The organism is Limnomicrobium aquaticum (assembly GCF_040545545.1).
Lineage (GTDB): Bacteria > Pseudomonadota > Alphaproteobacteria > Rhizobiales > Rhizobiaceae > Ensifer_A > Ensifer_A aquaticum.
This window is the reverse complement of record NZ_JBEPMB010000003.1, coordinates 57,672-171,534: the sequence shown is the minus strand read 5'-3', so window position 1 is coordinate 171,534 and position 113,863 is coordinate 57,672. Positions and strand designations below refer to the sequence as shown.

Annotated in this window: 108 protein-coding genes, 1 pseudogene and 1 riboswitch (2 of these 110 only partly in view); of the genes and pseudogenes, 66 read left to right on the top strand and 43 right to left on the bottom strand. The window is 62.2% G+C overall.

What is annotated here, in order from left to right; translation table 11 throughout:
- From ABID16_RS12510 to ABID16_RS12430, 17 genes and pseudogenes are all read left to right on the top strand, one after another.
- A protein-coding gene (locus tag ABID16_RS12510; protein WP_354556685.1) for a Gfo/Idh/MocA family protein crosses the window boundary here: on the top strand, positions 1-1,066 show its 3' portion. 5 nt of this gene lie to the left of the window's left edge; only the last 1,066 of its 1,071 coding nucleotides appear in the window; its start codon lies off the left edge, out of view; its stop codon occupies positions 1,064-1,066.
- 58 nt (positions 1,067-1,124) lie between these two features.
- Positions 1,125-1,565 (top strand): annotated as a pseudogene (locus ABID16_RS12505) (TRAP transporter small permease); the annotation flags it as partial.
- 164 nt (positions 1,566-1,729) lie between these two features.
- A riboswitch (guanidine-I (ykkC/yxkD leader) is annotated at positions 1,730-1,841 on the top strand.
- Positions 1,842-1,913: 72 nt separating this feature from the next.
- Positions 1,914-2,987: a putative urea ABC transporter substrate-binding protein gene (locus ABID16_RS12500; RefSeq protein WP_354556684.1), complete on the top strand. Its 1,074-nt coding sequence runs from the start codon at positions 1,914-1,916 to the stop codon at positions 2,985-2,987.
- A gap of 69 nt (positions 2,988-3,056) precedes the next feature.
- Positions 3,057-3,875, top strand: a complete 819-nt coding sequence (locus ABID16_RS12495; RefSeq protein ID WP_354556683.1) for an ABC transporter permease — start codon at positions 3,057-3,059, stop codon at positions 3,873-3,875.
- A complete protein-coding gene (locus ABID16_RS12490; RefSeq protein ID WP_354556682.1) occupies positions 3,872-4,657 on the top strand; it encodes an ABC transporter ATP-binding protein in 786 nt (261 codons plus the stop codon). The genes ABID16_RS12495 and ABID16_RS12490 overlap by 4 nt, the downstream gene beginning before the upstream one ends.
- A gap of 40 nt (positions 4,658-4,697) precedes the next feature.
- Positions 4,698-5,516: an urea amidolyase associated protein UAAP1 gene (locus tag ABID16_RS12485; protein WP_354556681.1), complete on the top strand. Its 819-nt coding sequence runs from the start codon at positions 4,698-4,700 to the stop codon at positions 5,514-5,516.
- 13 nt (positions 5,517-5,529) lie between these two features.
- The gene (locus ABID16_RS12480) at positions 5,530-6,180 is read left to right on the top strand and encodes an urea amidolyase associated protein UAAP2 (RefSeq protein ID WP_354556680.1); all 651 of its coding nucleotides are present in this window, start codon (positions 5,530-5,532) and stop codon (positions 6,178-6,180) included.
- Positions 6,181-6,193: 13 nt separating this feature from the next.
- Complete coding sequence (gene uca / locus ABID16_RS12475) at positions 6,194-9,730, top strand: urea carboxylase (protein ID WP_354556679.1); 3,537 nt, start codon at positions 6,194-6,196, stop codon at positions 9,728-9,730.
- 60 nt (positions 9,731-9,790) lie between these two features.
- Positions 9,791-11,602, top strand: coding sequence for an allophanate hydrolase (atzF, locus tag ABID16_RS12470; protein ID WP_354556678.1), 1,812 nt, complete (start codon positions 9,791-9,793; stop codon positions 11,600-11,602).
- A 239-nt stretch (positions 11,603-11,841) separates the two neighbouring features.
- A complete protein-coding gene (locus ABID16_RS12465) occupies positions 11,842-12,702 on the top strand; it encodes a dioxygenase family protein (RefSeq protein WP_354556677.1) in 861 nt (286 codons plus the stop codon).
- Between the two features lie 74 nt (positions 12,703-12,776).
- The gene (locus tag ABID16_RS12460; RefSeq protein ID WP_354556676.1) at positions 12,777-14,054 is read left to right on the top strand and encodes an ABC transporter substrate-binding protein; all 1,278 of its coding nucleotides are present in this window, start codon (positions 12,777-12,779) and stop codon (positions 14,052-14,054) included.
- Between the two features lie 44 nt (positions 14,055-14,098).
- Entirely contained in the window at positions 14,099-14,818 is a 720-nt protein-coding gene (locus tag ABID16_RS12455) for an ABC transporter ATP-binding protein (RefSeq protein WP_354556675.1), read from the top strand.
- Complete coding sequence (locus ABID16_RS12450) at positions 14,818-15,528, top strand: ABC transporter ATP-binding protein (RefSeq protein WP_354556674.1); 711 nt, start codon at positions 14,818-14,820, stop codon at positions 15,526-15,528. The genes ABID16_RS12455 and ABID16_RS12450 overlap by 1 nt, the downstream gene beginning before the upstream one ends.
- Positions 15,525-16,388 carry a branched-chain amino acid ABC transporter permease gene (locus tag ABID16_RS12445; protein WP_354556673.1) on the top strand — a complete coding sequence of 288 codons (864 nt, stop codon included), beginning with the start codon at positions 15,525-15,527 and terminating at the stop codon, positions 16,386-16,388. Before ABID16_RS12450 ends, ABID16_RS12445 begins: the two co-directional genes overlap by 4 nt.
- 1 nt (position 16,389) lies before the next feature.
- Positions 16,390-17,472: a branched-chain amino acid ABC transporter permease gene (locus ABID16_RS12440; protein ID WP_354556672.1), complete on the top strand. Its 1,083-nt coding sequence runs from the start codon at positions 16,390-16,392 to the stop codon at positions 17,470-17,472.
- Positions 17,472-19,226 (top strand): FAD-dependent oxidoreductase, encoded by a 1,755-nt coding sequence (locus ABID16_RS12435; RefSeq protein ID WP_354556671.1) that lies wholly within the window; start codon positions 17,472-17,474, stop codon positions 19,224-19,226. Before ABID16_RS12440 ends, ABID16_RS12435 begins: the two co-directional genes overlap by 1 nt.
- Positions 19,227-19,233: 7 nt before the next feature.
- A complete protein-coding gene (locus tag ABID16_RS12430) occupies positions 19,234-20,121 on the top strand; it encodes an intradiol ring-cleavage dioxygenase (RefSeq protein ID WP_354556670.1) in 888 nt (295 codons plus the stop codon).
- 46 nt (positions 20,122-20,167) lie between these two features.
- Here the strand turns inward: ABID16_RS12430 and ABID16_RS12425 are convergent, their stop codons facing one another.
- On the bottom strand, positions 20,168-21,163 hold the full coding sequence (locus tag ABID16_RS12425) for a LysR family transcriptional regulator (RefSeq protein ID WP_354556669.1): 996 nt from the start codon (positions 21,161-21,163) through the stop codon (positions 20,168-20,170).
- Between the two features lie 165 nt (positions 21,164-21,328).
- Between ABID16_RS12425 and ABID16_RS12420 the strand changes: the two genes are divergently transcribed.
- From ABID16_RS12420 to ABID16_RS12385, 8 genes are all read left to right on the top strand, one after another.
- Complete coding sequence (locus ABID16_RS12420) at positions 21,329-22,285, top strand: VOC family protein (RefSeq protein WP_354556668.1); 957 nt, start codon at positions 21,329-21,331, stop codon at positions 22,283-22,285.
- Positions 22,286-22,294: 9 nt separating this feature from the next.
- A complete protein-coding gene (locus tag ABID16_RS12415; protein WP_354556667.1) occupies positions 22,295-22,939 on the top strand; it encodes an alpha/beta hydrolase in 645 nt (214 codons plus the stop codon).
- Between the two features lie 225 nt (positions 22,940-23,164).
- The gene (gene kdpF / locus ABID16_RS12410) at positions 23,165-23,251 is read left to right on the top strand and encodes a K(+)-transporting ATPase subunit F (RefSeq protein ID WP_109854265.1); all 87 of its coding nucleotides are present in this window, start codon (positions 23,165-23,167) and stop codon (positions 23,249-23,251) included.
- A gap of 18 nt (positions 23,252-23,269) precedes the next feature.
- Positions 23,270-24,979: a potassium-transporting ATPase subunit KdpA gene (gene kdpA / locus ABID16_RS12405; protein WP_354556666.1), complete on the top strand. Its 1,710-nt coding sequence runs from the start codon at positions 23,270-23,272 to the stop codon at positions 24,977-24,979.
- A 12-nt stretch (positions 24,980-24,991) separates the two neighbouring features.
- Positions 24,992-27,022, top strand: a complete 2,031-nt coding sequence (gene kdpB / locus ABID16_RS12400; RefSeq protein ID WP_354556665.1) for a potassium-transporting ATPase subunit KdpB — start codon at positions 24,992-24,994, stop codon at positions 27,020-27,022.
- Between the two features lie 4 nt (positions 27,023-27,026).
- Positions 27,027-27,596, top strand: coding sequence for a potassium-transporting ATPase subunit KdpC (gene kdpC / locus ABID16_RS12395; RefSeq protein WP_354556664.1), 570 nt, complete (start codon positions 27,027-27,029; stop codon positions 27,594-27,596).
- Positions 27,597-27,604: 8 nt separating this feature from the next.
- Positions 27,605-30,289, top strand: coding sequence for an ATP-binding protein (locus tag ABID16_RS12390; RefSeq protein WP_354556663.1), 2,685 nt, complete (start codon positions 27,605-27,607; stop codon positions 30,287-30,289).
- On the top strand, positions 30,286-30,984 hold the full coding sequence (locus tag ABID16_RS12385) for a response regulator (RefSeq protein ID WP_354556662.1): 699 nt from the start codon (positions 30,286-30,288) through the stop codon (positions 30,982-30,984). Before ABID16_RS12390 ends, ABID16_RS12385 begins: the two co-directional genes overlap by 4 nt.
- Before the next feature lie 86 nt (positions 30,985-31,070).
- Here ABID16_RS12385 and kduI read toward each other — a convergent pair whose 3' ends face one another.
- Positions 31,071-31,895 carry a 5-dehydro-4-deoxy-D-glucuronate isomerase gene (kduI, locus tag ABID16_RS12380; RefSeq protein ID WP_354556661.1) on the bottom strand — a complete coding sequence of 275 codons (825 nt, stop codon included), beginning with the start codon at positions 31,893-31,895 and terminating at the stop codon, positions 31,071-31,073.
- 534 nt (positions 31,896-32,429) lie between these two features.
- Here kduI and ABID16_RS12375 point away from each other — a divergent pair.
- Complete coding sequence (locus ABID16_RS12375) at positions 32,430-33,176, top strand: FadR/GntR family transcriptional regulator (protein ID WP_354556660.1); 747 nt, start codon at positions 32,430-32,432, stop codon at positions 33,174-33,176.
- Between the two features lie 444 nt (positions 33,177-33,620).
- Positions 33,621-34,103, top strand: a complete 483-nt coding sequence (locus ABID16_RS12370; RefSeq protein WP_354556659.1) for a MarR family winged helix-turn-helix transcriptional regulator — start codon at positions 33,621-33,623, stop codon at positions 34,101-34,103.
- Between the two features lie 14 nt (positions 34,104-34,117).
- Here ABID16_RS12370 and ABID16_RS12365 read toward each other — a convergent pair whose 3' ends face one another.
- The 8 genes from ABID16_RS12365 to ABID16_RS12330 are packed head-to-tail and all read right to left on the bottom strand — an operon-like array spanning position 34,118 to position 40,858.
- Positions 34,118-34,630 carry a flavin reductase gene (locus ABID16_RS12365; protein WP_354556658.1) on the bottom strand — a complete coding sequence of 171 codons (513 nt, stop codon included), beginning with the start codon at positions 34,628-34,630 and terminating at the stop codon, positions 34,118-34,120.
- Between the two features lie 2 nt (positions 34,631-34,632).
- A complete protein-coding gene (locus ABID16_RS12360; protein WP_354556657.1) occupies positions 34,633-35,601 on the bottom strand; it encodes a PDR/VanB family oxidoreductase in 969 nt (322 codons plus the stop codon).
- A gap of 10 nt (positions 35,602-35,611) precedes the next feature.
- Positions 35,612-36,373: an SDR family NAD(P)-dependent oxidoreductase gene (locus tag ABID16_RS12355; RefSeq protein WP_354556656.1), complete on the bottom strand. Its 762-nt coding sequence runs from the start codon at positions 36,371-36,373 to the stop codon at positions 35,612-35,614.
- Positions 36,373-36,867, bottom strand: coding sequence for an aromatic-ring-hydroxylating dioxygenase subunit beta (locus ABID16_RS12350; protein WP_354556655.1), 495 nt, complete (start codon positions 36,865-36,867; stop codon positions 36,373-36,375). Before ABID16_RS12350 ends, ABID16_RS12355 begins: the two co-directional genes overlap by 1 nt.
- On the bottom strand, positions 36,864-38,138 hold the full coding sequence (locus tag ABID16_RS12345) for an aromatic ring-hydroxylating oxygenase subunit alpha (protein ID WP_354556654.1): 1,275 nt from the start codon (positions 38,136-38,138) through the stop codon (positions 36,864-36,866). The genes ABID16_RS12350 and ABID16_RS12345 overlap by 4 nt, the downstream gene beginning before the upstream one ends.
- 18 nt (positions 38,139-38,156) lie before the next feature.
- Positions 38,157-38,519, bottom strand: coding sequence for a hypothetical protein (locus ABID16_RS12340; protein WP_354556653.1), 363 nt, complete (start codon positions 38,517-38,519; stop codon positions 38,157-38,159).
- A 25-nt stretch (positions 38,520-38,544) separates the two neighbouring features.
- Positions 38,545-39,684 (bottom strand): acyl-CoA dehydrogenase family protein, encoded by a 1,140-nt coding sequence (locus ABID16_RS12335; RefSeq protein WP_354556652.1) that lies wholly within the window; start codon positions 39,682-39,684, stop codon positions 38,545-38,547.
- Positions 39,685-39,688: 4 nt separating this feature from the next.
- Positions 39,689-40,858 (bottom strand): amidase, encoded by a 1,170-nt coding sequence (locus ABID16_RS12330; protein WP_354556651.1) that lies wholly within the window; start codon positions 40,856-40,858, stop codon positions 39,689-39,691.
- Positions 40,859-41,255: 397 nt separating this feature from the next.
- On the opposite strand from ABID16_RS12330, the gene ABID16_RS12325 reads away from it, so the two are divergent.
- A complete protein-coding gene (locus ABID16_RS12325; RefSeq protein ID WP_354556650.1) occupies positions 41,256-41,822 on the top strand; it encodes a nuclear transport factor 2 family protein in 567 nt (188 codons plus the stop codon).
- A 199-nt stretch (positions 41,823-42,021) separates the two neighbouring features.
- Here the strand turns inward: ABID16_RS12325 and ABID16_RS12320 are convergent, their stop codons facing one another.
- The gene (locus ABID16_RS12320; protein ID WP_354556649.1) at positions 42,022-43,530 is read right to left on the bottom strand and encodes an aldehyde dehydrogenase family protein; all 1,509 of its coding nucleotides are present in this window, start codon (positions 43,528-43,530) and stop codon (positions 42,022-42,024) included.
- A 235-nt stretch (positions 43,531-43,765) separates the two neighbouring features.
- Between ABID16_RS12320 and ABID16_RS12315 the strand changes: the two genes are divergently transcribed.
- Together ABID16_RS12315 and ABID16_RS12310 are read left to right on the top strand one after the other, a co-directional pair.
- Positions 43,766-44,710, top strand: coding sequence for a LysR family transcriptional regulator (locus tag ABID16_RS12315; RefSeq protein WP_354556648.1), 945 nt, complete (start codon positions 43,766-43,768; stop codon positions 44,708-44,710).
- Positions 44,711-44,755: 45 nt separating this feature from the next.
- Positions 44,756-45,151, top strand: coding sequence for a VOC family protein (locus ABID16_RS12310; protein ID WP_354556647.1), 396 nt, complete (start codon positions 44,756-44,758; stop codon positions 45,149-45,151).
- Between the two features lie 17 nt (positions 45,152-45,168).
- On the opposite strand, the gene ABID16_RS12305 is transcribed toward ABID16_RS12310, so the two are convergent.
- The gene (locus tag ABID16_RS12305) at positions 45,169-46,194 is read right to left on the bottom strand and encodes an AraC family transcriptional regulator (RefSeq protein ID WP_354556646.1); all 1,026 of its coding nucleotides are present in this window, start codon (positions 46,192-46,194) and stop codon (positions 45,169-45,171) included.
- 140 nt (positions 46,195-46,334) lie between these two features.
- Here ABID16_RS12305 and ABID16_RS12300 point away from each other — a divergent pair, with 140 nt between their 5' ends.
- The 4 genes from ABID16_RS12300 to ABID16_RS12285 all read left to right on the top strand — a co-directional run bounded on the left by ABID16_RS12300 (position 46,335) and on the right by ABID16_RS12285 (position 50,904).
- A complete protein-coding gene (locus ABID16_RS12300) occupies positions 46,335-47,780 on the top strand; it encodes an APC family permease (protein WP_354556645.1) in 1,446 nt (481 codons plus the stop codon).
- A 129-nt stretch (positions 47,781-47,909) separates the two neighbouring features.
- Complete coding sequence (locus tag ABID16_RS12295) at positions 47,910-49,049, top strand: ornithine cyclodeaminase family protein (protein ID WP_354556644.1); 1,140 nt, start codon at positions 47,910-47,912, stop codon at positions 49,047-49,049.
- A gap of 91 nt (positions 49,050-49,140) precedes the next feature.
- Entirely contained in the window at positions 49,141-49,563 is a 423-nt protein-coding gene (locus tag ABID16_RS12290) for a Rid family hydrolase (RefSeq protein WP_354556643.1), read from the top strand.
- 45 nt (positions 49,564-49,608) lie between these two features.
- On the top strand, positions 49,609-50,904 hold the full coding sequence (locus tag ABID16_RS12285; protein WP_354556642.1) for an NAD(P)/FAD-dependent oxidoreductase: 1,296 nt from the start codon (positions 49,609-49,611) through the stop codon (positions 50,902-50,904).
- A 40-nt stretch (positions 50,905-50,944) separates the two neighbouring features.
- On the opposite strand, the gene ABID16_RS12280 is transcribed toward ABID16_RS12285, so the two are convergent.
- A complete protein-coding gene (locus ABID16_RS12280) occupies positions 50,945-51,838 on the bottom strand; it encodes a LysR family transcriptional regulator (protein ID WP_354556641.1) in 894 nt (297 codons plus the stop codon).
- 168 nt (positions 51,839-52,006) lie between these two features.
- On the opposite strand from ABID16_RS12280, the gene ABID16_RS12275 reads away from it, so the two are divergent.
- The 3 genes from ABID16_RS12275 (at position 52,007) to catA (ending at position 54,501) form a co-directional block, all read left to right on the top strand.
- Positions 52,007-53,188, top strand: coding sequence for a muconate/chloromuconate family cycloisomerase (locus tag ABID16_RS12275; protein ID WP_354556640.1), 1,182 nt, complete (start codon positions 52,007-52,009; stop codon positions 53,186-53,188).
- Positions 53,189-53,199: 11 nt separating this feature from the next.
- Positions 53,200-53,490, top strand: a complete 291-nt coding sequence (gene catC, locus ABID16_RS12270) for a muconolactone Delta-isomerase (RefSeq protein ID WP_354556639.1) — start codon at positions 53,200-53,202, stop codon at positions 53,488-53,490.
- Between the two features lie 72 nt (positions 53,491-53,562).
- Positions 53,563-54,501 carry a catechol 1,2-dioxygenase gene (gene catA / locus ABID16_RS12265; protein WP_354556638.1) on the top strand — a complete coding sequence of 313 codons (939 nt, stop codon included), beginning with the start codon at positions 53,563-53,565 and terminating at the stop codon, positions 54,499-54,501.
- Positions 54,502-54,553: 52 nt separating this feature from the next.
- Here the strand turns inward: catA and ABID16_RS12260 are convergent, their stop codons facing one another.
- The 3 genes from ABID16_RS12260 to ABID16_RS12250 form a co-directional block, all read right to left on the bottom strand.
- Positions 54,554-55,588, bottom strand: coding sequence for an L-idonate 5-dehydrogenase (locus ABID16_RS12260; protein ID WP_354556637.1), 1,035 nt, complete (start codon positions 55,586-55,588; stop codon positions 54,554-54,556).
- A gap of 8 nt (positions 55,589-55,596) precedes the next feature.
- On the bottom strand, positions 55,597-56,556 hold the full coding sequence (locus tag ABID16_RS12255; protein ID WP_354556636.1) for a 2-hydroxyacid dehydrogenase: 960 nt from the start codon (positions 56,554-56,556) through the stop codon (positions 55,597-55,599).
- A gap of 93 nt (positions 56,557-56,649) precedes the next feature.
- Positions 56,650-57,576, bottom strand: coding sequence for an SMP-30/gluconolactonase/LRE family protein (locus ABID16_RS12250; protein ID WP_354556635.1), 927 nt, complete (start codon positions 57,574-57,576; stop codon positions 56,650-56,652).
- Positions 57,577-57,740: 164 nt separating this feature from the next.
- Between ABID16_RS12250 and ABID16_RS12245 the strand changes: the two genes are divergently transcribed.
- The 9 genes from ABID16_RS12245 to ABID16_RS12205 all read left to right on the top strand — a co-directional run bounded on the left by ABID16_RS12245 (position 57,741) and on the right by ABID16_RS12205 (position 65,787).
- Positions 57,741-58,730: a LacI family DNA-binding transcriptional regulator gene (locus ABID16_RS12245; protein ID WP_354556878.1), complete on the top strand. Its 990-nt coding sequence runs from the start codon at positions 57,741-57,743 to the stop codon at positions 58,728-58,730.
- Between the two features lie 20 nt (positions 58,731-58,750).
- Positions 58,751-59,167: a GlcG/HbpS family heme-binding protein gene (locus tag ABID16_RS12240; protein WP_354556634.1), complete on the top strand. Its 417-nt coding sequence runs from the start codon at positions 58,751-58,753 to the stop codon at positions 59,165-59,167.
- A gap of 149 nt (positions 59,168-59,316) precedes the next feature.
- The gene (locus ABID16_RS12235) at positions 59,317-60,081 is read left to right on the top strand and encodes an SDR family oxidoreductase (RefSeq protein WP_354556633.1); all 765 of its coding nucleotides are present in this window, start codon (positions 59,317-59,319) and stop codon (positions 60,079-60,081) included.
- Between the two features lies 1 nt (position 60,082).
- A complete protein-coding gene (locus ABID16_RS12230) occupies positions 60,083-60,583 on the top strand; it encodes a gluconokinase (protein WP_354556632.1) in 501 nt (166 codons plus the stop codon).
- Between the two features lie 20 nt (positions 60,584-60,603).
- On the top strand, positions 60,604-61,488 hold the full coding sequence (locus ABID16_RS12225; RefSeq protein ID WP_354556631.1) for an NAD(P)-dependent oxidoreductase: 885 nt from the start codon (positions 60,604-60,606) through the stop codon (positions 61,486-61,488).
- 128 nt (positions 61,489-61,616) lie between these two features.
- Positions 61,617-63,113, top strand: coding sequence for a sugar ABC transporter ATP-binding protein (locus ABID16_RS12220; protein WP_354556630.1), 1,497 nt, complete (start codon positions 61,617-61,619; stop codon positions 63,111-63,113).
- 13 nt (positions 63,114-63,126) lie between these two features.
- A complete protein-coding gene (locus tag ABID16_RS12215; RefSeq protein WP_354556629.1) occupies positions 63,127-64,164 on the top strand; it encodes an ABC transporter permease in 1,038 nt (345 codons plus the stop codon).
- Positions 64,165-64,211: 47 nt separating this feature from the next.
- On the top strand, positions 64,212-65,309 hold the full coding sequence (locus ABID16_RS12210) for an ABC transporter substrate-binding protein (RefSeq protein WP_354556628.1): 1,098 nt from the start codon (positions 64,212-64,214) through the stop codon (positions 65,307-65,309).
- A gap of 142 nt (positions 65,310-65,451) precedes the next feature.
- Entirely contained in the window at positions 65,452-65,787 is a 336-nt protein-coding gene (locus ABID16_RS12205) for a hypothetical protein (protein ID WP_354556627.1), read from the top strand.
- Positions 65,788-65,814: 27 nt separating this feature from the next.
- Here ABID16_RS12205 and ABID16_RS12200 read toward each other — a convergent pair whose 3' ends face one another.
- The 8 genes from ABID16_RS12200 to ABID16_RS12165 form a co-directional block, all read right to left on the bottom strand.
- Positions 65,815-66,735, bottom strand: coding sequence for an FAD:protein FMN transferase (locus tag ABID16_RS12200; protein ID WP_354556626.1), 921 nt, complete (start codon positions 66,733-66,735; stop codon positions 65,815-65,817).
- Positions 66,716-68,926 (bottom strand): PepSY domain-containing protein, encoded by a 2,211-nt coding sequence (locus ABID16_RS12195; protein WP_354556625.1) that lies wholly within the window; start codon positions 68,924-68,926, stop codon positions 66,716-66,718. Before ABID16_RS12195 ends, ABID16_RS12200 begins: the two co-directional genes overlap by 20 nt.
- A gap of 12 nt (positions 68,927-68,938) precedes the next feature.
- Positions 68,939-69,409 (bottom strand): DUF2271 domain-containing protein, encoded by a 471-nt coding sequence (locus tag ABID16_RS12190; protein WP_354556624.1) that lies wholly within the window; start codon positions 69,407-69,409, stop codon positions 68,939-68,941.
- Positions 69,410-69,615: 206 nt separating this feature from the next.
- Positions 69,616-70,743, bottom strand: a complete 1,128-nt coding sequence (locus ABID16_RS12185) for an ABC transporter ATP-binding protein (protein WP_354556623.1) — start codon at positions 70,741-70,743, stop codon at positions 69,616-69,618.
- A gap of 90 nt (positions 70,744-70,833) precedes the next feature.
- Positions 70,834-72,030 carry an ABC transporter substrate-binding protein gene (locus ABID16_RS12180; RefSeq protein WP_435532417.1) on the bottom strand — a complete coding sequence of 399 codons (1,197 nt, stop codon included), beginning with the start codon at positions 72,028-72,030 and terminating at the stop codon, positions 70,834-70,836.
- A gap of 58 nt (positions 72,031-72,088) precedes the next feature.
- Positions 72,089-72,949 (bottom strand): carbohydrate ABC transporter permease, encoded by an 861-nt coding sequence (locus tag ABID16_RS12175; RefSeq protein ID WP_354556621.1) that lies wholly within the window; start codon positions 72,947-72,949, stop codon positions 72,089-72,091.
- Positions 72,946-73,830 carry a carbohydrate ABC transporter permease gene (locus ABID16_RS12170; RefSeq protein ID WP_354556620.1) on the bottom strand — a complete coding sequence of 295 codons (885 nt, stop codon included), beginning with the start codon at positions 73,828-73,830 and terminating at the stop codon, positions 72,946-72,948. Before ABID16_RS12170 ends, ABID16_RS12175 begins: the two co-directional genes overlap by 4 nt.
- Positions 73,831-73,842: 12 nt before the next feature.
- Positions 73,843-75,024 carry a Gfo/Idh/MocA family protein gene (locus ABID16_RS12165; RefSeq protein WP_354556619.1) on the bottom strand — a complete coding sequence of 394 codons (1,182 nt, stop codon included), beginning with the start codon at positions 75,022-75,024 and terminating at the stop codon, positions 73,843-73,845.
- A 486-nt stretch (positions 75,025-75,510) separates the two neighbouring features.
- On the opposite strand from ABID16_RS12165, the gene ABID16_RS12160 reads away from it, so the two are divergent.
- The 4 genes from ABID16_RS12160 to ABID16_RS12145 are packed head-to-tail and all read left to right on the top strand — an operon-like array spanning position 75,511 to position 79,395.
- Positions 75,511-76,260 carry a GntR family transcriptional regulator gene (locus ABID16_RS12160; protein WP_354556618.1) on the top strand — a complete coding sequence of 250 codons (750 nt, stop codon included), beginning with the start codon at positions 75,511-75,513 and terminating at the stop codon, positions 76,258-76,260.
- A gap of 29 nt (positions 76,261-76,289) precedes the next feature.
- Positions 76,290-77,312, top strand: coding sequence for an SIS domain-containing protein (locus ABID16_RS12155; protein WP_354556617.1), 1,023 nt, complete (start codon positions 76,290-76,292; stop codon positions 77,310-77,312).
- Positions 77,309-78,487, top strand: coding sequence for an N-acetylglucosamine-6-phosphate deacetylase (nagA, locus tag ABID16_RS12150; RefSeq protein ID WP_354556616.1), 1,179 nt, complete (start codon positions 77,309-77,311; stop codon positions 78,485-78,487). Before ABID16_RS12155 ends, nagA begins: the two co-directional genes overlap by 4 nt.
- Entirely contained in the window at positions 78,484-79,395 is a 912-nt protein-coding gene (locus ABID16_RS12145; RefSeq protein WP_354556615.1) for an ROK family protein, read from the top strand. The genes nagA and ABID16_RS12145 overlap by 4 nt, the downstream gene beginning before the upstream one ends.
- Here the strand turns inward: ABID16_RS12145 and ABID16_RS12140 are convergent.
- Genes ABID16_RS12140 through ABID16_RS12110 form a run of 7 tightly spaced genes read right to left on the bottom strand, consistent with a single transcriptional unit; the run spans position 79,387 to position 86,894 of the window.
- Positions 79,387-80,166: a copper homeostasis protein CutC gene (locus tag ABID16_RS12140; RefSeq protein WP_354556614.1), complete on the bottom strand. Its 780-nt coding sequence runs from the start codon at positions 80,164-80,166 to the stop codon at positions 79,387-79,389. The genes ABID16_RS12145 and ABID16_RS12140 overlap by 9 nt on opposite strands.
- A complete protein-coding gene (locus ABID16_RS12135; RefSeq protein WP_354556613.1) occupies positions 80,163-81,374 on the bottom strand; it encodes an MFS transporter in 1,212 nt (403 codons plus the stop codon). Before ABID16_RS12135 ends, ABID16_RS12140 begins: the two co-directional genes overlap by 4 nt.
- Before the next feature lie 27 nt (positions 81,375-81,401).
- Positions 81,402-82,853, bottom strand: coding sequence for a M81 family metallopeptidase (locus tag ABID16_RS12130; protein WP_354556612.1), 1,452 nt, complete (start codon positions 82,851-82,853; stop codon positions 81,402-81,404).
- Between the two features lie 19 nt (positions 82,854-82,872).
- On the bottom strand, positions 82,873-84,798 hold the full coding sequence (locus ABID16_RS12125) for a beta-N-acetylhexosaminidase (protein WP_354556611.1): 1,926 nt from the start codon (positions 84,796-84,798) through the stop codon (positions 82,873-82,875).
- 35 nt (positions 84,799-84,833) lie between these two features.
- Positions 84,834-85,610: an SDR family oxidoreductase gene (locus ABID16_RS12120; protein ID WP_354556610.1), complete on the bottom strand. Its 777-nt coding sequence runs from the start codon at positions 85,608-85,610 to the stop codon at positions 84,834-84,836.
- Between the two features lies 1 nt (position 85,611).
- Positions 85,612-86,475 (bottom strand): MurR/RpiR family transcriptional regulator, encoded by an 864-nt coding sequence (locus tag ABID16_RS12115; RefSeq protein ID WP_354556609.1) that lies wholly within the window; start codon positions 86,473-86,475, stop codon positions 85,612-85,614.
- A gap of 32 nt (positions 86,476-86,507) precedes the next feature.
- A complete protein-coding gene (locus ABID16_RS12110; protein ID WP_354556608.1) occupies positions 86,508-86,894 on the bottom strand; it encodes a RidA family protein in 387 nt (128 codons plus the stop codon).
- A gap of 112 nt (positions 86,895-87,006) precedes the next feature.
- Here ABID16_RS12110 and ABID16_RS12105 point away from each other — a divergent pair, with 112 nt between their 5' ends.
- The 3 genes from ABID16_RS12105 to ABID16_RS12095 all read left to right on the top strand — a co-directional run bounded on the left by ABID16_RS12105 (position 87,007) and on the right by ABID16_RS12095 (position 90,146).
- A complete protein-coding gene (locus ABID16_RS12105; protein WP_354556607.1) occupies positions 87,007-87,498 on the top strand; it encodes a hypothetical protein in 492 nt (163 codons plus the stop codon).
- 88 nt (positions 87,499-87,586) lie between these two features.
- Positions 87,587-89,056 (top strand): M81 family metallopeptidase, encoded by a 1,470-nt coding sequence (locus ABID16_RS12100; RefSeq protein ID WP_354556606.1) that lies wholly within the window; start codon positions 87,587-87,589, stop codon positions 89,054-89,056.
- Between the two features lies 1 nt (position 89,057).
- Entirely contained in the window at positions 89,058-90,146 is a 1,089-nt protein-coding gene (locus ABID16_RS12095) for a D-TA family PLP-dependent enzyme (protein ID WP_354556605.1), read from the top strand.
- A gap of 62 nt (positions 90,147-90,208) precedes the next feature.
- Here ABID16_RS12095 and ABID16_RS12090 read toward each other — a convergent pair whose 3' ends face one another.
- Positions 90,209-90,607: a hypothetical protein gene (locus tag ABID16_RS12090; RefSeq protein WP_354556604.1), complete on the bottom strand. Its 399-nt coding sequence runs from the start codon at positions 90,605-90,607 to the stop codon at positions 90,209-90,211.
- Between ABID16_RS12090 and ABID16_RS12085 the strand changes: the two genes are divergently transcribed.
- The 3 genes from ABID16_RS12085 to ABID16_RS12075 all read left to right on the top strand — a co-directional run bounded on the left by ABID16_RS12085 (position 90,593) and on the right by ABID16_RS12075 (position 92,907).
- A complete protein-coding gene (locus ABID16_RS12085; RefSeq protein WP_354556603.1) occupies positions 90,593-92,191 on the top strand; it encodes a sensor domain-containing diguanylate cyclase in 1,599 nt (532 codons plus the stop codon). The genes ABID16_RS12090 and ABID16_RS12085 overlap by 15 nt on opposite strands.
- 168 nt (positions 92,192-92,359) lie before the next feature.
- Positions 92,360-92,584 carry an antitoxin MazE-like protein gene (locus tag ABID16_RS12080; RefSeq protein ID WP_354556602.1) on the top strand — a complete coding sequence of 75 codons (225 nt, stop codon included), beginning with the start codon at positions 92,360-92,362 and terminating at the stop codon, positions 92,582-92,584.
- Positions 92,581-92,907: a type II toxin-antitoxin system PemK/MazF family toxin gene (locus ABID16_RS12075; RefSeq protein ID WP_354556601.1), complete on the top strand. Its 327-nt coding sequence runs from the start codon at positions 92,581-92,583 to the stop codon at positions 92,905-92,907. Before ABID16_RS12080 ends, ABID16_RS12075 begins: the two co-directional genes overlap by 4 nt.
- A 67-nt stretch (positions 92,908-92,974) precedes the next feature.
- Here the strand turns inward: ABID16_RS12075 and ABID16_RS12070 are convergent, their stop codons facing one another.
- The 5 genes from ABID16_RS12070 to ABID16_RS12050 are packed head-to-tail and all read right to left on the bottom strand — an operon-like array spanning position 92,975 to position 97,049.
- On the bottom strand, positions 92,975-93,472 hold the full coding sequence (locus tag ABID16_RS12070; protein WP_354556600.1) for a GAF domain-containing protein: 498 nt from the start codon (positions 93,470-93,472) through the stop codon (positions 92,975-92,977).
- A 17-nt stretch (positions 93,473-93,489) separates the two neighbouring features.
- Positions 93,490-94,230: an ABC transporter ATP-binding protein gene (locus ABID16_RS12065; protein ID WP_354556599.1), complete on the bottom strand. Its 741-nt coding sequence runs from the start codon at positions 94,228-94,230 to the stop codon at positions 93,490-93,492.
- On the bottom strand, positions 94,227-95,063 hold the full coding sequence (locus ABID16_RS12060; protein ID WP_354556598.1) for an ABC transporter ATP-binding protein: 837 nt from the start codon (positions 95,061-95,063) through the stop codon (positions 94,227-94,229). The genes ABID16_RS12065 and ABID16_RS12060 overlap by 4 nt, the downstream gene beginning before the upstream one ends.
- The gene (locus ABID16_RS12055) at positions 95,060-95,971 is read right to left on the bottom strand and encodes an ABC transporter permease (protein ID WP_354556597.1); all 912 of its coding nucleotides are present in this window, start codon (positions 95,969-95,971) and stop codon (positions 95,060-95,062) included. The genes ABID16_RS12060 and ABID16_RS12055 overlap by 4 nt, the downstream gene beginning before the upstream one ends.
- 4 nt (positions 95,972-95,975) lie before the next feature.
- Complete coding sequence (locus tag ABID16_RS12050; protein WP_435532413.1) at positions 95,976-97,049, bottom strand: ABC transporter permease; 1,074 nt, start codon at positions 97,047-97,049, stop codon at positions 95,976-95,978.
- Between the two features lie 102 nt (positions 97,050-97,151).
- On the opposite strand from ABID16_RS12050, the gene ABID16_RS12045 reads away from it, so the two are divergent.
- The 4 genes from ABID16_RS12045 (at position 97,152) to ABID16_RS12030 (ending at position 101,126) form a co-directional block, all read left to right on the top strand.
- Positions 97,152-97,772, top strand: coding sequence for a helix-turn-helix domain-containing protein (locus tag ABID16_RS12045; protein ID WP_354556596.1), 621 nt, complete (start codon positions 97,152-97,154; stop codon positions 97,770-97,772).
- Positions 97,773-97,834: 62 nt separating this feature from the next.
- On the top strand, positions 97,835-99,427 hold the full coding sequence (locus tag ABID16_RS12040) for an ABC transporter substrate-binding protein (RefSeq protein ID WP_354556595.1): 1,593 nt from the start codon (positions 97,835-97,837) through the stop codon (positions 99,425-99,427).
- Between the two features lie 80 nt (positions 99,428-99,507).
- The gene (locus tag ABID16_RS12035; RefSeq protein WP_354556594.1) at positions 99,508-100,605 is read left to right on the top strand and encodes a M24 family metallopeptidase; all 1,098 of its coding nucleotides are present in this window, start codon (positions 99,508-99,510) and stop codon (positions 100,603-100,605) included.
- A 14-nt stretch (positions 100,606-100,619) separates the two neighbouring features.
- Positions 100,620-101,126: a GNAT family N-acetyltransferase gene (locus ABID16_RS12030; protein ID WP_354556593.1), complete on the top strand. Its 507-nt coding sequence runs from the start codon at positions 100,620-100,622 to the stop codon at positions 101,124-101,126.
- Positions 101,127-101,185: 59 nt separating this feature from the next.
- Here the strand turns inward: ABID16_RS12030 and ABID16_RS12025 are convergent, their stop codons facing one another.
- Complete coding sequence (locus ABID16_RS12025) at positions 101,186-102,325, bottom strand: ROK family transcriptional regulator (protein WP_354556592.1); 1,140 nt, start codon at positions 102,323-102,325, stop codon at positions 101,186-101,188.
- 247 nt (positions 102,326-102,572) lie between these two features.
- Here ABID16_RS12025 and ABID16_RS12020 point away from each other — a divergent pair, with 247 nt between their 5' ends.
- From ABID16_RS12020 to ABID16_RS12000, 5 genes are all read left to right on the top strand, one after another.
- The gene (locus ABID16_RS12020; protein ID WP_354556591.1) at positions 102,573-103,685 is read left to right on the top strand and encodes an ABC transporter ATP-binding protein; all 1,113 of its coding nucleotides are present in this window, start codon (positions 102,573-102,575) and stop codon (positions 103,683-103,685) included.
- Positions 103,682-104,545, top strand: coding sequence for an ABC transporter permease (locus ABID16_RS12015; protein WP_354556590.1), 864 nt, complete (start codon positions 103,682-103,684; stop codon positions 104,543-104,545). The genes ABID16_RS12020 and ABID16_RS12015 overlap by 4 nt, the downstream gene beginning before the upstream one ends.
- Before the next feature lie 3 nt (positions 104,546-104,548).
- Positions 104,549-105,391, top strand: coding sequence for an ABC transporter permease (locus ABID16_RS12010; protein WP_354556589.1), 843 nt, complete (start codon positions 104,549-104,551; stop codon positions 105,389-105,391).
- A gap of 44 nt (positions 105,392-105,435) precedes the next feature.
- A complete protein-coding gene (locus tag ABID16_RS12005) occupies positions 105,436-106,557 on the top strand; it encodes an extracellular solute-binding protein (RefSeq protein WP_354556588.1) in 1,122 nt (373 codons plus the stop codon).
- Between the two features lie 89 nt (positions 106,558-106,646).
- Entirely contained in the window at positions 106,647-107,417 is a 771-nt protein-coding gene (locus tag ABID16_RS12000; protein WP_354556587.1) for a glycerophosphodiester phosphodiesterase family protein, read from the top strand.
- A 71-nt stretch (positions 107,418-107,488) separates the two neighbouring features.
- On the opposite strand, the gene ABID16_RS11995 is transcribed toward ABID16_RS12000, so the two are convergent.
- From ABID16_RS11995 to ABID16_RS11985, 3 genes are all read right to left on the bottom strand, one after another.
- On the bottom strand, positions 107,489-108,337 hold the full coding sequence (locus tag ABID16_RS11995) for a carbohydrate ABC transporter permease (RefSeq protein ID WP_354556586.1): 849 nt from the start codon (positions 108,335-108,337) through the stop codon (positions 107,489-107,491).
- Between the two features lie 5 nt (positions 108,338-108,342).
- Positions 108,343-109,284 (bottom strand): carbohydrate ABC transporter permease, encoded by a 942-nt coding sequence (locus ABID16_RS11990; protein WP_354556585.1) that lies wholly within the window; start codon positions 109,282-109,284, stop codon positions 108,343-108,345.
- A gap of 112 nt (positions 109,285-109,396) precedes the next feature.
- The gene (locus tag ABID16_RS11985; protein ID WP_354556584.1) at positions 109,397-110,647 is read right to left on the bottom strand and encodes an ABC transporter substrate-binding protein; all 1,251 of its coding nucleotides are present in this window, start codon (positions 110,645-110,647) and stop codon (positions 109,397-109,399) included.
- Positions 110,648-111,061: 414 nt separating this feature from the next.
- Between ABID16_RS11985 and ABID16_RS11980 the strand changes: the two genes are divergently transcribed.
- Positions 111,062-112,096, top strand: coding sequence for a LacI family DNA-binding transcriptional regulator (locus ABID16_RS11980; protein ID WP_354556583.1), 1,035 nt, complete (start codon positions 111,062-111,064; stop codon positions 112,094-112,096).
- Positions 112,097-112,217: 121 nt separating this feature from the next.
- Here ABID16_RS11980 and ABID16_RS11975 read toward each other — a convergent pair whose 3' ends face one another.
- A complete protein-coding gene (locus ABID16_RS11975) occupies positions 112,218-113,144 on the bottom strand; it encodes an alpha/beta hydrolase (RefSeq protein ID WP_354556582.1) in 927 nt (308 codons plus the stop codon).
- A protein-coding gene (locus ABID16_RS11970) for a Gfo/Idh/MocA family protein (protein ID WP_354556581.1) crosses the window boundary here: on the bottom strand, positions 113,141-113,863 show its 3' portion. It continues 426 nt past the right edge of the window; only the last 723 of its 1,149 coding nucleotides appear in the window; its start codon lies beyond the right edge, outside the window; the stop codon is at positions 113,141-113,143. The genes ABID16_RS11975 and ABID16_RS11970 overlap by 4 nt, the downstream gene beginning before the upstream one ends.

Here is a 113,863-nt window from a genome sequence, read left to right as displayed (position 1 = left end):
CACACGTCTACGTGTCGCCATCATCGGCGCAGGCATCGGCGGCAATCATATGATCGCCTATGCCAAGCTGGCGCATCTTTTCGAGGTCCGCTACATCTGCGATCTCAATATCGAGCGGGCGCAGCCCGTGGCGGACCTCATGCCCGGCTGCCGCGCCATTACCGATATGGGGGAGGCATTTGCCGACCCGGATATCGATCTCATCGACAATTGCCTGCCGCCGCATCTGCATGCGCCGATCACGCTGGCCGCACTCGAAGCCGGGAAGAACGTGATCTGCGAAAAGCCGCTCTCCGGCTCGCTCGCCGATGTCGACCGGATGGCGGAAGCTGCAGGTCGTTCGGGCAAGCAGGTCTTCCCGGTCTTCCAGTACCGCTACGGGTCCGGCTATCGGGCCGCGCATGCCTTGAAGGCCAAGGGACTGTTGGGTAAGGCCTATACGCTGTCATTGGAAACCCATTGGCAGCGCGGCGCGGATTATTACGCCGCGAAGTGGCGCGGCACCTGGAAGGGTGAGCTTGGCGGCGCGATCGTCAGCCATGCCTGCCACATCCACAATCTGGCCACGCATCTGGCCGGCGACGTGGTAGAGGTGGCGGCCCTTCTCGACACGCGCGTGAATCCGATCGAGACCGAGGATTGCGGCGCGATCATCATGCGCACCGCTGACGGCGCACTGGTCACGTCGTCGATCACGCTGGGCGCTGCCGGCAATACATCGCGGTTTCGCGCCTGTTTCGAGCATGTCATGATGACCTCGGACACCGAGGCCTATCACATCGGCGGCGGTAACTGGACGTTCCTCGCGACCGATCCCGTAAGGCAAGCCGAAATTGATGCCATCGTAGCGCTCTATCCCGACACCGACCGGCGGTTCACCGGCATGTTCACCGACATCCACGCCTACTTGACCGAAGGCAAGGATGTCTTTCTCCCGACCATGGCCGAGGGACGCCATTCGGTCGAGTTGATGACGGCAATTTATGAATCGGATCGCAGCAGGAAGTTCGTCAAACTCCCGCTTGCTCCAGACCATCCCCTGGCAGGTGGCTGGCTGCCTGGTTGAACATTCTCTGGGATTGGCATTCGGCGGCAGTTGAACGGGAAGCGCGGGCGAATTTTGGATCGAATGGCGTTTCGGGCAGCGCTGCGTTCGTACCGGCATCCATGTCGGCATCGATGTGGTGATCAACCGGCTGGACGAGCGGCGCCGCTTCGCGTTCATCCTGTTCGGCCTTAGTGCCGGGGCGTTCTTCACCGGCACGATTGCGGCACTCGGCGCGAATTTCGTCTGGCACATGTACAGCGTGTCGTCGATCTCGCCCGATCTCGAACTGCCGATGTGGATCGTCTATCTCGCCATTCCGCAGGTGCTGGGCGAGTGGATGGTGAATTCCGGCCTGAACTGGTGGATGTTCCTCAATGCCGTCAACCTGCTGCTGCTGGCCGCCGGCAACTTCATGGAACCGTCCTCGATCGTCCTGATCATGGCCCCGATCCTCTTCCCCGTGGCGATCAAGCTCGGGATAGACCCGGTCCATTTCGGCATCATGATCGTGGTCAACCGGTTGCGGCTGTTCCTGGGCGGTTTTTGACCACCTGTGTCGCCGGTGATGATTCTTTGGGCATCCACCCGGCACATCATTCACGCTTTTTGTAGATTGGCGCGCGCAAGGGCCGGAATCCGGGCATTTCAGGATTTGGCACGGTGTTTGCTTTTATGTTCTCAGAGTTTGGACGCTAGGGTTCCGGCACCTTGTTGGGTGTGGCTGGTCCGAGAGCATCCACCGGCGTGGGGAGACATCCCGCCGGATGCACGGCGGGACAAAAGCCCGGGAGACCTCGTTAGCCAAGGGATTGGCGGCGCTGGTCATTGCCGATCCCTTTTTGGAAGCAACAAAAGGGGAATGCCAATGCAAACTTTCAAGAAAATCCTCTCCATCACCGCCTTGTCCGCGTCGCTCCTTCTCGCTGCCATTGGCGGTGCGGAAGCCGCGCCCAAGAAGGAGTTCAAGGTTGCCTGGTCGATCTACGTCGGCTGGATGCCCTGGGGCTATGCGGCGGACCATGGCATCGTGAAGAAATGGGCCGACAAATACGGCATCAATATCGATGTCACGCAGTTCAACGATTATGTTGAATCCATGAACCAGTATACGGCGGGTGCCTTTGACGCCGTCACGCTGACGAACATGGATGGCCTCTCTATTCCCGCCGCAGGCGGTGTCGATACGACGGCCGTCATCGTCGGTGACTTCTCAAACGGCAATGACGCAATCATCCTGAAGAACAAGGACAAGCTCGCGGACATCAAGGGCCAGAACGTCAACCTCGTCGAATTCTCCGTCTCCGAATATCTGCTGGTGCGCGCGCTCGAAAGCGCCGGGATGACCGAGAAGGACGTGAAAGTCGTCAACACATCCGATGCCGACATGGTTGCGGCCTACAAGACCAAGGACGTGACCGCCGTCGTGACCTGGAACCCGCTCGTCTCCACGATCCTGCAGGAGCCGGATGCGAAGAAGGTCTTCGACAGCTCCAAGATCCCCGGCGAAATCATCGACCTTATGGTCGCGAACTCGGCCACGCTGAAGGACAATCCGGATTTCGGCAAGGCGCTGGCCGGCATCTGGTATGACACGATGAAGCTGATGACCGCCGACAGCGATGAGGGCAAGGCCGCCCGCACGGCGATGGGGCAGGCCTCGGGCACCGACCTCAAGGGCTTCGAATCCCAGATGGCTGCGACCAAGCTTTTCGACAAACCAGCCGATGCGCTTGCCTTCGCCAAGTCGGCTGATCTGCCGAAGACGATGGACCATGTCCGCACCTTCCTCTTCTCCAAGGGACTTCTCGGCAACGGCGCGCCGTCGGCCGATGTCATCGGCATCGAAATGCCCGATGGTTCGGTGCTCGGTGACAAGGGCAATGTGAAGCTGCGCTTCGCCACGACCTACATGGATGCCGCTGCCAAGGGTGCGCTCTGATCGCAAGTCCGGCAACCGCCGGGCGCCATGCCCGGCGGACCTTCACACCTTTCGCGAACGGAGACAGCCATGCGCTGGATCAATACGAGACCGTCGAGCGGAATGCGGCTGACGCTGGCCGTCGCGCCGTTCCTGATCGTGCTGGCTGCCTATGTGGCAGGTTCGGCGGCACGGCTGGCCGACAATGCCAATGACAAGCTGCTGCCGGGCCTTTCGTCCTTCGTCGATGCCATCAACCGCATGGCCGTCGTTCCCGATGGCAGGAGCGGGCAGATCCTGCTCTGGGCCGATACGGGTGCGAGCCTGACCCGGCTTTTCTCAGGCATCGGCATTGCGGTCGCCATCGCGCTCGTCATCGGCATGCTGATCGGCATGCTGCCCACCATGCGGGCGCTGCTCGCGCCTTTCGTTGCCGCCGTCTCAATGGTGCCGCCGCTGGCGCTGCTGCCGATCCTCTTCATCGTGATGGGGCTTGGAGAGGCGTCGAAGATCGCGCTGATTGCCATCGGCGTGACCCCGATCATGATCCGAGACCTTGCGCTGACGGCCTCCATGCTGCCGCGCGAGCAGATCATCAAGGCCGAGACGCTGGGTGGCTCGTCCTGGCAGATCGCGCTGCGCGTCGTGCTGCCGCAGATCCTGCCCCGGATGATCGATACGCTGCGCTTGCAGATCGGCCCGGCCTGGCTCTTCCTTATTGCGGCGGAAGCCATTTCGTCGGAAGCGGGTCTCGGCTACCGCATCTTCCTCGTCCGCCGCTATCTCGCGATGGATGTCATCTTCCCCTACGTGCTGTGGATCACGCTGCTCGCGGTCGGGACGGACTACATTCTGAACCGCGTCCGCATTGCCATCTTCCCCTGGTCCGAACTGGAGAAGAACACATGAGCGGGATCGTCGTCGAAAAGGTCTGGAAGGAATATGGCGACCAGATCGTTCTGGAAGACATTTCCATCGAGATCGAGGACCGCGCCTTTGTCGCCCTCGTTGGCCCGTCCGGCTGCGGCAAGACAACCTTCCTGCGCATGCTATTGGGACAGGAGCAGGCCACGCGGGGCACAATCCTGCTCGGTGGCGTGCCACTGCCGAAGGAGCCGGGGCCGGATCGTGGCGTCGTCTTCCAGCGCTACTCGGTCTTCCCGCATCTGACGGTTCTCGGCAACGTGCTGATCGGCAAGGAGATGACGGCGGCCGGCTTTTCCGCACGGCTCTTCGGGCAGGCGCGCAGGGCGGCGGTCGAGGAGGCCAAGGCGCTGATTGCCGAAGTCGGCCTTTCTCATGCGCTGGATAAATATCCGGCCCAGCTTTCCGGCGGCATGCAGCAGCGTCTGGCGCTCGCCCAGGCGCTCATCATGAAGCCAAAGGTGCTACTGCTCGACGAGCCCTTCGGCGCACTCGATCCCGGCATACGCGCTGAAATCCACACGCTGATGAAGCGGCTGTGGCACGAAAACCCGATGACCGTCGTCATGGTCACGCATGACATGCGCGAGGCCTTCACGCTTGCCACCCGCGTCATCGCCTTCGAGCGGCTGCGCGACCGGCCGGAGGAGAAGCTGCGCTACGGCGCGACCATCAGCCGCGACATTCCGATCTGGCCGCCGCGCCGCGCGGGCGAGCCGTCTCTCATTCGACCCGACCGGGACGGCCCGGTTCAAAAAGGTCAATAGCCGGGACGACCCGGCCAAACCTGATGAGGAGTGCGAAACCATGCATATCCGACGTTCCGCCGAAGACATCGCCGCCAACCGCGCGCGTTATGAAGAACACCAGAAGAAGGGGCTGGAATTTGCCCCCAAGGCGCTGCCGGGCAAGAGCCCGTTGCCGGCCGCCGAAATCCCCGCCGACAAGATCGTCCACCGGGAGGTCATTCCCGGCGGCTGGTATTGGTGGACGAAAGTCAAGACAAACGAAGTGCTTCGCGTCAGCCTCGATGCCGGCTTCTCGACCATTGCGCTCGTCGCCTGGAACGCCGCCGACCGCACCGAACGGCTGAACCTGCCCGATACGGTGAAGCTGCAATGGACCACCGGGTTGTCCAAGGGCCGCGTGATCTTTTCCGACATGGGCCGTGTCATGTTCTCGATTGTCGAGGATACGTCCGGCGCGCATGATTGCCTCGTCGGCGGCTCGACGCTTGCCTCCGTCTCGGCGAAATACGGCGTGCCTTACGCCCGCAACACGCGCGACAATTTCGTCATCGCCGCGACCAAGCTCGGCCTCGACAAGCGCGATATTCCCGCAGCGCTCTCGCTCTTCGCGCCTGTGCGCGTCGATGCGGAAGGCCAGTTCTTCTGGAATGCCGACCTCCTGAACGGCGCCGATTATATCGAGTTGCGCGCCGAAATGGACATGCATGTGGCCTTCTCCAACGCCCCGCATCCGCTCGATCCGAACCCCGTTTACGCCTCCAACCCGGTCACGGTGACACGCATCGCAGCGAGCGCGCCTGCGGCTGACGATCTGTGCCGCACTGCGACGGCCGAAGCCATGCGCGGTTTCGAAAACAACGCCTTTGCCGCGCTTTGAGGGGGAGACGACCATGACCGATTTCATTCAGACATCGCCCGCCCGCACTGTCGAGGCCGCCGTTCAGGACCATTACATTCCCGCCGAAGCGCCGTTTTCGACCGTCATCCGCAAGGGCCAGATCGTGCGCATCGAGGACAGCTATGGCCAGCAGGCCGTGGATACGTTGTTCTACAATGCGGAGGACTTTTCCGAGCGCTATTCCAATCAGGATACGATGCGCGAGCAGGGCGCGGCATATATCTCGACCGGCACGAAGATCATGTCCAACGAGGGCCGCGTCATGCTGAAAATGGTCGCCGACAGCTGCGGTCGTCATGATACGGCGGCAGGCGCCTGCTCCTGCGAAAGCAACACAGTGCGCTTCGGCCACGGCACGAAATATCTCCATGCCTGCCGCGACAATTTCGTGATCGAAGTTTCCAAGCACGGCATGAGCAAGCGCGACGTCGCGCCGAACATCAACTTCTTCATGAACGTGCCGATTGAGCCAGACGCGACCATGACCATCGTGGATGGCATTTCCGCGCCCGGCGACTATGTCGAGATGCAGGCCGGGATGGATGTGCTGATGGTCATCTCCAATTGCCCGCAGATCAACAATCCCTGCAACGGTTTCGACCCAACGCCGATCCGCGTTCTCGTCTGGAACGACGAGCGCTGAGCGGGGAAGCATCATGTTCAAGAAAATCCTGATCGCCAATCGCGGCGAGATCGCCGTGCGGATCATCCGCACGGCCAAGCAACTCGGCATCGCCTCGGTCGCCGTCTATTCCGATGCCGACCGCTTTTCGAAGGCCGTGCGCATGGCCGATGAGGCGGTGCGGCTGGGGCCGGCGCCTGCCGCTGAAAGCTATCTGAATGTCGAGGCTGTTGTGGCTGCCTGCAAGGCGACCGGAGCGGAGGCTGTGCATCCGGGCTATGGTTTCCTCTCCGAAAATATCGGCTTTGCCGCCCGGCTCGCCGAAGAGGGCATCGCCTTCATCGGCCCGACGCCCGCCAATATCGAGGCTTTTGGCCTGAAGCACACGGCGCGCGAACTGGCGCGGAAGAGCGGCGTGCCGCTTCTGCCCGGCAGCGGGCTTCTGGAGACGGCCGAAGAGGCGCTTACGGAAGCCAACGGCATCGGCTATCCCGTCATGCTGAAATCCACCGCCGGCGGCGGCGGCATCGGCATGCAGCTTTGCGAGGATGCGGCGGCGCTGAAGGCGGCCTTCGAGACGGTGCAGCGCACGGCCAAGGCGAGCTTCGGCGATGCGCGCGTCTATCTGGAGCGTTTCGTGGCAAAAGCCCGCCATGTCGAAGTGCAGATTTTCGGTGACGGCAAGGGCCGGGTGATCTCGCTCGGTGAGCGCGATTGCTCGCTGCAACGGCGAAACCAGAAGGTGATAGAGGAAACGCCGGCGCCGGGGCTCTCGGACGCGGTGCGTCAGAGCCTTCACGCCGCCGCCGTCGCACTCGGCCGGCAGGCGAACTATGCCTCGGCCGGCACGGTGGAGTTCATCTACGATCCGAAGCGTGAGGAATTCTACTTTCTAGAGGTCAACACCCGGCTGCAGGTCGAGCATCCGGTGACGGAAGCCGTCTTCGGCATCGATCTCGTTGAGTGGATGATCCGGCAGGCGGCCGGGGAGGACTTGCTGACGGGCAAGGAGGCGCTGACGCCCAAGGGGGCGGCCATCGAGGCGCGGGTCTATGCCGAAATGCCCCATGCCGGCTTCCGCCCGAGTGCGGGGCTGCTGACCGAGGTCGTTTTTCCCGAAGACGCCCGCGTCGATGGCTGGATCGAGACCGGAACAGAGGTCACGCCCTTCTACGATCCCATGCTCGCCAAGGTGATCGTTGCGGCGGATGACCGCGAGGCGGCGATTGCGGCGCTGAAGCGCGCGCTCGACGGCACGGCGGTTTCCGGCATCGAGACCAATCTTGATTATCTGAAGGCCATCGCCGCCTCAGATCTCTTCGCCAGCGGCGATGTCGCGACGACGGCGCTCAAGGATTTCGCCTTCGTTCCCGATGTGGTCGAGGTCATGGCGCCCGGCGCACAGTCGAGCCTGCAGGAATTGCCGGGCCGGCTCGGCCTCTGGCATGTCGGCGTGCCGCCATCGGGTCCGATGGACGACTATTCCTTCCGCCACGCCAACCGCGTTGTCGGCAATGCGGATGAGACGGCGGCGCTGGAGCTGACGGTTTCCGGTCCTGTCCTGAAATTCTTCTCCGATGTCACCGTGGCGCTGTCCGGCGCGCGGATGCCGATGAAGTTGGACGGGGAGCCTGTCGCGCACGATACGGCTGTGCCGGTGAAAGCGGGGCAGACACTTACAATCGGCCAGATCGAAGGCGCCGGCCAGCGCGCCTATCTCGCGGTCGCGGGCGGCTTTGCTGCGCCGGTCGTGCTTGGCTCGCGCGCTACGTTCGGCCTCGGGCAGTTCGGGGGCCATGCGACCGGAACCTTGCGTGCCGGCCATGTGCTGCGCCTTGCTCGCGCCGAGCAAGCCGATGTGAAGCCCGCCGGAACACCCGCGCCGCTGACGCGGGAATGGTCGGTCGGCGTTCTCTACGGTCCGCATGGCGCGCCCGATTTCTTTCTGGAAAAGGATATCGAGACGCTGTTTTCGACCCCCTACGAGGTGCATTACAACTCCGCCCGCACAGGCGTGCGCCTCGTCGGTCCCGCCCCGCACTGGGCGCGCGAGGATGGCGGCGAGGCGGGGCTTCACCCGTCCAACCTGCATGACAACGCCTATGCCATCGGCGCCATCGACTTCACCGGCGACATGCCGATCATCCTCGGCCCAGACGGCCCCAGCCTCGGTGGTTTCGTCTGCCCGGCGGTGATCGTGGGCGACGAGCAATGGAAGATGGGCCAGTTCAAGCCGGGCGATACGATCCGGTTCCATCCCGTCGGGCGGGACGAAGACCCGATTGCGGGGCCGACCGTCATGGGGCTCGGCGAGAAGGCGGGCTCGCCCGTTCTCGCCCGCCGCGACGACGGGCCGGTGCCGGTCGTCTATCGCCGGCAGGGCGATGACAATCTGCTGGTCGAATATGGCGCGATGCAGCTCGATATCGGCCTGCGCCTGCGCGCGCATCTGCTGATGCAGGCGCTGAAGACGGAGAGGCTATCGGGGCTGATAGACCTTACGCCCGGCATCCGGTCGCTCCAGATCCATTACGACGGGACGAGCCTCAAGCGTTCGAAACTCTTGGGACTGCTCGCCGAAATCGAGGCCTCGCTGCAGGATATCGCAAGTGTGAAGGTTCCAAGCCGCACGGTCTGGCTGCCGCTCTCGTGGAACGACCCAGATGCCGAGCTTGCCATGCGCAAGTATCAGGAACTGGTGCGTCCAAACGCGCCCTGGTGCCCGTCGAATATCGAGTTCATCCGCCGCATCAACGGTCTTGCCGACGAGCAGGCGGTGAAGGACACGATCTTCAACGCCTCCTATCTGGTCATGGGTCTGGGTGACGTCTATCTCGGCGCGCCGGTGGCAACCCCGCTCGATCCGCGTCAGCGGCTGGTGACGACAAAATACAATCCGGCCCGCACCTGGACGCCGGAAAATGCAGTCGGCATCGGCGGGGCCTATATGTGCATCTACGGCATGGAAGGGCCGGGCGGCTACCAGCTCTTCGGCCGCACGATCCAGATGTGGAACACATGGCGGCAGACGCAAGTCTTCTCCAAGGACAAGCCGTGGCTGCTCGATTTCTTCGATCAGGTCCGTTTCTTCCCAGTCACGCATGAGGAACTCACCGAGGCGCGCGCGGCCTTCCCGCATGGCGGATATCCGGTGCGGATCGAGGACGGAGAATTCTCCTACGCCGCCTATCAGGCTGAGCTTGCCGCCAATGCGGGCGCGATTTCCGCCTTCAAACAGGGCCAGCAATCGGCATTCGAGGCGGAGCGGCGGCGCTGGAAGGAAGAGGGGCTTGATACGTTCTCCGCCGACGATGGCGCCGGTCAGACGACGGCGGGCGACATTCCGGACGGGTGCATCGGCATCGAAAGCGCTGTTCCCGGCAATGTCTGGAAGGTGCTGGTCGAACCCGGCGGGCAAGTGAAGGCGGGCGATACGCTTGTCATCATCGAATCCATGAAGATGGAAATCGCAATCTCTGCTCATGCTGACGGGCGGGTGGGCGAAGTTCGAGCCAGCCCTGGCCGTTCGGTGCGCGCCGGCGATGTGCTCGTCGTGCTGGAACAGGCATAGGAGACATATCATGTGCCTTCTCCTCCAAATTTGCCATCAATTCAAAGAAAAGGGTGCCTGATGTTCCCCGCGTTTCTCGACCTCGCCTCCCTGAAAGCTGCCTATGCCGGCGGCCTCACCCCGCTGGACCTTGTGGAAGACGTTCTGGCCCGCATTGCGGCCTCTTCCGATCCGGCGATCTTCATCACCAGGACGCCTGCAGACGATCTGCGGGCCGCTGCCCGCGATCTCATGGCCCGCGCGCCGGAACCGAACAGCCTGCCGCTCTGGGGCGTGCCCTTTGCGGTGAAGGACAATATCGACGTGGCCGGCCTGCCGACCACGGCCGCCTGCCCGGCCTTCGCCTATCGCCCGGAACAGGATGCGACCGTTGTCGCACGGCTGAAGGCGGCCGGCGCTCTCGTCATCGGCAAGACCAATCTCGACCAGTTCGCCACCGGCCTTAACGGTACGCGCTCGCCACACGGCGCGCCGCGCTCGGTGTTCGACAGCGCCTATGTCTCGGGCGGCTCGTCTTCCGGTTCGGCAATTTCCGTGGCGTCGGGGCTGGCGAGCTTCGCGCTGGGCACGGACACCGCCGGCTCGGGCCGTGTGCCGGCGGCCTTCAACAATCTAGTCGGCATCAAGCCGACGCCGGGCCTCGTGCCGAATGTCGGCGTCGTGCCCGCCTGCCGCTCGGTCGATGTGGTCACGGTGTTTGCCGGCACGGTCGGCGATGGCGTTGCGATCCGCAAGGTCATGGACGGTTACGATGCCGCCGATCCGTTTTCCCGCAAGGCAAAGCCTGCCGCGCTGCCCGCCTCGAAACTCCGCATTGGCGTGCTGGCCGGCGGGGAGCGCGAATTCTACAGCAACGCCGCCTATGAAGCGCTTTACGATGCCGCCATCGCGCGGGCGAAGGCGCTGGGGGCAGAGATCGTTCCCTTCGACTATGCGCCGTTCCGGCAGGCAGCCGAACTGCTTTACAACGGCCCCTGGGTCGCCGAGCGGCTCGCCGCCGTGAAGGATTTCATGGCCTCGAATGCTGATGATTTCGATCCGACAGTGCGCACCATCATTTCGGGTGCCAGCAAATACGATGCCGTGGACGCCTTCGAGGGTCTCTACAAGCTGGAAGCCTTGCGGCAGAAGACGCTGGCCGAATGGCAGAAGGTCGATGTCCTGATGCTGCCGACCTCGCCCACCACCTACACGGTGGAGGCGATGCTCGCCGATCCGATCGTCAAGAACGGCCATTTCGGCCGCTACACCAACTTTGCCAACCTGTTTGGCTACGCAGCCATTGCCATCCCGGCCGGCTTTGATGCCGATGACCATTTGCCGGCGGGCGTCACGCTCTTCGGCCCGGCCTTTTCGGACGACGCACTGGCATCGTTTGCCGATGCCATGCACCGCGCGCTTGCCGCTGGAATGGGCAAGGAGAAGAGCGCTCCGCTTTCGGAAGCGTCAAAGGTCGCTGAGGCTTACGATGGGCTCGTATCGCTGGTCGTCGTCGGCGCGCATCTTTCGGGCATGCCGCTGAACCATGAACTGACCGGCCCCGGTGGCAGGCTGCTCAAAGCCTGCCGCACGGCGCCGGACTACCGCCTCTTCGTCCTACCGAACACCACGCCGCCGAAGCCCGGCCTGATCCGCGCGCCGGGCTTTACGGGTCCGGGGCTGGCCGTCGAAGTCTGGAAGGTAACGCCCGAGGCCTTCGGCCGGTTCGTGCAGAACATTCCGGCCCCGCTTGGCATCGGCAAGATCACGCTGGATGACGGTTCACAGGTCTCCGGCTTCCTCTGTGAGCCCTATGCCATTGAAGGCGCTCGCGAGGTCACCGAGTTCGGCGGCTGGCGTCAGTATATTGCGTCGGAAAAGAGCAAGGGATGACACGGCGGCTCATGCGATCCGCAAGTGTCCTCCTCCTTCTGCTTGCAGAGGGTCTGGAGGCCCGCGCCAGCCTGCGTGGATTGTCAAATGGTGCGGCCCCTTTGGGCGCGCCGTTGCGCCATGGCAGAGGCCGCGTCGGTGCGTTCCATCGATCTTAATAACAAATTGGCATATTAACCGACGAAGAAATGATTATCTGCCCGGTTCCTCCCTGCTAGCTTGCTCGCATGGGAGGAACCATGGCAGATCTGTCGTTCAGCGAGATCAATTCCGCGCGTCGCGTCGCCGAGCGTGTCGATCGGCATGCTGGCGGGCCGCTGCAAGGCTTCTTGCTCCCCTTCATCGATCATCTGCACGCGCTCGTTCGCGAGACGCGGCCTTCGCATGCCGACTGGCGCAAGACGATGGAATTTCTCACCGAGGTTGGCCATGCCAGCGACGAGCGGCGACAGGAATGGGCGCTTCTGTCCGACCTGCTTGGCGTCACCGCGCTCATCGAAGAGATCAACACGAGCCGCCCGAAGGGCGCGACACCCAACACTGTTCGCGGACCCTTTTACCGCGCCGATGCCCCCCGTTTGCCACTTGATGCCAATATCTCGCTGGACGGCGTCGGCGTGCCGCTGTGGGTGTCGGGTCAGGTGCGCGATCTTGACGGACAGGCAATTGCCGGCGCGACAATCGAGACCTGGCAGGCGAATTCTCAAGGCTTCTATGAAAACCAGCAGCCTGACCAGCAGCCGGAATTCAACCTGCGCGGTGTCTTCACGGCCGATGCGGCAGGTGCGTTTCGATACTGCACGGTTCGGCCGGCCGGCTACACGGTGCCCTGCGATGGCCCGGTCGGACTGCTGCTTGGGGGGCTCGGCTTCTCGCTTCGCCGCCCCGCGCACCTGCATTTCAGGATCAGGGCCGACGGCTTCGAGACGATCAGTACCCACATCTATGACAGTTCCGATCCCGAGCTGGGCCGCGACGCCCTGTTCGGCGTGAAGCAGGAACTCGTGGCCGAGCTGAAGCCGAAGGCGAAAGCGGATGGCTGGGCGCTGGACTACACGTTCGTGATGGTGCGCGCGAAGAAGGAACGCAGGTCCCCGTGATCGGCGCGGCTCTACGGGGCACCTTACGAGGTCAACGACTGCCATATTGAATTCTTTTGGGAGGAAGAAGGCAAATGTTTACAAGACGCGATCTTTTGAAATCCGCAGCCGCCACGGGAGCACTGGCGGCCACATCCGGCCTCGCCATGCCGGCCATTGCCAAGGGCGCTGCCATCAAGCTCGGTTATGTCAGTCCGCAGACCGGGCCGCTCGCGGCCTTTGCCGAGGCTGATAAGTTCATCATCGACGGATTCATGGCGGCCACCAAGGCCGCCGGTCTGAATTACGAAGTCGTGGTGAAGGATAGCCAGTCCAACCCCAACCGGGCTGCCGAAGTCACCAAGTCGCTCATCGTCGATGACGAGGTCAATGCGGTTCTCGTCGCCTCGACCCCGGAAACGACCAACCCTGTCGCCACGACCTGCGAGGCGGAGGAAGTGCCCTGCATTTCCACCATGGCGCCGTGGCAGCCCTGGTTCATCGGCCAGCAGGCCAATCCGGGCGATCCGAAGTCGTGGAAGCCGTTCAACAGCGCGTTCCACTTCTTTTGGGGTCTGGAAGATGTGATCGCGGTCTATACCAACATGTGGGGCCAGGTTGCGACCAACAAGAAGGTCGGCGGCATGTTCCCCAATGACGGGGACGGCAACGCCTGGGGCGACAAGCAGGTCGGTTTCCCGCCCGTGCTCGACAAGCTGGGCTATTCGCTGAACGATCCCGGCCGCTACCAGAACCTGACCGACGACTTCTCCGCGCAGATCAACACGCTCAAATCCGGCCAGTGCGAGATCATCACCGGCGTAATGATCCCGCCGGACTTCACCACCTTCTGGAACCAGGCGCAGCAGCAGGGCTTCAAGCCCAAGGTTGCTTCCATCGGCAAGGCGATCCTGTTCCCGCAGGCGGTCGAGGCGCTGGGCAAGAACGGGCATAACCTGTCGAGCGAAGTCTGGTGGTCGGCCAACCATCCGTTCAAGTCGTCGCTGACTGGCGAAAGCTCCAAGGACCTTGCGGATGGCTTTACCAAGGCGACCAAACGCCCATGGACGCAGCCCATCGGTTTTGTCCATGCGCTGTTCGAAGTGGCCGCCGATGTGATGAAGCGCGCCGATCCGACCGACAGCAAGGCGGTCGTTGCCGCCATCGCCGCGACCAAGCTCGACACGATTGTCGGCCGGGTTGCCTGGGACGGCGCCAACCTGCCGCCCTTTGCAGCCAAGAACATCGCCAAGACGCCATTGGTCGGCGGCCAGTGGCGGCTCAAGGACGGCGGTGGCTATGACCTCGTTATCGTGGACAACAAGACCGCGCCGAATATTCCGACCGGTGGCAAGATGGAGGCCATCGTCTGAGCGCAAGCCTGGACGATGCCCTGAACCCTGAGCCAGAGGCGCCGATGCCCATACTCGTTCTCGACCAACTCTCGAAAAGCTTCGGCGCCCTCAAGGTCGCCGACCAGATCTCGTTTGCCCTGGACGAGGGCGAGGCACTCGGCGTCATCGGCCCGAACGGCGCCGGGAAATCGACGCTGTTCAATCTGATCACGGGTAACTTTCTCGTTGATTCAGGCAGTATTCAATTCGACGGCCGGGATATGACGCGGCAGCCGCCGATGCCGCGCTGTCTGGCCGGTATCGGGCGGACATTCCAGATCCCGCAGCCTTTCGAAAAGCTGACGGTGTTCGAAAATCTTCTGGTCGCCGCCTCCTTCGGGTCCAACAGGACGGAACGGGAGGTCGGCGATCGCTGCGCCGACATTCTGGTGGAAACGGGCCTTTATTCGAAGGCGAACCAGCTTGCCGGAACGCTTGGACTTCTGCAGCGCAAGCGGCTGGAACTTGCCCGCGCGCTCGCCACCGACCCGAAGCTCCTGCTGCTCGACGAGATTGCTGGCGGTCTGACGGAAGGGGAGTGCCAGGAGCTGGTCGAAACGATCCGGGCGATCCATCGCCGCGGCGTGTCGATCATCTGGGTGGAACATGTGCTGAATGCCCTGACCTCTGTGGTCAGCCGGCTGGTCGTCCTGCATTTCGGGCGGGTGATCGGCATCGGTGAGCCCGCTGCGATCATGGCCTCCAGAGAGGTCCGCGAAATCTATCTGGGGATCGAAGTCTGATGGCGCTGCTCGAAACCCATGGCCTGACGGCCTTCTACGGAGACTTCCAGGCGCTTTTCGGCGTCGACCTGACGCTCGAAGAGGGCGAAACGGTCGCGGTGATCGGCGCCAACGGCGCCGGCAAGTCGACGCTGCTACGCTCGATCTCCGGCTTGTTGCGCAATGCGCCCGGCCAAATCCGCTACGAGAATGCCGGGATTGGCGCACTGTCCGCGCCCGATGTCGTGCGCCTGGGCATCGCCATGGTGCCGGAGGGGCGAAAGCTCTTCCCCTCGCTCTCGGTCGAGGAAAACCTGCTGATCGGCAAATATGGCCGCAGCGGCAGCGGCGCGTGGACGCTCGATGCGATTTACGATCTCTTCCCCGTGCTCAAAGAGCGACGATCCAGCCCCGGCACGGCACTTTCCGGCGGGCAGCAGCAGATGGTCGCCATCGGGCGCGCGCTCATGTCCAATCCGCGCGTCCTTCTCTGCGACGAGATCAGCCTCGGCCTTGCGCCGGTGGTGGTGAAGGACATCTATGCCGCCTTCCCGCGGATACGGGCCAATGGCGCCTCCATCGTGATCATCGAACAGGATATCGGGCAGGCGTTGAAGGTGGCGGACCGGTTCTATTGCATGATGGAGGGACGCGTGACGCTTTCCGGCAAGCCCGGCGCGGTCAGCCGCGAGGAGATCCACGCGGCCTATTTCGGAGCACACACGCCATGAACTGGGCCGATACCATCATCCAGGGCATTCTTCTCGGTGGGCTCTATGCGCTCTTTGCGGCGGGGCTCAGCCTCGTCTTCGGCATCATGCGGCTGGTCAATCTCGCCCATGGCGATCTGATCGTGCTGGCGGCATTCCTTATACTCCTTCTGGTGTCGGCGCTCGGGCTCAATCCCTTCGTCGCGGCGGCGTTGGCGCTTCCCATCATGTTCGCACTCGGCTGGGCGCTGCAATATCTGGTGCTGAACCGCACGCTCGGCGACGATATCCTGCCGCCGCTTCTCGTCACATTCGGCCTTTCGGTCGTCATCCAGAATGGTCTGCTGGAAGGCTTTTCCGCCGACAGCCGCCGCATCTCCGCAGGCACCCTCGAAACCGCATCGATCCAGGTCGGCCCCTTCAGCATCGGCACGATGCCGCTTCTGACCTTCCTGTCGGCCATCGCCGTCATTGTCGGGCTCAATCTGGTCTTCTACCGGACCTCGCTCGGCCGGGCCTTCCGGGCAACCTCGGACGACCGCACGACGGCCGGGCTGATGGGAATACGCTCGGAGCGCATCTTCGCCACCGCGACGGGCATTGCCATGATGGTCGTCACCATCGCATCGCTTTATCTCGGCACGCGGGCCAATTTCGATCCGACGCAAGGGCCGGCGCGGCTGATCTACGCCTTCGAAGCCGTCATCATCGGCGGTCTCGGTTCCTTCTGGGGGACGCTCGCCGGCGGGATCATCATGGGCGTGGCGCAGACGGTCGGGGCGGCGGTCAATCCGGAATGGCAGATCCTCGCCGGGCATATCGCCTTCCTGCTGGTGCTGCTCGTTCGCCCTCGCGGCCTCTTTCCTCGTGCGGTGGACTAAGATGACCGATCACGTTTCTGACCGCTGGACCGTTTCGACCCGCACGCGCGGTTCCTCCGTAGCCGTACTGCTGATGGTCGTCGTAGTGGTTGCGGGCGTCCTGGCGCCGGTGTTCGCGCCGCGGGCGGTCATTCAGGATCTGTTCTTCATCCTCACCATGCTGGTGCTGGCGCAGTGCTGGAACCTGCTTGCCGGCTATGCGGGTCTCGTCTCCGTCGGCCAGCAGGCCTTTGTCGGGTTCGGCGCCTATGCGATGTTCGCCGCCGTCAGCTTGCTCGGCCTCGACCCGCTGGTGTCCATCGCAATCGGCGGAGTCGCCGCACTCCTGCTCTCGGTGCCGACGGCCTTCTTCGTCTTCCGCCTGCAGGGCGCCTATTTCGCCATCGGCACCTGGGTCATCGCCGAAGTGGTGCGGCTGTCGCTGGCGCAATGGAAGGCGCTGGGTGGTGGCACGGGGACCTCGCTTCCATCCGGTGCGACACGCGACATGCCCGGGGTCCGTCTCGTCGCCGATCTGCTCCATGTGCGCGGACCGCAGGCCACCGACATCGTCTGCTACTGGCTGGCGCTGATCCTTGCCATCGCCACTATCGGCTTCATCTACCGGCTGCTGCGCTCCAAGCAGGGCCTGGGCCTTGCCGCCGTTCGCGACAACCGGGAGGCCGCCCGCTCCGTCGGGGTCGATCCGACCTGGACCAAGTCCTTCGTCTATCTCGTCGCTGCATTCATCACGGGGCTTACGGGCGCGCTGATCTATGTGCAGAAGGCGCGCATTTCCCCCGACGCCGCCTTCTCCGTTCCGGACTGGACCGCCTATGTCATCTTCATCGTGGTGATCGGCGGCATCGGTACCATCGAGGGGCCGATCGTCGGGGTGATCGTCTTCTATATCCTGCAAAATCTGTTGGCCGATTACGGATCGCTCTATCTGCTGTTCCTCGGCCTGCTTGGCATCCTGATCATGCTGTTTGCGCCGCGCGGCCTGTGGGGCCTGTTCGCCAATCGCAGCGGCATCCAGCTTTTCCCCATACGCCGCATGCTCGCGGCCAGAACCGACACGAAAGCCCATGGAGGAGGCGCCTGATGGCTGACATACAAACCGACGTACTGATCATTGGCACGGGCCCTGCCGGCTCGGCGACCGCAGCGCTGCTCTCCAGCTACGGCATCGAGAACATGGCGATCAACCGCTATCGGTGGCTTGCCAATACGCCGCGCGCCCACATCACCAACCAGCGCACCATGGAAGTGCTGCGCGATCTCGGCCGCGAGGTCGAGGCTGAGGCCTATCTCCATTGCAGTCCGCAGGAGATCATGGGCGAAAACGTCTTCTGCACGGCGATTGCCGGTGAAGAACTCGGGCGCCTCAAGACCTGGGGCACGCATCCGACCTCCAAGGCCGAACATCTCCTGTCCTCGCCGACGGAAATGAACGACCTGCCGCAGACCTTCATGGAGCCGCTGCTGTTCAAGACCGCATGCTCGCGCGGTACGCAGGCGCGGATGTCGACCGAATATGTCAGCCATGTACAGGACGCCGAGGGCGTCACCACAACCTGCCGCGACCGGCTGACGGGCAAGGAATTCACTGTCCGCTCGAAATATCTCGTTGGCGCCGATGGCGGCAATTCGCTGGTCGCCCAGCATCTCGACCTGCCGTTTGAGGGGAAGATGGGCGTGGCAGGCTCGATGAACATCATCTTCAAGGCCGATCTCAGCCGCTATGTCGCCCATCGTCCCTCGGTGCTCTACTGGGTGCTGCAGCCAGGCTCGAATGTCGGCGGCATCGGCATGGGCCTCGTGCGCATGATCCGGCCCTGGAACGAGTGGCTGATCAACTGGGGCTATGATATCACGCAGGGCGTGCCCGATGTCGACAATGCCTTTGCCGAAGGCGTGGCGCGCGACCTGATCGGCGATCCGGACATCGATATAGAGGTCACGTCCGTCTCGACCTGGACGGTCAACAATTGCTATGCGGCGCGCGCCCACAAGGGCCGGGTGTTCTGCATGGGCGATGCCATTCACCGCCACCCGCCATCGAACGGGCTGGGCTCGAACACGTCCATCCAGGACGGTTTCAACCTCGCCTGGAAGCTCGCCATGGTCCTTAAAGGTCAGGCGGGTGCAGGACTGCTGGAAACCTATACCGACGAGCGCGCGCCGGTTGCCAAGCAGATCGTCACCCGCGCCAACCAGTCGATCGAGGAATTCGGCCCGATCTTCGGCGCGCTGGGTCTGCTCGATTCCATCGATCCGGTGAAGATGCAGGAGAACATGGACCGCCGCTGCGACGACAACCCCACGGCCGAGAAGCAGCGGGCGTCGCTGCGCGAGGCAATCGCCTTCAAGGTCTATGAATTCGATGCGCATGGTGTCGAGATGAACCACCGCTACACATCCTCCGCAGTGGCCACCGACGGGCAGCCGGAACCGGGTTTCACCAAGGACCGCGAGCTGCATTTCGAGCAGACCACCTGGCCCGGAGCCCGCCTGCCGCATGCCTGGGTCTTCGGCGACGGCAACAAGAAAGCGTCCACGCTCGATCTTTGCGGCCATGGCAAGTTCACGATCCTGACCGGGATCGGCGGCAAGGCATGGATCGATGCCGCCGCGGCGATCTCGGACGAACTCGGCTTGCCGTTGACGAGCCACATCATTGGTCCGCGCCAGCAATGGCAGGATCATTACGGCGACTGGGCGCGGGCGCGCGAGGTGGACGACGCGGGCGTCGTTCTCGTGCGGCCCGACCATCATGTCGCCTGGCGCTCGAAAGGCATGGCGGCTGATCCCGCCGGCGAATTGCGGCGTGTATTGAAGACCATTCTGGACAGGTGAGGCGATTATGGAAGCGTATGAAAAGGGCTATTTCACCGAGGAGAATTCGGTTGAAGTGGTGACCGGCCGCAATGCCGGCACGAAGGACGAACGGCTGAAGCAGGTGATGGAAGTCATCACCCGCAAGCTGCACGAGGCGGTTAAGGAACTGGAGCCGACGCAGGACGAATGGATGCAGGCCATCCTGTTCCTCACCCGCACCGGCCAGATGTGCAATGAATGGCGGCAGGAATATATCCTGTTGTCGGACGTGCTCGGCGTCTCGATGCTCGTCGATGCGATCAACAACCGCAAACCCTCCGGTGCGTCCGAAAGCACGGTTCTGGGTCCCTTCCACGTTGCCGATGCGCCGGAACTGCCGATGGGCGCCAATATCTGCCTCGACAGCAAGGGTGAGGACATGGTGATCGAGGGCCGCATCCTCGACACCTCGGGCAAGCCGATCGCAAATGCCGTGATCGACGTCTGGCAGGCCAATGACGAGGGCTTCTATGACGTGCAGCAGAAGGGCATCCAGCCCGACTTCAACCTGCGCGGCATCTTCCGCACCGGCCCGGACGGTCATTACTGGTTCCGCGCCGTGAAGCCGAAATATTATCCGATCCCCGACGACGGGCCGGTTGGACAACTGCTCGGTGCGCTCGGTCGTCATCCCTTCCGGCCTGCGCATCTGCACTACATCATCAGCGCCGACGGCTTCGAGACCCTGACCACGCATATCTTCGATCCCGACGATCCCTATATCCATTCGGATGCGGTCTTTGGCGTGAAAGAAAGCCTGCTCGCCCGGTTTGACCGGGTGCACGATCCGGTGCGTGCCAAGGACTACGGCTTTTCCGATGACTTCTGGCAGGTCAAGCATGACTTCGTGCTGGCCGGGCACAAGGCCGCCTGAATGAAACATGGGCCGAGGCCGTCGCCGGTCTCGGCCCATGTTTGCGCTAGCTGGACCCTTCAGCGGCCGTCTTGCGGTCGCCCATGAAGGGTCCTGGCAGCCAGTTGATTGTCGTTTCGTGTTTTTCGACGGCACGGCGAAGCTCAGAAAATTCCCGGCGCAGATGGCCGAGGAATTTGCGCCCTGCCGGGTTCGAATAGGGCTTCTTGCGCGTCATGATGCCGAGAACGCGTTCCGGCTGGGGAATATCCAGCGGAATGACGCTGATCTTGTTTTCTCCACGGAATGCATAGGCCACCGAATGGGGCAGGATGGCGAGTGCATCGGTGCCTGCCAGATAGTTCACCACGCTCAGCAGCGAACCGCCCGCATAGCGCAGGCTCACTTCCTCAAGTCCAAGTGTCAGCAAAATATTGTTGAGGTCGAGCACCAGCGGAGAGCCGGGCAGGGGGGTTACCCAGGGATAGCTCAGAAGGTCGCCCGTCGCGATGTTGCGCTTTCTCAGCAAAGGATGGCCCGCACTGCAGGCAAGAATGTTCCGCGCCGGCAGGATCGGCTCGAAATGCAGGTCGGCGCGCAGATCGACAGCGCCCGTTGGTGTCACCGCAAGATCGATCTGCCCGGAATCGAGTTCCGCCACGAGATCGGGATAGTTGCCGTAGGACTGGTGCACCATGATGCCCGGCTCGCTGCGCTGGAACGAGGCGATCATCTGCGACACGGCCGCATCCATGAAAAACGGAACGCCGCCGATGCGCACCCGGCCCGAAGACCCCGATTTGAAGCTGCGGATGATCTCCATCGCCTTGCGCGACGAGGCGAGAATGGACTTGCCCTGAAGCCCCAGCTGTTCGCCCAATGGCGTCGGCTGCATAGGGCGGCGGCCGGACACGAAGAGCGGTTCGCCGATGCGACTCTCCAGAACCGACAGGGTGCGCGAAACCGCCGACTGCGTCATGCCCAGCATGGCGGCCGCTTCGGTGACGCCGCCCGTCTCGATGACGGCGGCGAGCTGGACGAGATGCGCTTCCACAATCTTCATAGCAATTTGCTATATCTTATATGAACATTCTAAATCAACAGGCAATTGCATCGGCTATAGTCAGGGTGATCACGGACGATGCCCAGGTGGCATCGCCAGTGGCTGCGGATGATCACGGCGGAGGAACCGCATCCGGGCTTTCGATCTGTTTGGGAGGAAAACACCATGGCTCTTGTCAGCGGCTATCATCACCTGACGCTCAGCACCGACGGCGTCCAGGAAGACTACGATTTCTACACCAAGGCCCTTGGCCTTTATTCCGTGAAGCGCACCGTCCTGTTCGATGGCGTGATCCCGGTCTACCATCTCTATTATGGATCGCGGAACGGCGATGCCTCGACCATCATCACGACATTCCCGTTCCGCAAGCCGGCCGTCTATGGCCGCCGCGGCACCAATCAGTCGAAGATCATCCAGCAGGCCATTCCGGTCGGCGCGGCCGATTATTGGGTCGACCGGCTGAACGGCAAGGGGATCGCGGCTGAGAAGATCGAGCGCTTCGGCATTACCCGCGTTGCGCTGAAACACCCTTGCGGCATCCCGCATGAACTCGTCGAAAGCCCGGCAGATAGCCGCCCGCCGATTGTTAACGCGGCACAGGGCGTCACCGCCGAGCACGGCATCAAGGGTATCTATGGTGCGGCGATTGCAGTCTTCGACCGCACCTCCATGGACGATTTCCTGTCCATCGGCCTGTCGATGAAGAAGGAAGCCGACAATCACGAGGGTCTGATGTTCTCCGTGCCGAATGCCAGCGGTCCGAGCAGCATGGTGGAAATCCTGCATGAAGCGAGCGGTCCGCAAGGCACATGGACGCTCGCCGGCGGCACGATCCATCACCTCGCGCTCAACACGCTGAACGAGGAAAACCAGCTCAAGCTCAAGGCACATATAGAAGGTCTCGGCTTTACCGACGTCTCCGACCAGAAGGACCGCAACTACTTCAAGTCCTGCTATGTCCGCTCGCCGGGCGGCGCGCTGTTCGAGATCGCCTGGTCGGTCGAAGGCGGCTGGGCGCTCGACGAGCCGGCCGACCAGATCGGCACGACGCTGGTCTTCCCGCCTTGGTTCGAGGACCGCAAGCAGGAACTGATCGCCGGGCTTGAGCCTGCGAATTTCTGAGCCGGACCGATGATGGCCCATCATGAACCGCTCCTCCTCGGCGCCAGCCCCGAGGAGGCCCTCGTTCACTGCATCTTCATCCACGGGCGCACGCAAACGCCCGAGGACATGCAGGAGCAGGTGATCTCGAGGCTCAAGGCAAAGGGCGTGGCTTTCGTTCTGCCCCGCGCCAACGGCAACAGCTGGTATGCGGCACGCGCCGTCGAGCCGCTGACCGACGGGACGCGCCGCGAACTGGAGCAGGCCGTCAGTCATATCCGCGACCTGACACTCGGGCTTTCAGGCGACGATCCGCATCCCAAACCGCTTGTCATCGGCGGCTTCAGCCAGGGTGCCTGTCTGGCGCTCGAATATGCCATGCGGCATGGACCGTGGCACGGTGCCATGGTGAGTTTCACCGGCTGCCGTGTCGGCACGCCGGCCTGCGACCGGCCGTTTGCCGATCTCGATCGCTTGCCGGTCTATCTGACCGGCTCGGACCGGGACCCGTGGATTCCCGCAGATGCGACCGCGAGCGCCGTCGAGGCCCTCTCGCGTGCGCGGGCCAAATTGCGCTGCGACATCCTGCCGGATCGCGGACACGAAGTGTCCGATCAGGAGCTTGCCACATTCGATACGATGCTCTCCGATCTCGCCCGGCAGAACTGGTGGTGAGGGGAGGGTTATCGCTCGACAGATCGACGACCTCCGTCTTTATCTTTTCCTTATGCCGCCCTGACACCTTCCCAATCGAAACCTGACCTGATCAGGACATAAAATCCGGACCTGTAACAACAGGAGTCCGGACATGTCCGACATTATCTTTCTCGCGCTCGGCATCGGCACGTTCCTCGTGCTGGCCGTCTATGCGCGTAGCCTCCAGCGTCTTTGAGGCTCGCCATGATCATTCCCGTCATCGGCTTTATCATTGCCGTCGCTCTCGCCGTCTATCTGGTCGCCACCTTGCTGCGACCGGAAAAATTCTGAAGGTCGGGGAGAATTACCATGACACTTATCGGATGGGTTCAGATCGGCTTTCTGCTGGCTCTCGTGCTGGCTGCCATCAAACCGCTCGGCCTCTACATGGCCAAGGTCTTCTCGGGCGAGAAGACATTCCTCTCCCCCGTGCTCAAGCCACTTGAGACCGGCATCTACAAGCTTTCCGGCATCGACCGCGACAGGGAACAGGGCTGGCTCGGCTATACGCTGGCCATGCTGGCCTTCTCGGTCGCCGGCTTTGTGGTGCTTTACGCGATCATGCGTTTGCAAGCCTGGCTGCCGGTCAACCCGCAGGGCTTTGGCGCTGTGCCGAGCGACCTCGCCTTCAACACCTCCGCCAGCTTCGTCACCAACACCAACTGGCAGAACTATTCCGGCGAAGCGGTGATGAGCAACTTCACCCAGATGGCCGGTCTTGCCGTTCAGAACTTCCTCTCTGCCGCCACCGGCATGGCGCTTGCCATCGCCGTCACGCGCGCCTTTGTCCGTTCCAAGGCCGAAACGGTCGGCAATTTTTGGGTCGATACAACGCGCGCGACGCTTTACGTCCTCCTGCCGCTGTCGATCATCGTGGCAATCGGCTTCATCTTCCTCGGCCTGCCCCAGACCATGGACGGCTCGGTGACAGCCACGACGCTGGAAGGCGCCAAGCAGGTCATTACGCTTGGCCCGGTCGCGAGCCAGGAAGCCATCAAGCAGCTCGGCACCAATGGCGGTGGCTTCTATAACGCCAATGCCGCGCATCCGTTTGAAAACCCGAACGCCATTGCCAACTACATCAACATTTTCGCCATGCTGTCGATCTCGGCCGCCATGGTCTACATGTTCGGCCAGATGGCGGGCAACCGCAAGCAGGGCTGGGTTCTCATCAGCGCAATTGCCATTCTGCTGGTCGCCGGTATCGGCATCACCTATTGGGCGGAAACAGCCGGCAACCCGATCCTGACCTCGCTCGGTCTCGATCCGTCCATGGGCAACATGGAAGGCAAGGAAGTCCGCTTCGGCCAGGCCACATCGGCACTCTATACCGCAGTCACGACCGGCCTTTCGGATGGTGGCGTCAACAGCATGATCGGCTCCTATACCGGCCTTGGCGGTCTCGTCCCGATGTTCCTCATCCATCTGGGTGAAGTGCTTCCGGGCGGCGTCGGCTCCGGTCTTTACGGCCTTGTTGTCTTTGCCGTTCTCTCGGTGTTCGTTGCAGGCCTCATGGTCGGCCGTACGCCGGAATTCCTCGGCAAGAAGATCGAAAGCCGCGAGATGAAGTTCGCGATGCTGGCGGTCCTCATCCTGCCGCTGGTCATTCTCGGCTTCTCCGCCGTCTCGGCTGTCCTGCCTGCCGCCGTCGCCGCCATCGGCACGCCCGGCCCGCATGGCCTGTCGGAAATCCTCTATGCCTACACGTCCGCAGCCGGCAATAACGGCTCGGCCATGGCGGGCTTGAGCGGCAACACCGTCTGGTACAACACCACGCTCGGCATCTCCATGCTGATCGGCCGCTTCGGCTATGTCGTTCCGGTCATGGCCATTGCCGGTTCGCTGGCCGCCAAGCAGAAGATCCCCTCTTCCAAGGGCACCTTCCCCACCGACACGCCCCTCTTTGCCGGTCTTCTCATCGGCATCATCCTGATCCTCGGCGGACTGCAATTTTTCCCGTCGCTGGCGCTTGGGCCCATTGTCGAACACTTCGCCATGATGGCCGGCCAGACGTTCTAAAGGTCAAAAGACATGTCAAAAACATCATCCCCGGCCCTTCTTGACCCGAGCATCGTGTTCCCGGCCATCAAGGACGCCTTCATCAAGCTCGACCCGCGTCAGCTGATCCGCAACCCGGTCATCTTCGTCACCGAAGTGGTCGCCGCCTTCGTGTCGGCCATCTTCATCCGCGATCTGATCGCGGGCAGTGGCGAGGCCGTCTTCTCCGGCCAGATCGCCGCCTGGCTCTGGTTCACCGTGCTCTTCGCCACCTTCGCCGAAGCCGTGGCCGAAGGCCGTGGCCGCGCGCAGGCCGAAAGCCTGAAGAAGACCAAATCCGAACTCGTCGCCCGTCGTCTCAAAGACGGGCGCGAGGAAAAGATCGCCGCAACGCTGCTGAAGCTCGGCGATATCGTCATTGTCGAGGCGGGCGAACTCATCCCCGGCGACGGCGAAGTCATCGAAGGCATCGCCTCGGTCAATGAAAGTGCGATTACCGGCGAATCCGCCCCCGTGATCCGCGAATCCGGCGGCGACCGCTCGGCCGTCACCGGCGGCACGCAGGTTCTGTCCGACTGGATCAAGGTCAAGATCACAGTCCAGCCGGGCTCGAGCTTCGTCGACCGCATGATCGCGCTGATCGAAGGGGCCGAACGCCAGAAAACGCCGAACGAGATCGCGCTGTCGATCCTGCTGTCGGGCCTGACGCTGGTCTTCCTGATCGTCGTCGTCTCGACCTGGGGTCTCGCCGGCTATTCCGGCACGCTGGTGTCGGTCACGGTTCTTGCCGCCCTCCTCGTCACGCTGATCCCGACGACCATCGGCGGGTTGCTCTCGGCCATCGGCATTGCCGGCATGGACCGTCTGCTGCGCTTCAACGTGGTCGCCACCTCGGGCCGTGCGGTGGAAGCCGCCGGCGACGTCGATACGCTCCTTCTCGACAAGACCGGCACGATCACCTTCGGCAACCGCATGGCTTCCGAATTCCTGAGCGTGCCCGGCGTAGACGCCCACGAACTGGCGGAAGCCGCCCTGCTCGCCAGCCTTGGCGACGATACGCCGGAAGGCCGCTCCATCGTGGCGCTGGCCAACGGCACCTATGGCGTCGCCACGCCCGATATCACGCCCGACCTCGTCGTGCCCTTCGCCGCCGAAACCCGCCTGTCGGGCTGCGATATCGGTGGCCGTCGCCTCCGCAAGGGTGCGGTGGATTCTGTGCGCAACTTCACCGGCCTCACCGAAGCCGAATGCCCGCCGGCCTTCCGACAGGCGGTCGACAAGGTTGCCCGCTCCGGCGGTACGCCGCTGGCAGTCGCCTCCGGCAACAAGCTCCTCGGCGTCATCCACCTCAAGGACATCGTCAAGCCGGGCATCAAGGAACGGTTCGCGGAACTGCGCGCCATGGGTATCCGCACCGTCATGGTGACGGGCGACAACCCCGTGACTGCCGCAGCCATCGCCTCGGAAGCCGGCGTCGACGACTTCCTCGCCGAAGCCAAGCCCGAGGACAAGCTTGCCTACATCCGCGACCAGCAGCGCGGCGGACGACTGGTCGCCATGTGCGGCGACGGCACCAATGACGCCCCGGCGCTGGCCCAGGCCGATGTCGGCGTGGCCATGCAGACCGGCACGCAGGCCGCCCGCGAAGCCGCCAACATGGTGGACCTCGATTCCAGCCCGACCAAGCTCATCGAGATCGTGGAAATCGGCAAGCAGCTCCTGATGACGCGCGGCGCGCTCACCACCTTCTCGATCGCCAACGACGTCGCGAAATATTTCGCGATCATCCCGGCACTCTTCGTGGTGACCTATCCGCAGCTGGCGGCGCTCAACATCATGGCGCTCGGTTCGCCCAAGTCAGCCATCCTGTCGGCCGTGATCTTCAACGCGCTGATCATCATCGCGCTGATCCCGCTGGCACTGAAGGGCGTGTCCTATCGTCCGGCAGGCGCCGCCACGCTTCTGCGTCGCAACCTCCTCATCTACGGCCTCGGCGGTCTCGTGCTGCCGTTTGCCGGCATCAAGCTCATCGACCTCGCGGTCGTCTTCCTGCATCTGGTATGATCCCATGCTGAAACATCTTCGCCCCGCATTCTCCCTGGTCATTCTCATGACCATCATCACCGGCGTCGCCTATCCCTACGCCATGACCGGTGTCGCCAAGGTCGCCGCCCCTGCCAAGGCGGACGGCAGCCTCCTCGCCAAGGACGGTCAGATCGTGGGCTCGGCCCTGATCGGGCAGAACTTCGCCAGCGACCGTTATTTCTGGCCGCGCCCGTCAGCGACCTCGCCGAACCCCTACGATCCGACTGCTTCGGGCGGTTCGAACCTCGGCCCGACCGCCGCCAAGCTCAAGGACCGTGTCGCCGGCGACGTCGACAAGCTGAAGAAGACCGGCATCTCCACGCCGATCCCGGCCGATGCCGTCACAGCCTCCGGTTCCGGCCTCGACCCGGACATCACACCGGCCTATGCTTTGGCGCAGATCGACCGGGTTGCCAAGGCGCGTGGCATCGAGACGGGCAAGGTCAGCGATCTGGTCAACGCCCAAATCGAAAATCGGCTCTTCGGCTTCATCGGCGAACCGCATGTTAACGTGCTATCGCTCAATATGGCGCTCGACGCCCTCAAGAGCTGACGAGACGCATGGCAGGTAACGGCCAGGAACAGATCAAACGTCCGGATCCGGACGCGCTGCTTGCCCTTGCGGAGAAAGACCGCAGGGGCAAGCTGACGATTTTTCTGGGTGCTGCTCCCGGTGTCGGCAAGACCTATGCCATGCTCCAGCGCGCGCGCCGCCTGCGCGATGCCGGAACCGATATCATCGTAGGCCTGGTCGAGACCCATGGCCGCAGCGAGACCGCCTCACTTCTCGAAGGCCTTGACATCCTGCCCCGCCGCGAGATCGACTATCGCGGCCGCATCCTGCATGAATTCGACCTCGACGCCGCCCTTGCCCGCCGGCCGGCCGTCATCATCGTGGACGAGCTTGCCCATTCCAACCCGGAAGGCAGCCTGCACCCAAAGCGCTATCAGGACATCGACGACCTGCTGGACGCGGGCATCAACGTCTGGACGGCGCTCAATATTCAGCATGTCGAGAGCTTGTCGGACCTCGTGACCCAGATCACCGGCGTCACCATCCGCGAGCGCGTGCCGGACAGTGTCTTGAGCCATGCTGACGAAATGCTGCTGGTCGACCTGCCGCCCGCCGAACTCATCGAGCGGCTGAAGGAGGGCAAGGTTTATCTGCCCGAAAGCGCCAACCGCGCCGTGGACCGCTTCTTCCGTATCGGCAATCTCACGGCCTTGCGCGAACTGGCGTTGCGCCGCACCGCCGACCGGGTGGACGACCAGATCGTCGACTACCTGAAACAGAACGCCATCGAAGGCCCCTGGGCGAGCGGCGAGCGGCTGATCGTCTGCGTAGGTGCCGACCCGCTCTCGGAAATCGTGGTGCGGGCCGCGGGCCGACTGGCCTCGGGGCTGAATGCCCCTTGGGTGGCTGTCCATGTCGAGCGCACCGACCGAGAGCGTGACGATGCGGCGGCCGTCCGCCAATTGGAAAAGGTGTTGCGTCTCGCCGAAGAGCTGGGCGGCGAGGTCAAGCGAATTGCCGGCAACGATTATGTCGAGGAAATCCTGAAATTCGCAGCCAGCGAACATGCGACCCAGATCGTCATCGGGTCCGGTCCGAAGCGCGGTTGGGCCTTCTGGCGGCGGCAGTCGCTTCAGGATGCGCTGACGGCGCGCGTCAGCGGGCTGGCGCTCCATGTCGTGACATCCGACAAGGCGCCTGAACCACGCAAGAAGCCGCGTAAGCAGCTCGATCTTGCCTCGCTGCGCATGAACGTCGTCATCGGCGTCGGTGCCGTTGTGGCCGCAAGCCTTGTCGGCGAGATCATCGACCGTTTCATCCATCTGCCGAACCTCTCCATCATCTTTCTGATGGGCGTTCTAGTCGCAGCCATCTATGGCGGCCTGACCTCCGCACTGCTGGCTTCGGCGCTTTCGACGCTCGCCTACAATTTCCTCTTCATCGAGCCGCGCTACACGCTGACGGTCGCCGAACCCTATGAAGTCTTCGCGCTGATTGCCTATCTCGGTGCGGCGGTATTGACAGGCAGTCTGGCCGCCCGAAGCCGGGAACAGGCGAAGGCCGCGCGCAGCCGCGCCATCGCCATGCAGGCGCTCTACGATTTCTCGCGCAAGCTCTCCGGCACGGCCAATGTCGAGGAAGTGCTCTGGGCCGCGGTCACGCAGCTTCAGTCGGGCCTCAAGAAGAACGTGCTTCTGCTTCTGCCCGTCGAGGGCGATCTGAAGACGCTGGCCGCATGGCCGCCGGATACGGAGCCCGGCGTTGCCGATCTCACCGCCGCGCGCTGGGCGCATGAAAAGCGCGAACATGCCGGCCGTGGCACCGGCACGCTGCCGAACAGCCATTTCCATTTTCGCCCGCTGATGAGCCCGCATGGCGTCGTTGGCGTCTGCGGCATCGAGCTTGTCGAGGATACGCTGAACCCCACCGACGAGCGCATGCTGACGGCCATTCTGGATCAGACGGCGGTGGCCATCGATCGCGCGCGGCTGTCGCAGGAGAGCGTCGATCAGGCCGCGCGTCTTGAGGGCGAGCGTTATCGCGATGCGCTGCTCTCCTCCATCTCGCACGACCTGAGAACGCCGCTCGCCACCATCACCGGCGCGGTCAGCAGCCTGCGCGAATTCGGCGAGAAGATGCAGCCGGAAAGCCGGGACGATCTCCTGCAATCCATCGAACAGGAAAGCGACCGTCTCTCGCGCTTCGTCGCCAACCTTCTGGATATGAGCCGCATCGAATCCGGCGCGCTGAAATTCACCCGCGACTGGGTCGATGTCGCCGATGTGGTCAGAACCGCCGTCGAGCGCGCCCGCAAATATTTCCCCGGCCGTGGCATCGAGACCGGGCTTGCGAGCGACCTGCCGCTGATCGAGGCAGACAGCGTGCTTCTCGGACAGGTCCTGTTCAATCTCCTCGACAATGCCGTCAAATATGGTGGCACGGAACCGATCAATGTCTATGCCCGCCGTGATGGCGAGGCCGTGATCATCTCCGTCACCGATCTTGGCAAGGGCATTCCGCCGGAAGAGCTGGAACGCGTCTTCGAAAAGTTCTATCGACGCGGCAAGTCGGATGGGCGTGCGCCCGGAACCGGGCTCGGTCTTTCCATCGCCCGCGGCTTCGTCGAGGCGATGGGCGGCACGATCAGGGCAGAAAGTCCGGCCTTGAAAAAGCGCGGAACCCGCATCACCATGAAATTCCCGCTGAAACCCACAGGCAAGGACGACGCATGAGCCTGGACCGCATTCTCGTGGTCGATGACGAACCGCAGATCCAGCGCTTCCTGAAGCCTGCGCTGAACGCGGCCGGCTATGACGTGGTGCAGGCCGGAACGGGCGCGGAGGCGCTGAAGGCGGTCGCGACGTCCGCCCCGGACGTTTTGATCCTCGACCTCGGCTTGCCGGATATGGACGGCAAGGAGGTCATCGCCCAGCTTCGCGGATGGTCGGAAATCCCGATCATCATCCTCTCCGCCCGCGATCGCGAAAGCGAGAAGATCGCAGCGCTCGATCTCGGCGCTGACGACTATATCGAAAAGCCCTTCGGCATTGGCGAACTGACCGCCCGCATCCGCACCGCGCTCAGGCACAAGAACCGCGAGACTGCTTCTGCCACCCGATTTGAAATCGATGGTCTCGAAATCGACATGGCAAAACGCATCGTCGCCAGAAATGGCGCGGCCATAAAGCTGACGCCCAAGGAATACGACCTCCTTGTGCTACTGGCGCGCCACGCGGGCAGGGTCGTCACCCACAAGACGCTGCTGACGTCCGTCTGGGGGCCGGCACATGAAGAGGACCTTCATTACCTGCGTGTTTTTATCGGGCAGCTTCGGCAGAAGATCGAGCGAAACCCCGCTGAGCCCGTCATTGTCCGGACCGAGCCAGGCGTCGGATATCGCTTCCTGGAAAGCGATCAGCGTGTCTGATTGACCGGCAGTCGGCACGGGCCAGGACATCGCCAGCGGCCCATGGCTGTCGAACGTAAATCCCCCGGTGCGAGCCACCCGTGTTTTTATTTCAGATCGGCAGGCTGCACGAAGTCCATGTCTGTATAATCGACATTGTCGCCGGCCATCGCCCAGATGAACGTGTAACCGCCAATCCCGGCGCCAGCATGGATCGACCACGGGGGCGAGATCGCGGCCTCTTCGTTGGCGATTATCAGATGACGCGTCTCCTTCGGTTCGCCCATGAGATGCAGTACGCGGGATTCCGGGGCCATGTTGAAATAGAGATAGGCTTCCATGCGCCGGTCGTGGATATGCGCCGGCATGGTGTTCCAGACCGAGCCGTCTTCGAGCGTTGTGTAGCCCAGCACGAGCTGGCAGCTTTCCATCACGAGCGGGTGGATGAACTGGTTGATCGTGCGCTTGTTGGAGGTCTCAATCGCACCTGTCTTCATCTGCCGCGAGTCCGACAGACGGATGAGTTTTGCGGGGAGAGGCCGGTGGGCAGGTGCCGAAACGAGATAGTAGCGGCCATTCCCTGCAAGCGTCACCGGTCCGCTGCCCTGTCCCAGATAGAGCACATCGCCATGATCCATCGGATAGGTTTCGCCATTGGCGCGAACCTCGCCCGTCGCGCCGATATTGACGATGCCGAGCTCGCGGCGTTCGAGAAACGTCGCGGTGCGCGTTTCAGCCACCTTGTCGAGCACCAGCTCGCCGCCCGCCGGCACGGCGCCACCCAGCACGAAGCGGTCGTAATGGGTGTAGACGAGGCGGATTTCGCCGTCACGGAAAAGATCGGTCGCGAGGAAATTCTTCCGCAGCGCGTCCGTGTCCATGGTCTTCGCATGGTCCTGATGAATGGCGTGGCGGGTCTCGACGGTCAGCATGATTGGTCCTTTCAGTTCGGTCGCGGCCCGGAGGAGGGCTTGGGTTTCAGCGTGAAGACGGCTGGCGCAACGCCATGCGCTTCAAAATGGGCTTTGAGGGCGCCGGGTAAATTGTCTCCCCCTCACTGCGGGCCTTTGGTCTACCCCCTGCAACGTGTTTCCATTCCAAAATACATCATATACATCTTGGGTATCATCCATCAATTGGCAAAACAAATCTAATCTGTGGGAGGGTTAGCCCTAAATTTGTATGATAGAAGAAAATGCAGCGCAGCGCAGGGAGAGCGGGCAGGCACTGCGAGTGTACAATTCCACGTCTGAATTGACGAAGCGAGTTTCGTGCTGTCCGACTCGGAAAATCTTTGATCGAATATATATTCGCCGCCAGTCGTGAGCCCTTCCAGCGCTGACACAGATCGGGTTGGGGGACGCGATGATTGCGAGACCTTTGCGCAAGCGTGAAAAAATGATAGTCAACAGACCTATTTTAAAATATATATGATAAATTAAGGCAAGATGGAACAGGGGATCGTTATGGTGGGCGTGCAGGGTAGGGTCGAACCGCGAAAAAACGGCACGCTGGTGTCGCGTCTGATCAACGATCTGCGCCAATCGATTGCCTCTGGCGCGTTTGCACCGGGCGGTCGCCTGCCGACCGAGGCGCAATTGTCGGAAACCTACGGGGTGAGCCGCACCGTGGTGCGCGAGGCGATCGCAGCGTTGCGGGCCGGCCAACTGGTCGATGCGCGTCAGGGCTCCGGGGTATATGTCTTGAAGTCGGCAGCCGCCTCCGCGCTCCCGGAACGGATCGATTCCGATCGTGTGGCTTCCGTTCTCGAAGTTCTCGAAATCCGCACGCCGCTGGAAATCGAAGCAGCGTGTCTTGCCGCACTCCGTCGCTCGCCATCGCAGGAGGAGTATATTTTCGACTGCCACGCCCGCGTTCTTGCCTGCATCGAGGCGGAGCAGTCGATCCGCGAGGCCGATTTCGCGCTGCATCTGGCCATTGCCGAAGCGACGAACAATCCGCAATTTTCAAGCTTCCTGCGATCCCATGGCGTCGCGGCCATTCCACAGGCCGAGATTGTCACCGATGCGCAGCACGACCGGCAGATCGCCTATTACAAGCAGCTCTATCAGGAGCATGAGAGGATCGTGCTGGCGATTTCCAACGGCGACGAAGAGGCCGCGCGCGAGGCCATGCGGGCGCACCTGAAGGGCAGCCAGGTGCGTCACCGCGAACTCCTGCGCGACGGAAGGCTCCGTTCGACGACACGCTGATATCTTTCGCGGAGGCAGGTGGGTTCAGACGATGGGTGCCGCGAAGGGCGCCTCGCATGGTGTGGCCAAAGGACCGTTATACAAGATAATTCACGTGAAAATGCTATTTTCCGACTTGATATTTTCCTAGCGTTTTCTGTCTTTCACGCCTTGATCCCGATGGTTTTCAAGCGCCTCCTTCTTCTTCACGGGAGATCCGAAGCGCCTGTACCTGCTGATGCTGGCAGTTGCGAATAGCGGATTTTTCCACTATCGCCTTCGTGACCGGTGTGACCCTAGGGCGTTGTCTGATTTTCAGCCCAACCGCTCCGGAAACCTAGAGTTTGTCAGGGAAAAGTGGAATCCGGTTTTCCCGAAAAGACAAACGAAAACAAAAGAACCGAGAGTCTGTCCGGTTCAATTTGAACCGGACAGACTCTAGAATGCGTGATGGCGAGAGAACCCATGGTCGATGACCCAGCTTCCGATGCCGCCGGCCATGCCGGCGTGATCGCAGAAAAGCGAATGAAGAAAGACTGGCCCTTTTATTGGGTGTCCCGCGTCAATGCGCGTTACGTGCAGGCTCTGGAGCGCCGCCTGAAGCCGCTCGACCTTGACGTGGCGCGCTGGCGCGTCCTCATGTCGCTTTACGAGGACGAGCATCTGAGCGTTTCGGAAATCGCCGACTATGCCGTCATCAAGCTCAACACGGTGACGAAGATTGTCCAGCGCATGATCGCTGACGGCCTCGTCGTCACCCGCGTGCGGCCCAATGACGGCCGTGTGACCGAGGTCTGCCTCACACCGGAAGGTGACCGTTTACGCCGTCTCGCCCGCAAGGAAGCCGACCATGTGTTCGCCTCGTCCTTCGTCAACATCGCGCCGGACGAGTTGGCACAGCTGAACGGCCTTCTGGAAAAGGTTTTTCTGCAGCTCGAAGGGGCGTGAGACAGCGAAGGCCTTCAATGTGGTTCCAGCGGGTGGAAGGCGCGGTCGAACCAGACGAGACCGTTGGCCTCGCCTTCGGCCACCTCGGTCGAGACGACCTCGCAGAAGAAGACGCTATGCGTGCCGCGTGACTGCTGATCGACGATGCGGCAGTCGAAGGCGACGGCCGCGTCAGCCAGGACGGGCGCGCCCGTTGCCCGCGTATGCCATTCGGTGGTGGCGAAGCGATCCTCGCCGGTAAAGCGGGCAAAGGCGCGCGACAGGTCCTGATGCGCCGGGCTCAGAACGTTGACGCAGACCGTGCCGTTTTCGACAAAGGCGTCATGTGCAAAGGCCTTGCGGTTGATGCAGACGAGCAGCGTCGGCGGCTGGTCGGTGACGGAGCAGACCGCCGAGACCGTGAGCCCGTGACGACCTGACGGGCCGTCTGTGGTGACGATGTTGACGGCCGCGCCGAGACGGCTCATGCCGTTGCGAAAGGCAAGCGCTTCCGGAGAAGGGACGGGGGGCATGGCTTCTTGGGTCATGATCAAACATCCAGTACCAGAGTGGGGGTGGCAGCGCGCGAGCAGCAGGCACAGATCATCGTGCAGTCCTCGCGTTCTTCATCGGTCAGGAACATGTCGCGGTGGTCGGGTATGCCTTCCAGCACATCGGTGACACAGGTGCCGCAGACACCTTCCTCGCATTTCACCTCGATCTTCACGCCGGCAGCGGCGAGCGCCTTGGCAATCGTGTTGCCCGCATCGACGCGCACCGTGACGCCGGAGCGCTTGGCGACAACCTCGAAGCCGTCGCCGGACTGATCGACCTCGGCGGAGAAATATTCGCGGTGAACATGGGACTTGGCGTGGCCCGCGGCCTCTGCCGTATTGATCACCCAGTCCATGAAGCCCTGCGGACCACAGACATAGAGATGCGTATCCGGCGAAGGTGCCGGCAGGTCGCGGGCCAGATCAAGCCGCTGGTCGGCGGGTTGATCGTCGAAATGGAAGATGACCTTGCCGGCCCAGGGTGCGTTCTCGATCAGCGCTTTGAATGCCGTGACACTTTGCGAGCGCGTGCAGTAATGCAGCACGAAATCGCGCCCCAGCGCATGCAGGCGCTGCGCCATGGCGAGCATCGGCGTGATCCCGATGCCGCCGCCGAGAAGCACGGAGGTTCGGGCCGTTTCCTCCAGCGGGAAGTGGTTGCGCGGGCCTTCGACCTCGAAGGTGCGTCCGACATCCGCCAGTCTGTGGACCGCCACCGAACCGCCGCGCGATTTCGGGTCGAGCAACACGCCGATCTCGTATGAGCCTTGCCCCGCCGGATCGGAGCAGAGCGAGTATTGCCGCCACAGGTCCGTCAAGCCGTCGACCAGATGCAGATCGAGATGCGCACCGGCCTCGAAGGCGGGGAGGGTGGTGCCCGAGGCTTCCACGAGCCGCAGGCGCAGGATGTTGCCGGGCTCTTCTAGGCGCTCGGCGACTTTCAGTTTCAGCGTGTTCGTAGCCATCGTTCTCACCTCATCGCATATAGATGCCGCCATTGACGTCCCAGCAGGCGCCATTGACGAAGGATGCTTTCGGCCCGGCCAGCAGCGCCACCAGTTCGGCGACGAAGACCGGATCGCCGAGTTCGCCGACCGGGATATTGGCGAGTGCCGCCGCCATCTTGTCGGGCGTGATCACCGAGCGGACCATGGGCGTGTCCATGGGGCCGGGGGCAATCGCGTTGCAGGTCACGCCGAAGGGGGCGAGATCGCGGGCAAAGACCTTGGTCAGCGTCAGGATCGCGCCTTTCGAAGCGGCGTAATGCGCACCTGTCGCCGTGCCGCCATTCTGCCCCGCGAGCGAGGCGAGATTGACGATGCGGCCATAGCCGCGCGCCTTGAAATGCCGGCCGAAGATCTGGCTGCCGGCGAATGTGCCGCCGGCATTGGTGGCGAGGATCGCGTTGAAATCGGCCGGGTCGATATCGAGCACCGGCTTGACGGCCGTGCGCGCGGCATTGTTGACCAGCACTTCCACCGAACCCCAGCGCTCGACGGACTTGTCGAGAACGTCCTGGAAGTCTTCAGGCTTGTTGACGTCGAGCGTTGCCGTCACCGCCGTTTCGCCGGCGAGATCAAGCTCGGAGGCGAGGTAAGCCCCCGCATCCGACTCGACATCGGTGATCACGACCCGGAAGCCGGCACGGTGGAGCGCACGCACGATCTCGGCCCCAAGGCCGCGTGCGCCGCCCGTCACCACGGCGGTTTGGATCTTTTCAGGAAGAGGGGCCGCCATCAGAACAAATAGCTGAACGAGTTCAGCATCCCATCCGAGTTGAGCAGCCGCACCACCTTGGTGCGGATCCTGAAGCCGTCTTCCGCAACGACGAGCGTGTGCTTCATGTTCGCCGCCCAGGCGCGCTGGCGGCCGAACTTGTCCTCGATCACATGCTCGGCGCTCGAAACCGTGACCGTATCGCCCTCGACGCTGTCGATGACGAAGCGGGAGACAGTGCGCACCGTGCGGGCCGGCGGGGCGGACGAGATCGAGAAGCCCTGCTGGAAGCGCTGGATGCGGTCGCGCCGCATCCGGTCGTTGTCGTGGCAGAGGTTCAGCTGGTTGTCGAAATCCTCGCCTTCGCCGATCGGCAGGGTGTAGAAACCTTCCGTCAGCCAGAGCGCGAGCCACGCGTCATAGTCCTTGCCGTCGAGAATGGCGGCCTCGGCCCAGAGAAAGGCGCTGACCTTATGCAGCAACGCCAGATCGTCGATCCTGGTCATCATGTTCATAGCGACATCATCCTCTTCCACATCTTGTAGGCGGCGCGCATGCCGGTTTCGGCGCTGACATGTCCGCGGGGGCCGAGCGCGCCGGGTGTCTCGTCGATCAGGCCGCGATTGACGAGGATCGGCAGATCCTCGCCGCCCTTGGTGCCACGCTGCACGCGCTCCCACACTTCGGCGTCATCCGGCGAGCCGAAGCCCATCGGTCCCTGGAAATGCTCGTGCAGGCGAAGCCGCATCCGGTTGGCGGCGGCCGGCCCGCCCTCCATTCCGAGCGCGATGTGGCGGATGTCCGTGCGCTCGACATTGACCGGGGTCAGCACGCGGAAGAAGGCGAGCGAGAAGGAGACGTTGGGGAAGAGATTGAGGTTGAAGCCCGCGCCGCCGACGGCGCGCACGATCTTCCTGACCTGATCTTCCGGATAGCCTTCGTCGCGCAGTTCCTGGGCGAGCGGCAGGAAGCGCTCCTCCATTGGATCGTCCAGATGTTCATCCAGATCGATGCGCTCGGGGATCATCGCCATGACGGAATGGCCGTTGCCGAGATCCTCGACATAGCCCTTGCCGGTGTCGAGGAACTTGAAGGCCTCTTCCGCATCGCCGTCGAGCGATTGCATGAAGCTCTTGTGCACGACGGGGAAGTGATAGGCGTCGGTGGTGTTTTCGAGCTGGACCTTCCAGTTCATCGGCACGGTGAACTGGTGCTCGCCCAGAACCTTGACCGGGAAGCCGCCGCCCTGCTTCATGAAGAGATCGATATAGCGGCAGACTTCGGTCCCGAGGAAATCGACCAGTGGTTCGATCTCGTCGTTGAAGGTGGCGAAGATCATGCCGTTATAGCTCTCGGTGCGAAGGCGCTTCAGGCCATGCGCGCCCTTGTCGAAATCCTCGCCATATTGCTCCGGATAGGGCAGGCCGCGCAGCGACCCGTCGAGGCCGTAGCCCCAGCCGTGATAGGGGCACTGGAAGGACGAGGTCTTGCCCTTCTTCACCTCGCAGACGGTGGCGGCGCGGTGGCGACACCGGTTGACCATCACGTTCACATCGCCCTTGCGGTCGCGCACCACGATGACGGGTTCCAGCCCGACATTCGACAGTTTGAACGAGCCCTTGTCGGCGAGTTCGCTGTCATGGGCGACCCAGACCCAGGTGCGCTTGAAGATGCGCTCCATCTCTTCGTTAAAGAGATCGGCATTCTCGTACATCGAGGTTGCGACCTTCGATTCCGGCGAATAGAGCGCGTCGAGATCGCTGAATTTCTCCTGTGCATGCAACATGGCTGCTCCTCTCAAGTCTCAAAGTTCGGGAATGGTGAGCGCCCGGCCCATGCGGGCCTCCACGCGCATGTATTTCCACAGGCGGTGATCGGCGTCGTCGACGACGATCGTGCGCAGCAGGTTGCAGGCGGCAATCACCGACTGGCGGTCGGGGAAGTCGCACAGCATGTACCAGGTCCACGGGAAGGACGGCGATGTGCCGACCTGCGTCTGGTCATCGTCCAGCGTGCCGAGAACGGTCACGCCTTCGAGTTTGGCGACGCCGGACATGAAGGCCTGCGTGGCTTTCCAGACGCCGCCGATCTCGCCGAAGGGCAGATCGAAAAAGGCAGGCTGGACGGCAAGGCACAGAAGCGTGCGGATGGGGGTCGGTTCTGACATCAGTTTGATCCTTGTCGAAAATGGTTCACGGATAGCCGGGCGGTGTCTGCTGTTCGAAGAGGGCCGCACCTGCGGCCTGCCAGCTTCCCGAATTGATGAAGGCGTGCTGGGCAACACAGGCCGCGTCGATCATCTTGCGGCCGAGCGGATGGCCGGTTGCCATGGCTTCGGATCCGCCCATGACGAAGGCGAGGCGTGCGGCTTCCGCACCGTCCTGCGCCGCCTTCGAGGCGGCATGGCGCAGGCGGATAAGCGTCGGCCGGTCGACCTCGCCATTCACCTGCATCTGCCGCCAGCCCTCTTCGATGGCATCGTAGTAGGCAGAGCGGGCACCCATCAGAAGACCTTCCGCCTTGGCATAGTCGATCTGCACATAGGCGCGGGCCGCCGGGCTCGGTGCGCCGGTGACGGAGGCGCGGGCGAGCGCGTTGGTATGTACCCAGTCGAGCGCAGAGCGGGCCGCGCCGAGCGCGACGACCGCGAGAACCTGGGCGGCGAGCGCCATGGCCGGATAGCGGAAGATCAGGTCGTCCTGCTGCGGCTTGCCGCCGCGAATGAAGGTCCATTCTTCGGGCACGATGGCCTTGTCGATGACAATGTCATGGCTGCCGGTGGCGCGGAGCCCCACAGTGTCCCAGTTTTCGTCAACACCTGCCTTGGCACGCGGCAGAACGGCGGTGCGGGGAAGCGGGCTGTTCTCGCCCTCGATCTTGATGCCGGCACCGACGATATCGGCCCCCATGACGCCCGAGCCCCAGGGCCAGCGGCCGGAAACTTCGAGGCCGCCTTCCACACGCCGGGCGGGCTGCGGCGGAAACATGGCGCCGGCAAAGACCGTGTTGGGGTCTGCGCCGTAGATCGCCGCATAGGTTTCCTTCGGAAGTGCTGCGAGATAGGTCGCGGAGACCCCGAAGCTTGCCACCCAGCCGGCAGAGGCGTCGGCCGTGGAGATGTCCTCGACCAGGCGACAGAAATCCTGCGGGCTCAGTTCGTCACCACCGAAGCGCTTCGGCACGAAGGCGCGGTAGACACCGATGGCCTGAAACTGGCGCACGATATCCTTCGGAATATGGCGCAGCGCCTGGAATTCCTCGGCGCGCGCGCTGATTTCGCGTTTCAGCGCGTCAAGCGCTGCGGCCGGGGCCGGAGGGGCATGATAGTTCATCGTCTTATTCCTCCATCTGGAAAAGCGGATTGGTTTCGGCAAGCCGGCGTGCCATGGCGATCAGCCGGGCATCCGCGCCCTTGACCGCCACAAGCTGGATGCCCGAAGGCAGGCCGTCCGACGTTGCCGCCGGCAGCACGAGGGCCGGGTGGCCCGAAAGGTTGAACGGCCGCAGATAATGCGTGAGCGTCAGCACTTTTGCCGGCTCGCCCGCCTCGGACAGGAGCGGCGGCGGCAAGGGCAGGGCGGGCGTCATGAGCAGGTCGAAACGGCCGAGCAGCGCATCGACATCCGCCGTGAACCGTGCGCGGATATCTTCCGCCGCCGCCATATCGGCATCGGTCACGCTTCGCGCAGCCTCAAGCCGCTTGCGCACGTCCTCGCCCAGCAGTTCGGGACGCTCGAGAAGTGCGGCATTGGCGGCAAGCGTTTCGCGGGCGATGATCGTCATTCCGGCCTTGAAGGCCTCAGCAAGCAACGGCAGGTCGATCTCCTCGATCACGCCGTCTTCTCCCGCCTCGACGGCCAGCATCGCTTCGGCCATGCGCGGCTCAACGGTATCGTCAAGCAGCAGCCGGCCGATGTGGAGCGGGCCGTTGAATGTCTCAGCCTGAAAGCTCGGGTCGATGGCCCCCATGGCGCGCTCGATCATGGAAAGCGTGCGGGCAAAGGGGCCGATGCAGTCGAGCGACGACTGCGCAGGCAGCGCGCCCTTGCGGCTGACGCGGCCGAAGGTCGGCTTGAAGCCGATGACGCCGCAGCAGATCGCCGGCTGGCGGATCGAGCCGCCCGTATCCGTGCCGATGGCGAAATCGACGAGGCCGGCGGCGACAGCGACGGCGGAGCCCGATGACGAGCCGCCGGGAATGCGATCCGGGAAGGCGGGATTGACCGGCGTTCCCTCGAAGCGGTTGAGGCCGGTCACGCCATAGGCCAGCTCGTGCATCTTCGTCTTGCCGACAATCCGACAGCCGGCGGAGAGGAGGTTCATGACGACATCGGCATGTGCACTTGCCGGCGCGGCATCGGCCAGCGCCTGCGAGCCGCAGCGCGTCACCATGCCTTCGATGTCGAGGCAATCCTTGATCGCGACCGTAGGGCCGTCTTGCGGGCCAAGCGCAACTCTCGACACGAATGCGCCATAGGCGTCTTGATGGCTGGTTTCTTCTGACATTGCACAGTCGGGCTTGTGCCCGTTCCCCATTTATTACGTGAAGATTACCGTAAGTTTGAGGACTGTCAATTGAGGAAGTTAAAAAATGTGAAAATTATTCTATCAAAGCAAATACTTAAAACGCGAAAAGCGGCGCCGCCGTGGTGGCGGAACCGTTCATGGAATGACTGGTCATGCTCAAATTTCCCGTGCCACCGCCTCAACGAAGGGGAGCGCGCAGAGAAATCCATAACACGCTTGCCGCGCGATCATTCTTGCAGAATCCGGGAAAGTGTTTTCCAGTCGCCCGGTAAATTACGTGAATATTACCGCTTGACGCTTGTCATGCCGGGACTAGGATTTTCGCGGAAGGCGCGCCCGCTGACGGGCTGAAGCGTCCGTGAACGGGATAACCACCATGACCCTTGAGACAGATATCGCGGCACTCGTGCGCCGCATCGAAACGCTTGAAGCCGAGGCCGATATCCGCCGCATTCAGGCGCGCTACATGTTTCTTTGTGATACGCCGAACCCGGAATTCGGCGTCGCGGATGACGCCGAGCGCATCGAACTGATCATGCAGCTCTACACCGAAGACGCGGTATGGGAAGGCGTTGGCGAATATTACGACAACCAGTTCGGCCGCGCCGTGGGTGCTGCCGCCATCCGCAAGCATTTCCAGGGCTTCTGGGGCGGCAAGACCGATCCGGCGCTGATCCTCAACTGCCACTACCTGACCTCGGAACAGATCCACGTCCATGCCAACGGCACGACGGCCGATGGGCAATGGGTGCACATGCAGCCCTGGCTCTTCTCCGACGGCAAGGCGCTGCTGCGCTCCTCGCGCCTCAACAACACGTTCCGCAAGGAGCCGGATGGGGTCTGGAAGATCACCCGGACCCGAACCGAAAACGTCTTCGTCGCGCCGCTGCCCGCCACCTGGGCGTCCGACTATCCGTCGAAATCGGAGCTGATGAAGCCGTAAGGGAGAGGCGGAGCATCTCAAACTCCGTCATACCGGCCATGAGCCGGTATCCAGCCACGGCGCGTCTGCACCGTGAAAGGAGTCTTTCGTGATCAAGAACTTGATCGCGCGGGATGCCGGCTCGGCGGTCGGCATGACGTTGAAAGAGGGGCCGACCTCGACCGGCCCCTTTTGCGTTCCGTCCTTTGCAAACGATCCCTCACCGATAGGCGATGCAGACCGACTTCGTTTCCAGATAGTTTTCCAGCGCTCGGCTGCCGTGTTCGCGGCCGATGCCGGATTGCTTGAAGCCGCCGAAGGGCATGTTCTGGTCGGGGATGTTATGGCTGTTGACCCAGACCGTCCCGGCCTGGATCTTCGGCACGTAACGCATGACCTTGTTGAGATCGTTGGTCCAGATCGACGCACCGAGGCCGTAGCGGGTGTCGTTGGCAAGACGCACGGCCTCGTCAGGGTCCTCGAAGGGCGTGATCGTTACGACGGGGCCGAAGACCTCGTCCTGCATGAGCGCCATGTTCTGGCGGACATCGGTGAAGAGTTCAGGGGCGACGAAGAAGCCCTTGTGCGGTGCGCTGGCATTGATGACAGGCTTTGCGCCGTCTTCGATGCCGCGGGCAATGCAGGCTTTCACATGGGACTGATGTTTGGCTGAAACCAGCGGGTTGATCTGGTTCATGGGATTGAGACCCGAACCGATGGCGAGGCTGCGCGACACGTTGGCGATGACCTCCAGCGCCTTTTCGTAAATGCCCTTCTGGGCATAGATGCGCGTGCCGGCGCAGCAGGTCTGTCCGGTGTTGAAGAAGACGCCGATGCCGGCGGCGGCGCCTAAGAGATCGAGATCCATGTCGTCGAACATGATCATCGGGGCCTTGCCGCCGAGTTCGAGCGTTACGCGCTTCATGTCCTTCATGGCCTGGACACCGATCAGCTTGCCGGTCTCGGTCGAGCCGGTAAAGGTGATCTTGGCGACGCCCGGATGGGCGACGAGCGATGCGCCTGCCGTTTCGCCCATGCCGGTGACGACATTGACGACGCCTTCCGGGAAACCGGCCTCGCGGCAGAGTTCGACAAGGCGGATCGAGGTGAGCGGTGTTTCCTCTGCCGGCTTCAGCACGACGGTGCAGCCGGCAGCGAGCGCTGGCGCGATCTTCCATGAGGCCATGTTGAGCGGGAAGTTCCACGGCGTGATGGCGGCGACGACGCCGACCGGCTCCTTGCGGGTGTGGGCCTGATAGCGCATGCCCGGCGGAATGGCGATCGAGACATCCAGCGTCGTGCCTTCGATCTTGGTGGCGGCGCCCGCCATGTAGCGGAAATATTCGGCCGAGAACTGCACTTCGATCAGACGTGACAGCATGATCGACTTGCCCTGGTTCAGCGTTTCAAGCTGCGCCAGTTCCTCGCCGTTCGCCTCGATCAGATCGGCCAGTTTCAGCATCAGCGCCTGCCGCTGCACCGGCAGCATTTTGGACCACGGGCCTTCAAAGGCGGCGGCGGCTGCCTTGACGGCGCGGTCCACATCGGCGGCGTCGCAGGACGGCACATGGGCCAGAACTTCGCCCGTTGCCGGGTTGGCAACCGGGTAGGTCGCGCCCGATGCCGCGCCTGACGATTGCCCGCCGATGAGGATTTGGGGCGATTTCAGGAAGGCATCGACGGTTGCGGACACCGTTTCGACGGCGCTGTCGGGTTGGGCTATTCTCATGGTCGTCCCTCTGCAAGTTATTGTTTCTATGATACCTTATGGGTGTGCAGGAGAGGCTTGAGCCCTCCCATGCTCACGGCGCAGCCTGTCACCGTCTTGATGTGTGATAAATCACGTAAGCTGGAAAACTCTGTTGCGGCTTTCGCAAAAATTCGCCAGGCGGCGCAAACCGCCCTTGCACTTCATCAAAAATTAGATGAATATTACCGTAATAAAAAGGGGAGCAAGAAATGCAATGGACCGTTTTACCGAACTGGAAGTGTTCACCCGGATCGCCGACGAGGCGAGCCTGACGCGGGCGGCGGACCTCATGGGCCTGTCGGTGTCCGGCGTCAGCCGCTGTCTCACCAGCCTTGAAAACCGCCTCGGCGTGCGCCTCGTTCAGCGGACCACGCGGCAATTGTCGCTGACGCTGGAGGGCGAGCGTTTCGCCAGCCAGGCGCGCGAGATTCTGGGCACGCTGAATGCTGCTGAGGAGAGCGTCAGCGTGGTCAAGGCCGAACCGCTCGGCACGCTGAGGGTCGGCGCATCGCTCGCCTTTTCGCTTCTCCATCTCATGCCGGTCATCCGGCAGTTCAAGATCGACCACCCGGCGGTGCATGTCGATCTGCAAATCTGCAATCGCTATGGCGATCTCATCGAAAGCGGGCTCGATCTCGCCGTCCGCACCCGCCGCATTGAGGCGGACAGTTCGATCACCATGCGCAAGCTCGCGGACGTGCCGCGCATTCTTGCTGCTTCGCCCTCCTATCTCGCCGCGCGGGGCGCGCCGGCTAGCCCCGAAGAGCTGGAGCGCCATGCGCTGCTGCTCTACACATTGTCCGACGAGTGGGACCATCTCACCTTTCAGCGCCACGGCGTGACGAAGCGCCTGCCCGTCGCGGGCGAAATCACCTGCAACGACAGTCTGGCGCTGAAACAGGCCGCACTTGAGGGCATGGGCATTCTCGTCCAGCCGGCCTATGTCGTTCGGGCTGATCTGGAGGCCGGGCGGCTCGTGGAAGTCCTGCCCGAGTGGCGGCTGCAGCCGCTGACCATGAATGTCGCCTTCCCGACGCGCACGCATCTGCCTGCCCGCACGCGGCTTTTCATCGACGCGCTGGTGCGCTATTTCCGCGACAACAACCTCGAACGCGCATGGGGCGGCGAACCGGACTTTCCGGCCCGCGCCTCGGCCTGAACGCAGCCCGAACCCTTTCACGCCCGCATCATCAAAGGCTCGCCCATGTCTGTCACCGCCTCAGCCACCACCGCCTATGTCGAACACACCGCATTCTTCGTCCGCGATATCCTTCCGCTCATCGACTTCTTCGCCGAGGTGCTGGGCATGGGCGTCACCAAGATCGATGGCGATCCGAAGGCGCCGCGCCAGGTCTGGCTGCAGGGCGGCGTGCAGCTCATTGCCGCGCCGGATTTTGAAGGGCCCGAAGGCCGCTTCGGCCATCTCGGCATCGTCTGCAAGGATGTGCCGGCGGCGATCGCAGCCTCACGCGCCCGCGGCGCGGTCTCGACCGCCAAGGGCGACAACTGGCTGCTGCTGGAAAACGGGTTGCTGCTCGAGTTCATGCCCGAGAAGGGCAATGCGGTGGAGATCGTCCGCGCCGCCGATCCGCGGATATGATCTTCAGAAGCTGTTCGTCACTTTCCCGTCCGCGACGGCGCGTGCCCGGTCCAGGTTTTGAAGGCCCGGCCAAAGACGGCGCTGTCGGCGTAGCCGAGTGTCTCGGCGATTTCCGAAATCGAGGTCTTCTTGCCGGTGGCCAGCAGATTGGCGGCAAGCTGCTGCCGATAGGTTTGTGTGAGGCTGCGCACGCTTGTTCCTTCGCGCTCCAGCTGGCGCTGTAGTGTGCGAGCGTTCATTCCCAGCTCTTCCGCAAGAAAGCCGATCGTCACCGGCCTGCGGCCGACATAGTGTTCGATCAGCGCCGTTACCTTTGAGGTCAGGCTCTGGCCGACTTCCGTTTCCTCGATCAGGTCGGCGATATGACGTTCGAGGATCGATGCCAGTTCCTTGTTGTCGCTGCGATAGACGCGCGTGATGTCGTCGGTGCGCATGATGATGCGGTTGCTCGACTGCCTGAAGAGGACCGGCGCGCGGAAAATCCGGCGCAGAATTTCGGCATCGGCCGGCGCATCATGCTCGAAATGCACCTCTTCCGGCTTCCAGGCGGAGGAAAAGTTGGAGCGCACGAGCTGGCAGCTGGCGGCCAGCGAATATTCCGCATCCTGTCGGCGCGGCCAGATCGACTGGTCGGCGATCCGGTAGGTCCAGACGAATGTTTCGCCATCCTCTACGAAGTTGGAGCTCGTGGAGTTCTGCAGCGAATTGACGAATTTCGCGATCCGCTCGAACGCGTCCTTGATCGTCGGTGACAGCGAAAACAGCATGCCGAGCGGGCCGATATCGGCCGGTTTGAAGGCGGAACCGAGCTTCGCTCCGAAATACGGGTCTTCCAGCGCCTCGGCCGCATCCTCGAAAAAGGCGATGAACCTCTGCAGCGGGATCACCGCATAGGGGTCGTCCAGCAGCGATTGCGAGAGCCGGTGGCGCGCCAGAAGCACGCGCGCCTTTTCCTGCCGCTTGTCGAACTGATGGATCAGCGGCGTGATGGCGGCCACGCGGATGAAGGCGACGTTCCCGGTCCGGCGATGCACGTCCTTCATGCCACGGCTCCGCGACAGTGTGAAAATTGCGTGAATGGTGACGTAAATTATCAAAATTGCGGCATGGATTGCAATATTGCACCGCAAAAATCTTCCCTAGATTTCTCAAATAACAATTAAACACATAAAAGGGGTTCAACATGAAAAATGATGAGAGTCTCACTGCGCCCAGTGGAAAGCTGGCCGGCAATTCCGTCGGCATCGCGCACATTGTCTTCTTCGTCGTCGCGGCCGCCGCGCCGCTCACGGCCGTTGTCGGTGCTACGCCGCCGGCATTCGCCTTCGGAAACGGGGCCGGTGTTCCCGGTGCCTTCGTTCTTGCAGGCCTGCTCTATCTGATCTTCTCCGTCGGCTTCACGGCCATGAGCCGTCATATCAGCGGCGCAGGCGCATTCTACACCTATATCGCCAACGGCATCGGCAAGCCGGCCGGCGTCGCGGGCGCGTTCATCGCGCTTCTGACCTACAGTTCTGTTCAAGTCGCCGTCTATGGCTTGATCGGTGTCTTCACTAATGGCGCAATGGCGGCGCTCGGCCTCGACCTGCCCTGGTGGGTCTGGTCCTTTGCCTTCTTGGCCATCACGCATCTGGCCGGCCAGCGTAACATCACCTTCTCCGGCGCGATCCTCGGCGTCTGCATGCTGGCCGAAATCGTCATCCTGCTGCTTCTCGACATCGGCATCGTGCTTCATGGCGGCGGCCCGGAAGGCATGAGCGCGTCGGCCTTCATGCCCTCGACCGTCTTCACGCCGGGCCTTGGTGTCTCGCTGGTCTTCGTCGTCGGCTCCTTCATCGGCTTCGAGGCAACCGCCATTTTCGGCGAGGAAGCGCATCGCCCGGAAATCACCATTCCGCGTGCCACCTATATCTCGGTCCTGCTGATTGCGGTCTTCTATGCCTTCTCGACCTGGGCGATCGTCCAGTTCTACGGGCCATCCAAGATCCAGGAGACGGCCAACGCATCGCTCAATACCTTCTATTTCGACGCTGCGACTGCGGTGCTGGGCCCCTGGGCGGCGCATACGATGAATGTGCTGCTCATCACCAGCCTGTTTGCCTGCATCCTGTCTTTCCACAACACGCTCAATCGTTACTTCTTCGCGCTCGGCCGGGAAGGCCTTGCCTTCGAAGTTCTGGGCAAGGTGCATGAGATTCACGGCTCGCCCTACGTCGCCGGCATACTGCAATCGGGCATTGCCGCCGTTGTTCTGGCAGTCTTCGTCATCGCCGGGCAGGATCCGCTGGCTGTCGTCTTCTCCTACATGTCGGCGCTGGCGGTGCTCGGCATTCTCGCGGTGCAAGCCATGGTGTCGATTGCCATCATCATGTTCTTCCGCAAGGACAACAAGGGTTATGGACCATGGAGGACCACGATCGCGCCGATCCTGGCGCTCATCGGCCTCGCCGGTGCGATCGTCCTCGTCATCTCAAATCTCGGCCTGCTGGCGGGAACGTCGAACATCGTGGTCGATTCCTTCCCGGTTATCGTGGTTCTGATCGGCCTGATCGGCGCAGGCTTCGCCCTGTCGATCAAGAAGGCAAGCCCCGAGCGCTATGCAGCACTCGGCCGCGTGTTCGCCGACTGAGAACAGAAGGGCATGGCGCAGAGCCATGCCCTCCATCCCCCTGGAATTCATTCGTCACATGCAAACCTGCCCGCAGCCGCAGTGCTGAGGGCGGGCCAGCGAAGCCTTATCTGAACGAGAGCAAAGACAATGACCGAGAATACCAAGATCGACTTCATCTATCTTTCCGAGCAGGACATGATCCGCGCCGGTGTCACCGAAATGCCGGCCTGTGTGGATGCCATGGAGGAAATGTTCGGCCTGCTCTACCACGGCGATTACCGCATGGCGGGTCCCAACAGCGACAGCCACGGTGCGGCGATCAGCTTCCCGGAAAGCTCTCCCTTCCCGGACATGCCGAAGCCGACCGCCGACCGTCGCTTCATGGCCATGCCCGCCTATCTCGGCGGTCGCTTCCGCACCGCCGGCATGAAATGGTATGGCTCCAATATCGAGAACCGCGAAAAGGGCCTGCCGCGCTCGATCCTCATGTTCTGCCTCAACGATGCCGATACCGGTGCACCGCTGGCCTTCATGTCGGCGAACCTGCTCTCGGCCTATCGCACGGGTGCGATCCCGGGTGTGGGTGCCCGCCATCTGGCGCGCAAGGATTCCCGCGTCGTCGGTGTGCTGGGTCCGGGCGTCATGGCCAAGACGACGCTCGCCGCCTTCATCGCCGCCTGCCCGAATATCGATACGGTCAAGGTCAAGGGTCGCGGCCAGAAGAGCCTCGACAGCTTCCTTTCATGGCTGAAGGAAACCTATCCGCAGGTGACCAAGGTCGAACTCGTCGATACGATTGAAGCGGTCGTGCGCGACAGCGACCTCGTGACCTTCTGCAATTCCGGCGCGGTTGGCGATCCGTCCACCTATCCGATGGTGAAGCGCGAATGGGTCAAGCCCGGCACGTTCCTCGCCATGCCCGCGCTCTGCAATATCGATGAGGGCATGGAAAAGGCCGATATCCGCAAGGTGGTCGACAATACCGGCCTCTATGACGCCTGGTTCCACGAGCTGCCCAAGCCCGCGCATGTGCATGTGCCGATCATCGGCGTGAAGTTCATGGACATGATTGCGGAGGGCAAGATGAGCCGCGACCAGCTTGAGGATATCGGCAAGATCGTCGCCGGCGATGCGCCCGGCCGCAAGAATGATGACGAGATCATCATCATGTCGGTCGGCGGCATGCCGGTGGAGGATGTCGCCTGGGGCACGATCGTCTATCGCAACGCCATTGAACGCGGCATCGGCGTCAAGCTCAACCTGTGGGACGTTCCCGTCCTGCGCTGAGTGCGTCCCGCCCCTGGGGGCGCAACTCGGCCGGGTGGCGCGCGACAAGTGTCCGCCCGGCTTCTCCCAATCGCAATCGCAAGGAGCGATCATGACCAAGATCGTCAAGATCAAGACCGATTCGAAATTCGAGGACCATGGCAGCTATTCCCGGTTGGTGGCCGTCGACAACTGGATTTTCGTGTCGAACACCGCAGGGCGTAACCCCGACACGAAGGAAATCCCCCAGGAGGTCGGGGCGCAGACCCGTCAGGTCTTCGCCAATATCGAACGTGCGCTGGCCGCCGTGGGCGCAAGCCTTGCCGATGTCGTCATGTCGCGCGTCTTCATTCAGGAGCCGAAGGACACCGAGACCGTCATGACCATCGTCGGCGAGAAATTCCGCGGCACCGATCCGGCCTCGACCGTGACCTGCCCTCCGCTCGGGTCGACCGTCTACAAGGTCGAGATCGAAGTGACCGCCTATCGCGGTGCGGCGAGCGCCGAGACCGAGAAGCGCACCATTTCCCTCTGACGACGGGCTTTACCCGCCACCACGCTTTACCCAAGGATGATTGCCATGGCTCCCGCAATTTCACCGGTTCAGACCGCCCCCGATTTCCCCACGAAAACCACCGTCGTCATCATCGGCGCGGGGATCGTCGGCCTGACGGCGGCGCTGACGCTGGCCGAGCGCGGCATTCCGGTCGTGGTGCTGGAAAAGGGCAGGGTGGCGGCCGAACAGTCGTCGCGCAATCTCGGCTGGTGCCGCAAGATGGGGCGTTCGGCCCCCGACGTGCCGATGGCGGTGGCCGCCGACCAGCTCTGGACCCAGATGCCCCAGCGCGTCGGCGTCGATGTCGGCTATCGTCAGGCCGGCATCATGTATCTCGCGCGCACCGAAGCCGAGATGGAGATGCATCGCGGCTGGATGAAATCGGTGAGCGACCTGTCGCTGGATTCGAAATTGCTGAGTGCCGGCGAAATCGATGCGCTTGTTCCCGGCGGCAAGGGCCAATGGGCGGGCGGCATCTACACCGCCTCCGACGGCCGCGCCGAACCGACGCTTGCTCCCAGCGCCATTGCCAATGCCGCCGCCAGGCTCGGTGTGCAGATTGTCGAGAACTGCGCCGTGCGTACCCTGTCGCGCTCCGGTGGCCGGGTGACGGGCGTCGTCACCGAACGTGGCGAGATCCGGTGCAGCGAAGTCCTGCTCGCCGCGGGCCTGTGGTCGCGCAAGTTCCTCGCCAATCTCGGCATAGCACTGCCGACGCTGCCGCTCGTCTCCTCCGTCATGCGCACCGCGCCGATGGACGGGCCGACGGAGATCGCCGTCGGCGGACCGGATTTCTCCTTCCGCAAGCGAAGCGATGGCGGCTACACGGTCACCCAGCGCGGCGCGCTCGGTGCGCCGCTGCTGCTCGACCATCTGCTGATCGGCATGCGCTATCTGCACATGCTGCGCCACCAGCGCAGTCTCCTTCGCATCGGCCTTGGCAAGGACTTCCTCGACGATATCCGGATGCCGCGCCGCTGGGGCCCGAAGAGCGTCTCCCCCTTCGAGCGCATCCGCACGATGGACCCGCAGGCGGATGAGGGGATCAACGCTGAGGCGATCCGGAATCTCGTGGCCGCCTGGCCCATCTTCAAGGACATGGTGGTTCAGGAGGTCTGGGCCGGCATGATGGACATCACGCCGGATTCATTGCCCGCCATCGAGCGCATCGACAGCATTCCGGGCTTCACCATCGCCACCGGCTTTTCCGGCCACGGCTTCGGCACCGGGCCGGCGGCAGGGCAGCTCGCCGCCGATCTGGTGACGAACGCGCCGCCGATCGTGGATCCGGCACCTTACAAACTGAGACGCTTTGGCTGATGCAGGAGGCACTGCGCCGCCGACTGGAGCGAGCCAGCCCTCAATCCGTGTCCTCGCCATCCATTTCCGCGATCAATTGCTTGATGAGCTCGATGTAAGAGGATCTATCGCCCAGCCGGTGGCTCAGGATGACGGGAGACGTCGCGCGGTCCTCGGCGATGAGGCGGTAATGCAAGTCGGCGCGCATCTGGCGGGCAGAGGCAGGGATGATGCAGACGCCAGCATCGGCGGCAACGAGCCCAAGCGCGGTCTGGATTTCTCGCACCTCTTGGACCTCGGACGGGCGCACGTCCTCGCTTTGCAGCAGATTGAGAACCTGGTCCGCATAACTCGGGCGCGGTTCCTTGGGATAGACGATGAGCCTTCGGCCCGCGAGGTCCTTCACAGACAGCGGGCCCGTATCCTGCGCAAGCGGCGTGTCCTTCGGCGTCGCGACGACAAGGCGCTCTTCCCGGACAATCGTCGAGGCAATATTCGGATCGTTGTGTCTGAGACGCCCGAAACCGATGTCGATCCGTCCCTCCTTCAGCGCCGCCATCTGCTGCACGGAAATCATGTCCAGAAGCTGGACGTCGAGTTCCGGCGCATGCTGGCGCAGCCGCCGCAAGAGCGATGGCAAGCCGCCATAGAGCGTCGAGCCGACAAAGCCGATGGAAAGCACACTGTTCTGGTTGAGGCCGACGCGGCGGGTCGCCGCGCGCATCTGGTCAACACGGCCAAGGACCTGCAACGATTGTTCGTAGAAGAGACGGCCGGCTTCGGTCAGCTTCACGGGACGGCTCTTGCGGATGATGAGTTCGACGCCGAGATCTTCCTCCAGAAGCTGGATCTGCCGGCTCAGCGGCGGCTGCGCCATGTTGAGCACTTCGGCCGCGCGGGTGAAGTTCCGCTCGCGCGCCACGGCGACGAAATAGCGAAGCTGGCGAAGATCCATCCTGTTTCCAATCCCCTGATGCGCGCCCGAAAACCAACATCCGTGATATTTTGCAATGTGGTGAGGCCGTGTTTGGCCCTCTGTTTCCCCTTATCATACCATTTAAGTATGATTGTAGATGCAAATAATCTTGGACGCGGGCTGTGTCTCAGGCGCAATCTCTTCGGCATGAACACAATCGTTGCCTCACATCCTGCCGCCTTGAACGCCGCGCCCCTCGTGGAGCGGATCGAGACCGTGCTGGTCGATCTGCCGACGATCCGGCCGCACAAGCTGTCGGTGGCGACGATGAACGGCCAGACGCTGATGCTGGTCCGCATCGTCTGCAGCGACGGCATTGTCGGCATTGGCGAAGGCACGACCATCGGCGGGCTAGCCTATGGTGGCGAAAGCCCGGAAAGCATGAAGCTCGCCCTCGATACATATTTTGCCCCTGCGATGATCGGGCAGGATGCAACGCGCGTTCAGCTTCTGATGGCGCGGCTCGGCAAACATGTGAAAGAGAACCGTTTCGCCAAGAGCGCCATCGAGACCGCGCTGCTGGATGCCCATGGCAAGCGCCTTGGCCTGCCGGTGAGCGAGTTGCTGGGCGGTCGTCGCCGCGACAGACTGCCCGTCGCCTGGACGCTCGCTTCGGGCGATACGGGGCGCGATATCGCCGAAGCCGAACAGATGCTCGATCTCCGCCGCCACAATGTCTTCAAGCTGAAGATCGGCGCGAAGAGCCAGAAGGAGGACATCGCCCATGTCGCCGCCATCAAGCGGGCGCTGGGCGATCGGGCGGCCGTACGGGTCGACGTGAACATGGCCTGGAGCGAAACGCAGGCCGTCTATGGCATGGCGGCGCTGGCCGATGCCGGTTGCGAACTCGTCGAGCAGCCCGTCTCCTCGGCGGCGGCGCTCGCGAGGCTAATGCGCCGGTTTCCGGTGCCGCTCATGGCGGACGAGTCGCTGACCGGGCCGGAATCGGCCTTCGAGCTTGCGAAAGTCCACGGCGCCGATGTTTTTGCCGTGAAGATCGAGCAGAGCGGCGGTCTCTACAATGCCCAGCGTGTGGCCGCGATTGCGGATGCCGCCGGCATAGAACTTTACGGCGGCACGATGCTGGAGGCTGCCGTCAGCACGATCGCTTCGGCGCAGGTGTTCTCCACCTTCGCCAACCTGCAATGGGGCACGGAACTCTTCGGCCCGCTGCTCATCACCGAGGAAATTCTGGCGACGCCGCTCGACTACAGCGATTTCGGCCTGACGGTTCCGACCGGTCCGGGGCTCGGCATTACGCTGGATGAGGATCGCGTCGCCTTCTTCACCCGCCATGCGGCGCGCAAATCCATTCATGTTGCGCTTTAGGGAGGACGAACATGCTTTTCCACGTCCGGATGGATGTCAACATTCCCCGCGATCTGCCCGCATCAGAAGCGGCGGAAATCATCGCAAAGGAGAAGGCCTATTCGCAGGCGCTGCAAGAGAGCGGCAAGTGGCGGCATATCTGGCGCATTGCCGGACAATACGCCAATTACAGCCTTTTCGACGTGAAGGACAATGCAGAGCTGCATGAGCTGCTGACCGGCCTGCCGCTCTTTCGCTTCATGAAGATCGAGGTGACGCCGCTGTTGCGGCATCCCTCTTCGATCCGCACCGACGACACCTGAATTCAATGCAAGGCGCGCTGCCGGGAGGCAAGCCGGCGCGCAAGACCGAACAACCCATGTGGAGGACTGACAATGAGCGTAAAGATCTTCAACCGTCCCGATATTCAGGACTTCCTGAAAACGCTGAGCGGCTTCGACCAGAGCGGCGGCAATCCGCGCGTCAAGGAAATCACCCACCGGATCGTCTCCGACCTGTTCAAGGCCATCGACGATCTCAATATCACGCCGGACGAATACTGGGCCGGCATTGCCTGGCTGAATGAAATCGGCGCGGCAGGCCAGGCGGGTCTCATCTCGCCCGGTCTCGGCATCGACCATTTCCTCGACGAGCGGCTTGACGCCATCGACGCCGAACTCGGCATCGAGAACCCGACGCCGCGCACCATCGAAGGCCCGCTCTATGTCGCCGGCGCGCCTGTCTCTACCGGCTACGCCCGTCTCGACGACGGCTCCGACGAGAACGGCCACACGCTGATCATGCATGGCACGGTCTATGGTGCGGACGGCAAGCCGATGCCGGGTGCTAAAGTCGAGGTCTGGCACTGTGACACGCGCGGCTTCTATTCGCATTTCGACCCGACCGGCAAGCAGGCGCCGTTCAACATGCGCCGCACGATCATTGCCGACGACAAGGGCGGCTACAAGTTCCAGAGCATCCTGCCGAGCGGCTACGGCGTGCCTCCGGGAAGCCCGACCGAAAAGGCGCTCTCGGCGCTCGGTCGCCACGGCCAGCGTCCGGCACATATCCACTTCTTTATCAGCGCCGACGGTCACCGCAAGCTCACCACGCAGATCAACATCGAAGGCGATCCGCTGATCAATGACGACTTCGCCTATGCGACCCGCGATGGCCTCGTGCCTTCGGTGATCGAGCGGACGGATGAAGCCAGCATCCATGCCAACAACCTGAACGGCCCCTTCGCCGAGATCGTCTTCGACATCCGCTTGACGGCGCTCATCGACGGCGTGGATAATCAGGTCAACGAGCTGCGCAAGCGCGCGGCTGCCTGAACAGCGCAGATGCGGAAGAGGCCATCCCCGGCCTCTTCCTTCGTGCCTGATCTCAGGACCTGAAGGCGATTTGCGCCTTCATGGCCTTCGTCCGATCGGACGCCATGACAAACGCGCTTTCCGCGTCTTCAAGCGGCATCGTATGGGTGATCAGTGGCCTGACGTCGATGAGCCCCGCCTGCATCAGCCGAACAGCAACCGCAAACTCTTCATGGAAGCGGAACGAACCGCGCAGGTCGAGTTCCTTGGATGTGATTGCCATCATCGGCACGTTCATGTCTCCGCCAAGGCCAAGCTGCAGGATGACACCGCGCGGGCGCATCGCCTGGATGCCGCCGGCGAGCGCCGGAGCCGCTCCCGAGCATTCGTAGAGCACATCGAAATACCCCTTGCCGGCGGTGTAGGGTTTGAGCCCTTCCGGGTCATCGGCGAGATTGATCGTGACATCCGCACCGACCGCCTTCGCAAACTTCAGCGTCTGTGCCGTCAGGTCCGTGACCACGATTTCAGCCGCACCGGCGCGACGCGCCGCGAGGACCGAGAGTGCGCCGATCGGGCCGCAGCCGGTAACCAGCACCCGCTTGCCCAGCATGTCGCCGGCGCGGCGCGTGGCGTGCAGCGTGACCGACAACGGCTCGGCCATCGCGGCTTCGCCAGCCGAAAGGCTGCCCGCCTTGACGCACTGACTTGCGTTCGCCACCAGAACTTCGCGGAATGCACCCTGAATATGCGGAAACGGCATCGCGGAGCCGTAGAAGCGCATGTTCAGGCAATGGTTCTGCAGACCCTTCTGGCAATATTCGCAATGACCACAGGGGCGGGATGGGGAGACCGCGACCAGATCGCCGATGGCGAGATCGGACACGCCGGCACCCAATGCGGTAATATGGCCCGAGACCTCATGCCCAAGGATCATCGGCTCCTTCAGCCGCACCGCGCCGAAACCGCCATGATTATAGTAATGCAGGTCGGAGCCACAGACGCCGCCAACCGCGAGCTTCACCTGGACTTCGCCGGGGCCGGGCTGTTCGGGCTCGCGCTCTTCGATGCGCAGGTCTTTTGCAGCGTGGATGACGATGGCTTTCATGTCTGGCCTCACAGAACGGGGGTGAGAAGCGGGCGGCCCGCAAAATGGGCGCTCAAGTTGTCGAATACCAGCTTGCCCATGGCCTTGCGGGTCTCGTAGGTGCCCGAGGCATGGTGCGGCTGAAGCAGCACATTGTCGAGCTTCAGGAAGCGCGGGTTGAGGTTCGGCTCCCCCTCGAAGACATCGAGCGCGGCTGCGCCGAGCGCGCCGGATTCGAGCGCATCGAGCAGCGCCCCCTCATCGATATTGGAGGCGCGGGAGATATTGATCAGCATGCCTTCCGGACCCAGCGCCTCGATCACCTGCTTGCTGACGATGTTGCGGGTCGCGGCGGAGGCGGCGAGCGTCACGAAGAGGAAATCCGAGCGGGCCGCGAGCGACACCGGATCGGCGATGAAGGTCCAGTTCTCGGCGAGCTTCTTTGCCGACGTGCTCGAATAGGCGATGTCCATGTCGAAACCGGCAAGGCGTTTGGCGACCTCGTACCCGATGCGGCCGAGGCCCAGCACGCCGGCGCGCCTGCCATGGACGCGGTTTTTCAGCGGATAGAGACCCTTCGAGGCCCAATTGCCGCTCTTCACCCAGCTTTCTGCGCCGATCATGCCGCGCGACTGGGCAAGCATCATGGCAACGCCGAGGTCTGCGACATCCTTGGTCAGCACATCGGGCGTGTTGGTGACGCGAATGCCGCGCTCGCGGGCGGCGGCGAGGTCCACCGCGTCATAGCCGACGCCGTAGACGCTGATCACCTCCAGCTTCGGCAAGGCCTCGATCATCGCACGGTTCGCGCCCAGCTCGCCGCGCGTGGCGATGCCACGAATATTGGCCCCGACCCTTGCCAGAAAGGCCGGCTTGTCGGCGGCCTCGAAATAGCGATGCATGGTGAAGGTGGCGTTCAGCTTTTCCTCGTCCCACTGCGGATAGGGACCGACCTGCAAAACCTCGATCTTGTCCGACGCGCCACTCACCTGACATCTCCTCCATGCGTGTCATTATGTTATCGATAACATACAAAGTTGAATGGGTTTGTCGAGGGGTTGATCTGGAAAAAGTCGGGGACGTCAGCCCAGCTTGCACCCGTTGGCCGTGAGGTACACCGCATAAAGCGAGGTTGTGGCCGTGATGAAGAGACGGTTACGCCTGGCGCCGCCGAAAGTGACGTTGGAGACGAATTCGGGAATTCTGATCTTGCCGATCAGGGTGCCATCCGGATCGTAGCAATGCACGCCGTCGCCCGCGCTGGTCCAGATGCGGCCGCTGCGATCGACGCGGAAGCCGTCGAAGAGACCGGCGGTGCAGGTGGCGAAAACACCGAGATCCGTCAGGCTGTTATCGGCGCCGACGGCAAACTTGCGGATATGGCGCGGACCGCCTTCCTGATGCGACGCGCCGGTGTCGGCGACATAGAGCAGGCTTTCATCCGGCGAGAAGGCGAGGCCGTTCGGTTTGACGAAGCTGTCGAGCACGCGGGTCGTGGCGCCGGTTGCCGGATCGTGGCGGTAGACATGGCAGCCGCCGATCTCTTCCAAGCCATAATCGCCTTCGTAATCATGCATGATCCCGTAGGACGGGTCGGTAAACCAGATCGTGTCATCCGATTTCACGACGACATCGTTCGGCGAATTGAACCGTTTGCCGTCGATGCGCTCGGCGAGAACGGTGACCGAGCCGTCGAATTCCGTGCGGGTCACGCGCCGGGCGAGGTGCTCGCAGGTGACGAGCCGGCCCTGATTGTCCACCGTGTTGCCGTTGCAGTTGTTGGACGGTTGGCGAAAGGTCGCAACCGTGTTACCGGCTTCGTCGTAACGCATCAGCCGGTTGTTCGGAATGTCGGAAAAGACGAGATAGCGGCCCGGCGCAAACCAGGCCGGTCCTTCCAGCCAGCGGCCGCCTGTCCAGAGCCGTTCGACCTTCGCATGGCCGACAAAGCAGGCATCGAAGCGCGGATCCAGCACCTCGAATCCCGTTCCCTCTATCTCTCCGAACATGGCATTCCTCCTCATCTATTCCGTTATCGGCTGTTGACGAAGTCATATTGTTATCGATATCAGTTTCCAAGAACTTTTTTGATGCGGAGGCTTTGTTGGCGGACAAATTGGCAGATAAAGCCAAGGGGAAGGGCGCGCACGACGTTTCCGCCGGCAAGCCCACCATGGCCGATGTCGCCGATTATGCCGGCGTTTCCACGATGACCGTGTCGCGCGCGCTGAAAAAGGATGGCCGCGTCTCGGAAGATACGCGCAAGCGCATCCTTCAGGCCGTCGACAAGCTGGGCTATGTGCTCGATCAGGCGGCGGGCAGCCTGTCGTCGCGGCGCACCGGCTTTGTCGCCGCGCTGGTGCCATCGATCAACAACTCCAACTTTTCCGATACGGCACGCGGGATTACCGATGCGCTGGAAAATTCCGGACTTCAGCTTCTTCTCGGGTATACCGACTATTCGACAGAGAAGGAGGAAAAGCTGATCCAGTCCATGCTGCAGCGGCGGCCGGAAGGAATCATACTCACCGGCGGCTCGCACACGCCACAGGCGCGCCGGATGCTGGAGAAGTCAGGCATTCCCGTCGTGGAAACCTGGGAAATCCCGGAGGATCCAATCGACCATGTCGTCGGCTTTTCCAACAGCGAGGTGATGGCCGATCTGGTGCGTGCGCTCGCGGGGCGCGGCTATCGCAAGTTTGGCTATATTGGCGGCACCACGGCGCGCGACACGCGTGGCAGCCTGCGCCGCGCCGGTTTCCTGAAAGCGGTGGACGAGCTGGGGCTGGGTCCCGGTCGCGTCATTTCCTTCGGCGTGCCGCCCATTTCCATAGAGCAGGGCGCACAGGCCGTTGTCTCCATGCTGGAGCGCTGGCCTGACACGGAAGTCGTGCTCTGCGTGTCCGACCTTTCCGCCTTTGGCGCGCTGATGGAATGCCAGCGGCGCGGCATGAAGGTGCCGGGCGATATCGCCATTGCCGGTTTCGGCGATTATGAAATCTCGGCCTTCTGTCACCCGCGCATCACCACCGTCAATGTGGACTGTTATGGCATCGGCAAGCTCGCTGCCGGGCGCCTGTTGCAGGCGATCAATGGCGGCGGGGTGGCGGGTGACGAACTCACTTTGACCAGCTACAAGGTCATCCTGCGCGAAAGCGCCTGACATTATTCGAGGAGTTTCCCATGTTTCATCGACCCGCCACCGCACTGACACACAAGGGCGTCATGGCCGCCCTGCAAGCCGCCGTCGCCAAGGCGGAAGAGATGGGTGTGCCGCAGGACATCGTCATCGTCGATGCGAGCGGCGAGACACTGGCGAAATTCCGCATGGACGGCGCGAAGTTTACCTCGATGCATACGGCCACCTCCAAGGCGATCACGGCCGCTTCGATCAACGCGCCGACCGGCAATATGCCGCCTGAATTCGGCACGGCGGCGGGTCTCGCTTCGCATGGCCGCGTCACCCATTTGAAGGGCGGCTTGCCGATCCGTTTCGGCGGGCTTCTCGCCGGCGCGATTGGGGTAGGGTCAGGTACAGGCGACCAGGATGTGGAAGTCGGCCGCGCGGCGCTCACCGCCATCGGTGCCGACGAGGTCTGATCCTGTCGTACGAGAGAAAATCGCGGACATGCGATTTTCCGGCTTGCAAATGTTATCGATAACATTTAGCCAGAGTGCATGAGGAGTTGAGCCGCGCCCGTCGATCTGACAGTGTGCGCGGCACGTCAACAGACTTGCAGGAGGAAACCATGTCGAACCTGTTCGACCTCACCGGAAGCCGTGCTCTCATCACCGGTTCCAGCCAGGGCATCGGCCTTGCGCTGGCCGCCGGCCTTGCCCGCCATGGCGCATCCGTGATCATTAACGGCCGCACCGAAGCGCGCGTGGACGAGGCCCGCGCAGCGCTGGCCGCTCAAGGATTGAAGGCTGAGAAGGCGATTTTCGACGTTACCGAGAAGGCTGACGTCGATGCGGGCATCGAGAAGATCGAGCGCGAGATCGGACCCATCGATATTCTCATCAACAATGCCGGCATGCAATATCGCACGCAGCTGGAAGACTTTCCGGCCGACAAGTTCGAGCTTCTTTTCAAGACGAACGTGACGAGCGTTTTCCTTGTCGGGCAGGCCGTTGCAAAGCGCATGATCCCGCGCGGGCGCGGCAAGATCATCAACATCGCCTCCGTCCAGAGCGAACTCGCGCGGCCCTCTATTGCGCCCTACACGGCGACCAAGGGCGCGGTGAAGAACCTGACCAAGGGCATGTGCACCGACTGGGCGAAATACGGCCTGCAGGTGAACGCCATTGCGCCAGGCTATTTCAAGACGCCGCTCAATCAGGCCCTCGTCGACAGCGCCGAATTCACCGCCTGGCTCGAAAAGCGCACGCCGGCCGGTCGTTGGGGCGATGTCGACGAACTGGTGGGTGCTGCCGTCTTTCTCGCCTCCAGGGGCTCGTCCTTCGTCAATGGCGAAACGCTGCATGTCGACGGCGGCATTACGGCAAGTCTCTGAAATGAAATATATTCGCGTGATTGTTATGGGTGTGAGCGGCTGCGGCAAGTCGTCGATGGGGGAAGCGCTGGCCGCCCGCCTCGACCTGCCTTATATCGAAGGCGATGCGCTGCATCCGGCGGAAAATGTCGCCAAGATGTCGAAGGGCACGCCGCTGACGGATGAGGATCGCTGGCCGTGGCTGGCGGTTGTCGGTCAGTCGGTCAGCGCGCCGGAACGCGGGGCGATTGCTTCCTGTTCGTCGCTGAAGCGGGTCTATCGCGACCTGCTGCGGCGCGAAGCGGGCGACGAGCTGGTTTTCGTCTACCTGCATGGCAGCCGGGAGCTGCTTCTGTCGCGCATGACGCATCGTCCCGGCCATTTCATGCCGGCCTCGCTGCTCGACAGTCAGCTTGCGACGCTGGAGCCGCCGGGCGCAGACGAGAATGTCATTCCTGTCGATTGCGCCGAGCCGCTGGAGGATGCGGTGAACCGCGTGGCGGCCATTATTGCTGCGCGCTGAATGAAATTCGGGAGGTAACCATGGCAAAGTCTGAGACAATCGCCGTCATCGGCGCAGGAATCATGGGCTCGGCCATTGCCACCCGGCTGCTGGCGGCCGGGCAGACGGTCACGGTTTTCGACCTCGATCCGGCGAAGGTCGCCACCCTTGTCGAAAAGGGCGCGAAGTCGGCGGCCAGTATCGGCGAGGCCGTTCAGGCGTCCGATTTCGTCGTCTTGAGCCTCAACCACGCCGATATCGTTCGCAAGGCCGTCTTCGGCGAGAGTGGTGTCGCGAGCGCGGCAAATCCCGACAAGCTGCTGATCGACATGTCGTCCATCGATCCAAAGGATACGGCCGACATGTCGGCTCGTCTTGCCTCCGAGACCGGCATGAAATGGGTCGATTGCCCACTCTCCGGCGGTGCGCCGGGGGCACTGAACGGCCGGCTGACCATCATGGCGGGCGGCGATGAGGCGGATTTCGAGCGGGCGCGGGCGGTCATGCAGCATCTCGCCGTCAACTATAATCTCATGGGTCCGAGCGGGGCGGGGCAGACGGTCAAGCTCATCAACCAGCTCTTCTGTGCGGTTGCGTTTCAGGCAGTCGCCGAGGCTGTGAAGCTGGCGGAAGCCGGCGGCGTCGATGCCGCGCGCATTCCCGCAGCACTGAAGGGTGGCCGGGCCGACAATGCCATCATGCAGGAATTCATGGGCAAATTCGCCGCCCGCGACTACACGCCGACGGGCCGCATCGACAACATGCTGAAGGACCTCGACAGCCTTCAGGCCTTTGCCCAGAAGACCCGGACGCCCCTGCCGATGACCGGACAGGTCATCGAAATCCACCGGCTGCTCTGCACCATGGGTCTCGGCCCCAAGGATTCCGCCGAGATGATGCGCCTTCTCGACGGCCCCAACACCTGAAAACACGGATGGTCGCCGGCTACGGCGCCAAAACTCCACATTGATGCGAAGAGCACGATGTTTCTGCTTGACGACATCAAATTGTTATCGATAACATACCTTCATCGCGAGCCTGGGAGGAGCGTAGCGTGGCAGATGATCAGCTTCTGGAATTCAGATCGATCACCAAGGAATTCGGCGGCACGCGCGCCCTTTCCGAAGTGTCGCTCGACCTGAAGAAGGGCGAAATCCTGGCGCTTCTCGGCGAGAACGGCGCGGGCAAATCCACCCTCATCAAGACCCTTGCCGGCATTCACAAGCCGGACGGCGGCGAGATCCGCTTTCGCGGCGAGGCCTACACGCACCGCCCGCCGAAGCCGAACGAGCGCCAGCCGGTCGCCTTCATCCATCAGGATCTCGGCCTCATCGAATGGATGACGGTCGGCGAAAACGTTGGCCTGGCACAGGGCTTCTCCATGTCCGCCGGCATCATCGACTGGAAGGCGACGGAGGCCCGCGCGGCGGAAGCGCTGAAGCTTGTCGGTTGCGATTTCGATCCCTCAACCCGCGTTTCGAGCCTGACCCGCACCGAGAAGTCGCTGGTCGCGATTGCCCGCGCGCTCGCCGTCGAGGCCGATGTGCTGGTGCTTGACGAACCGACGGCCAGCCTTCCCGCTGACGAGGTGGAGCGGCTCTTCGCCGCCATCCGCCCGCTCAAGGAACGCGGCGTCGGCATGATCTATGTCTCGCACCGTCTCGACGAGATTTTCCGCATCGCCGACCGTGTCGCGGTGCTGCGCGACGGCAAGCTTGTCGGCCAGAAGATGGTCGCCGAAACGCGCCCCGCCGAACTGGTCGAGATGATCGTCGGCCGTTCGGCATCCGATCTTTTCGTCAAGGCACGCGCCGAGGCCGGCAAGGCAGTTGTTACGGTGCGCGATCTGCAATGCGCTGGAACGAGCCGCATTTCCTTCGATATCCGTGAAGGCGAGCTTTTGGGTCTCGTGGGCCTTCGCGGGGCAGGGCAGGAGGCGATCGGCCGGGCACTCTTCGGTGCGGAGGCCTTTTCCGGCGATATTTTGCTCAATGGCGCGGCCCCCGATCTGTCAAGCCCGCTCGCCGCCATGAAATCCGGCATTGGCCTGATCGCGCGCGACCGCACGGAAGAATCCGTCGCGCTCTCGCTGTCGGTGCGCGAAAACATGTTCCTGAACCCCGGCGCGATCAAGCGCTCGCTCTTTTCGTTCCTCACGCCGCGCAGCGAAGCGGCCCTTGCCGAAGAGATTGGGCAATCCGTCGGTCTTCGCCCCAACGATCCCGACCTGCCGGTCGAGGCGCTGTCGGGCGGCAACCAGCAGAAAGTCGTCGTCGGTCGCTGGCTTGCCACGGGCCGCAAGCTGCTGATCGCCGAAGACCCGACCGCAGGCGTCGATGTCGGTGCCAAGGCCGATATCTACCGGCTGATCGCCCGCGCGCTGGAAGCCGGGCTCGCCGTCGTCGTCGTGTCCACCGACTTTGAAGAAATTGCACATATCTGCCACCGCGCGCTCGTCTTTTCGCGCGGCACCATCGTCAGCGAACTGCAGGGAGAGGCTTTGACCACGCCGGCGCTGATTACCGCCGCGTCCGCGTCCGAAGCTGCCTGAACGGGAGAGAACCATGCAATCCATCGAATCCACCGCGCTCGAACCGACCAAGGCTGAAATGAAGGGTCTTTCCGGCGGCCAGAAGATCGCGCGCCTGCTGCCGGTCTATGGTCTCGTCATCCTGACGGTCGCGCTGATCCTGCTCTTCTCGATCCTGCTGCCCAACACATTCCCGACCATGCTGAACCTGCGTTCGATCATCTCCGACAAGGCGATCATCGCGCTGCTCTCACTGGCGGCGATGATCCCCATGGCAGCAGGCCGCATCGACCTGACCATCGGCTATGGCATCGTGCTCTGGCACGTTCTGGCGATCAGCCTGCAGACCATGTTCGGCCTGCCCTGGCCGGTAGCCGTGTTGATCGTGCTGGCGCTCGGGGCCTTCACCGGCCTGCTCAACGGCCTTCTGGTGGAAGTCGCCAAGATTGACAGCTTCATTGCCACGCTCGGCACCGGCACCGTGCTCTATGCGCTGGCGCTCTGGCACACGGGCGGCCGTCAGGTCGTCGGCATGCTGCCGCAGGGCTTTTATGCGCTGAACGGCACGATGGTCTTCGGCCTGCCGATCACTGGCTTCTATGTGCTGGTGGTCGCCCTCCTCATGTGGATTGCGCTCGAATATCTGCCGATTGGCCGTTACCTCTATGCCATTGGCGCGAACCCGAAGGCGGCGGCGCTGAACGGGATTCCGGTGCGCAAATTCGTCATGGGCGCCTTTGTCACTTCCGGCTTTCTGGCCGCACTCACCGGCGTGCTGCTCGCTTCGAAGCTCCGCATTGGTCAGGCCAGTGTGGGCCTTGAATATCTGTTGCCGGCGCTTGTCGGTGCCTTCCTCGGCTCGACGACGATCAAGCCCGGCCGCGTCAATGTCTGGGGCACGATCATCGGGGTCGCCATTCTCGCGGTCGGCATTTCCGGCATCCAGCAATTCGGCGGATCGTTCTTTGTCGAACCGCTCTTCAACGGCGTGACCCTGCTGATCGCCATCGGCATCGCAGGCTATGCCCAACGCAAACGCGGCGCGGTGAAGAAGGCCACGCCCCGCAAGTGAACCCGGACATCCGGTTCTGAACCAAACGCTCAATGGGAGGAGTGAACATGAAACGCAGATTTCTGATGCAGGCGACGGTTGCCGCCTTTGCCTTCGCGGTTGCCGCCCCGGTCTTGGCTGAAGGCAAGCCCGATCCGCAGGCCGTGGTCGACAAATATGCCTCGAAGGTCACCAAATGGGATGGCCCGACGACCGGCCCGAAGGCGGCATCCGCCAAGAACGTCGTCGTGCTGGCAGCCGATATGAAGAACGGCGGCATCCTCGGCGTCGTCAACGGCATCCAGGAAGCCGCCAAGGCCATCGGCTGGAAGGTGACAGTTCTGGACGGCGCGGGCTCGATTTCCGGCCGCACGGCAGCCTTCGGTCAGGCCATGGCGCTGAAGCCGGATGGCATCATCATCAACGGCTTCGACGCGGTCGAGCAGGGCCCGGCGATGGAGCAGGCCAAGGCCGCCAAGATCCCGATGGTCTCCTGGCACGCAGCCCCCAAGGTCGGCCCGGTTCCGGAAGTCGGCGTGTTTGCCAACGTGACGACGGATGCGATGGAAGTGTCCAAGGCGGCGGCCGACTGGGCCTTCATCGACGCCAAGGGCAAGCCCGGCGTCATCATCTTCACCGACTCGACCTATGCGATCGCGATCGCCAAGGCTGACCGGATGAAGAAGGAGATCCAGGATCTCGGCGGCACCGTGCTTGAATATGTTGATACGCCGATTGCAGAGACGTCGCAGCGCATGCCGCAGCTCACCACCTCGCTCCTGCAGAAATACGGGGACAAGTGGACGCACTCGCTGGCCATCAACGACCTCTATTTCGACTTCATGGGTCCGTCGCTTGCAGCCGCCGGCATTGCCGGCGACGGCAAGCCGGTCAACGTTGCCGCCGGTGACGGCTCGGAAAGCGCCTATCAGCGCATCCGCGCCAAGCAGTATCAGGCCGTCACCGTTGCCGAGCCGCTGAACCTGCAGGGCTGGCAGCTGATCGACGAACTGAACCGCGCAGTCGCGGGCGAAAAGTGGTCGGGCTATGTCTCGCCGCTCCACGTCGTGACCTCCGCCAACGTCGAATTCGACGGCGGCCCGAAGAACTCCTTCGATCCCGGCAACGGCTATCGCGACGAATACAAGAAGATCTGGGGCAAATAAGCCCCGGATCGGGATCTTCCGGATCCAATTGCCCGGCGTCTTCGACGCCGGGCTCTTTCCCGAAAACAACATCATCTGACGACGGCACCTGCATGCTTCATGCGGGTTATGAAATCGCGTCCAAAATTCCAGCGAGGCTCCCATGATCATCCGTTACGCGCTCTTCGAAGGCACGATCCATGAAGGCAAGGAAGAGGCCTTTCGCGCCTATGTGAAGGAAAAGCTCGTGCCGCTGTGGACGCAGTTTCCCGGCGCCACGGAAGTCCGCGTGCTCGACGGTACCGACCGTGACGAGGGCGCGCCTATCTACGCCATGGCGCTCGCCATCCGCTATCCGGACATGAAGACCTGCAATGCAGCACTTGAAAGCCCAGTCCGGTTTGAAAGCCGCGAAGTGACGAAGGGGCTGCTGGAGATGTTTACCGGGCGGGTGCATCACCATGTGTTCGAAGCGAACGAGTATCCGCTGCGGGGGTAAACGGCCTCAGCATCGGGCGCAATCCACTCACGCCGCCTTGCTTGCATCCCGTTCCAGAAACAGAACCTCGAAGCCGAGCGTCTTTGCGAGCGGTTCGCTGCGCTCCTCCCCGAGAACCATGAAGGCCGTCGCCCAGGCGTCGGCCGCCATGCAATTCGGCGCCAGAACCGTCACTGATGCCGGACTTTGCAGGAGGGGCGCGCCACGGCGAGGGTCGATCGTGTGCGACAGCCGGGTTCCATGTACATCGACCCAGTGGCGATAATCACCGGATGTCGCGACGGCAGTGTTTTGCAGTTCAAGCATGGAATGCGGACTGCGGATGCCATAATCCGGCTTTTCGATCGCGACGGCCCAGTCCCGGCCGTCGGGCCGGCATCCGAGCGCCACGAGTTCACCGTCTATGGCAAAGAGCCCATGGTTCAGACCGGCCTGTTGTGCCACCTGGGTCAGACGGTCGACGCCATATCCCTTGGCGATGCCGGAGAGGTCGATCTGCAACGGGCCGGATTTGCGGGCAAGACCCTTGGCGCGGTCGATTTCGAGGACAGAGTGGGCGGGCTGACGAACGGCCCGAAGAGCTGCCCTGATCTGTCCTGCATCTGCATCCGCCGCGCAGAAACCCCAGGCAGAGACCGCGTCCCCGAGACCGATATCGAAAGCGCCGCCAGATTGACGCCCGACTTCCAGGCCATAGTCCAGAACCTCCAGAAGCCGGTCGGGTAGGGGCAGCCAAATATTTTCCGGCGCGGCGTTGAAGCGCATCAGCGCGCTGTCCGGTTTCCAGGTCGACATCAGGCCGTCCACCTCATCGACAGCGGACTGCAATGCATCCCGAAGGCTATCCAGATCGAAACCGGCGTCCGCGAAGAAGATCGCGGACCAGCGCGTGCCCATGGTCGGACCGTTCAGCGCGTGACGGGTGAGGTCAGTAGACGTCTTCGACATAACGGCCCTCCGCTTTCAGCTTCGCGGTTGTCAGGTTCAGCGGGGCGAGAATATCGCCAAGCGCTGTCTTGACGCCGGCTGCCATATCGGCGCCCCCGCAGACCATGATCTGCGCACCGGCGGCAATCAGGCCGGCCAGCCGCTGCCCATCCCGGCGCACGGCATCCTGCACGTAGCTGCGCGCTGCCGTGCGGGAAAAGGCTGTTTCGATCGAGGTCAGCTTGCCTTCGCCGAGCCAGCGATCGATTTCCGGCGCATAGAACACGTCGCTGGACGGATGGCGTGCACCGAAAAACAGATGCATCGGGCGCTTTCCAACATTGTCACGAATGAAGCCGGCCAGTGGACCAATACCGGTGCCCGCGCCGATCAGCACGACCGGCTTTCTGTTTTTCGCCGGGCGGAAATCCGGGTTGGCGCGGAAGAACACATGAACCTTGTCTCCCGGCATCAGATCGACAAGCCGGCTTGAACAGAGGCCGCCCGGATGCTTTCGGACGCAGATTTCGACAAACCCGTCTCGCGAGGAGGATGCCAGCGAATAGAAGCGCGGTGTGTTGGAGCCGTGCGGAACGATGCCGATGAGATCGCCGGCGGAGAAGCGGGGCGCCTTGCCGAACAGCTTCTCCCAGAAGCTCGTCCGTGGCAGGGCGAAGCGGAGAATGGCAGCCGGGGCCTGGACGGCAGCGCCATAGTCGCGGCGCGAGATCAGCGTCAGTCCCGTGAGTTGCGGCACGACGGGCGCGTGATGCAGATCGAGCGGAAGGCCCATTGCCTCGCCCAGGGCCCGGCCCCAGCGTGCAAAATCCTGCGGGGATTGCCGGTCGACAGTGTCAAACGGCAGCAACTTCGCCCATCCGGCCGTTTCCAGTTCCGCATCCACCTGGCGGGCAAAGCCGCAGAAATGCGGGAAGCTGCGGTCGCCGAAGCCGAGAACTCCGACAGCCACATTGCGCATCGGGCTGGCTGCAGACAGCAGCTTCAGAAAGTTGCGGGCCGAAGCCGGTGCATCGCCGTCGCCATAGGTGGCCGCCATGATGATGATGCGCTTTGCCATGCCGTAGCGCTTCGGCTCGAAGGCGGACATGGGTGCGACATGCACCTGCTCGCCGGTTTTGGCGAGTGCGGCATGAAGCGTGGCGGCAAAGCCGAAGGTCGCGCCGCCTTCGCTGCCGACGAGGATGATCGTGCCGACGCGGCCGGCGCTTGCATTACCGCGAATGCGCGGCCTTGCCTGACGCGCAGTCCACCACTGGACCGCCCCCGTCAAGGCCATGGCCGGCACGGCGAGCGACATGAGGCCGAGTGCCAGCCCCAGAAGGGCAGCACCACGACCCGTATGCAGCATCATGACCGTATCGCCAAGACGATCCCAGACGCTGGCGCCGCTCCAGCCCAGCATCTTGCCGTTGCCCTGATCGAGATAGCCGGTGCCGGTCGTTGTCTTCAGCGTATAGACGTCGTTGGTATCGCCCTGAGCGGGGAAGGTCAGGTCACGCAATGCATCGATAGGCAGCGTGTTCAGGGCGGGCATCCGGTCGAGTGCATAGGCCGTGCGACCGCTTGTGGCGGCGGGCAGGGCAGGCCCATCGGCGCTTTCCGGGAGGAGGCCGAAGGTCGATGCGCTCATCCAGAGCGCCGTCAGCGATGACAGAAGCAGCCCGGCGACGCTGATGCGGGCGAGTTCCACATGAACCCGCGCACTTGATGCACCTCTCAGCGGCGAGAAGAAACGCCTCCACCCACCCGTCCGGCGCGCCACGAGGAACAGTCCGGAGACGGAGAGGACAAGCATCGTCATGGCGCCGACCGCAGCAATGATCCGGCCGTTTTCGCCCATGAAGAGCGAACGATGCAGGTTCTTCAGCCAGCGTTCGGCTGCAGGTGTTTCTGCAGTCGCGACGGCTTTGCCGGTTGCCGGATCGATGGTGGCAGACTGGGACTGATTGTCGGCATCAGACCAGTAGGCCGTCACGCGCCCTGCGGGCGACACCCTGATCTCGGTGACCGATGGATAGACGGACTGAATTCTGGCCGCGACGGTGCCTGCATCCAGATTGGTTTCCGTCTGCGCTGGCGTCGAGAGGCTTTCCAGCGCCGGAAAAACCGAAAGCGCCGCGCCGCTCAGCGACATGAAGATGACGAGGATGGCGGCCAGAAGGCCGGGCCAGCGATGAGCAAGGCGCAGCATATGCGTGTCCGATCACATTTTGTACTGGAAATTGGCGATATAGCGCTGGCCGCGCACCGGCTTTCCAGCGCCCGCAGCCGTCAGCGGCATCGTGATTTCCGAGGGGCTTTCGCGCATGTCTTCGACGGCGGAATCGATGTGGAGCTGATAACCTGCGTCCAGCAGAGCATCAGCCAGATCGACAGTCACCTTCAGCTGACGCCCGGAGCCGACGCTCGCGCCCGTGATGCCGGAGATATCGCCCTGATTGCCACCCGTTGTGCGATACCAGTCGGTCAGATGCCGGTAATATTTGGCGCGCCCGCCCGCCATCCAGAGCGTCTTGGCGTATTTGCCCTGCGCATCAGTGAGATAGACGACGAGGAAGGCGTTATTGCCACCGTAATTGGCCATATTCGCCGTCAGGGTGACCTGGCGGGCCATGGCAAGACCGGGAACAGTCAAGGCCGTCGTCATGGCGAGGGCGGTCAGCAATCGTTTCATTTCAAGCTCCTGCTTTTTCAAACATGAGCGAATTCTGGCACAACCAAGCTGAGTTTTAGCTGACGGCGCTGAGCGTTTTGCTGCATTGCAGCAGACGGCTCATGGAAAAGCTGGACCGTTTCAGCTGTTTTTAGAAACACTGAAACGGTCTCTGCCTTTCTCGCAAAGCAATCCGGACGCAAGACTGCGGGCGAAACCCGGCACGATCAATTGGCCGAGACGTTTGCCGGCATGTCCTGAATGCGCCAGTCCATACGCCGTTCGAAGGCGATGCCGTTCGCGTCGAAAAGGTGGCAGTCGCTGGCACGTATGCCGGTCGCGATCCGCTGTTCCACCTGCACGGGTGCGGACCCGGACAGAAGCGCACAATAGGGCTCGCCGCTGGGCAGGTTTGCATAGGCGACCGTGTTCACGCCGAGACGTTCGATGACGGAAGGCTCGACATGGATTGTGAGGTCGCTTTCGCCGAGCAGCAGATGTTCGGGACGAATGCCCAGCGTCAGGGTCTTTCCGACCATGTCGGCGCGCGGTTCGACCGGAATGAGGACATTCTGCCCCTGCCATGACACGGTGACACCTTCGGCCCCTGCGGCCAAGCAGGAAACCGGAATGAAATTCATCTTCGGATTGCCGATGAAACCGGCCACGAAGAGGTTCTGCGGCTTGTGGTAAAGTTCCAGCGGCGCGCCCACCTGCGCGATGTTGCCTGCGTTCAACACGACGATCCGGTCCGCCATCGTGAGCGCCTCGACCTGGTCGTGGGTGACATAGATCATCGTGGCTTTCAGATCGCGATGAAGCTTGGAAAGCTCGATGCGCATGTCGGCGCGCAAGGCTGCGTCCAGGTTTGACAGGGGCTCATCGAACAGGAAGATTTTCGGTTCCCGGACGATGGCCCGGCCGATGGCCACGCGCTGGCGCTGGCCGCCCGAAAGCATGCCCGGTCTTTGCTGCAGACGCTGGTCAAGCTGAAGGATCTTGGCGACGCCCTCGACCTTTTCGCGGATGCGCGCTTCCGGCATTTTCTCGACCCGCAGCGGAAAGGCAATGTTTTCGAATACGGTCATATGCGGGTAGAGCGCATAGGACTGGAAGACCATGGCGATGCCGCGCTGAACGGGCGGCTTTTCGTTGACCCGGTCTCCGTCGATCAGGATGTCGCCGCCCGTGACCGAATCCAGTCCGGCAATCATCCGCAAAAGCGTGGATTTGCCACAGCCCGACGGGCCGACAAAGACGACGAATTCGCCGTTGCCGACATTGAGCTGGATGTTCTTCAGCACCTGATAATCGCCAAAGGATTTCTGAACGTCTTTAAGAGAGAGCTGTCCCAAGGGGGTCTCCGGTCGCCGGAACGAGCGGCTTCAATAGTATGGTGTTGAAGGGGTCGCGGCCTGTGACCGCGACCCCGGCGAAAGACTGGCTTACTTGTACTGTTCCATTTCGGCGGCCGCCTTCTTCAGAGCGGCAGCCGGCTCTGCCTTGCCGGTGACGACAGACTGCACCATCGCGATGACGGCGTTCTGGAAGCCCTTGTAATCCTTGAAGAGCGGCTCCGGACCACCATAGGAAATGCCTTCGATGAGCGGCTTCCAGTACGGATCCTGCTTGACGAACTCGTCAACCTTGGCGGACGGACGAAGAGGCGTCAGACCGGCATCGCCCTGCAGTTCGTATTCGCCCTGGGGACCGGGAGAGGTGATGAACTTCGCGAAGTCGGTCGCCTTCTCCTCAACGCCCGAGCCCTTGAAGATGGCAAGCGAGTCCGTGATCAGCAGCGTGCCCGGACCCTTGGCGGACGGACCGAGCGGCAGGGTAGCGATGCCCCAGTGAATGCTGGTCTTCTTCAGACGCGAAGCAGCACCCGAACCGGCCTGGATCATGCCGACCTTGCCATCGAGGAAGATGGCGCGGATTTCGTTCTGTTCGTAGGCGGTCGCGCCTTCAACAGAGTAGGGCGTGATGTCCTTGTAGGCCTGAAGGGCGGCCAGGACTTCCGGGCTGTCGGCAACGACCTTGTCGCCGTCGATCATCTTGCCGTTGTTGGTGTAAACCCAATGCATGAACTGGTGCATCGTGTTGTCGAAGGTCTTGGCCGGCAGGCCGTAACCGGCCATGCCGGTCTTTTCCTTGATCTGCTTGGCGAAGGCGATCTCTTCAGCCCAGGTCTTCGGCGGGGTTTCCGGGTCGAGACCGGCCTGCTTGAACAGGTCCTTGTTCCAGTAGAGCGCCTTGGTCGAGAAGGCGATCGGAACGCCCCACTGCGTGCCCTTGAAGGTCACGGTATCGACGATGTGCGGATAATAGCTCTTCTTTTCGTCATCCGTCATCGGCACCGGAACGATCATGTCGTTCTCGGCGAATTCCTTGAGGGTGCGCGAACCGACATAGGCCATGGCAACCGGCGTGCCGGCAGCGGCAAGCGTCGTGGCCTTGTCCTGGCACTGTTCCCAGCCGACAACTTCCGGCTTCACCTTCCAGCCGGCATTCTTGCCTTCCCATTCCTTGATGTATTTCTCATGGATCGGGTCGATCTTGTCGCCGCAATAGATCCAGGAGATTTCCTTGTCGGCGGCGTGCGCAGACAGGGTGCCGAGGAAGGTGGAACCTGCCAGGGCCATGGCATAGAGGCCAGTCTTGAATGAAATCGTCACGTTTATGCTCCCGTTCTCTGTGGTTTCATTGTTTTACCGCGCCGGCGGTCAGCCCGCTGACGAGATAGCGTTGCAGGAAGAAGATCACGACCATCGCCGGGGCAATACCCACGAAGCTTGCGGCCATGAGCTCATTCCAGATGACTTCCTGACGGCCGAAATAGGCAAACAGACCGACCGGCAGGGGCATGTATTCGGACTTTGAATTGAAGGTCAGCGCATAGATGAACTGCTGCGCATAGGCCCCGATGAAGGTTGTGATCGCCACGACCACGATCCCCGGCATGGCGATCGGGATAATGACCCGGCGCAGGGTGTAGAGATAGCCCGCACCATCGACATAGGCCGCCTCGTCCAATTCTCTGGGAATGCGCATCATGTAGGTGCGCAGCAGCCAGATTGCGGACGGGATGAGGAAGGCGACACCCGGCACGATCATGGCGAAATAGGTGTTGAGCAAACCGAAAGACCGCATCAGGCGGAAAAGCGGAATGAGCAGCACGGCACCCGAGAACATGTTGACAGCCAGAAAGGCGCCGAGAAGCATGCTGCTGCCTCGAAATTCAAACCGGGCAAAGGAATAGGCCGCCGGAATGACCAGCACGAGAACAATGCCTGTCACCGCACCCGAAATCAGGAAGGAATTGAAGATGTACCAGGCAAAACCGGGTACGCTCACCCACATGGTCCGATAGGCTTCGAAAGAGCCGTGTTCCGGCCAGAAGCGATAGGGCGAGGAAAACAGCTGGCTGAGCGGCTTCAGCGAAACCAGAAAGCCTTCGACGAAGGGTGACAGCACGAAGGTCAGGAACAGCGCGATGCAGCAATAGATCGCGACGATTTCGTACCACTTGTATCGGTTGATCAGGGCGGGAGGCGTTCTCATCGCGGGTCTCCGGCAGACAGTTTGTTCACGACGCGGAAATAGGCCACGGAGAAGATGGAGAGGAAGATGCAGATCAGCACGGCGCGCGCTGCACCCTCACCGTATTTGTAGGAACCGATGGCGGTTTTATACGTGTCGATGATCATCGTGGTCGTTTCGCCGTTCGGGCCGCCGCGCGTCAGGATCCAGATGATGTCGAACGAGTTGAAGGTCGAGATCATCGAGATCATCGACATGGTGATCATGGAGGGCACCAGCAGCGGCAGCGTGATGCGGCGGAAGCGGTAAAAGCGGCTCGCGCCATCCACCCAGGCCGCCTCGAAAAGATCCTGCGGGATCGATTGAGTGGCCGCCAGCAGATAGAGCGTCACCATGGGCACGCCGATCCAGACGTCGGTGATGACGGTCGCCCAGAAGGCCGTGGAACCTTCTGCAAGGAATGCAACAGGGCCGCTGACCAGACCGAACCTTTGCAGCATGCCGGAAATCATCCCGAACTGGCCGTTATACATCCAGCCCCACATGAAGATGCCGATGGCCATCGGCACGATCCATGGCGGCATGGTCAGGATGCGAAACAGCGCGCGCCCCGGCACGGCCGCGTTCAGCATCGTCGCGCCGAATGTGCCGATGATCATCTTGATCGAGACCGAGAAGAAGGTCCAGATGAAGGTGCGCAGGATAACGCCCGCGAAGGTGTCGTTGAAGATCTTGGCGTAATTCGCCCAGCCGACCCATTCCGTCGTGCGCTTGAGCGATGCATCCGTAAACGACAGGATGAACGTATCGACGAGCGGATAGGCCACGATGATCGTGACATAGAGAAGAGCCGGTGCCAGAAGCAGCCAGGCAAACAGAACGGCGCCGCGTTGTGCCTGCATCGCTCGCCTCCTTTAAGCGGATTTCGCCTGAGCAACCCGCTCACGGCCATGCAGACAAGCATCGTACTCAGCCCAGACGGGCGCAAGATCCACAACCTTGTGGCCGAGACGCGCCTCATCCATGGCCAGCGCCAGAATGCCGGCCTCGATGGCATCGAGCGCGGACACCGGCTGCCTGGCGCCGGTCTGGACGAAGGCCAGCACATCTTCCGCCATCTGCTCGTCAGCACCGTAATGCTGCGACTTTTCCGAGGGCGCGCTATATTTCTTGGCGATCACCTTCTCGTTATTGCGGGCATTGTGGACATCCAGGAAGCCGCGCACGAAATCGCCTTCCGCCATGCCCTTCGATCCGATTACGCAGAAGCGGCGGAACTGGTCGGGCACGTTCAAATTGGTATGGAACGTCATCGAGACGCCGTTTTCGTATTCGATGATGGCGGTCTGGTAGTCGATGATGTCGGCATCGCTGTCGAAAACCTTCTCAGCGCCCATCCAGCCGCTCGGCTTGCGATGGTACAGCTCAAGATCGTTCACGCCCTGATTTTCCGGCGCATTGGCCGGCACGAAGCTCTTGCGGCCGCCGAAGCTCGCCACGAAGCGCGGACGGGCGCCGACGACGCCGTTGTAAAGATCGAGATCGTGGCAGCACTTCTCGAGCATGAAGCCGCCGGCATAACGGCCATAGCGGCGCCAGTCGCGCATGAAGAACGCGCCATGGTAGGGCTCGATATGTTCCGATGCCTCGATGGACACCACGTCGCCCAGACGCCCTTCTGCCTGTGCCTGCCGAAGATCCCGGTAAAGCGGCGAATAGCGCAGCACGAGGCCGACCAGAAGCCGATCATGTCCGTGCTTGTTCAGGAGACGCGCAAGCTCGAGGCTCTCCTCGGTGGAGATCACGATCGGCTTTTCGGTGAACACCGTGAGGCCTGCTTCCAGACCGATGCGAATGTGTTCCAGGTGCAGGTGATTGGGAGAGCCGATCATCAGAAGATCGAAGGTTTCTCCGGCAATCAGGTCCTGCGGGGTGGCATAGGACTTGCCGACGGAAATTCCCTCTTCGGTCAGCCCTTTCAGGCCAGCGGGAGCAGGATCGACATAGCCGACGATCTCAAAGGACGGATCGATCTCGCTAAAGACGCGCCCCAGATATCCCAACCGAAATCCAAGCCCGATAATGGCGACCTTCATTGCAGCCACTCTCCCCTTTTCGTAATTTATTTTCATAACCTGCGGCAAATCTGCAAGACCGTCAACACGAAATCGGAAATTTGCCGCTCAAATGAAAAAGATTTTCACAAACACAAAATGCTTGCGCAGTAGACCGATTCCGGCCCTGCTACACCTGTTCCACTGCGCGATGCGTTTCCGATCACATGAGGATCGACCGCCCACGTCATTGCCCTTCGTTAATATCTAATACCAAAAAAATGCCAATCGTCCACCTCTCTCTTAATTTTTTCTGAAAAATCTGTACTCCGCTCGCAAAAAGACTGCGTTTTCCAGCAATTCCTTAAGAAAACCTGGCCGTTGATAAAACCATTTGCGATTTTGGCATTGCGTTGGTATTGTTCGCCTTCAAACGAGCAGGGAGCGGCAAATGGCGGGAAGGCGAGGCGAGGGCGTTCAGTCTGATATCTTCACCCGGACGCTCGCCGGGCAGCAAGGTGGGCGCGCATGACCTCTGCCCTTCCTCTTGCAGAACTTCAGAATGTCAGCGGCGGACCGCTCTATGTGAAACTGAAGCGGATGATCGAAGAGGCCGTATCATCGGGCCGACTTCAGCATGGCGAGGCGCTGCCGCCGGAACGCGACATCGCCGATGCCGCGGCCATCAGCCGGGTGACTGTGCGCAAAGCCATCGACGAGCTTGTCGATCAGGGCCTGCTGGTCAGGCGCCATGGGTCCGGGACGTTCGTGGTCAAGCCGGTTCCGCGCATGCAGCAGCCCTTGACCCGGCTCACGTCCTTTTCGGAGGACATGCGCCGGCGCGGCCTGTTGCCGGGCTCCCGCTGGCTTGACCGGGGCCTGTATCATCCGACACCCGAAGAAACCATGATGCTGGGCCTGAGCGGCACGGCGATGGTGGCGCGCATCACCCGTCTTCGCACGGCCGATGACATGGCCGTCGCGCTGGAGCGCACCAGCCTGCCGGATGATATCCTGCCCGAACCGGATGTGGTGGAAAATTCGCTCTATCAGGTTCTATCCCAGCGTGACATCCGCCCCGTGCGGGCCAATCAGCGCATTTCGGCGGTGCTTCTGAAGGACGAGGAAACGCAGTTGCTGGGCGTTCCGCCCGGCTCGGCGGCCTTGCGGGTGCAGCGTATCGCCTATCTTTCCACCGGGCGCGTCATGGAAGTCTCGACAGCCCTTTACCGCAACGATGCTTATGATCTCGTTGCCGAATTGACCATCGGCTCGTGAAGCCGCCCTGAACTGCAGAGATATTGCTCATGACATCGATAATGCGCCAGGAGATCAACGATATTCCGCGGGTGGCCGCCCGCCTGCTGGCCGACGCGGGCGAGAGGTTTGCCGACGCAGGGCGGCAGCTTCGTGAGCGCGATCCGGCCGTCGTCGTGACGATCGCGCGCGGCTCGTCGGACCATGCGGCGCATTTCCTGAAATACGCGATCGAACTGGAGCTTGGCATCCCCGTCGCGTCGGTCGGCCCGTCGCTGGGTTCCATCTTTGATGCGCCGCTGAAGCTGGAACGCGGTGCAGCCATTGCCATTTCCCAGTCGGGCGCGAGCCCGGATATCGTCTCGCTCGCCCGAACCGCTCAAAGCGGGGGTGCGCTGAGCCTCGCCCTGGTCAACACGGTTCCATCGCCGCTCGCCGAAGCCGTCTCCCTGCCCATCGACATCATGGCGGGACAGGAGATCGCGGTAGCGGCGACCAAATCATTCGCCAATTCGATCGTTGCCGGGCTGGCGCTGGTTGCCGCCTGGAGCGAAAAGCCGGCGCTGCGCGCGGCGGTGGAAGCTCTGCCCGAACAGCTCGAAAAGGCGCTGAGCCTTGACTGGAGCGGATTGGTCGAGCCGTTGCGCCACGCAGACTCGCTCTACATGCTGGGGCGAGGGCCGTCGCTGGCCATTGCCCTGGAAGCTGCGCTGAAATGCAAGGAAACCTGCGAGCTGCATGCGGAAGCCTATTCTTCAGCGGAAGTCCTGCACGGGCCGGTGTCGCTTGTGGCCGCGGACTTCCCCGTGCTGGCATTTGCCGCGCGCGACAAGGCCGAAACGTCGATCGCCGACACGGCCAGCAAGCTTTCCGCCAAGAAGGCTGCCGTCTATCTGACATCGTCGAAAGGCGAGGGGGTGCACCGCTTGCCGTTTATCGAGACCGGTCATCCGCTGACCGACGCCTTCGCTCTCATCGTTCCCTATTATGGCATGGTGGAGGCGCTGTCGCGGGCGCGGGGGTTCAACCCTGACAAGCCCGCGGCGCTCAAGAAGGTCACCGAAACGCAATGACCGCACCGTTTTCGCTCATCGGCGGTCGAATTTTCGAGGGCGAAGGCTTTGTCGAAGGCAAGGCGCTTCTGATCCGCGATGGCCGGATCGACTCAGTGGTTCCACAGACCGCCTTGCCGCAAGACATGCCGCGCGTCGAGGCATATGGCGCTCTGATCGTGCCCGGCTTCGTGGACCTGCAGGTCAATGGTGGCGGCGGCGTGCTGCTCAATAACGATCCGACCGTGGAAGGCATTGCCAGAATTTGCGCCGCCCATGCCCGTTTCGGCACCACGAGCCTGCTGCCAACCCTCATCACCGACCGGCCAGAGGTCCGCGACCGCGCGGTCAGCGCCGGAAGTCAGGCGCTGCATGACCGCGTTCCGGGCTTTCTGGGCTTGCATCTGGAAGGCCCGCATCTCTCGCTGGCCCGCAAGGGCACTCATGATCCGGCGCTCATCCGCCCGATGACCGACGGGGACCTGCAGTATCTGACGCGGGGCACAGCCGATTTCGGTCTCAAGCTGATCACCGTGGCGCCGGAAAACGTGACGGAACAGCAGGTTGCGGCCCTCGTCACGGCGGGCTATGTCGTGAGCCTTGGCCATACCGATGTCGGCGCAGACACTGCCGCGCGCTATTTTTCCGCCGGTGCCAGCATGGTCACCCATCTGTTCAACGCGATGAGCCAGCTCGGCAACCGCGAGCCGGGCGTCGTGGGTGCGGCGCTTGATGCCGGAACGGTCTCCTGTGGCCTGATTGCGGACGGCTTCCATGTCGATCCGGTTTCCATGAAGGTGGCGCTACGCGCGAAGCGAGGCCCCGGCCGCATCTTTCTCGTGACCGACGCCATGTCGACGATTGGAACGGACGAGACGGGTTTCGAGCTGAACGGAAGGCAGGTCTATCGCCGGGACGGCCGGCTGACGCTCGCCGACGGAACGCTGGCGGGCGCCGATATCGACATGCTCTCCTGCGTGCTCTTCGTCCACATGACGCTGGGATATCCGCTGGCAGAGGCGATCGCCATGGCGACGCTTTATCCTGCCGAGGCGGTGGGCGCCCGAACAAAGGGCCGGCTTGAACAGGGCATGGATGCCGATTTCATCCTTCTGACGGAGGACTTGGCGCTCCGCTCGACATGGATTGCCGGAGACTGCGTTTACGACACCGAGACAACTGGAGCGCATGCATGATTGTCTGCTTCGACATCGGTGGCACGGCCATCAAGGGTGCGGTGGCCTATTCCGCCGAAGATGTTCGCCCTTTCCCTCGTCAGCCGACTCCCATTGACGATTTCGATGCCTTTGTCGATATCCTCAAGGAGGTCATTGGTCAGGCTGATGGCCGCCCGGATTGTGTCGCATTGTCGATCACCGGCATCATCGAGCCGGACACGCAACGCGCCGTCGTGGCGAATGTGCCCTGCATCCACGGTCGTCCCCTGCAGGCCGATCTGGAAGCAGCGCTCGGACTTCCGGTGCTCGTCGCCAATGATGCCGACTGCTTCGTGCTGGCCGAAGCCGGCGCCGGCGCCGGTCGCGGTCATCATGTCGTCTTCGGTGTCATCCTCGGCACCGGCGTCGGGGGCGGGCTGGTCGTCGGCGGACGGCTGATCAATGCCGAGGGCGGATTTGCGGGAGAATGGGGCCATGGCCCTATCGCCGCGACCGAAGCCGGCCATCCTCCCGTCCATCTGCCACGTTTCCAATGCGGTTGCGGACAGAAGGGCTGTATCGATCCCATCTGCAGCGCGCGGGGCATGGAGAGGCTGCACCATCACCTCCACGACGAGACGTTGACCAGCGAGGACATCGTCAGGGCCTGGGAACGGGGCGACACGCGCGCGGCCCGCACCATGGAAGTTTATGTGGACGTGATTGCGTCGCCGCTGGCGCTGGTTGCCAATGTCACCGGCTGCACGATCATGCCGGTCGGCGGCGGATTGTCGAATGCGACGGCGCTACTGGCGGAGATCGATCGCGCGCTGCGCCAGCGCATCCTGCGTAAATTCGATCGCCCGCTTCTGGTGAAAGCGCAATGCGAGATCGAGCCGGGCCTTATCGGTGCGGCCGTCCTTGGCCTGAGCTATCGCTCAGGCTGAGCGGCGCACGCGGCTTTCGCTGAGCATTCGTTTCAGGCGTCTGACTGTATCTGTATCAGTCTGCAGCATCTGGCGTGCGGCAAAATGCAATTCGACCAGATGAGGATCCTGCTCCGGACCATTGACTGCGCAGGAGGCGTGGATTTCCGTGACGGAAAGTCTTTCCAGAAGGAGGCTCGCGGTCTCCGGCCGGACGCCGGAACCCGGCATGACCGAGATGCGGCCCCTTGACTGCTCGATCAGCGCAGCCAGTCTCTCGCATCCCTCGACAGCGGTCGCCTTTCCGCCCGACGTCAGAATGCGCGTGAACCCGAGCCCTATCGCGGTCTCCAGCGCGTCCCGCTGATCCGGGACCACATCGAAAGCGCGGTGCAGCGTGAGGTCGAGCCCTTCCGCATGCCGGCAAAGGGTGGCGAGAACGTCTGAATCCAGCGCGCCGTTCGACGCTGTCGCACCCAGAACCGCGCCGGAAAGTCCGGCCTGACGCACCGCATCGATCTCGCGCTTCATGATGTCCACTTCGTCGCCCGAGAAGCAGAAACCGCCGGCACGGGGGCGGATCATGGCAGAGACCTTAATCGGCTGGCGTCCGGCCCATTGCATGAAACCAACGGAGGGGGTCAGCCCACCCACCGACAGCGCGCTGCACAGTTCGATCCGGTCTGCGCCGCCTTCGATGGCAGCCCGAAGCCCTTCGGCGTTGTCGACGCAGATTTCCAGAAGACCGTCGTCCCCCTTCTGCGGTTCATGCGTTTGCTGTGCCCAAGTCATTGGTCGGCCTGCGCTCGCTTTCCATCGAGAAGGATCAGAAGGGCTACCCCGACAAGGCCGATCACCCCGCCGAGAATGGATGTAAAGCCATAATCGCCGATTCGCGTACCGATGGCGAATACGACCGCGCTGAGGCCCGCGCTCAGGAAAATGTTGACGGCAATCAGCGAGCTGCCGAGACCGGGGCGGTGGGCGATGAGGTTCTGGAGGTAGGTAATGGGAAGGCTGACAATGGCCGCCGCGGCAAAGCCGCTGAGCGGTGTCAGTGCGTAGGCCTGCCAGGTTTCGCTGACAAGGCCCTGCAGGGCCATATAGGCGATATAGAGCACCGCACCGATCGCTATCGCGTTGACCGGACGCATCCATCGATCGCTCATGCCCCAGAAGAGAATGAACACGATCTCCAGAAACGCGACGATCCCGATGATGAAACCGATATCACCCACGCTTCCGCCGGCCTTCAGGGAGATGATCAGTGGCCGCACGGCATCGTTGACGTGCAGCATGGAAAAGATGAGCGCGATGGCCATAACGCGCAAGAGCACCCGTGGCGCAGCGACTTCCTTGAGCGAGGCCAGCATCCGATAATTCGCATCCGCGTCGTCTTTCCGGCTAGCCGGGGCTGGCGGCAGGAACCAGAGAGCGAGAACGAAACAGACGAGAGCGGCCGAGGCTGCCCAGAGATAGGCCGGCAGCATGGAGGACGAGCCGGCAAGCGACACGCCAACCAGACCGGGCACGGCCACCCAGGCCAGCGAAATCGTGGCGCGCATGGTCGAGTTGACCGCAATCAGCTGCGTTGAGGACATAGCCTCGGATGCGGCTCGCACATTGGCGAAGATGAGGGAATTCAAGGCTCCGAACACCGGAAGCAGGCAGAGCTTGGCGACGACGAAGGCGGGCGCGCTCGCCGCGAAATAAACGAGCGCAAAGCCGGCGACACCGAACAGCGAGACATAGAGGATCGAAGAGCGGTAATCGCCGAGACGGTCTGCCAGAATACCCATCGTGACGCTGGCCACGACATTGACGACGGCGGCAGCGAACATGAGGACCGCATAGGCGCTGTTGCCCAGATGCATCTCCTTGATGCCGACAATGGAATCGTACGGGCTCGTCGCCGCCCCGGCGAAGCCGAAAAACAGCATGGCCGTGGCGCTGATGCGCAGGGCCGGATCCTTCAATGCCGAGAGAAAGGCGAAGCTCATGCAGTCATGCCTCGCCGGAGCCGCGATTTATTCATCGCGGCTCGCCCAGCGCGCCGAGGGCTGGGCCCCCGCGACGAAATCGAAATCCTTCTGGAACGGATAGGTCGGCACCTTGCGGCGATGGTTGGGTAGTTTCTCGATATCCTGATTGATGACCCCGTCGGTCAGCGCCATCAGATTGGGATTGGCGATCGGGGCAAGTTCCGGAGAGAGATAGCCGGATTTCACCACCAGAAGCCGAACCTTCTCAGGGTCGATGCCATGGCGCTGGAAGTCGGAAAGATTGTGATAGGGGCGCCGCTTGGCGGCCAGGATCACGGTGATCCCGCCCACGCTCACGACAGCCTGCCGATCCGCCGCGATGCCCGGATCATCGAGCCGCACGACCGTCACATCGGTCTCGACAAAGGGACTTGCGGGATCGAGCGAACCGCCGATCCTGATCCGCAATTGCGCGCCTTCGCCCGCCGCAAAGCAGGCGTCCACGGCGGGCCGGTCGGTGATGCCGCCAACCACCGCGCCCTCAAAGCCGCGCGCGATCAACGCCTTGAGCACATCGGCCCGGTCACCGACACCGCCGCCGGTCGGGTTATCGCCGGAATCGGCGAGCACGATGGGCCGGGTTTCGGTGCGGGCGACGATGGCCAGCATCTCCTCCAGCGGTCCCGTCACCGGGCCAAAGCAGAACTCCGCCCGGGCCTCCCAATAGGACATCGCAATCGCTTCCGCGACCTCTGCGGCGGCTGCCCGGTCGGCGGCGGTCACGACAGCACAGGCGGTCCCGCGCGGCTCGTCGGCCCAGACATAGCCCACCATGAGATTCGCATCCCAGATGCCCGGCAGGCGGTCGTAATCCGGCAATTTTGCGTAGAGGCTCTTCGCGGGCTCGTCTTCGGTAGAGGAGCGCTCGCCGGGCATGAGAACCGGCACCGGCGCCCAGACAACCCCCGGCTTCTCGCCCGTCGTCAACGTCCGCACCAGCATGGACCAGGCGCGCACCATGGTTTCGCGCACGTCGATATGCGGCGCAGTGCGATAGCCGGCGAAAATATCGAGCTGGTCGACAATCCGCTGCGTCACATTGCCGTGCAGATCGTAGCTTGCAGCCACCGGCACATCGGGGCCGACGACGGCGCGGGCGGCCGAAATCCAGTCGCCTTCCGCGTCCTCCATGCCCTCGACATGCATCGCGCCATGCATGGCGAGATAAAGCCCGTCAACGGGCAGGGCGGCTTGCAGCTTTTCCAGAAATTCCGCCTTGAACGCCTCATAGGTGTGGCGCGCCACCGGGCCACCGGGCACCGCGCGGGCATGCAGCAGGGGCAGATGTTCCAGCCCCTCGCCTTCGAGAAAATTGAAATACTCCGCGCTCAGAAGGTCGTTACCGCGCAGAACCCGGAAGTCCTCGGGTTGCATCAATACAGGCGACGACGTGGAGCACTCGGTATGAATGCCGCCAACGGCAATACGAAACGTCATGATGAAATTCCTTTTTCAATCAAAGGCGCGGCATGAGCGGTGCAACGGCGGCAAAGCGCAGCCAGTCCTTGCGCTCCTTCGGCGTCCATGCCGCTTCCGCCACAGCGCCAAGGCGCGGGAAGACGAGATGGTTGAAATAATCCCGGTTGAGAAAATGCTCGGACCAGATGCAGGCCTGCACGCCGCGCATCCGCGGCTTCAGCGCCTCGGGAAACTCGCCCACCGCCTCATAGGTGTAAGTGTGCTTCGGCGGTACGGTGCCGGCCCAACTCGCGCCCGGCTCCTGGAAGGCCTCATCCTGTACCATGTCGAGGTAATAGGCCTGGCCGGGTGTCATGACGACGTCATAGCCCTGACGGGCAAGCTCCACGCCCACTTCCGGCTTCTGCCAGGCCATCAGCAGGGTACCGTCCGGATCGACGCCGCCGCCATGGCTGACTTCATCCCATCCGGCCAGCTTGCGTCCGCGCTCGGCCAGCATTTTCTGAATGCGCTTCATGAAATGGCTCTGAAGGCCGAACGTGCCGTCGATGCCTTCCTTTTCCATGAGCTTCCGGGCCAGCGGCGAGGCCATCCATGTATTGGCCGCGACCTCGTCGCCTCCAATATGGATGAGCCTGGACGGGAAGAGCGCGACCATCTCGTCGAAGACCTTGCCGAGGAATTCATAGGTCTTTTCGATGGCGGGGTTGAGCGCGTTGTTGGGATAACCCTGGACCGAGCGATAGCTGTCCGGCGCTTCCTGTCCATCGACCAGTTCAGGCAGCGCCACAAGGATTGCGGTGCTGTGGCCGGGAATATCGATCTCCGGAACGACCTCGACGCTCAACACGCTCGCATGCGCAACGATCGCCCGCACCTCGTCCTGACTGTAAAATCCGCCGACAGGCTCCGCGCCATTGCCGAGCTGCGGCAACATGGGCTCATTCGGTCCGCGCAGAACGCCCGTTGTCGTCAGTTCCGGATAGGCCTTGATTTCCAGCCGCCAGGCTTCGTCATCGGTCAGGTGCCAATGGAAGACGTTCAGCCGCATCCAGGCCATGATGTCGATCAGGCGTGTGACGTCGGCCGCCGGATAGAACTGCCGCGAGACATCGAGATGACAGCCGCGCCAGCCATAGCGCGGCGCATCTTCAATCCAGCCCTTCGCCGGGAACCGGAATGTGGCCGGCGCTGTTCTCGAGCCATGCAGCAATTGCGCAAGCACGGTGAGACCGTATTGTCGGCCCGCACGACCGCCATAGGTCAGAACCACATCTTCGCCGAAGGCAAGCGTGAAGGCTTCCGCCGCAAGGCTCTCGTCCTGGGCAAAGCGGATCGCCTTGCCCTCATGCGCCGGCGTCAGCGCGAAGGGTTGATGGCCGATCTGGAACAGGCGGCGATAGAGAGCACCGACCGCCTGCATGGCCTGCCGGTCTTCAAGGCTCGCCCCGTCGGCAGGATAAAGCGCGACGGGAACGGTATCGCCGGCAGAAAGCTCGGCCGCCACCGGCCACGGCAGCAGGCTGAACGGCTCCCTCGCTTGCCCCTGCGGCATCAGCACAGGTGCGGGCTCGGCGGGACGCCCCGCCAGCAGCGTGTCGTCCACGCTCACATCAACATGACGACCGTCGGCCAGGGTAACATAGGCGGATTTCGCGCCGTCGGTACGATGACGGGCAGGCCGCCAGAGTGGAGCGACGGTGAAACGCCAGCTCCCGCCCGGCTCCAGCACAAAACCGGCCTCGGGCTTGTACTGATGGAAATTGGCGTTGCGGCTTAGGAACAGCGCATTCTCGCAACGCGGAACTTCGGAATCCTTGATGCGGGTCAACGACGTATAGGCCAGCTTGAAGCCGCTTAACGCCTCATTCGACAGGTTGATCAGCGTGAAGACGAAACGTCCGCAAGGGTCGCCGTCGACCGGCTCCCAGGCATTCTCAAGACGAAAAACTGCATCGGCCATATGGTTCCCCTTCCGGCTCTCAAGTCTCATTCGGTTCAATAGTGTTCGGATTGCGAGAAGGTGCGGGCAAGTTCCGCCTGCCCGGCAGTCAGGCCGCAATCGACCGGCAGGCATACGCCGGTGATCGCCTTTGCCTGATCACTTGCCAGGAAGAAGACGGCGTTGGCGACATCCTCGGCGGTGGCGATCCTTTGCAGCGCATACCAGCGTTTCGCTTCCTCGAAGACCTGCGGATTGGCGGCTGCCCGCGCCTCCCAGGCCTGAGTCCGCACTGTGCCGGGCGCGACCGAATTGGCGCGAATGCCAAACTTGCCATACTCGACCGCAACAAGCCGCGTGAAGTGAATGAGGCCTGCCTTCGCCGCGCTGTAGGCAGGATGCCCGAACACCGCCATGCCGTTCACCGAAGCAATGTTGATCAGCGAACCGCCGAGCTGCTTGAGGTCGTCTTCCAGCGCACGGAAGGTCAGAAAGGCCGCTTCCAGGTTCAGCGCTGCATCCTTGCGCCAGATATCCGCGTCGGTATCGTGCAAGCTGACGGCGCGCGCAGCGCCCGCGTTGTTGACCAGCGTGCGCACCGTGCCGAGAGCCGAAAGCGTCTTCGCCATCGCGCCGACACTGGCCGTATCCGTGACATCTGCCACCACCGGCACGAAGCGGTCGGCCGGCCCAAGATCGGCGGCCGCCTTGCGCACGGCTTCATCATCGATATCGACCAGGGCAACCCTGTCGTGGCTGTCGGCGAGGCGGGCGGCAATAGCCCGGCCGATATCGCCGGCCGCGCCTGTGACAACGGCAAGAGCGCTTTTCATGTCAGTCTCCGAGAACCTGGCGGTCGTCTTCGTCACGATGTTCGACCAGTTGTTGCTTGATATGGCGAAGCGTCACCGTGGAGAGCTTGCGGTTGCGATAGGCGACAAGGCTCGCGATCACATCCACAACGCCGAGATAGGCGAAACGCGTGGAGGTCGGACGAAAGATATTGTCGCCCTCCGGCAGATCGATGCCGATCACGAGTTCGGCCGCGCGGGCAACGGGGCTGTCGCTCTGGGTCAGCGCAATCGTCGCAATCCCGTTTTCGTGGGCCAGCGCGAAGCAGCGCGCAAGCTCCTGGTTTCGACCGGAAAAGGACGAGCCGATGATGACGTCGTTGTTGCCTGCAGCCGCCGTCAGCATCAGTTGCATATGGTGGTCGTTGCTGGCCGTAATGCGCGAACCGAGGCGGAAGAGGCGATTTTGCAACTCATTCGCGATCATCGACGAATTGCCGCCGGACCCGAAAGCATAGATCATTTCCGCGCGCGACAAACGGTCAGCCACCTTCTCCAGAACTGTCGGATCGAGCGCGCGATGCATCATAAAGAGCGCATTCTGCGCCTTGGTGATGACATCCTCGGCCACATCGGCCGGCTCCGTGCTCTTGGCTTCCGGATTGAGATAGCGCACACCGACAAAGGAGGTCTTGGCGAGATTGACCTTGAAATCGGAAAAGCTCTGGCAGCCCAGACGCCGGCAGAAACGCGTCACCGTCGGCGGCGACACCGCAGCGCGTTCGGCCAGCTCGGTAATGGAAGCGCCGACCGCAAAGTCGACGTCGCCCAGCAGGATATCCGCTATCCTCTGCTCGGAGGGCGAAAGCTGGGCCCGCTCCTCCTGTAATGTCGCGAAGATATCCATGACGCCCTCCGGGTTGCCGCGCGGGGCTGGCTTCAGGATTTCGGTTTGTAGGCAACGCAGTCGATCTCGACCTTGCAGTCCACCATCATCGCCGACTGCACGCAGGCGCGCGCCGGCGGATGCTCACCGAAATAGTCCTGGTAGATCCGGTTGAACGTCCAGAAATCACGCGGATCGTCGAGCCAGACGCCGCAGCGCACCACATGCTCAACGCCATAGCCCGCTTCTTTCAGGATCGCGATCAGATTGCCGATCGCCTTATGTGTCTGCTCGACAATGCCGCCGTTGATGATCTCGCCATTTTCCATGGCGACCTGACCCGACACGTGGAGCCATCCGTCGGCTTCGACCGCACGGGCAAAAGGCAGTTTCTGACCACCGGCACCGGCCTGCTCGGCACCATAGCGTTTGATCGACATAGGTCCTCTCATGCAAATTATTTTCTTCAATCATTGACAATGGACCATATTGAACGGATTTTGACCAGAGATTTTCGTCGATCATGAAAACTATTTAGATGAAAGGCCAAAAATGCGCGATCCGTTCAAGAATCCCTTTCCAGAGAGCGACGCTGCCCGACGCGCCATCTGGGAGATGCTGGTCCCGCGCGACATCGATGCATTCCTCGCAGCCGACTGGTCGATGGTGGAGCATGATTTCGTAGAGGAAGGCTTTCTCGGCGTTTCTGGCAACCGGGACCCGAACCCCGACAATTGGCGCCTCGCCTTTCCCAATCTGACCGCCTATCGGGACGAATGGCTGCGTCAGGCGCAGGACTTTCGAAAGCAGACCTATGGCGAGGACCCACGGGCTGCGATTTTCACCACGACGACGCTCAAAGAGATCGAAATCGAGGGAGAGACCGCGCTGGTTCGCAAGAAGTTCAACGGCGGCATCAAAAAATCCGACGGCGCGCTGGACGTGATGCAATGGCAGACGCTTTATTACTGTCGCTATCACGAAGGGCGCTGGAAAATCTCCGGCTTTACCGGCTATCTGCCGAACCCGATGGGTGTCCGGTAGAGCATTTTGCGCAATTCCGGACGGAAGGCGGTCACCGCTTTTCCGGGAGTTGCTCCAGCCACTGAACCTGTCAGCGAAAGACAAGACCTTGCGCATCTTCACCGCCGCCCTTGCAACAGAAACCAACACGTTCTCGCCCATCTGCATCGATCGGCGCGCGTTTGAGGAATCGTTGTATGCGCCTCCGGGACAGCATCCCGCGACACCGACACTGTGCACCGCACCAATCACCGTGGGGCGCAAGGTCTGTGCGGCGAAGGGCTGGACGCTGATCGAGGGAACCGCTGCATGGGCCGACCCCGCCGGGTTGATCAACCGCCAAGCCTATGAAAGCCTGCGCGACGAAATTCTCGATCAGTTGCGCGCGGCCATGCCGGTCGATGCCGTGGTCATGGGTCTGCACGGCGCCATGGTTGCCGACGGCTATCTCGACCCGGAAGGCGATCTTCTCACCCGCATCCGCGAGATCGTCGGGCCGGATATCCTGGTCTGTGCGGAACTTGATCCGCATAGCCATCTGACGGCCAAACGCGTCGCGGCCGCTGACTTCTTCGTCGTCTTCAAGGAATTCCCGCATACGGATTTCGTCGAGCGCGCCGAGGACCTCTGGAGAATTGCCGTCGATACGCTGGAGGGTCGCATTTCGCCCGTCATGTCGGTGTTCGACTGCCGGATGATCGACGTCTTTCCGACATCGCGCGAGCCCATGCGCTCCTTCGTCGACAATCTGTCGGCCATTGAGGCCGGCGACGAGGATGTGCTTTCACTCTCCGTCATTCACGGCTTCATGGCTGGCGATGTGCCGGAATTGGGAACGAAGATGATTGCCGTCACCAACGGCAAGCCGGAAAAGGGCGCCGCGCTGGCGCGAAAGCTCGGACTTGAGCTCTTCTCGAAACGTGGCACGTTCCTGATGCCGTCGATCGACGAAAGGCAAGCTGTTTCGCAGGCACTTGCGGCGTCCATGGGACCCGTGGTCATTGCCGACATGTGGGACAATCCGGGCGGCGGAACGGCGGGCGACGCCACCGTTGTCCTCGAAGAATTGCTGGCGCGCGGCGTCGAAAATGTCGCCATCGGCCTCATCTGGGACCCGATTGCGGTGCAGATCTGCATGGCGGCGGGCGAGGGTGCGGAGATCCCGCTGCGCTTCGGGGCGAAATCCGCGCCCGGAACCGGCAACCCGATCGATGGAACGGTCAGGGTGGTCAGGCTTCAGCGGAATGCCGAAATGCGCTTCGGCGACAGTATCGCGCCGTTTGGTGATGCCGCGCATATTCACTATCGCGGCATCGATATCGTGCTCGGCAGCGTCCGGGTGCAGAGCTACGACCCCTCGCTTTTCACCGCTCTCGGGATAGACCCGACAGCGAAACGCATCCTCGTCATCAAATCCACCAATCACTTCTATGCGGCGTTTTCGAAGATCGCGAGCGAAATCCTCTATTGCTCGGCAGGCACGCCCTATCCCAACAACCCCGCAACCAATCCCTATAAGCGCGTGCGCCGGGACATCTGGCCGATCATGGACAATCCGCACGCAGATGAGGCTGCCTGACATGACACCTCCGCGCCCGCATGCCGGCGACGCCGTTCTGAACCTTTCCACGCCGCTGCCCGTGATCGATGAGGACAGGCTGGCCGGCAACATCAAACGCGTTCAGGACTACATGTCAGCGCATAATCTGGCCTTCCGTCCGCATATCAAGACGCACAAGATCCCCGCCCTTGCCGCACAACAGGTTGCAGCCGGCGCAACGGGCATCAACTGTCAGAAGATCACCGAGGCAGAGGTCTTCGCCGATGCAGGCTTTCAGGACATCCTGATCACATTCAACATCCTCGGGGCCGAAAAGCACACGCGGCTCGCCGCCCTGAACGAGCGTATATCCGGTCTCAAGGTTGTGGCCGACAGTCTTGAGACCGTGCGAGGTCTCGCCGACCATTTCGCCGGCCACAAACCATTGACCGTACTGGTCGAATGCGACACCGGCGGCGGGCGCTGCGGCGTGCAGACACCGGAAGATGCCGTCGTCCTTTCGCACGCCATCGTCAGCAGCGACGGCCTGCAGTTCGGCGGGCTGATGACCTATCCGAGGCCGCACGGAGAAGCCGCCGTGGAGCAATTCTTCACCGCCACGATCGCAGCTCTCGCGAAAGACGGGATTGCATGCCCCATCCGTTCGAATGGTGGGACGCCGAGCCTGTTTTCGGCCCATCTCGTGCCATCGGCGACCGAACATCGCGCCGGCACCTATATCTACAATGACCGCTCGATGGTGCGCGCCGGCCATTGCTCACTGGACGACTGCGCCATGCATATTCTGGCAACGGTCGTGTCACGACCAACGCCTGACCGCGCCATCCTCGATGCCGGCTCCAAGGCTCTCACCTCGGACCTTCTCGGATTTTCGGACTATGGTCTGATCGTTGGCTATCCCGAGGCCGTCATCACCGGCATTTCGGAAGAGCATGCCACGGTCGATCTGTCGAAGATCGTGGGCGTGCGACCGGAGATCGGCGAAAAGATCCGCATCGTACCCAATCACACCTGCGTCGTCTCCAATCTCTTCGACATCATGACCTTCCATCGCAATGGCGTCGTGACAAGAGTGGAAGACGTGGCAGCGCGGGGGCTGGTCTGGTAGCTGAAACCCGCCCGCGATCGAACCTGCCGCGCGTCCTTTTAGAGCGGATGGCCGGGCGATAATCAGGTTGCAACCGCCAGCGAACTTAGTGGCCTCTCTATATGTGTTCTTAACTTTCGTATGGCTTGTGTTTCACCCAAAGGATGAAGCCATAAGCGGATACAATGGACGCAAAAAGTACAATTCTTAAAAAGACCCTCTATGGCGCTGTCCTGCGTATCTCTATAGTTTCCCTGATTGTTGCCGCTTGCTCGTATTACATTAATATCCATACGATCCGAAAAGGTGTCCGGCGACAGCTGGAGCTTACGGCGGCGCAGGTTGCCCAGAGAGAGAACCTGCAGTTCCTGGGGATCGTGGGTCGCCTTCGAACCTTCGTCTCGGATTTCCATGCCGAATATGACGGCAAGAGCCGCCATCGGCAGCTCGTTTCCGAATTTGATGACGTGTTCTATCGGCATGAAGACGGTTCCTATACGCAGCGTCCGGGCGTGTTCGAAGGTGAGCCGCTTGCGGACGGGCGCCGGTACAAGGGCATGTCCGCAACCTATGCGCCCGACGTTTCGCCCAATGACGACGTCAAGGCACGGTTTGCGTTGTCGTTCGAGCTGGCCTTCAAATACGGATCGAGCAGCAGGGGCGAAATTTTCAATTTCTACGGCGTCGTTCCGGAGAAGGGGTTTCCGATCTACCAGTCTGTCGATGTGGGCAAGGCTTTCACCTATTCCGGTCCGGACGCTCTGAAACTGGAGACTTTCGAATTCTATACGCGCGGCTTCGACGAGCGCGAAAAGGACCCGTTCTTCACCAAGATGTATTGGGACTCGTCCAACAATGGCTGGATGGTGACGGTTGCGGTGCCCGATGCTAGCGCGCAGCCGGGGCGGAGGGTGATCCTCGCCTGTTCCGATGTTCTGCTCGATGAACTCATGCGTCGCGTTGCCAGCCCACCCATCAAGGGCAGCTATGGGTCGCTGTTCATGGCGGATGCCGACGGAACGCTCATTTTTGAGCGCGACCATCTGGCAGATATCAAAACCAGTGAAGGCAGCGCTTCGATCAAGTCGCTGGGGCTCGTGCAGTCGGTCCCGCTCCTGAAGGCATCAAGAGGCCTCGGCCCGGACGAGGTCAAGCTGGTTGAAACGGATCGCGAAATCGTTGCCGTGACCACCCTTGCTTCGACGCCCTGGATTTTGGCTATTCACTACCCGCTCGAGCTCATGCGGCCTGCCGTGCTGCAGAATTTCGCCATCGTGATCGCGACAGGCCTTCTGACGCTGCTGGTGGAACTGTTCATCATCCGGTCGGTCCTGATCAAGCAGGTCAGCCAGCCGCTGGAGAGGCTTATCAGGGCCGTCAATCTGGTAGGCAAGTCGCAAGGGAGCCTCGATGCCGGCGATCTTCCGACAGCCTCTCAGGACGAGATCGGACAACTCGCCCGCGACTTCCAGATGATGGCGACGCGCGTGCAGGAGGGCCGCCTCCGGCTGGAGGAGAAGGTTCAGGAGAGAACGGAACGGTTGCAGGAGGCAAACGACCGGCTGGTCGAACTGAGCATCACGGATCCGTTGACGGGCGTCGCCAACCGCCGCCGGTTTGACGCGGTGCTGGAGGCAGAGTGGAGCCGAGCGCAGAGAAGCGGGTCCAGTCTCACTCTTGCCATGCTGGATGTCGACTATTTCAAGAACTTCAACGACGGCTATGGGCACATTGCCGGTGATGAATGCCTGAGAAGGATTGCGGATTTGCTGAAGGAGGTCCTGCCTGGCAGCGCAGGCCTCGTCGCACGATACGGCGGTGAAGAGTTCGTGCTGCTTCTGGCAGATGCGGCGGAAAGCGGCAGCCTGATCGCGAGCATCCAGGAAAAGCTCAAGGCGCTCGCCCTGCCGCATTCAGGTTCGCCCTTCGGCACCGTGACGGTTAGTATCGGGTGGGCAACGATGACTCCAACGGATGCCTCGGTGGCCGCATCGCTTGTAGAACTGGCCGACAAGGCGCTCTACGCCGCCAAGAATGCGGGTCGCAACAGATCGATCAAGGCGTAGATCGCAACCTCGGGAAGGCGGATGCGGCACGCCGGATCGAAAGTGCCACAGACATGAGCGCTGATGTTGTGTCATTCGCGCATCCAATTGAACGCGCCGCGCCGCAGAAACAAATCGCCAGGATAAAAATCCTCTGGTAAGGTAGCGCGCAACCAATTGGAGTCAGACATGCCACGGTCCAAGCGCATCGAAGACGGACTGACCAAGTTTCAACGCTACCGCCGGCAACAACAGCATCGGGGCATGAAGCAGTTGCGTATCTGGGTGCCAGATCCAAATCAACCGGAGTTCATTGAGGAGGCCAGACGGCAGGGCTTGTCTTTGCGCGGCCGGCCGGAAGAAGCGGAAGCACTGGAGTTCATTGCCGCCGCTGTTGAATGGCCTGAAACGTGAAAAGGGGCGACCTTATCACTGTCGCCCCACAGGGGGACTACGGCAAGCCGCGCCCGGCAGTTGTCATCCAATCAGACTCACTCGATGCCGCAGACAGTGTTCTTGTGGTGTTGCTGACCAGCGCGCTGGCGGACGCTCCCTTCTACCGGCTCATCGTCGAGCCGTCGGCCGGCAACGGATTGAAAAGCACGTCGCAGATCATGGTGGATAAGATTCTGGCCTATCCGCGCGCCAAATGCGGTCCCGTTATCGGCCATCTGGCAGACAAAGACATATTGGTCCTGAACAACATGCTCTCCGTCATGATAGGCCTCGCCGACTGACAGAACGACAAGTTCGCGGCCACCTTTGAGTGGCCGGCGCGCTTGCGGATGGCGCGCACATGACCGCTCAGAGCCTTCCAGCCACCATGAAGGCGAGCTTGGCCGGGATGTTGAGGAGGCTTGTCGCCCGCTCGACGCGTTCGGGCGTATAGTGATGCGCTACGTCGAGGCAGTTGACGGTGCCCAGCATCTCGCCGCCGATATAGACCGGCAGGTTGATGACGGATTCGCAGCCAAGCGACTTGATCAGTTCATGATCCGGAAACACCTTGGCGATGTCCTCGATCGTGTTGGCGACGAAGGCGCGGCGTTCGCCGTGGACGATGTCGAACCACTCGTTGCGATGCGTCGGCTTGGTGCCGGAGGCGGGGTAGCTCACCGGATCGGACGTATAGGCGCGGCGCGCAAGGCCGGCTTTCATGTCGGAGAGCATGACGGTGAAGAGTTTTGCGCCGATGACCTCGCGCACCAGCGTCTGCAGCGCGAGCCAGGGTGCGTCGCCCGTCGTGTCGGCGGCAATCGCGCGGTCGAAATCCGCAAGCGCTGCGGTGTAATCCTTGTTCATGGGTATTCTCCGAATGGTCAGACGGCTGGAGGGGCAGAGAGCCGCAAAAGCTCCCGGCTGTATTCGTTCTGCAAATGCCCCTTTTTCAGGTTTTCGGCATCGGCGGTTTCCACGATCCGCCCGCCGCGCATGACGGCAAGACGGTCGCAAAGGAAGGAAACGATGGGCAGGTTGTGGGTGACCATCAGATAGGTCAGCCCGCGCTCGCGCCGCAGTCGCTTCAGAAGGTTGAGGATTTCGGCCTGCACCGAGACGTCGAGCGCCGAGGTCGGCTCGTCGAGCAACAGCACCTTCGGCTCGACGATCAGCGCGCGGGCAATGGCGACACGCTGACGCTGGCCGCCGGAAAGCTGGTGCGGATAGCGGAAGCGGAAACGGTTATCGAGGCCGACATCCTTGAGGATGGCGACGATGCGCTCGTTGTGGTCGGAAAGACCCTGAATGTTCAGCGGCTCCATCAGCGTCGCGTCCACCGTCTTGCGCGGATGCAGCGAGCCGTAAGGATCCTGGAACACCATCTGGCAGGTGCGGGCAAAATCGGCATCGATGCCGTGGCTGCGGGCCTTGCCGAAGATCTCGATCGTGCCGCGCCATTCGGGCGCGAGGCCCGCAATCGCCTTCAGCACGGTCGACTTGCCCGAGCCGCTTTCGCCGACGAGAGCGAAGCTGCCGCCTTCCTCGACGTCGATACTCACATTGTGGGTGATCTGCGTCTCGCCATAGGAGACGTCGAGGTTTTCAATGTGGATCGCGGTCATGCGGCGCTCCAGGTCGTTCGGTCGATGACGGGGAGTTCGTCGCGCGTCTCATCGAGCCGCGGCTGGGCGGCGAGCAGGCCGCGCGTATACGGATGCTGCGCATTCTTCAGTTCCGAAGCGGCGCAATCCTCGACGACGCGGCCGCCATTCATCACCAGCACGCGGTCGCAATAATGGGCGACGAGATTGAGGTCGTGGCTGATCAGGATGAGGCCCATGCCCTTGTTGCGCACGAGGTCATCGATGATGTCGAGAACCTGGGCCTGCACCGAGACATCGAGCGCCGAGGTCGGCTCGTCGGCGATCAGGATATCCGGTTCGGGAATGAGCATCATGGCGATCATCACGCGCTGGCCCATGCCGCCGGAAATCTCGTGCGGGTAAAGGCCGGTGACGCGATCCGGATCGTTGATGCGCACGGCCTCCAGCATGGCCCGCACGCGCGCGGCGATCTCGCGGCGGGGCAGGCGCTTGTGGGCGACGAGGGCTTCGGCAATCTGCTCTCCGACCGTCATGACAGGGTTCAGTGAGAATTTCGGGTCCTGCATGACCATGGAAATGCGGGCGCCGCGGATCTTGCGCATGGCCCTGTCGCCCTGCTTGAGAAGATCGATGCCATCGAATTCCAGCCGCGTGGCGCTGACCTTGCCGGGTGCGCGGACGAGGCCGAGGATGGAGCGGCCGGTCATGGACTTGCCCGAGCCGCTTTCGCCGACAATGCCGAGCCGCTCGCGGCCAAGCTCGAAAGACAGGCCCTTGACCACATCCACCGGGCCGGAGGGGCTGGGGAAGGTGACTTTCAGGTTTTCCACGGCAAGAAGGGGCGCGCTCAATGCTTTTCTCCGCTCTTGGGGTCGAGGACGTCGCGCAAGCCGTCGCCGAGGAAGCAGAAGCCGAGGCTGACGACGATGATGGCGAAGCCCGGCATGGTGGCGACCCACCACTGGTCGAGGATGAAGGTGCGGCCGCGCGCGATCATCGCGCCCCATTCGGGCAGCGGCGGCTGCGCGCCAAGACCGATGAAGCCGAGGCCGGCGGCCGTGAGGATGATGCCCGCCATGTCGAGCGTGACGCGGACGATCATCGAGGAGGTGCAGAGCGGCAGGATATGGCCGATGACGATGCGGAGACTCGACGCGCCCTGCAACCGGCTCGCGGCGATGAAATCGGCATTCTTGAAGGTCAGCGTTTCGGCGCGCGCGATGCGGGCATAGCTCGGCCAGGAGGTGACGGCGATGGCGAGAATGGCGTTCTCGATGCCGGGGCCAAGCGCCGCGACGAGTGCGAGCGCCAGAATGAGCTTCGGCATGGAGAGGAAGATGTCGGTGATGCCCATCAGCACGCGATCGACCCAGCCGCCGAGATAGCCGGCGGCGGCCCCGATCAGCAGGCCGGCGGGGGCGGCGAGAACCGCGACCAGAATGACGATGGCCAGCGTGATGCGCGCGCCGAAGACCACGCGGGACCAGATGTCGCGGCCAAGCTCGTCCGTGCCCATCCAGTTGGCGGCACTTGGCGGACGCAGGCGCGCATAGGTGTCCTGCGCAATCGGGTCATGTGTCGCGATCCACGGCGCGAAGGCCGCCATGGCGATCAGCGCCAGCACGATGACGAGGCCGACCATGGCCAGCGCATTGCCGCGAAAGGCGAGCGAAATGCGAAAGATGCGGCCGAAGCGGGCCTGATTGCGCGAGGCGGGGCTTTCATCGAGAAGCCAGTTGCGCATATCGGTAAAGGCCATCGGATTACCTCGCGCGCGGGTCGAGGACGTCATAAAGCGCGTCGCTCAGCTTGTTGATGAAAATGAAGACCATGCCGATCAGCAGCGTCGCGCCGAGCACGGCGGCCATGTCGGCATTCAGTAGCGCGACCGTCAGGTAGTTGCCGATGCCCGGCCAGGAGAAGATCGTCTCGATCATCACCGAGCCTTCGAGAAGGGCGGCATAGGAGAGCGCGCAGACGGTGATCAGCGGCACGAGGATCGGGCGGAAGGCATGACGCCAGAGGACAACGCGCTCCGGTAGACCCTTGACGCGGGCGGTGGTGATATATTCCTGGTTCAACTGGTCGAGCATGAAGGAACGCGTCATCCGGGCGATATAGGCAAGGCTGAAAAAGCCGAGAATGCTTGCCGGCAGCACGAGATGGCCGATGGCATTGAAGAAGATATCCGTTTCGCCGGCGAGAAGGCTGTCGACCAGCATCAGGCCGGTCACCGGCGTGACGAGACCGTCATAGGCGATGTCGACGCGGCCGGGTCCATCCACCCATTGCAGGCGGGCATAAAAGACCGCAAGCCCGACAAGCCCGAGCCAGAAGGCCGGGATGGCATAGCCGGCAAGGCCGACGACGCGAATGATCTGGTCGGTCCAGCTGCCCTGACGGGCCGCGGCATGAACGCCCATGGGGACGCCCAGCGCAATGCCGATGAGAATGCCGAGCGTCGCCATCTCCAGCGTCGCAGGGAAGACTTCCTTCAGATCCTGCAGCACCGGCCGGCCGGTCGAGACCGACATGCCCAGATCGCCGGTGGCAACCGCCTTCACATAATTCACGAATTGCACGATCAGCGGCTTGTCGAGGCCAAGCTGCACGCGGGCCGCCTCATAGACGGCCTTCGGCGCACGGTCGCCGACGACGGCGAGCGCCGGATCGATCGGAACGACACGGCCGATGAAGAAGGTGATGGCGATGAGACCCAGCAGCGTCACGATCAGCGACAGCGCTATGCCGCCGAGGTGAAACGCCGCCTTCCTGGTGCGCTTGGCCCCGGAACCACGCTTCGGCGCGGTCTCAGGGAAGGGGGTGTCTGTCGCCACGCACGGCCTCCTCGGCTAAAAAAATTTTAGTTCCAGTAAAATTCTGCTTGGAACATACAAATAATTTTGCTTTCATCAAACAAATTTTACTGGTTCCGGATGATGACTGCTTCACCGCTCGCGCTGACCACACAAGAACCACAGAAGCCGAAGGTCGGCGCGCTGATCCGCGCCCGGCGGCAGCAACTGCAATTGACGCTGCGCGACATCTGCGAGGCGGCCGGCATCACGCCCGGTTATCTGAGCCAGGTGGAGCGCGATCTCGCCACGCCCTCGCTCGGCACGCTGGCGCAGATCGCCCACAGCCTCAATGTCGGTGTCGACTACTTCATCGCCTCGCCCGGCGCCGACGACGCGCTGACCCGCCATGGCGAGCGGGAGACCTTTTCGGTGCCCGGTTCCGAGGTGATCTATGAGCGCGTGGCAGCCGACTTTGCCGGCAACCAGCTCTCGTCCTTCGTGCTGAACATTCCGCCGGGCTTTCATTCCGAAACCGTGAGCCACGAAGGCGAGGAACTTCTCTTCGTGCTGGAAGGCAAGCTGACCCAGATGCTCGACGGTGCGGAATACATCATGCGGCCCGGCGACAGCCTGCATTTTCGCGGCAACCGCCCGCATGCCTGGTGGAACGACACGAACGAGACGGTGCGCGTGCTCTGGACCGGCACCGTTCCCGTCTACCGCACCAACCCGCCGAAAGTCGGCGGACAGAAATCCGACTGACCCCGAACCACACCAAGCCCGAACCAGAACAAGAATGTCCTGAGACAGAGGAGAACGAGACCATGAAACATTTCCACGCAGCCCTTTTTGCCGCCACGGCACTGATGCCGCTGACGGCCTTGCAGGCCTATGCCGCCACGCCGAAGGATACGCTCGTCGTGGCCGAAAACATCGACGACATCGTCAGCATCGACCCGGCCGAGGCCTATGAATTCTCGTCCGGCGAATATGTCACCCAGACCTATGACCGCCTGGTGCAGTATGACGCGACCGACCTGCAGAAGCTGTCGTCCGGTCTTGCGACGTCCTGGAAGGCCGACGATGCGGCCAAGACGATCACCTTCACGCTGCGCGATGGCGTCAAGTTCTCCTCCGGCAATCCGCTGCGCGCCGAAGACGTCGTCTATTCCTTCAAGCGCGTCATCAAGCTGAACAAGGCGCCGGCCTTCCTGCTGACCCAGCTCGGCTGGACCGCCGACAATTTCGACAGCATGGTCAAGGCGGACGGCAAGACGGTTGTCGTCAAATATTCGGGCGACTTCTCGTCCGCCTTCGTGCTGAACGTTCTGGCCTCGCGCCCGGCCTCCATCGTGGACGGCAAGACCGTTGAAGCCAACGACAAGGGCGGCGATCTCGGCAATGCCTGGCTGAAGGCCAATTCGGCCGGCACCGGCCCGTTCGTGCTCAAGGCGTTCAAGCCCGGCCAGTTGCTCAACCTTGCCGCCAACCCGTCCTATTTCGCCGGTGCGCCGGCGGTGAAGTCTGTCGCCATTCGCCACGTTGCGGAGTCCGCCACCCAGCAGCTGATGCTGAAGTCGGGCGATGTCGATATCGCCAAGAACCTGACGCCGGACCAGATCGCGGCCGTGCAGACCACCGGCACGTTCAAGATCGAGACCTATCCGCAGGCCGCCGTCCACTTCCTCAGCCTCAACCAGAAGGACAAGGATCTGACCAACCCGGCCGTGTGGGAAGCCGCACGCTACCTCGTCGACTACAAGGGCATGACGGACACGATCCTGAAGGGCCAGATGGAAATCCACCAGGCCTTCTGGCCGAAGGGCTTCCCCGGCGCGCTGAACGCCACGCCCTACACCTACGATCCGGACAAGGCCAAGAAGATACTGGCCGATGCCGGCGTCAAGACGCCGATCACGGCAACGCTCGATGTCATCAATTCTTCGCCCTTCACCGATATGGCGCAGGCGCTGCAGGCAAGCTTCGCCAAGGGCGGCATCGACTTCAAGATCGTCCCCGGCACGGGCTCGCAGGTCATCACCAAGTATCGCGCCCGCACGCATGAAGCCATGCTGCTCTATTGGGGCCCTGACTTCATGGACCCGGATTCCAATGCGGCCGCCTTCGCCTACAATGCCGACAACAGCGACGGCCACTACCAGTCGACCACGACCTGGCGCAACGCCTGGGCGGTTCCGGACGATCTGAACAAGGCGACGCTCGCCGCCCGCGCCGAAGCCGATCCGGCAAAGCGCGACGCGATGTATGTCGAGCTGCAGAAGAAGGTGCAGACCAGCTCGCCGATCATCCTGATGTTCCAGGCCGCAGCACAGGTCGCCATGGCCAAGAACGTTTCGGGCTATGTCAACGGCGCGCTGCCCGACTTCGTCTTCTACCGTCTGGTCAAGAAGGACTGACGATCCCTGATATGTGAGGCCGCCGGCATTATCCCGGCGGCCTTTTCTTTTTCCCCAATTGAACGACAGGAGCGAAGCCGATGTTCGAGGCGCGCATGAAACGGCTGACCGCGCGGATGGCCGAAACCGGAACCGATGGCGTCTTCGTTGGTCCGACCTCCAACATGAAATGGCTGGCCGGCTTCGATCCACATGGCGACGAGCGTCCCGTCATGCTCGTCGTCGGACCGAAATCCGCCGCCTTCCTGATGCCGGCGCTGAATGCCGACAGCGCCCGCCAACACACCGACCTTCCCTTCGTCACCTGGTCGGATGCCGAAGGCCCGGCAAGCGCTTTTGCCCGCGTGCTTGCCGAGACCGGCATTTCCGACATGACGACGCCTTCCATTGCACTCGATGAAACCATGCGCGCCGACTTCGCCATGATGATCGTCGATGCCTTTCCGGGTGCGAAACGCCAGTTTCTGGCCGACACTGTCGGCGCGCTGCGCGCCGCGAAGGACGAGAGCGAATACAAGCTCCTGAAGATGAACGCGCTGATCGATGACGAGACGATGCGCGCGGCCTTTGCAGCGCTCAAGCCCGGCATGAGCGAGCTGGAAGCGGCCGAAGTCATCAAGCAGACGTTCAAGGTGCAAGGTGCGTCAGCCGAATTCGTCATCGTCTGTTTCGGCGAGAATGGCGCGTTTCCGCATCACCATTCCGGCGAGCGCCGCCTGAAGGCGGGCGATGCCATCCTTCTGGACATCGGTGGCCGCAAGGATGGCTATCCGAGCGACATGACCCGTGTCGGCTATTGCGGCACGCCGCCCGAAGGCTTCGAAGAGGTCGTCGCCGTTGTCGAGCGCGCGGTGCAGGCCGCGATTGCGGCAGCCCGTCCGGGCGTCAAGGCCTCCGACGTCGACCGCGCCGCCCGCGAGACGATTGCCGCGGCCGGCTATGGCGACCGCTTCCTGCACCGCACCGGCCATGGGCTGGGCATCGACGTCCACGAGCGGCCCTATATCACGGCGGCCTCCGACGTCGTTTTGCGGGCCGGCAATGTCTTTTCCATCGAGCCCGGCATCTATCTGACCGACCGTTTCGGCGTCCGGCTGGAAGAGATCGTCATCCTCGGCCCGAATGGTGCGGAAGTGTTCTCCGAACTCTCGCGCCAGCCCGTTCGCGTCGAAGGCTGAGGAGCGTTCCGTCCATGTCCGGCATCGTCATTCGCAGACCCAGAGCAGAAGACGGGGACGATGTCGCCGCCATCTACGCATTCGAGGAGGTGGTTGCGTTCACCACGCAGCTGCCTCATCGCGATGTCCAGTTCTGGCGGGATTTTTACCGCACGCGCGATCCGGAGGGCGTGGAACTGGTCGCCGAGGTCGAGGGCCGCGTGGTCGGCCATCTCGGCATGTTCCTCAATCATGCGCCACGCCGCAAGCATGTCGGCAGCTTCGGCATCGCCGTTCATCCGGACTTCCACGGGCGAGGCGTGGGGAAGGCGCTGATGTCGGAAATGATCAACCTGTCCGACAACTGGCTCAATCTCGTCCGTCTCGAACTCTCCGTCGCTTCGGAAAACGCCCGCGCCATCGCGCTCTATCGCGGCTTCGGCTTCGAGGTCGAGGGTGAGTTCAAGATGGACCTGTTCCGCAACGGCCGCTATGCCGACACGACCCGGATGGCGCGGCTGCGCCTGTCAAACACGGGATGATACTGCGGCTGCTGTGAGACTTTATGCAAGCTCACCGGATTGCCGGGATTCGGCCCGGTTCAGGGTTTTGGCAGCGACCAGAGAAAATAACGCTCCATGAGCGGAATGAGGGCGGCACCCAAGATGGCGGGATCCCCGGCGATCTCGCTGACAAGGCGCGTCGGGTAGGGCGCTTCCACGCCATAGCGCGCGCCGGATTTCGAAGGGGGAACCTGCAGGAGCCGCTCGCCCAGCGCCTGCGGCAGTTCGCCACCGTAGACGATTGCCTCCGGGTCGATGACACCGCGCAGCATGTCGATGGCGCGGTTGAGCGCTGGTGTAACTTCCTCAATCCACTCCTCCACGCCAGGCCAGAGAGGATCGAAACGCCGGCGCAGCTCGCGAATGTTGGCGATTTCGACGCCGCGGGCGTTCAGGCGCTTGAGCAATTCGCCTAGGGCAGGGCGCGACGGACCTTCCTCAACCGTGAAAACGCGGCTGATTTCGCCCGCATTGCCAAACGCGCCGAAAAGCGGTCTGCCGTCCAGAACAATGCCGCCGCCGAAGCCGTAGTTGAACGAGAGATAGCCGAAGGTGGGAAATCGCCGGCCGGCGCCCAAGGCCGACTCGCCGATCGCACCCGTCGTTCCGTTGTTCTCGACCAGTACCGGAAGATCGAACAGCGTTTCGAGTTCGCTGCGGATATCGACGAGTGACCAGTCGCGTAGCGGTTCCGGCGCGTTGAACCTGCGCTGACCGTCCACGAAAAAGCCGGCCATGGAAAACCCGACACCTATGAGGCGCGACGGATCGATGCCGCGGCCGATCATGGCTTCACGGATGCGCTGCTTGAGCAGGAACAGGGTGTCATGGCGGCTGTCCGGTCGCCCCTCAAGCATTTCCTCATGCACGATGTTGCAGGCGAAATCGCAGATACCGAAGGAAACGCAGTCGGTGTTGATGGAGATGCCGATCGTGTAGCCAGCGCCTCCATTCAACTGCAGCACAGGGCTCGGCTTGCCGCGCCCATGCGCGACGGCTTCGCCAAGTTTGATCAGTCCCGCCTCCAGCAACGTGTCGACGATGCGGTGAACGGAGGGCTGGGTGAGATTGGTCTGCGGTGCCACGGAGGAACGCATGGCGCCGCCTGACGCCCGCCGGACGATCTCCAGAACCATCCGTTCGTTGCCCGACAGGTCAGGTCGCGCCTGTCTTTTCATGACCTGTTCCTCCGCAGTCCGGTTTTTCTGCAGCCCGGCCCTACGGCGCATTCCTGCATGTTGAAATCATACATAATGTTTCAAAAATTTTGTCGCAAGCGCAATTGGTGGTCGTATCCGTCCTGAAATCGGGAGAGTCGACAATTTCATGCCGGTGAATCATCGGTCATAAATATTATACATAACGCATGATAAAGCCTTTCTATCGGACGCGGAAACGCGGGCGATATCGAGAAAGGTTTGCGAGATGGTCAGCGACGCCCCCGCGCTCAGGGTTGAGGACGCCAGTCTTCGTTATGACAGCTTCCAGGCTCTCAACGCCGTCAGTTTCAGCGCCCGCAAGGGCGAGCTGGTAACACTGCTCGGCCCCTCCGGCTGTGGCAAGACGACCCTGCTGCGCGCGATCGCAGGCTTCATTCCGCTCGATAGCGGACGGGTCGAGATCGAGGGCCGGGACATGGCCGGCATTCCGCCGGAGCGGCGCGATACCGCCATGTGCTTCCAGTCCTATGCGCTTTTCCCGCATCTGACTGTCTCCGGCAATATCGGCTTTGGCCTGCGCCAGAAGCGGCTTTCGGGTGCCGAGATGACGGCGCGCGTCGAGGAGGTTGCGGCCCAGGTGCGGCTCTCCGCCCAGCTTGAGCGTCTGCCTGCGCAGCTTTCGGGCGGGCAGCAGCAGCGCGTGGCACTCGCCCGCGCCATGGCCGTGCGCCCCGGCGTCATGCTGTTCGACGAGCCGCTCTCCAATCTCGACGCCAAGCTGCGCGATCAGGTGCGAGGGGAAATCCGCGCGCTGCAGCGGGCGCAAGGGTTTACCGCTGTATACGTGACCCACGATCAGGCAGAAGCGCTGGCCATGTCAGATCTCGTCGTTGTGATGCGCGCCGGCGTGGTCGAGCAGATGGGCGCGCCAGAAGACATCTATCGCCGCCCCGCCAACCGCTTCGTCGCCGATTTCATCGGCACCGCCAATATCATGGCCGCAAAGGTTCTCGCCGAAGACCGGACGAACGGCATCTACAAGGTGGAAACGCCGTTGGGCGAAGCCACGGTGCGGTCCGAAACTCCGCCGGTCGCTCAGCGGGTCTATCTGTGCTGGCGACCGGAAGATGCGCGCATCGTGGCGGACAGCGAAGCCGGGTCTGCGTGGGAGAATATCTATCGCCTGCAGGTCCGCTCGCGCACCTATCTCGGCAATCTGGTGGATCTCGAGGCCGGGCAGGGGGCGACGGACGGCGACAGCTGGCGCATCCAGACGCATGGCTACGCCGAGGGCGCAAGTGCTGCCGGCGAGGGCGATACGGTAGCAATCGAGATCGCGCCGAAGCATTTCCACTTCCTGAACGAGGCCGTCACATGAGCACGCGGCGGACTGCGGTTCCCTACCTTCTCCTGATCCCCGGCCTTGCTCCCATCGTCTTGCTGATGACGTTCGTCATAGGCATGGCGGTGAGCCAGTCCGTCACCTGGACCGAGGTGTCCGGACAGATCTCGCTGTCGTCCGAGGCCTGGTACACGGTTTTCGCCGATGAGCAGTTCGCACGCGCCTTCCTTTATTCCGCCCGGATCGGGACGCTCGGAGCACTCCTCTCCGTGGCACTTGCCTATCCGGTGGCGCTCTGGCTGCGCCGGCCTTTTGCCGGGTCCGATCTCGTCAGCGCGCTGATCAAGGCGCCAATCCTCGTCCACGGGCTGGTCGCCGCCTTCCTCTATGTCAATTTCGTCTCCTTCCAGGGCTTTCTCAATGTCGCGCTGGTCGGTCTCGGCCTCGCCGCCCGGCCTCTCCGCATGCAGAACGACCCCTATGCCATCGGCGTCGTCGTCCTGCAGGTCTGGAAGAACATGCCGCTCGCCTTCCTGATCCTGTCGGGCTCGGTGCGCGCAATCAGCGACGATGTGCTCAATGCGGCGCGGGATCTCGGCGCCGGACCGTTCGGGCGGCTGCGCCGCGTCGTCCTGCCGCTCACGCTGCGGTCGCTCCAGGCCGCCCTCATCATCATCTTTATCGGAGCGGCCGGCGACTACACGTTCCAGGCGGTCGCGGGACCGACGAACCTCAATTCCATGGCGCAATTCATGGTGCGCATGGAGACCGACAACGGGCTTCAGGGTGTGAGCCTCGCCTCCGTCGTCGCCGTCACCCTGATGGCACTCTCACTTGCCGGCTCGATCCTGCTGGCCGGACTCATGCAGCTTCTTGTCAAGCGGGCGGGGAGATAGATCATGGCCACGCCTTTCCGTCCTGCAGAGCGCTGGCGCAACCGCGCGCTGATCCTCTTCGCTCTCGTGGTCTTCTTCTTCGCCCTCCTCCTGCCGTTCGGCATGGCAGTGCTGTGGTCGCTCGTCGATCCCTCGCACCCCTGGGCCTATCCCAACGTCCTGCCGCCCGTCCTCTCGTTTGGGCGTTGGGTGGAAATTTGGACGACGAGCGGGCTACAGCAGGCACTCATCAACAGCTACACGGTCGCCGCGACCGTCTCGATCGCCACGATCCTGCTGGCATTGCCGACGGCCTTTGCCTTTGGACGGATGGAGTTTCACGGCAAGGCGGTCGCGCAGGTGCTGACGCTGCTTCCGCTTGCCATGCCGCTCTTCGTGCTCGCGATCTTCTACGTGACCCTTCTGTCGAAGCTCGGCATCTATTCACGCTTCCTGGGTATCGCCATCGGCCATACCGTCTGCCTTCTGCCCTATGCCATCCGGCTCTTGACGGTGTCGTTCTCGGGCGTCCGGCAGGATCTGATCGATGCCGCGCGCGATCTGGGCGCCAGCCGCCTGACCGTTTTCCGCCATGCCTATCTGCCGGTTCTGAAACCGGGGCTGCTTGCCGCAATCATCATCGTCTTCATCCTCTCCATCGAGGAGTTCGCGGTCTCCTACATCGTCGGCGCGCCGGACTTCACCACCGTACCGACCATTCTCTATTCCTACCTCGGATACAATTTCATCCGGCCCAATGCCGCGGCCGTGTCCCTGATCCTCGTCGTCCCCAATGTCCTCCTGATGCTGATTGCCGAGCACCTGCTGAAGAGCACAGGTACTGCGGCCTCGGCGGGCAAGGGATGACGGCGATGCCGTCTCGTCTTCCAACCCACCAAGGATTTTCCAACATGCTGAAGAAAGCTGCCCTTTTCGCTCTCGCCACGGCTCTGCCGCTGGCAGGCCTTCAGGCTCCGGCCCAGGCCAAGGATCTCGCTCAGATGAGCTGGGATGAAATCGTCGCCCAGGCCAAAAAGGAAGGCGAAGTTTCCTGGTTCAACTGGTATTTCCAGGACCGCTTCCGCGAGCAGGTCAAAGCCTTCGAGACCGAGACCGGTATCAAGGTCACGATCCCCAACGGTGAAGCCAAGGCCAATCAGGACAAGATGATGGCCGAAAAGTCTCGCGCCGAAGGCGATATCGATGTGATCTCGTTCGGTGGCGCGGCGCTCAACACATTCAAGCCCGAAGAAGTCTTCTTCGGTCCGCTGACGGCGCTTCTGCCGGAAGGCGCCAAGCTGCGCTACAAGATCGAAGGCGTCGACAACAAGGGCTATGCGCCGGCCTTCTGGGGCAACCAGACCGGTATCGCCTATAACCCCGCCCTCATCAAGGAAGCCGAGCTGCCCCACACGCTCGACGATTTCGTTGCCTTCATGAAGAAGAACCCCGGTCAGGTCGGCTTCAACACCGAAAACGGCGGCTCGGGCCCGGCGTTCATCGAGGCTGTGACGCGCGCGCTGGTCAAGGACATCGACTACACCGACGGCACGTCCTCGCCGGACAAAATCGCCAAGCTCGCACCGGCTTGGAGCTGGTTCAAGGCCAACCAGGCCGGCTACGTCATCACCGCATCCAACGCCGATAGCGTCACCCGCATCAACAGCGGCGAGTTCAAGCTGGTTGCGGCCTGGGAAGACCAGATCGCCGGTCTGCAGGTCAAGGGCGAAGTGTCCAAGGACATCAAGATGTATGTTCCGGACTTCGGCATGCCCGGCGGCGGCAATGTCGTGGCCATCCCGGCAAACGCCAGGCACAAGGCCGCTGCCCTCGTGTTCATCAACTGGCTGACCAGCGGCAAGACGCAGACCCAGTTTGCCAAGGTCTTCGGTATCGCGCCGCAGAACCCGGACGCCGACAGCTCCGTCGGCCTCATCCCGGCTGCCGACCGCAAGTTCTCGACCGTCTGGGCCGCCAAGCCCTTCGGCGACGATATCAAGAAGACCTTCGTCGGCAAGGTCACGCTGAACTGATCCTCGCCCGGATCAGAACTTCGTTACCGTGGCGTCGCGTCTCGCCCGCCACGGCTCTTCTCTCATTCGCACACCGAAAGACCATATCCATGCCCTTCACCGATCCGCGACCGCTCGCCACCCGCGAACGTCACAATGCCGTTGTTCCCGATGCCCTGATCGCCCATCGCGGCGCGCCCCTTCTGGCGCCGGAAAATACACTTCCCGCCATGCGCGCCGCAGCCGAAAAGGGCGCGCGCTGGGTCGAGGTCGATGTCAAACTGACCAGCGACATGAAGCCCGTTATTATCCATGATGATCGCCTCGACCGCACCACGAACGGCACAGGCTTTGTCGGCAATACGCTGTTCGAAGATATCCGCAAGCTCGACGCCGGAGCCAAGTTCAGCCCCGATTTTGCCGGCACCCGCGTGCCGACGCTGGAGGAGCTGGTCGAGACGGTGCTGGAACTTGATCTCGGTTTGCAGCTTGAACTGAAGCCGACCGCAGGCGACGATGTCGAGACGGCGGAAGTGGCGCTTGCCGCGATGAAGGCGCTGTGGCCGGTGGGTCGTAGCAAGCTGTTCTTCACCAGCTTCTCGATCCGCTCCGTCCATGCCGCCGCCCGCCTGATGCCCGACGTACCGCGGGCCTATGCCGTCGTCGCACCCCCGCGCGATCCGAAGGCCCTGCTCGACGAGACGAAGTGCCAGATCCTGCATGTGCAGCACGAATTCATGCCGGAGGACGCCCTGAAGCGTCTCGCCGACAGCGGCATCGAATATGCCGTCGCCACGATCAACGACCGCGAGATTGCAGATCGCTTCTTCAAAGCCGGCGCGCAAACCGTGCTGTCGGACCTGCCCGACCTTTTTGGCTGAGCCGGGATCAGGGAAGCGTGAAACGCATCTTATATGCGCTCACGCTTTCCTTCCTATTCCCCAGGGCTGGGTCAGCTCTTGACCGAACCGGCCGTCATGCCTGCCAGGAAGTAGCGCTGCGCGAAGAGATAGAGAAGCAGGAGCGGCAGCGAGCCAAGCACGCTCATGGCCATCATCTCGTTCCACTCAAACGCATGCTGGCCCATGAGAAGCTGGATGCCGATGGGCACCGTTCGCAAGCTCGTGGACTTGGTCAGCGTCAGGGCGAAGAGAAACTCGTTCCACGAGAGCAGGAACGTGTAGACAGAGGTGGCCACGATGCCCGGAATGGATACGGGGACGATGACGCGCCAGAGCGCAGTCCAGCTCGACCCGCCGTCGACCAGCACGGCCTCGTCGAGTTCCTTCGGAAGCGTGTTGAAATAGCCGGTCATCAACAGGATGGCATAGGGCAGTGTGAAGACCAAGTAGGTCAGGATCAACGCGAAATAGCTGTCGAAGATTTTCAGCGCGACGACGATGCCGAAATAGGGGATCAGCAGGGTGATCGGCGGAACGGTCTGCGTGCTGATGATGAAGACGTTCAGCGCACCCTTGAACCGGAAGGAATAGCGGCTGAAGCCGTAGGCGGTGAGGATGGAAATGAGAACGGTGAGCACCGTCACCACGCCCGCGATGAGGTAGCTGTTCAGGAAGAACCGTACCTTCACCGGATCGCGGAAGATCGTGAAATAGGCCTCAAGCGTTGCCTGCTTGGGCAGAAGCCGAGGCGGCAGTGCAAAGATCTCCGTGTTCGACTTCAGCGATGTGAAGAGCATCCAGAGGATCGGAAACGTCGCAAAGGCCAGGCCCGCCAGCAGCCCAACGTAAATGAGAAGCGTCGGAAGAACGGATCGTTTGAACGAGGAACGCTTTGCCATGCCGATCACCTGCGCTGCTGATGCTTGATGTAGAAATATGTCACGCTCATCGACATCACGAGGATGACGATGGCGCTCGCCGACGCGGCCGAGAACTCATATTGGGCAAACGCCAGCTTGTAGGTGAAGGTCGACAGCATCTCGGTCGAGTAGATCGGCCCGCCGCCGGTGGTCATCCACACAAGCGGGAAGACCTGCATGGTCCAGATGAAATCGAGAAGCGAAATGCTGATCATGACGGGCATGAGCTGCGGGATCGTGATGTACCAGAATTTTTCGAAGTCGTTCGCGCCGTCTATGCCGGCCGCTTCGTAAAGATCCTTGGGGATGCCCTGCAGTCCGGCCAGCAGGCTGACCATGTAGAGCGGATAGCCGGCCCAGATATTGGCGAAAGTCAGCGCATGTAGCGCGGTCTTGGGCGACGAGAACCACTCGACCTTGAAGTCCACGATATGCAGCGTCATCAGGATGCTGTTGACGACCCCGTTCGGATCGAGAAGCAGCCGCCATATGATGGCGATGATGACGGCCGTGAAAAGCCAGGGAAGAATGTAGAGAACACGCAGAATGCTTCTTATGAAGGGATCAATGCGCTGGGTGTTGAGCATCAGCGCAAAGGCGAGCCCGAGAAGCAGATGGAAGACGACGCTCATGACGGTGAAGTACAGCGTGTGACCGAGCGACTGCCAGAACACCGGATTTTCGAAGATGGTCAGGTAGTTCTTGAACCCGGCAAATCCCGCGTCCTTGCGCATGATGGCGTTGTCCATCAGCGAATATCGAAACACCGTCACCATGGGCAAAAGCATCAGGAAGACAAGAAGCAGCGTCGCCGGCGAAACATAGAGATAGGGCGTCAGCTTCTGCAGCGACCTGTAACTCAGCCGGGATTTTCTGGCTGCCTTCTTCGGTTGGGCTCCTGCAAGCGCCGGGCTTATACTGGTCATGGGACTTTACCTTCCAATTTGCCGACCATTTTTGCCGGCAAGCCCGCCGGCACTGGACGCAGAAGGCTGACGGCGCCGAAACGCCGCCAGCCACCTTGGGAGTATATTCAGATCAGAACTTGGCGAGCCATGCCTTTTGAGCTTTGGCAGCTGCATCCTTGGCCGACTGCTGACCGTCGAACAGCTTTTGCACTTCGACGTTCATGTCACGCATCAGTTCTTCAGCCACGGGAAGACCAACGAATTCGTTCGCCGGATAGCCGCTCTGATAGATCTTGAATGCGTCGCCGAAGATCGCGTCGGTCTTCACGAAGTCCGGTTGAGCCTTGACGTTGCCCGGAAATGCGTTGGCGATCGAGACCAGCTGGCTGTTGACCTTGGGGCTCATCAGGAATTCGACAAGCTTCCAGGCTTCATCCTTGTGCTTGCTGCTTTCGCTGATGCCGATACCCCAGGACGCATATGGCATTCCGCGCTTGCCGGTGTAACCGTCCTTCGCAGGGAGCGCCGAGACGCCGAAGTGAAGGTTCGGATTGCGCTGGCGGATCAGGTTCACGTGGGCAAGCGAGTCGATCATCATGCCAACGCGACCGTTGACGAACTCCTCGACCTTGTCCTGTTCCTTCTTGGCGAAGATGCCGGGCGAAACGACGCCGTCCTTGTTAAGCTTGTTGATGTAATCAAGCGTCCCGACCACATCGTCATTCTCGAGGTTCGGCTTGCCGTCCTTCAACATGGAGCCGCCGGATGCCCAGACCCAGGACATGACGTCGTTCTGGATGCCGCTCGGCGATTGCAGCGAAAGCGGAAGAACCCATCCGTACACATTCTTCGACGCATCGGTCATCTTCTTGGCCGCTGCGGCAAATTCCGTCCGGTTCGTCGGCATCTTGTCGACGCCTGCTGCCTTTGCCAGATCAAGGTTGACGAAGACCGGATAGACGAAAGAGGCGACAGGGAACATGACGCTCTTGCCATCCACCTTGACGATATCGGCGAGTTGGCTGCGATCGTATTTCGCCTTGTCCATCAGCGCGCCCATATCCGTGATGGCGCCCTGTTTGGTCAGGCCATTGACCCATGCACCATCGAGGCCGACCACGTCGCTGAGCGTGCCCGAAGCTGCGCCGACAACGATCTGGTCATGGGTGGTGGCATAGGGGCCGCTGACGAGCGTGACCTTGATGCCGGGGTTTTCCTTTTCGAACTGATCCATGATGCCGCGCATTGCGCCTGCCGGCATTTCGGGTTCCCACCACTGGATGAATTCGATGGTCGTATCCGCCGCCAGCGACGTCGAGGCCCAAAGACCGAGGGCCGCGGCGGTGATGGCCAGGGTTTTTCCGAATGTACTGAATTTCATGTCTTCCTCCCGTTCGACTGATGAAATGTCGATCCTCCCAAAGATCGTGCCGGCAGTAGGTTCCCATGATCGCGGCATGTCAACCGACATCTGAACGGAAATGCAAAATTATCTGGCATTTTGGATCATATCCATATGAAAATAAATGATAAAAAAATTTTGCGCGCGGAAATTTTATTGCACGTCTTCTGTTGCCCGAGATGCATTTTTTCTTTACTTTCGTAAACAAATGAAAGATTGACTGTAAGGACCGGAATAGGCGGGATCCGGCGCAATCTCATCCCGGCATCGAAAAGCTCATGCGGACGATGGCGGTCTGCTGCCTCTCTTGCCGAATTTCGCGCCATCAGGCATTGGGGTTTTCACAGGAATTGAAGTCCGGATGCCCGTTCCGGCAAATGGCGGGGGAAACGAATGGCGAAGAAAACATATCGGTCCATGGATGATTTCGCGGTTGCCTGCGGAGTGTCTCGCCCGACTCTTTCGAAATACTTTGATGATCCGTCCCAGGTGAAAGAGGTCACCCGCAAGAGCATCGAAGCGGTACTCAAGAAGTCGAACTTCGAACCGAATCTCTTTGCAAGGCACCTGAACAGGAAGCGCACGAAAAATATCGGCATTCTCGTCCCCACGATGGCGGACCCGTTCTATGTGCAGGTCGTGTCATTGATTGAAATCGAGTTGCGCGGCAAAGGCTATTGGCCGGTGCAGATTTCGTCGCACACGCGACCCGAACTGGAAGAGGAGGCCGTCCGCACGCTTTTGTCGCTGAAGGTGGCCGGCGCGATCGTCGCGCCCATGGGCAACAGCTCACGGAAGTTTGCACTGGAACGGCTGAAGGATGCCATTCCCATCGTCTGCTTCGATAGTCCTTCGCGCTTCAATCTGCCCTTCGTCGGAAACGACAACGCACAGAGCGTCGCGGCCATCGTTCAGTACCTCTGCCGCTCCGGCGAGCCGCCGGTCTTCCTGGATGTTCCGCATCTGGTGGAAAACACCAATGAGCGCACCGAAAGCTATTCCGCAACGATGGCGCGGGAAGGCCATTCGCCGCTGGTGATTGCCTGCGATGCGCCGCCATCCTGGGAATTCGAACGGCTCGGTTATGAGCAGATGAACCATCTGCTGGCGAAGGGGGGATTGCCGGGCAAGACACTGCTCTGCGCCAATGATCGTTTTGCTTTCGGGGCCATGGCCGCCGCCTTTGCCGCTGGCCTCAAGATCGGGCGGGCCGACGGCTGCGATATTCGCATCGCCGGCCATGACGATCACCCGCTCAGCCGCTACGCCTGCCCATCGCTGACGACGATGGCACAGAATGCGCCAGAAATCGCCGCGCGTTCGGTTGAAATGCTGCTGAATCTCCTCGACGAGGACGCTGCCGGACGAAAGGCGATGCCGAACAGCGTCATCCTGGAAGCGACCCTTGTCATGCGCGATTCCGCATAAACGAGGCTAACCGTGATCATTTCAACGTTTCACAGAAACGCTGAAACGATCTATCGCCTTGTTTTTGCGCAATTTCGGACGCGAAACCGGTTTCCACCTTCGCTGAAATTGCTCTAACCCTTCACCCGCGGCCAAGTTCGCGCCATGCGGCGGCGATGTCGGCGAGCGCTTCATGCGCTTGCGGGATGGCGCGCGCCATCGAAACGAAACCGTGGATCTGTCCGGGCCAGACACGATAGGTCCCACCCGCCTCATCCTTCAGTCGCAGGGCATAGGCCAGACCTTCATCGTAAAGCACATCGCAACCGGCAAGAACGACGAAGGCAGGTGCCACACCGGCGAGCGACGCGGTCAGCAAGGGTGAGGCGCGCCAGTTCGTCATGGCCGCCGGATCATCGCAATACTGCTCCCGAAACCACCGCATTGCCTCGGCCGTCAGCCCAAAACCGTTCGCGAATGCGCGGTAGCTTTCCGATTGCTGGCGCTGGTCGGTGACCGGATAGATGAGGAACTGTCCTGCCACTGGCGGCGCTTCGCCATCGCGCGCCAACAGCGCCACAACGGCCGCCAGGTTTCCGCCCGCGCTGTCGCCAGCAACAACGATGCGTCTCGGATCGATCCCCAGCACATCGGCATGCATCACCATCCAGCCCAGGGTGGCCGCGCAATCCTCAATCGCTGCAGGAAAGGGGTGTTCGGGCGCCAGCCTGTAGTCGGGCGAAACGACAACGGCCTGAGCCATATTTGCAAGGATACGGCAGATGTCCTCGTGGGTCTCCGGTGCGCCGATGACAAACCCGCCACCATGAAGGTAGAGCATCGCCGGGGCACCCTCGCGCGGCGCATCGCGGCCGCGCCAGATTTTCACGCGTATGCCGCTGACGACCTGCTCGGTGATCTCCCCGACCGGCTCAAGAGGCTGCTGAAGCCTGGCAAAGCCGGCGAAATATTGCCGTCGCGCCTCTTCCGGTGTGCAGTTTTCGACAGGCTTTTCAGGCTCGGACGGCCACTGCAGCGCGTTGAGAGCCGAAGGGTCGAGCCTGTTCATGCCAGCAGGCTCCTGGCCTCGGTCTCGGTGAATTCGATGGGTTGCGCGAGCTCTGACTCGATCAGTTGCGCGGTGCCCGTTTCGCCGGCGCGCAGGATCGATTCCATGATGTCGAGGACATGCAGGGCGAGATCACCCGAAGCACGCGGCGGCCGGCCTTCGACAATGGAACGTGCAAGGTCGGCAAGGCCCACCATCCGGTAATTGGCGCGGTCGGGCTTGTCGATCGGCCAGTTGACCGCGCCGAAGAGATCGCCGGCAGTGTCTGTCTCTTCCCAGGGCGCACCCTGTCTCGAAAGTCCTATGACGCCGCCGAAATTGTCAGGGTCAGGAAGACGCAGGGAACCTTCCGTTCCATGCAGCTCAATCGGATAATTGGAGTGGCGGAAAACGTCCCAGGAGGCACCGAAGGTGACGGTTGCGCCGTTTTCAAACTCCAGAAGCGACAGGACGCTGGTCGGCGTCCCGACCTTGAAGGTCGTGTTCTTCTTCGGTCCTTCTGCGGTAATCAGGCGCTCCTGCTGCCCGCTCGTCGCCACCGCCTGCACGCGGCGGACGGGACCCATGAGATTGACCATCATGGAGAGATAATAGGGGCCCATGTCCATGACCGGGCCTGCGCCCGGCTGGTAGTAGAAACCGGGATCCGGGTGCCAATGCTCCATCCCGCGGCCCATCATGAAGGCCGTCCCCGTCACCGGCTTGCCGATGGCGCCCGA

Bases quoted from the DNA above. Each gene is read 5' to 3' on its own strand.
- ABID16_RS12500 (WP_354556684.1), top strand. From the start codon at position 1,914: ATGCAAACTTTCAAGAAAATCCTCTCCATCACCGCCTTGTCCGCGTCG.
- ABID16_RS12495 (WP_354556683.1), top strand. From the start codon at position 3,057: ATGCGCTGGATCAATACGAGACCGTCGAGCGGAATGCGGCTGACGCTG.
- ABID16_RS12490 (WP_354556682.1), top strand. From the start codon at position 3,872: ATGAGCGGGATCGTCGTCGAAAAGGTCTGGAAGGAATATGGCGACCAG.
- ABID16_RS12485 (WP_354556681.1), top strand. From the start codon at position 4,698: ATGCATATCCGACGTTCCGCCGAAGACATCGCCGCCAACCGCGCGCGT.
- ABID16_RS12480 (WP_354556680.1), top strand. From the start codon at position 5,530: ATGACCGATTTCATTCAGACATCGCCCGCCCGCACTGTCGAGGCCGCC.
- uca (WP_354556679.1), top strand. From the start codon at position 6,194: ATGTTCAAGAAAATCCTGATCGCCAATCGCGGCGAGATCGCCGTGCGG.
- atzF (WP_354556678.1), top strand. From the start codon at position 9,791: ATGTTCCCCGCGTTTCTCGACCTCGCCTCCCTGAAAGCTGCCTATGCC.
- ABID16_RS12465 (WP_354556677.1), top strand. From the start codon at position 11,842: ATGGCAGATCTGTCGTTCAGCGAGATCAATTCCGCGCGTCGCGTCGCC.
- ABID16_RS12460 (WP_354556676.1), top strand. From the start codon at position 12,777: ATGTTTACAAGACGCGATCTTTTGAAATCCGCAGCCGCCACGGGAGCA.
- ABID16_RS12455 (WP_354556675.1), top strand. From the start codon at position 14,099: ATGCCCATACTCGTTCTCGACCAACTCTCGAAAAGCTTCGGCGCCCTC.
- ABID16_RS12450 (WP_354556674.1), top strand. From the start codon at position 14,818: ATGGCGCTGCTCGAAACCCATGGCCTGACGGCCTTCTACGGAGACTTC.
- ABID16_RS12445 (WP_354556673.1), top strand. From the start codon at position 15,525: ATGAACTGGGCCGATACCATCATCCAGGGCATTCTTCTCGGTGGGCTC.
- ABID16_RS12440 (WP_354556672.1), top strand. From the start codon at position 16,390: ATGACCGATCACGTTTCTGACCGCTGGACCGTTTCGACCCGCACGCGC.
- ABID16_RS12435 (WP_354556671.1), top strand. From the start codon at position 17,472: ATGGCTGACATACAAACCGACGTACTGATCATTGGCACGGGCCCTGCC.
- ABID16_RS12430 (WP_354556670.1), top strand. From the start codon at position 19,234: ATGGAAGCGTATGAAAAGGGCTATTTCACCGAGGAGAATTCGGTTGAA.
- ABID16_RS12425 (WP_354556669.1), bottom strand. From the start codon at position 21,163: ATGAAGATTGTGGAAGCGCATCTCGTCCAGCTCGCCGCCGTCATCGAG.
- ABID16_RS12420 (WP_354556668.1), top strand. From the start codon at position 21,329: ATGGCTCTTGTCAGCGGCTATCATCACCTGACGCTCAGCACCGACGGC.
- ABID16_RS12415 (WP_354556667.1), top strand. From the start codon at position 22,295: ATGATGGCCCATCATGAACCGCTCCTCCTCGGCGCCAGCCCCGAGGAG.
- kdpF (WP_109854265.1), top strand. From the start codon at position 23,165: ATGATCATTCCCGTCATCGGCTTTATCATTGCCGTCGCTCTCGCCGTC.
- kdpA (WP_354556666.1), top strand. From the start codon at position 23,270: ATGACACTTATCGGATGGGTTCAGATCGGCTTTCTGCTGGCTCTCGTG.
- kdpB (WP_354556665.1), top strand. From the start codon at position 24,992: ATGTCAAAAACATCATCCCCGGCCCTTCTTGACCCGAGCATCGTGTTC.
- kdpC (WP_354556664.1), top strand. From the start codon at position 27,027: ATGCTGAAACATCTTCGCCCCGCATTCTCCCTGGTCATTCTCATGACC.
- ABID16_RS12390 (WP_354556663.1), top strand. From the start codon at position 27,605: ATGGCAGGTAACGGCCAGGAACAGATCAAACGTCCGGATCCGGACGCG.
- ABID16_RS12385 (WP_354556662.1), top strand. From the start codon at position 30,286: ATGAGCCTGGACCGCATTCTCGTGGTCGATGACGAACCGCAGATCCAG.
- kduI (WP_354556661.1), bottom strand. From the start codon at position 31,895: ATGCTGACCGTCGAGACCCGCCACGCCATTCATCAGGACCATGCGAAG.
- ABID16_RS12375 (WP_354556660.1), top strand. From the start codon at position 32,430: ATGGTGGGCGTGCAGGGTAGGGTCGAACCGCGAAAAAACGGCACGCTG.
- ABID16_RS12370 (WP_354556659.1), top strand. From the start codon at position 33,621: ATGGTCGATGACCCAGCTTCCGATGCCGCCGGCCATGCCGGCGTGATC.
- ABID16_RS12365 (WP_354556658.1), bottom strand. From the start codon at position 34,630: ATGACCCAAGAAGCCATGCCCCCCGTCCCTTCTCCGGAAGCGCTTGCC.
- ABID16_RS12360 (WP_354556657.1), bottom strand. From the start codon at position 35,601: ATGGCTACGAACACGCTGAAACTGAAAGTCGCCGAGCGCCTAGAAGAG.
- ABID16_RS12355 (WP_354556656.1), bottom strand. From the start codon at position 36,373: ATGGCGGCCCCTCTTCCTGAAAAGATCCAAACCGCCGTGGTGACGGGC.
- ABID16_RS12350 (WP_354556655.1), bottom strand. From the start codon at position 36,867: ATGAACATGATGACCAGGATCGACGATCTGGCGTTGCTGCATAAGGTC.
- ABID16_RS12345 (WP_354556654.1), bottom strand. From the start codon at position 38,138: ATGTTGCATGCACAGGAGAAATTCAGCGATCTCGACGCGCTCTATTCG.
- ABID16_RS12340 (WP_354556653.1), bottom strand. From the start codon at position 38,519: ATGTCAGAACCGACCCCCATCCGCACGCTTCTGTGCCTTGCCGTCCAG.
- ABID16_RS12335 (WP_354556652.1), bottom strand. From the start codon at position 39,684: ATGAACTATCATGCCCCTCCGGCCCCGGCCGCAGCGCTTGACGCGCTG.
- ABID16_RS12330 (WP_354556651.1), bottom strand. From the start codon at position 40,858: ATGTCAGAAGAAACCAGCCATCAAGACGCCTATGGCGCATTCGTGTCG.
- ABID16_RS12325 (WP_354556650.1), top strand. From the start codon at position 41,256: ATGACCCTTGAGACAGATATCGCGGCACTCGTGCGCCGCATCGAAACG.
- ABID16_RS12320 (WP_354556649.1), bottom strand. From the start codon at position 43,530: ATGAGAATAGCCCAACCCGACAGCGCCGTCGAAACGGTGTCCGCAACC.
- ABID16_RS12315 (WP_354556648.1), top strand. From the start codon at position 43,766: ATGGACCGTTTTACCGAACTGGAAGTGTTCACCCGGATCGCCGACGAG.
- ABID16_RS12310 (WP_354556647.1), top strand. From the start codon at position 44,756: ATGTCTGTCACCGCCTCAGCCACCACCGCCTATGTCGAACACACCGCA.
- ABID16_RS12305 (WP_354556646.1), bottom strand. From the start codon at position 46,194: ATGAAGGACGTGCATCGCCGGACCGGGAACGTCGCCTTCATCCGCGTG.
- ABID16_RS12300 (WP_354556645.1), top strand. From the start codon at position 46,335: ATGAAAAATGATGAGAGTCTCACTGCGCCCAGTGGAAAGCTGGCCGGC.
- ABID16_RS12295 (WP_354556644.1), top strand. From the start codon at position 47,910: ATGACCGAGAATACCAAGATCGACTTCATCTATCTTTCCGAGCAGGAC.
- ABID16_RS12290 (WP_354556643.1), top strand. From the start codon at position 49,141: ATGACCAAGATCGTCAAGATCAAGACCGATTCGAAATTCGAGGACCAT.
- ABID16_RS12285 (WP_354556642.1), top strand. From the start codon at position 49,609: ATGGCTCCCGCAATTTCACCGGTTCAGACCGCCCCCGATTTCCCCACG.
- ABID16_RS12280 (WP_354556641.1), bottom strand. From the start codon at position 51,838: ATGGATCTTCGCCAGCTTCGCTATTTCGTCGCCGTGGCGCGCGAGCGG.
- ABID16_RS12275 (WP_354556640.1), top strand. From the start codon at position 52,007: ATGAACACAATCGTTGCCTCACATCCTGCCGCCTTGAACGCCGCGCCC.
- catC (WP_354556639.1), top strand. From the start codon at position 53,200: ATGCTTTTCCACGTCCGGATGGATGTCAACATTCCCCGCGATCTGCCC.
- catA (WP_354556638.1), top strand. From the start codon at position 53,563: ATGAGCGTAAAGATCTTCAACCGTCCCGATATTCAGGACTTCCTGAAA.
- ABID16_RS12260 (WP_354556637.1), bottom strand. From the start codon at position 55,588: ATGAAAGCCATCGTCATCCACGCTGCAAAAGACCTGCGCATCGAAGAG.
- ABID16_RS12250 (WP_354556635.1), bottom strand. From the start codon at position 57,576: ATGTTCGGAGAGATAGAGGGAACGGGATTCGAGGTGCTGGATCCGCGC.
- ABID16_RS12245 (WP_354556878.1), top strand. From the start codon at position 57,741: ATGGCCGATGTCGCCGATTATGCCGGCGTTTCCACGATGACCGTGTCG.
- ABID16_RS12240 (WP_354556634.1), top strand. From the start codon at position 58,751: ATGTTTCATCGACCCGCCACCGCACTGACACACAAGGGCGTCATGGCC.
- ABID16_RS12235 (WP_354556633.1), top strand. From the start codon at position 59,317: ATGTCGAACCTGTTCGACCTCACCGGAAGCCGTGCTCTCATCACCGGT.
- ABID16_RS12230 (WP_354556632.1), top strand. From the start codon at position 60,083: ATGAAATATATTCGCGTGATTGTTATGGGTGTGAGCGGCTGCGGCAAG.
- ABID16_RS12225 (WP_354556631.1), top strand. From the start codon at position 60,604: ATGGCAAAGTCTGAGACAATCGCCGTCATCGGCGCAGGAATCATGGGC.
- ABID16_RS12215 (WP_354556629.1), top strand. From the start codon at position 63,127: ATGCAATCCATCGAATCCACCGCGCTCGAACCGACCAAGGCTGAAATG.
- ABID16_RS12210 (WP_354556628.1), top strand. From the start codon at position 64,212: ATGAAACGCAGATTTCTGATGCAGGCGACGGTTGCCGCCTTTGCCTTC.
- ABID16_RS12205 (WP_354556627.1), top strand. From the start codon at position 65,452: ATGATCATCCGTTACGCGCTCTTCGAAGGCACGATCCATGAAGGCAAG.
- ABID16_RS12200 (WP_354556626.1), bottom strand. From the start codon at position 66,735: ATGTCGAAGACGTCTACTGACCTCACCCGTCACGCGCTGAACGGTCCG.
- ABID16_RS12195 (WP_354556625.1), bottom strand. From the start codon at position 68,926: ATGCTGCGCCTTGCTCATCGCTGGCCCGGCCTTCTGGCCGCCATCCTC.
- ABID16_RS12190 (WP_354556624.1), bottom strand. From the start codon at position 69,409: ATGAAACGATTGCTGACCGCCCTCGCCATGACGACGGCCTTGACTGTT.
- ABID16_RS12180 (WP_435532417.1), bottom strand. From the start codon at position 72,030: ATGGCCCTGGCAGGTTCCACCTTCCTCGGCACCCTGTCTGCGCACGCC.
- ABID16_RS12175 (WP_354556621.1), bottom strand. From the start codon at position 72,949: ATGAGAACGCCTCCCGCCCTGATCAACCGATACAAGTGGTACGAAATC.
- ABID16_RS12170 (WP_354556620.1), bottom strand. From the start codon at position 73,830: ATGCAGGCACAACGCGGCGCCGTTCTGTTTGCCTGGCTGCTTCTGGCA.
- ABID16_RS12165 (WP_354556619.1), bottom strand. From the start codon at position 75,024: ATGAAGGTCGCCATTATCGGGCTTGGATTTCGGTTGGGATATCTGGGG.
- ABID16_RS12160 (WP_354556618.1), top strand. From the start codon at position 75,511: ATGACCTCTGCCCTTCCTCTTGCAGAACTTCAGAATGTCAGCGGCGGA.
- ABID16_RS12155 (WP_354556617.1), top strand. From the start codon at position 76,290: ATGACATCGATAATGCGCCAGGAGATCAACGATATTCCGCGGGTGGCC.
- nagA (WP_354556616.1), top strand. From the start codon at position 77,309: ATGACCGCACCGTTTTCGCTCATCGGCGGTCGAATTTTCGAGGGCGAA.
- ABID16_RS12145 (WP_354556615.1), top strand. From the start codon at position 78,484: ATGATTGTCTGCTTCGACATCGGTGGCACGGCCATCAAGGGTGCGGTG.
- ABID16_RS12140 (WP_354556614.1), bottom strand. From the start codon at position 80,166: ATGACTTGGGCACAGCAAACGCATGAACCGCAGAAGGGGGACGACGGT.
- ABID16_RS12135 (WP_354556613.1), bottom strand. From the start codon at position 81,374: ATGAGCTTCGCCTTTCTCTCGGCATTGAAGGATCCGGCCCTGCGCATC.
- ABID16_RS12130 (WP_354556612.1), bottom strand. From the start codon at position 82,853: ATGACGTTTCGTATTGCCGTTGGCGGCATTCATACCGAGTGCTCCACG.
- ABID16_RS12125 (WP_354556611.1), bottom strand. From the start codon at position 84,798: ATGGCCGATGCAGTTTTTCGTCTTGAGAATGCCTGGGAGCCGGTCGAC.
- ABID16_RS12120 (WP_354556610.1), bottom strand. From the start codon at position 85,610: ATGAAAAGCGCTCTTGCCGTTGTCACAGGCGCGGCCGGCGATATCGGC.
- ABID16_RS12115 (WP_354556609.1), bottom strand. From the start codon at position 86,475: ATGGATATCTTCGCGACATTACAGGAGGAGCGGGCCCAGCTTTCGCCC.
- ABID16_RS12110 (WP_354556608.1), bottom strand. From the start codon at position 86,894: ATGTCGATCAAACGCTATGGTGCCGAGCAGGCCGGTGCCGGTGGTCAG.
- ABID16_RS12105 (WP_354556607.1), top strand. From the start codon at position 87,007: ATGCGCGATCCGTTCAAGAATCCCTTTCCAGAGAGCGACGCTGCCCGA.
- ABID16_RS12095 (WP_354556605.1), top strand. From the start codon at position 89,058: ATGACACCTCCGCGCCCGCATGCCGGCGACGCCGTTCTGAACCTTTCC.
- ABID16_RS12090 (WP_354556604.1), bottom strand. From the start codon at position 90,607: ATGCCGATAGAACACGTCATCAAATTCGGAAACGAGCTGCCGATGGCG.
- ABID16_RS12080 (WP_354556602.1), top strand. From the start codon at position 92,360: ATGCCACGGTCCAAGCGCATCGAAGACGGACTGACCAAGTTTCAACGC.
- ABID16_RS12070 (WP_354556600.1), bottom strand. From the start codon at position 93,472: ATGAACAAGGATTACACCGCAGCGCTTGCGGATTTCGACCGCGCGATT.
- ABID16_RS12065 (WP_354556599.1), bottom strand. From the start codon at position 94,230: ATGACCGCGATCCACATTGAAAACCTCGACGTCTCCTATGGCGAGACG.
- ABID16_RS12055 (WP_354556597.1), bottom strand. From the start codon at position 95,971: ATGGCCTTTACCGATATGCGCAACTGGCTTCTCGATGAAAGCCCCGCC.
- ABID16_RS12045 (WP_354556596.1), top strand. From the start codon at position 97,152: ATGACTGCTTCACCGCTCGCGCTGACCACACAAGAACCACAGAAGCCG.
- ABID16_RS12040 (WP_354556595.1), top strand. From the start codon at position 97,835: ATGAAACATTTCCACGCAGCCCTTTTTGCCGCCACGGCACTGATGCCG.
- ABID16_RS12035 (WP_354556594.1), top strand. From the start codon at position 99,508: ATGTTCGAGGCGCGCATGAAACGGCTGACCGCGCGGATGGCCGAAACC.
- ABID16_RS12030 (WP_354556593.1), top strand. From the start codon at position 100,620: ATGTCCGGCATCGTCATTCGCAGACCCAGAGCAGAAGACGGGGACGAT.
- ABID16_RS12025 (WP_354556592.1), bottom strand. From the start codon at position 102,325: ATGAAAAGACAGGCGCGACCTGACCTGTCGGGCAACGAACGGATGGTT.
- ABID16_RS12020 (WP_354556591.1), top strand. From the start codon at position 102,573: ATGGTCAGCGACGCCCCCGCGCTCAGGGTTGAGGACGCCAGTCTTCGT.
- ABID16_RS12015 (WP_354556590.1), top strand. From the start codon at position 103,682: ATGAGCACGCGGCGGACTGCGGTTCCCTACCTTCTCCTGATCCCCGGC.
- ABID16_RS12010 (WP_354556589.1), top strand. From the start codon at position 104,549: ATGGCCACGCCTTTCCGTCCTGCAGAGCGCTGGCGCAACCGCGCGCTG.
- ABID16_RS12005 (WP_354556588.1), top strand. From the start codon at position 105,436: ATGCTGAAGAAAGCTGCCCTTTTCGCTCTCGCCACGGCTCTGCCGCTG.
- ABID16_RS12000 (WP_354556587.1), top strand. From the start codon at position 106,647: ATGCCCTTCACCGATCCGCGACCGCTCGCCACCCGCGAACGTCACAAT.
- ABID16_RS11995 (WP_354556586.1), bottom strand. From the start codon at position 108,337: ATGGCAAAGCGTTCCTCGTTCAAACGATCCGTTCTTCCGACGCTTCTC.
- ABID16_RS11990 (WP_354556585.1), bottom strand. From the start codon at position 109,284: ATGACCAGTATAAGCCCGGCGCTTGCAGGAGCCCAACCGAAGAAGGCA.
- ABID16_RS11985 (WP_354556584.1), bottom strand. From the start codon at position 110,647: ATGAAATTCAGTACATTCGGAAAAACCCTGGCCATCACCGCCGCGGCC.
- ABID16_RS11980 (WP_354556583.1), top strand. From the start codon at position 111,062: ATGGCGAAGAAAACATATCGGTCCATGGATGATTTCGCGGTTGCCTGC.
- ABID16_RS11975 (WP_354556582.1), bottom strand. From the start codon at position 113,144: ATGAACAGGCTCGACCCTTCGGCTCTCAACGCGCTGCAGTGGCCGTCC.